The organism is Ruegeria sp. AL11 (assembly GCF_056540865.1).
Genome location: NZ_JBQFXO010000011.1, coordinates 163,042 through 245,951 on the forward strand (window position 1 = coordinate 163,042; position 82,910 = coordinate 245,951).

74 protein-coding genes, 2 tRNA genes, 1 pseudogene and 1 riboswitch (1 of these 78 running past the window's edge) are annotated in these 82,910 nt (G+C 58.5%); of the genes and pseudogenes, 35 read left to right on the top strand and 42 right to left on the bottom strand.

Annotation, left to right across the window (positions count from 1 at the left end; genetic code table 11):
• Positions 1 to 1,529, top strand: partial view of an ATP-dependent Clp protease ATP-binding subunit ClpA gene (clpA, locus tag ACR0IP_RS18320; protein ID WP_170460457.1) — the 3' portion only. It extends 796 nt beyond the left edge of the window; the window shows 1,529 of its 2,325 coding nt (coding positions 797–2,325); its start codon lies beyond the left edge, outside the window; it ends in the stop codon at positions 1,527 to 1,529.
• Between the two features lie 83 nt (positions 1,530 to 1,612).
• Here clpA and ACR0IP_RS18325 read toward each other — a convergent pair whose 3' ends face one another.
• From ACR0IP_RS18325 to ACR0IP_RS18340, 4 genes are all read right to left on the bottom strand, one after another.
• The gene (locus ACR0IP_RS18325) at positions 1,613 to 2,254 is read right to left on the bottom strand and encodes a phosphotransferase (protein ID WP_480527108.1); all 642 of its coding nucleotides are present in this window, start codon (positions 2,252 to 2,254) and stop codon (positions 1,613 to 1,615) included.
• A 111-nt stretch (positions 2,255 to 2,365) separates the two neighbouring features.
• Positions 2,366 to 4,045, bottom strand: coding sequence for a peptidoglycan -binding protein (locus ACR0IP_RS18330; protein ID WP_170374606.1), 1,680 nt, complete (start codon positions 4,043 to 4,045; stop codon positions 2,366 to 2,368).
• Positions 4,046 to 4,048: 3 nt separating this feature from the next.
• The gene (locus tag ACR0IP_RS18335; RefSeq protein WP_170374604.1) at positions 4,049 to 5,227 is read right to left on the bottom strand and encodes a biopolymer transporter ExbB; all 1,179 of its coding nucleotides are present in this window, start codon (positions 5,225 to 5,227) and stop codon (positions 4,049 to 4,051) included.
• 68 nt (positions 5,228 to 5,295) lie between these two features.
• Positions 5,296 to 5,826: a gamma-glutamylcyclotransferase gene (locus tag ACR0IP_RS18340; protein WP_170374602.1), complete on the bottom strand. Its 531-nt coding sequence runs from the start codon at positions 5,824 to 5,826 to the stop codon at positions 5,296 to 5,298.
• A 67-nt stretch (positions 5,827 to 5,893) separates the two neighbouring features.
• On the opposite strand from ACR0IP_RS18340, the gene ACR0IP_RS18345 reads away from it, so the two are divergent.
• Positions 5,894 to 6,895, top strand: coding sequence for a DUF2125 domain-containing protein (locus tag ACR0IP_RS18345; RefSeq protein ID WP_480527111.1), 1,002 nt, complete (start codon positions 5,894 to 5,896; stop codon positions 6,893 to 6,895).
• On the opposite strand, the gene ACR0IP_RS18350 is transcribed toward ACR0IP_RS18345, so the two are convergent.
• The 4 genes from ACR0IP_RS18350 to ACR0IP_RS18365 form a co-directional block, all read right to left on the bottom strand.
• On the bottom strand, positions 6,892 to 7,740 hold the full coding sequence (locus ACR0IP_RS18350; RefSeq protein WP_480527113.1) for an extensin-like domain-containing protein: 849 nt from the start codon (positions 7,738 to 7,740) through the stop codon (positions 6,892 to 6,894). The two genes, ACR0IP_RS18345 and ACR0IP_RS18350, sit on opposite strands and share 4 nt — an antisense overlap.
• On the bottom strand, positions 7,737 to 8,657 hold the full coding sequence (locus ACR0IP_RS18355) for a prephenate/arogenate dehydrogenase family protein (RefSeq protein WP_170689236.1): 921 nt from the start codon (positions 8,655 to 8,657) through the stop codon (positions 7,737 to 7,739). The genes ACR0IP_RS18350 and ACR0IP_RS18355 overlap by 4 nt, the downstream gene beginning before the upstream one ends.
• Positions 8,654 to 9,739, bottom strand: coding sequence for a histidinol-phosphate transaminase (gene hisC, locus ACR0IP_RS18360; RefSeq protein WP_480527115.1), 1,086 nt, complete (start codon positions 9,737 to 9,739; stop codon positions 8,654 to 8,656). The genes ACR0IP_RS18355 and hisC overlap by 4 nt, the downstream gene beginning before the upstream one ends.
• 64 nt (positions 9,740 to 9,803) lie before the next feature.
• A complete protein-coding gene (locus ACR0IP_RS18365) occupies positions 9,804 to 11,219 on the bottom strand; it encodes an aminotransferase class V-fold PLP-dependent enzyme (protein ID WP_480527117.1) in 1,416 nt (471 codons plus the stop codon).
• A 102-nt stretch (positions 11,220 to 11,321) separates the two neighbouring features.
• On the opposite strand from ACR0IP_RS18365, the gene ACR0IP_RS18370 reads away from it, so the two are divergent.
• Positions 11,322 to 11,783: an Lrp/AsnC family transcriptional regulator gene (locus tag ACR0IP_RS18370; RefSeq protein WP_170374590.1), complete on the top strand. Its 462-nt coding sequence runs from the start codon at positions 11,322 to 11,324 to the stop codon at positions 11,781 to 11,783.
• A gap of 2 nt (positions 11,784 to 11,785) precedes the next feature.
• Here the strand turns inward: ACR0IP_RS18370 and ACR0IP_RS18375 are convergent, their stop codons facing one another.
• Entirely contained in the window at positions 11,786 to 12,616 is an 831-nt protein-coding gene (locus ACR0IP_RS18375; protein WP_480527120.1) for an SDR family oxidoreductase, read from the bottom strand.
• A 236-nt stretch (positions 12,617 to 12,852) separates the two neighbouring features.
• On the opposite strand from ACR0IP_RS18375, the gene ACR0IP_RS18380 reads away from it, so the two are divergent.
• Complete coding sequence (locus ACR0IP_RS18380; RefSeq protein WP_480527122.1) at positions 12,853 to 13,659, top strand: AraC family transcriptional regulator; 807 nt, start codon at positions 12,853 to 12,855, stop codon at positions 13,657 to 13,659.
• A 57-nt stretch (positions 13,660 to 13,716) separates the two neighbouring features.
• Here ACR0IP_RS18380 and rpsD read toward each other — a convergent pair whose 3' ends face one another.
• From rpsD to ACR0IP_RS18415, 7 genes are all read right to left on the bottom strand, one after another.
• Entirely contained in the window at positions 13,717 to 14,337 is a 621-nt protein-coding gene (rpsD, locus tag ACR0IP_RS18385) for a 30S ribosomal protein S4 (protein WP_170374584.1), read from the bottom strand.
• A gap of 307 nt (positions 14,338 to 14,644) precedes the next feature.
• Entirely contained in the window at positions 14,645 to 15,112 is a 468-nt protein-coding gene (locus ACR0IP_RS18390) for a hypothetical protein (RefSeq protein ID WP_480527124.1), read from the bottom strand.
• Positions 15,113 to 15,373: 261 nt separating this feature from the next.
• On the bottom strand, positions 15,374 to 16,453 hold the full coding sequence (locus ACR0IP_RS18395; RefSeq protein ID WP_480527125.1) for an FAD-binding oxidoreductase: 1,080 nt from the start codon (positions 16,451 to 16,453) through the stop codon (positions 15,374 to 15,376).
• A 5-nt stretch (positions 16,454 to 16,458) separates the two neighbouring features.
• The gene (locus tag ACR0IP_RS18400) at positions 16,459 to 17,682 is read right to left on the bottom strand and encodes an aromatic ring-hydroxylating oxygenase subunit alpha (RefSeq protein WP_480527127.1); all 1,224 of its coding nucleotides are present in this window, start codon (positions 17,680 to 17,682) and stop codon (positions 16,459 to 16,461) included.
• Between the two features lie 111 nt (positions 17,683 to 17,793).
• A riboswitch (cobalamin riboswitch) is annotated at positions 17,794 to 17,997 on the bottom strand.
• Between the two features lie 119 nt (positions 17,998 to 18,116).
• Positions 18,117 to 18,638: a GNAT family N-acetyltransferase gene (locus ACR0IP_RS18405; protein WP_170689228.1), complete on the bottom strand. Its 522-nt coding sequence runs from the start codon at positions 18,636 to 18,638 to the stop codon at positions 18,117 to 18,119.
• A 114-nt stretch (positions 18,639 to 18,752) separates the two neighbouring features.
• Positions 18,753 to 20,063, bottom strand: coding sequence for a type I glutamate--ammonia ligase (locus tag ACR0IP_RS18410; protein WP_480527210.1), 1,311 nt, complete (start codon positions 20,061 to 20,063; stop codon positions 18,753 to 18,755).
• Positions 20,063 to 20,941 carry a MurR/RpiR family transcriptional regulator gene (locus ACR0IP_RS18415; protein ID WP_419738483.1) on the bottom strand — a complete coding sequence of 293 codons (879 nt, stop codon included), beginning with the start codon at positions 20,939 to 20,941 and terminating at the stop codon, positions 20,063 to 20,065. The genes ACR0IP_RS18410 and ACR0IP_RS18415 overlap by 1 nt, the downstream gene beginning before the upstream one ends.
• A 68-nt stretch (positions 20,942 to 21,009) precedes the next feature.
• Here ACR0IP_RS18415 and ACR0IP_RS18420 point away from each other — a divergent pair, with 68 nt between their 5' ends.
• Genes ACR0IP_RS18420 through ACR0IP_RS18455 form a run of 8 tightly spaced genes read left to right on the top strand, consistent with a single transcriptional unit; the run spans position 21,010 to position 27,919 of the window.
• Positions 21,010 to 21,783 (top strand): N-formylglutamate amidohydrolase, encoded by a 774-nt coding sequence (locus tag ACR0IP_RS18420; RefSeq protein ID WP_480527130.1) that lies wholly within the window; start codon positions 21,010 to 21,012, stop codon positions 21,781 to 21,783.
• On the top strand, positions 21,780 to 22,421 hold the full coding sequence (locus tag ACR0IP_RS18425; protein ID WP_170643163.1) for a cysteine hydrolase family protein: 642 nt from the start codon (positions 21,780 to 21,782) through the stop codon (positions 22,419 to 22,421). Before ACR0IP_RS18420 ends, ACR0IP_RS18425 begins: the two co-directional genes overlap by 4 nt.
• Positions 22,414 to 23,124, top strand: a complete 711-nt coding sequence (locus tag ACR0IP_RS18430; RefSeq protein ID WP_480527133.1) for an ABC transporter ATP-binding protein — start codon at positions 22,414 to 22,416, stop codon at positions 23,122 to 23,124. Before ACR0IP_RS18425 ends, ACR0IP_RS18430 begins: the two co-directional genes overlap by 8 nt.
• 29 nt (positions 23,125 to 23,153) lie before the next feature.
• Positions 23,154 to 24,308, top strand: coding sequence for an ABC transporter substrate-binding protein (locus ACR0IP_RS18435; RefSeq protein ID WP_170664703.1), 1,155 nt, complete (start codon positions 23,154 to 23,156; stop codon positions 24,306 to 24,308).
• A 41-nt stretch (positions 24,309 to 24,349) separates the two neighbouring features.
• Positions 24,350 to 25,054, top strand: coding sequence for an ABC transporter ATP-binding protein (locus ACR0IP_RS18440; protein WP_170689224.1), 705 nt, complete (start codon positions 24,350 to 24,352; stop codon positions 25,052 to 25,054).
• A 1-nt stretch (position 25,055) separates the two neighbouring features.
• The gene (locus tag ACR0IP_RS18445; RefSeq protein ID WP_170689223.1) at positions 25,056 to 25,952 is read left to right on the top strand and encodes a branched-chain amino acid ABC transporter permease; all 897 of its coding nucleotides are present in this window, start codon (positions 25,056 to 25,058) and stop codon (positions 25,950 to 25,952) included.
• Positions 25,949 to 26,977 carry a branched-chain amino acid ABC transporter permease gene (locus ACR0IP_RS18450; RefSeq protein WP_480527135.1) on the top strand — a complete coding sequence of 343 codons (1,029 nt, stop codon included), beginning with the start codon at positions 25,949 to 25,951 and terminating at the stop codon, positions 26,975 to 26,977. The genes ACR0IP_RS18445 and ACR0IP_RS18450 overlap by 4 nt, the downstream gene beginning before the upstream one ends.
• Before the next feature lie 3 nt (positions 26,978 to 26,980).
• Positions 26,981 to 27,919 (top strand): acetamidase/formamidase family protein, encoded by a 939-nt coding sequence (locus ACR0IP_RS18455; protein WP_480527137.1) that lies wholly within the window; start codon positions 26,981 to 26,983, stop codon positions 27,917 to 27,919.
• A 159-nt stretch (positions 27,920 to 28,078) separates the two neighbouring features.
• Here ACR0IP_RS18455 and ACR0IP_RS18460 read toward each other — a convergent pair whose 3' ends face one another.
• Entirely contained in the window at positions 28,079 to 28,669 is a 591-nt protein-coding gene (locus ACR0IP_RS18460) for a TetR/AcrR family transcriptional regulator (protein WP_480527140.1), read from the bottom strand.
• Positions 28,670 to 28,788: 119 nt separating this feature from the next.
• Here ACR0IP_RS18460 and ACR0IP_RS18465 point away from each other — a divergent pair, with 119 nt between their 5' ends.
• Complete coding sequence (locus ACR0IP_RS18465) at positions 28,789 to 29,736, top strand: alpha/beta hydrolase (RefSeq protein WP_480527142.1); 948 nt, start codon at positions 28,789 to 28,791, stop codon at positions 29,734 to 29,736.
• A 393-nt stretch (positions 29,737 to 30,129) separates the two neighbouring features.
• On the opposite strand, the gene ACR0IP_RS18470 is transcribed toward ACR0IP_RS18465, so the two are convergent.
• Positions 30,130 to 32,412, bottom strand: a complete 2,283-nt coding sequence (locus tag ACR0IP_RS18470) for an adenosylcobalamin-dependent ribonucleoside-diphosphate reductase (RefSeq protein ID WP_480527144.1) — start codon at positions 32,410 to 32,412, stop codon at positions 30,130 to 30,132.
• Positions 32,413 to 32,546: 134 nt separating this feature from the next.
• Between ACR0IP_RS18470 and ACR0IP_RS18475 the strand changes: the two genes are divergently transcribed.
• Positions 32,547 to 32,978: a DUF1489 family protein gene (locus ACR0IP_RS18475; RefSeq protein WP_480527146.1), complete on the top strand. Its 432-nt coding sequence runs from the start codon at positions 32,547 to 32,549 to the stop codon at positions 32,976 to 32,978.
• Here ACR0IP_RS18475 and hisG read toward each other — a convergent pair whose 3' ends face one another.
• From hisG to hisS, 3 genes are read right to left on the bottom strand one after another with little or no spacing between them, the layout of a single operon-like run.
• Entirely contained in the window at positions 32,979 to 33,668 is a 690-nt protein-coding gene (gene hisG, locus ACR0IP_RS18480; protein ID WP_480527148.1) for an ATP phosphoribosyltransferase, read from the bottom strand.
• Positions 33,665 to 34,753, bottom strand: a complete 1,089-nt coding sequence (locus ACR0IP_RS18485) for an ATP phosphoribosyltransferase regulatory subunit (protein ID WP_480527150.1) — start codon at positions 34,751 to 34,753, stop codon at positions 33,665 to 33,667. Before ACR0IP_RS18485 ends, hisG begins: the two co-directional genes overlap by 4 nt.
• Positions 34,754 to 34,756: 3 nt before the next feature.
• Complete coding sequence (hisS, locus tag ACR0IP_RS18490; RefSeq protein ID WP_480527152.1) at positions 34,757 to 36,244, bottom strand: histidine--tRNA ligase; 1,488 nt, start codon at positions 36,242 to 36,244, stop codon at positions 34,757 to 34,759.
• Positions 36,245 to 36,381: 137 nt separating this feature from the next.
• Between hisS and ACR0IP_RS18495 the strand changes: the two genes are divergently transcribed.
• Positions 36,382 to 36,576: a SlyX family protein gene (locus tag ACR0IP_RS18495; protein ID WP_170440680.1), complete on the top strand. Its 195-nt coding sequence runs from the start codon at positions 36,382 to 36,384 to the stop codon at positions 36,574 to 36,576.
• 132 nt (positions 36,577 to 36,708) lie between these two features.
• The gene (locus ACR0IP_RS18500; protein ID WP_170689214.1) at positions 36,709 to 37,467 is read left to right on the top strand and encodes an SDR family oxidoreductase; all 759 of its coding nucleotides are present in this window, start codon (positions 36,709 to 36,711) and stop codon (positions 37,465 to 37,467) included.
• A gap of 50 nt (positions 37,468 to 37,517) precedes the next feature.
• On the opposite strand, the gene ACR0IP_RS18505 is transcribed toward ACR0IP_RS18500, so the two are convergent.
• The 3 genes from ACR0IP_RS18505 to dnaE form a co-directional block, all read right to left on the bottom strand.
• Positions 37,518 to 37,880, bottom strand: coding sequence for a hypothetical protein (locus ACR0IP_RS18505; RefSeq protein ID WP_480527154.1), 363 nt, complete (start codon positions 37,878 to 37,880; stop codon positions 37,518 to 37,520).
• Positions 37,881 to 37,891: 11 nt separating this feature from the next.
• Positions 37,892 to 38,104 carry a YMGG-like glycine zipper-containing protein gene (locus ACR0IP_RS18510; protein WP_419738497.1) on the bottom strand — a complete coding sequence of 71 codons (213 nt, stop codon included), beginning with the start codon at positions 38,102 to 38,104 and terminating at the stop codon, positions 37,892 to 37,894.
• Positions 38,105 to 38,187: 83 nt separating this feature from the next.
• Entirely contained in the window at positions 38,188 to 41,715 is a 3,528-nt protein-coding gene (gene dnaE, locus ACR0IP_RS18515; RefSeq protein WP_480527157.1) for a DNA polymerase III subunit alpha, read from the bottom strand.
• A gap of 343 nt (positions 41,716 to 42,058) precedes the next feature.
• Between dnaE and xdhA the strand changes: the two genes are divergently transcribed.
• From xdhA to ACR0IP_RS18550, 7 genes are all read left to right on the top strand, one after another.
• Entirely contained in the window at positions 42,059 to 43,456 is a 1,398-nt protein-coding gene (xdhA, locus tag ACR0IP_RS18520) for a xanthine dehydrogenase small subunit (protein WP_480527159.1), read from the top strand.
• On the top strand, positions 43,453 to 45,855 hold the full coding sequence (gene xdhB, locus ACR0IP_RS18525; protein WP_480527161.1) for a xanthine dehydrogenase molybdopterin binding subunit: 2,403 nt from the start codon (positions 43,453 to 43,455) through the stop codon (positions 45,853 to 45,855). The genes xdhA and xdhB overlap by 4 nt, the downstream gene beginning before the upstream one ends.
• Positions 45,855 to 46,790 (top strand): xanthine dehydrogenase accessory protein XdhC, encoded by a 936-nt coding sequence (gene xdhC, locus ACR0IP_RS18530; RefSeq protein ID WP_480527163.1) that lies wholly within the window; start codon positions 45,855 to 45,857, stop codon positions 46,788 to 46,790. Before xdhB ends, xdhC begins: the two co-directional genes overlap by 1 nt.
• The gene (locus ACR0IP_RS18535) at positions 46,787 to 48,304 is read left to right on the top strand and encodes an ABC transporter ATP-binding protein (RefSeq protein WP_480527165.1); all 1,518 of its coding nucleotides are present in this window, start codon (positions 46,787 to 46,789) and stop codon (positions 48,302 to 48,304) included. Before xdhC ends, ACR0IP_RS18535 begins: the two co-directional genes overlap by 4 nt.
• Positions 48,305 to 48,367: 63 nt before the next feature.
• On the top strand, positions 48,368 to 49,450 hold the full coding sequence (locus ACR0IP_RS18540) for an ABC transporter permease (RefSeq protein WP_170374478.1): 1,083 nt from the start codon (positions 48,368 to 48,370) through the stop codon (positions 49,448 to 49,450).
• Positions 49,450 to 50,370 carry an ABC transporter permease gene (locus tag ACR0IP_RS18545; RefSeq protein ID WP_170374475.1) on the top strand — a complete coding sequence of 307 codons (921 nt, stop codon included), beginning with the start codon at positions 49,450 to 49,452 and terminating at the stop codon, positions 50,368 to 50,370. The genes ACR0IP_RS18540 and ACR0IP_RS18545 overlap by 1 nt, the downstream gene beginning before the upstream one ends.
• A 31-nt stretch (positions 50,371 to 50,401) precedes the next feature.
• Positions 50,402 to 51,478: a BMP family ABC transporter substrate-binding protein gene (locus tag ACR0IP_RS18550; RefSeq protein ID WP_480527168.1), complete on the top strand. Its 1,077-nt coding sequence runs from the start codon at positions 50,402 to 50,404 to the stop codon at positions 51,476 to 51,478.
• Positions 51,479 to 51,562: 84 nt separating this feature from the next.
• Here the strand turns inward: ACR0IP_RS18550 and ACR0IP_RS18555 are convergent, their stop codons facing one another.
• Together ACR0IP_RS18555 and ACR0IP_RS18560 are read right to left on the bottom strand one after the other, a co-directional pair.
• On the bottom strand, positions 51,563 to 52,795 hold the full coding sequence (locus tag ACR0IP_RS18555) for an HlyD family secretion protein (protein WP_170374469.1): 1,233 nt from the start codon (positions 52,793 to 52,795) through the stop codon (positions 51,563 to 51,565).
• A 3-nt stretch (positions 52,796 to 52,798) separates the two neighbouring features.
• Positions 52,799 to 53,212 (bottom strand): hypothetical protein, encoded by a 414-nt coding sequence (locus ACR0IP_RS18560; RefSeq protein ID WP_480527170.1) that lies wholly within the window; start codon positions 53,210 to 53,212, stop codon positions 52,799 to 52,801.
• Between the two features lie 155 nt (positions 53,213 to 53,367).
• Here ACR0IP_RS18560 and ACR0IP_RS18565 point away from each other — a divergent pair, with 155 nt between their 5' ends.
• Together ACR0IP_RS18565 and ACR0IP_RS18570 are read left to right on the top strand one after the other, a co-directional pair.
• Positions 53,368 to 54,441: an NAD(P)/FAD-dependent oxidoreductase gene (locus tag ACR0IP_RS18565; protein WP_480527172.1), complete on the top strand. Its 1,074-nt coding sequence runs from the start codon at positions 53,368 to 53,370 to the stop codon at positions 54,439 to 54,441.
• On the top strand, positions 54,438 to 55,091 hold the full coding sequence (locus tag ACR0IP_RS18570) for a DUF938 domain-containing protein (RefSeq protein ID WP_170374462.1): 654 nt from the start codon (positions 54,438 to 54,440) through the stop codon (positions 55,089 to 55,091). Before ACR0IP_RS18565 ends, ACR0IP_RS18570 begins: the two co-directional genes overlap by 4 nt.
• 281 nt (positions 55,092 to 55,372) lie before the next feature.
• Here the strand turns inward: ACR0IP_RS18570 and ACR0IP_RS18575 are convergent, their stop codons facing one another.
• The 5 genes from ACR0IP_RS18575 to ACR0IP_RS18595 all read right to left on the bottom strand — a co-directional run bounded on the left by ACR0IP_RS18575 (position 55,373) and on the right by ACR0IP_RS18595 (position 62,663).
• Positions 55,373 to 57,880, bottom strand: coding sequence for a GcvT family protein (locus ACR0IP_RS18575; RefSeq protein ID WP_480527175.1), 2,508 nt, complete (start codon positions 57,878 to 57,880; stop codon positions 55,373 to 55,375).
• A gap of 143 nt (positions 57,881 to 58,023) precedes the next feature.
• A complete protein-coding gene (locus ACR0IP_RS18580) occupies positions 58,024 to 58,284 on the bottom strand; it encodes a hypothetical protein (protein WP_480527177.1) in 261 nt (86 codons plus the stop codon).
• A gap of 86 nt (positions 58,285 to 58,370) precedes the next feature.
• The gene (locus ACR0IP_RS18585; RefSeq protein WP_480527179.1) at positions 58,371 to 59,780 is read right to left on the bottom strand and encodes an FAD-binding oxidoreductase; all 1,410 of its coding nucleotides are present in this window, start codon (positions 59,778 to 59,780) and stop codon (positions 58,371 to 58,373) included.
• 83 nt (positions 59,781 to 59,863) lie between these two features.
• The gene (gene ggt, locus ACR0IP_RS18590) at positions 59,864 to 61,657 is read right to left on the bottom strand and encodes a gamma-glutamyltransferase (RefSeq protein WP_480527181.1); all 1,794 of its coding nucleotides are present in this window, start codon (positions 61,655 to 61,657) and stop codon (positions 59,864 to 59,866) included.
• A 19-nt stretch (positions 61,658 to 61,676) separates the two neighbouring features.
• On the bottom strand, positions 61,677 to 62,663 hold the full coding sequence (locus ACR0IP_RS18595) for a 2-hydroxyacid dehydrogenase (protein ID WP_170680264.1): 987 nt from the start codon (positions 62,661 to 62,663) through the stop codon (positions 61,677 to 61,679).
• Between the two features lie 171 nt (positions 62,664 to 62,834).
• On the opposite strand from ACR0IP_RS18595, the gene ACR0IP_RS18600 reads away from it, so the two are divergent.
• A complete protein-coding gene (locus tag ACR0IP_RS18600; RefSeq protein ID WP_425085188.1) occupies positions 62,835 to 63,323 on the top strand; it encodes an SH3 domain-containing protein in 489 nt (162 codons plus the stop codon).
• Positions 63,324 to 63,344: 21 nt separating this feature from the next.
• Here ACR0IP_RS18600 and ACR0IP_RS18605 read toward each other — a convergent pair whose 3' ends face one another.
• The gene (locus ACR0IP_RS18605) at positions 63,345 to 64,685 is read right to left on the bottom strand and encodes a tetratricopeptide repeat protein (RefSeq protein ID WP_480527183.1); all 1,341 of its coding nucleotides are present in this window, start codon (positions 64,683 to 64,685) and stop codon (positions 63,345 to 63,347) included.
• Between the two features lie 425 nt (positions 64,686 to 65,110).
• On the opposite strand from ACR0IP_RS18605, the gene ACR0IP_RS18610 reads away from it, so the two are divergent.
• The 3 genes from ACR0IP_RS18610 to ACR0IP_RS18620 all read left to right on the top strand — a co-directional run bounded on the left by ACR0IP_RS18610 (position 65,111) and on the right by ACR0IP_RS18620 (position 68,909).
• A complete protein-coding gene (locus tag ACR0IP_RS18610) occupies positions 65,111 to 66,346 on the top strand; it encodes a DUF3179 domain-containing (seleno)protein (RefSeq protein WP_480527185.1) in 1,236 nt (411 codons plus the stop codon).
• 11 nt (positions 66,347 to 66,357) lie between these two features.
• Entirely contained in the window at positions 66,358 to 68,022 is a 1,665-nt protein-coding gene (locus ACR0IP_RS18615) for a sulfatase-like hydrolase/transferase (RefSeq protein WP_170374439.1), read from the top strand.
• 68 nt (positions 68,023 to 68,090) lie between these two features.
• Complete coding sequence (locus tag ACR0IP_RS18620) at positions 68,091 to 68,909, top strand: hypothetical protein (RefSeq protein WP_480527187.1); 819 nt, start codon at positions 68,091 to 68,093, stop codon at positions 68,907 to 68,909.
• Between the two features lie 40 nt (positions 68,910 to 68,949).
• On the opposite strand, the gene ACR0IP_RS18625 is transcribed toward ACR0IP_RS18620, so the two are convergent.
• Positions 68,950 to 69,945 (bottom strand): zinc-binding dehydrogenase, encoded by a 996-nt coding sequence (locus ACR0IP_RS18625; RefSeq protein ID WP_170689201.1) that lies wholly within the window; start codon positions 69,943 to 69,945, stop codon positions 68,950 to 68,952.
• 91 nt (positions 69,946 to 70,036) lie between these two features.
• On the opposite strand from ACR0IP_RS18625, the gene ACR0IP_RS18630 reads away from it, so the two are divergent.
• Positions 70,037 to 70,873, top strand: coding sequence for a LysR family transcriptional regulator (locus ACR0IP_RS18630; protein WP_480527189.1), 837 nt, complete (start codon positions 70,037 to 70,039; stop codon positions 70,871 to 70,873).
• 2 nt (positions 70,874 to 70,875) lie between these two features.
• Here ACR0IP_RS18630 and ACR0IP_RS18635 read toward each other — a convergent pair whose 3' ends face one another.
• From ACR0IP_RS18635 to ACR0IP_RS18655, 5 genes are all read right to left on the bottom strand, one after another.
• Positions 70,876 to 71,571 (bottom strand): SDR family oxidoreductase, encoded by a 696-nt coding sequence (locus tag ACR0IP_RS18635; RefSeq protein ID WP_170374420.1) that lies wholly within the window; start codon positions 71,569 to 71,571, stop codon positions 70,876 to 70,878.
• Between the two features lie 10 nt (positions 71,572 to 71,581).
• Positions 71,582 to 72,091, bottom strand: coding sequence for a nuclear transport factor 2 family protein (locus tag ACR0IP_RS18640; protein ID WP_170374419.1), 510 nt, complete (start codon positions 72,089 to 72,091; stop codon positions 71,582 to 71,584).
• Positions 72,092 to 72,151: 60 nt separating this feature from the next.
• Positions 72,152 to 73,105, bottom strand: a complete 954-nt coding sequence (locus tag ACR0IP_RS18645; RefSeq protein WP_480527192.1) for an alpha/beta hydrolase — start codon at positions 73,103 to 73,105, stop codon at positions 72,152 to 72,154.
• 113 nt (positions 73,106 to 73,218) lie between these two features.
• Positions 73,219 to 74,106 carry a helix-turn-helix domain-containing protein gene (locus ACR0IP_RS18650; protein ID WP_480527194.1) on the bottom strand — a complete coding sequence of 296 codons (888 nt, stop codon included), beginning with the start codon at positions 74,104 to 74,106 and terminating at the stop codon, positions 73,219 to 73,221.
• Between the two features lie 51 nt (positions 74,107 to 74,157).
• The gene (locus ACR0IP_RS18655; RefSeq protein ID WP_480527196.1) at positions 74,158 to 75,054 is read right to left on the bottom strand and encodes a LysR family transcriptional regulator; all 897 of its coding nucleotides are present in this window, start codon (positions 75,052 to 75,054) and stop codon (positions 74,158 to 74,160) included.
• Between the two features lie 141 nt (positions 75,055 to 75,195).
• Here ACR0IP_RS18655 and ACR0IP_RS18660 point away from each other — a divergent pair, with 141 nt between their 5' ends.
• The 4 genes from ACR0IP_RS18660 to ACR0IP_RS18675 all read left to right on the top strand — a co-directional run bounded on the left by ACR0IP_RS18660 (position 75,196) and on the right by ACR0IP_RS18675 (position 77,973).
• A complete protein-coding gene (locus tag ACR0IP_RS18660) occupies positions 75,196 to 75,690 on the top strand; it encodes a nuclear transport factor 2 family protein (protein ID WP_480527198.1) in 495 nt (164 codons plus the stop codon).
• 20 nt (positions 75,691 to 75,710) lie between these two features.
• Positions 75,711 to 76,103, top strand: coding sequence for a nuclear transport factor 2-like protein (locus tag ACR0IP_RS18665; protein WP_480527200.1), 393 nt, complete (start codon positions 75,711 to 75,713; stop codon positions 76,101 to 76,103).
• A complete protein-coding gene (locus tag ACR0IP_RS18670; RefSeq protein WP_480527201.1) occupies positions 76,100 to 76,702 on the top strand; it encodes an NAD(P)H-dependent oxidoreductase in 603 nt (200 codons plus the stop codon). Before ACR0IP_RS18665 ends, ACR0IP_RS18670 begins: the two co-directional genes overlap by 4 nt.
• A gap of 113 nt (positions 76,703 to 76,815) precedes the next feature.
• Complete coding sequence (locus ACR0IP_RS18675; RefSeq protein WP_480527203.1) at positions 76,816 to 77,973, top strand: adenylate/guanylate cyclase domain-containing protein; 1,158 nt, start codon at positions 76,816 to 76,818, stop codon at positions 77,971 to 77,973.
• A 135-nt stretch (positions 77,974 to 78,108) separates the two neighbouring features.
• Here the strand turns inward: ACR0IP_RS18675 and ACR0IP_RS18680 are convergent.
• Positions 78,109 to 78,183: transfer RNA gene (locus ACR0IP_RS18680), tRNA-Gln, on the bottom strand.
• 240 nt (positions 78,184 to 78,423) lie between these two features.
• Between ACR0IP_RS18680 and ACR0IP_RS18685 the strand changes: the two are divergent.
• A pseudogene (locus ACR0IP_RS18685) lies at positions 78,424 to 78,648 on the top strand (integrase core domain-containing protein); the annotation flags it as partial.
• Between the two features lie 1,029 nt (positions 78,649 to 79,677).
• Here ACR0IP_RS18685 and ACR0IP_RS18690 read toward each other — a convergent pair.
• The 3 genes from ACR0IP_RS18690 to ACR0IP_RS18700 all read right to left on the bottom strand — a co-directional run bounded on the left by ACR0IP_RS18690 (position 79,678) and on the right by ACR0IP_RS18700 (position 82,285).
• Positions 79,678 to 79,754 (bottom strand) — tRNA-Met (locus ACR0IP_RS18690).
• Positions 79,755 to 79,827: 73 nt separating this feature from the next.
• Positions 79,828 to 80,811, bottom strand: coding sequence for an alpha/beta fold hydrolase (locus ACR0IP_RS18695; protein WP_480527205.1), 984 nt, complete (start codon positions 80,809 to 80,811; stop codon positions 79,828 to 79,830).
• Between the two features lies 1 nt (position 80,812).
• The gene (locus tag ACR0IP_RS18700) at positions 80,813 to 82,285 is read right to left on the bottom strand and encodes a flavin-containing monooxygenase (RefSeq protein WP_480527207.1); all 1,473 of its coding nucleotides are present in this window, start codon (positions 82,283 to 82,285) and stop codon (positions 80,813 to 80,815) included.
• Positions 82,286 to 82,910 lie beyond the last annotated feature (625 nt).

Below are 82,910 nucleotides of genomic sequence, written 5' to 3' on the forward strand. Positions count from 1 at the left end.
CCGGAACCCGCTATCGCGGCGATTTCGAAGAACGTCTCAAGGCGGTCGTGACCGAGTTGGAAGATCACCCTGATGCGGTGCTGTTCATCGACGAAATCCACACCGTGATTGGTGCCGGGGCGACCTCGGGTGGGGCCATGGACGCGTCCAACCTGCTGAAGCCTGCGCTTCAGGGGGGCAAGCTGCGCACCATGGGGTCGACCACCTACAAGGAGTTCCGCCAGCATTTCGAAAAAGACCGCGCACTGAGCCGCCGGTTCCAGAAAATCGACGTGAACGAGCCTTCGGTCGAGGACAGCGTGAAGATCCTGCGCGGTCTGAAGCCCTATTTCGAAGAGCATCACGCCATCAAATACACCGCGGATGCGATCAAAACCGCTGTGGAACTCTCGGCGCGCTATATCAATGACCGTAAACTGCCGGACAAGGCGATCGACGTCATCGACGAAGCGGGTGCCGCGCAGCATTTGCTGGCCGAAAGCAAGCGCCGCAAAACAATCGGTGTGAAGGAGATTGAGGCCGTTGTCGCCAAGATCGCCCGTATCCCGCCGAAAAACGTCACCAAGGACGATGCGGTGGTTCTGAAAGACCTCGAAGCCTCGTTGAAACGGGTGGTCTTCGGGCAGGACGACGCCATTGTGGCCTTGGCCAGCGCGATCAAACTGGCGCGCGCCGGGCTGCGGGAGCCTGAGAAGCCCATCGGCAACTACCTGTTCGCCGGTCCGACCGGTGTGGGTAAGACCGAGGTGGCGAAACAGCTGGCCGATAATCTGGGCGTGGAACTGCTGCGCTTCGACATGTCGGAATATATGGAGAAACACGCGGTCAGCCGTCTGATCGGGGCGCCTCCGGGCTATGTCGGGTTCGACCAGGGCGGTCTACTGACCGACGGCGTCGACCAACATCCGCATTGTGTACTGCTGCTCGATGAAATCGAGAAGGCGCATCCGGACGTGTTCAACATCCTGTTGCAGGTGATGGACCATGGCGAGCTGACCGATCACAATGGCCGCACAGTGAACTTCCGTAACGTGGTGCTGATCATGACTTCGAACGCGGGTGCACAGGAACAGGCGAAGGCCGCCATCGGCTTTGGCCGTGACCGTCGCGAGGGCGAAGACACCGCCGCGATCGAGCGGACGTTTACGCCGGAATTCCGCAACCGCCTGGACGCGGTGATCTCGTTCGCGCCGCTACCGAAAGAGGTCATCCTGCAGGTGGTCGAGAAGTTCGTTCTGCAGCTTGAGGCGCAACTTCTGGATCGCGGCGTGACTATCGACCTGACGCCCAAGGCCGCCGCATGGCTGGCCGACAAAGGCTATGACGACAAGATGGGCGCCCGTCCTCTGGGCCGCGTGATCCAGGAACACATCAAGAAGCCTCTGGCCGAAGAGTTGCTGTTTGGCAAACTCGCCAAGGGCGGTGTTGTTCGTGTCTCGGTCAAGAAAGGAGATCTACACTTGGATATCCTCGGCCCCGATCAGCCGCGTATTCCGGGCAACAAGCCTCCACTTTTGACGGCGGATTGATTGCAGATCATCGAATCAGAAAAACCCGCCAGTGTTTGGCGGGTTTTTTCATGTCGAAAACCCTTGTGGTCAAAGTCCGTTTGTCACAGCCCAGTTTGGATTTGACGCGCTGAAGCAGTATTGGCGACGGCCCATTTTCTCCGAACCGCCCAATAGCCGGATAGCAGGCTGGACGCATAGCGCATTCCTAGCTGACCTTGAAACAACGCCGACAGCACAGCGATGCTCAGATCGCGGGCTTTACGCAGCCTCCCCGCTTTGGTCGGCCTAAAGTACTCAAAATCGATGAACTTGATCTGCTGCCCGTCCCAGCACATATCGCGAAAGGCAGGGCGGCCATGGGCAATATCTGACGCATGAAGCCGCGCCAAGGCCCGGCCTGCGGCGCGACAGGCTGTTTGTTTTTTGAAAAGCTCACGGGAACGATCACCGCAAAACCGGGTCAGGCTGAGACCCGCATCCTCGACGGCGATGAAATCCGAACCCTCGGCCAAGATGCGCGGCACCGGCACGCCTTTGTTCCACAAATAGCGATGCGACGTCCGATCACTGGCAAACGCCGCCTGAGGGCAGCCTTTGACCAGCCAGAGATGGGGTGCAAAGCGCTCAACCCGTTTAAGCCAGAACTTGTCTCCGCCCGCGGTCTGGCACAACACCACCCGTCGGTATGAAGCTCGCAAAACCGTTTCAACCGTTTGGTACAGGTCTGCTACCCTATGGGCCACGCGCGTCTCCTCTCAACCTATGACAGTAATCTAGGTTTGAGGTGGGTGTGTTTCATCGGGTGCAGGCGGCAAATCCAGATCGCAAAGGCGGTTTTTCGCCACGCGAGGGGTTTAGCGCTCGGTCAATTTCAACTCAATTCGCCGGTTCTGTGCTCGCGCCTCGGGCGTGTCTTCCGGGTTGACAGGCTGGAACTCTCCGAACCCGTTGGCGGCCAAGCGATTGGGTGGAATGCCCAGCGCTTCGACCATATAGCGCACGACGGAGAGCGCCCGCCCCTGGCTCAGTTCCCAGTTGTCGCGATACCGACCCGACCCGGCCAAGGGCACGTTGTCGGTGTGGCCATCCACCCGGATCACCCAGTTCAGACCTTCCGGGATTTCGGCAGCAACTGTGCGGAGGATCTCAGCGACTTTGGCGACCTCCTGCCGGCCTTCCAGCGACAATACGGCAGAACCTGTGGCAAACAGAACCTCAGAAGAGAACACGAACCGGTCGCCTTCGATCCGCACGCCATCTTGATCGCCCAAAACGTCGCGCAGGCGGCCAAAGAATTCCGACCGGTAGCGTTGTAGATCCTCGGCCTGCGCCGCGAGTTCCTCATTCTGGCCGGCCAGTGCTTCGGCCTCAGCCTCTACGCGTTGACGCTCGGCCTCTTCCAGCAGGCGGCGGCGGCGTTCCTCGGATGCGGCGCGGGCTAAAGCCGCGTTCAGGTCCTGCCCCAGAGACTGGATTTGAATTTCAGCGGCCGTATTGCGGTCTTCGTAGTCGTCCAGCAGCGCCTGCAGCGATCCCAATTGTCCGCGCAATGCCGCGATTTGCTGGTTCAACAAAGCGGCCTCGCGCTGCGCTTTTTCCGAGACCGCCTGTTCCGCCGAAAGCGTCTCGCGGGCCACGGCCAGCAATGCATCGCGCTGTTCGGCCAAGGAACGCTGGGATGCTGCATCTTCCTGCGCCTCGGCCTGCGCTGCCAGAGCGGCCTGCAACTGGACCTCCAGCTCTTCCGTGTTCAACTCGCCAAACTGTCGTTCCAGTTCTGCGCGGGCAGCATTCGCAGCAGCCAAAAGGGTCAGGGTATCCTCTGCCTCTTTGCGCTGCGCCTCTAGCGCAAGGGTCATGGCGGTCAGTTCCGCATCGGCGTTCTGAAGGCGATCCCTCAGCGCTTCGGCAGCGGCGGCCTCCGCCAGCCTGCCAGCCTCTTCCGCACTTAGCTGATCTTCGAGTTGAGCGATCTGTGCCGCGCGTTCTTCGCCGCTTTGTTCCAGATCAGCGACCAAAGCCTCCAAAGCCTCACGGCGGGCTGCAGCGAGGCGGGCGGCTTCGGCTTGCGCGTCAATTTCTTCGCGGCTTTGCGCCAAGGCCTGATTCAGACTGTCGCGTTCGCCCAAAAGATCCGCCCGTTGCGTCTCAAGCGCAGCTATCGCGTCTTGCGCCCGCGCCTGATCAGCCAACAGCGCCGCGACCTGAGCCTCGAACCCAGTGATCTGGCTTTGCGCCTCAGCCAGACTATCTTCCGTTTCGGTCAGTGTGGCATTCAAGGCCCCCAACCGCGCTTGCAGACGGCTATTCTCACGCTCTTCCAACCCTAAAGCACCAGCCAGTGCGGCAACCTCATCCGCAAGGGTCGTCAGCTCATCCTCCTGACCCGAGATCGTTTCACGTAGCACGAATTGGATGACCATGAAGATGGTCAGTACGAAGGTCAAAACCATCAACAGACCCGTCATCGCATCGACGAAACCGGGCCAGACCGAGCCCTGGAACCGTTGACCGGTGCGGCGGGAGAGGGCCATGGGTTATTCCCCCTCGTGCGTGGTTCGAACCGCGCCGCGTGGCAGGGTCAGAGCCTTCACTAGCAGTTCGATATCCTTGCGGAATTCGTTCATGCTGTCCTGACGACCGGCGGAGATCTCTTCGAGGATGCGCAGCAACTGAACATCCATCGACCGCAGGCGCATCCGACTTTCTGCATCGATGCCCTCGCCCGCCCCGTGTTCGCGCATGTGATCCAGCAAGGCGTCCTGCCCCAAAGCAACACGCTCCAACGCGGCGGCAACGCCTTCGTTGTCCGCCTGACGCTGGTTCATCTGCCCGATGACAGTGACCAATTGACCAAGCTTGTTGGACACGTCGGCCCGCTCTTCCTCCTGAGCCGAGAACAGATCCTGTAGCGCGTTCATTTGATCCGACATTGCGTCCAGAACGGGCGCCAGAACGGCGACCTCAGCCCCACCGTCCTCGCCTGAGGCGAATCCGACCCGGGTGATGCCCGACAGCCATTCCTCAAGCTCGCGGTAGAAACGGTTCTGTCCGTGGCCGGCGAAGACCTCCAACAAGCCCACAATCAATGACCCGGCAAGGCCCAGCAAGGAGGAGCCAAACGCAACGCCCATCCCCTGCAGCTGCGCCTCGAGGCCCGTCATCAAACGGTTGAAGACGGCCAGCCCCTCTTCCCCTTCTTGCGGGTTCAGGCTGCGGATGGTGTCGACAATTGCGGGCACCGTGGTAGCGAGGCCAAAGAACGTGCCCAAGAGGCCTAGATAGATCAGAACGTTGGTGATGTAGCGCGTGATCTCACGCTCTTCTTCAACCCGTTCCGCAACCGAATCCAGAATGGACCGGGTCGAGGTTGAACTGATCTGCGACCGCGCACCGCGTTCGCGCAGCAGAGAGGCCAATGGCGCAAGCAATTGAGGGGTGCGCGCATCCTCATGCACCACGCCGCCCACAAAAGCCTCGATCCAGCGGACCGAGCCGATCAGCTGCGCGACCTGATAGAAACAGGCGAAGACACCGATGATGAACACCAGCAGGATGAAGCCGTTCAGATAGGGATTGGCAAAGAAGACCGGCAGCACGTAGGGCAGCGCCAGAAACACCCCGAGGCCCGACAGGCCGATTGCGATCAGCATCAGAAGAATCTGCCTGATCGGTTGCGAGAAATGCGGTCTCGCGCCCTGTTGTGCCTGCGCCATGCGCGTTATTCCTGGTTCTGCCTGCTCTGGCCTGAATCTAGCGAAAAGACGCCGATGACGCCAAGGGTTTATGCGGTGATGCTGCGCACCCGTTGCGACAACCACTCAAGATCGGGATCGTGAAGGCCGATCTCGGCCAGATGCTCGGCGGTATTATACAGATATTCTGTGTTTGGACCGCGCCCGCCGACGGCGTGGGCGATGATCTGAGCCTGCTCTTCCAAAGGCATGCCGCCGCAGTACTGGACGTGATCGGCATCAATTACATAGGTCACGGCGTTTACAACCTCACCGTTGTCTAGATGCACGTCCAGCATCTTTTCGACATAGGCCGATGAGATCAACTCGCGCTCTCGCAGTTCTTGCAGGGTGCGATCCTCATGCCCAGCTTCCACGGCCAGCGCCAAACCTTTGCAATGCGCCTCAGGCTGTTCGTCCAAAGCCAGCACAAGGCCGGGGTGATCCTCGGTGCCGCGATGGTGGATCGAACTCATGCAGAAAGAGCGCGCATATCCGTGCAGCATGGCAAGCTCGCTGCGCGCCACGGGAAAGCCCGGGTTCCACAGTAGCGATCCATATCCGAAAACCCACATCGTCATTGCTCTGGTCCTTGCCCGTTTGGGCCTATAAACATCAAATCCGAGGCAGGAAAAAGGGCCAATGCTCATGCGTCGTCTGATACGAGTGTTCATTTTTATCGCCATCGCATGGAGCGCCTATTGGTTCATCGCGGGCTATGGTCTGCGCAATGCGATCACCAGCTGGTTCGATGCCCAGCAGGCGCGCGGCTGGCAAGCCGAATTCTCAGGCGTTGAAACGGCGGGCTACCCGACACATCACACCACCCGCTTAAACAACCCGGCGCTGGCCGATCCAGTCAACGGCACCGCCTGGAGCGCCGATTGGATCGAGTTTCAAAGCCCCGCAATCTGGCCCGGTCGTCAAACCCTGAGCTTTGCCGATACGCCTCAGCGCCTATCCTATTTCGACCAGACCGCAACGATCGAGGCCAAGGCTTTGCAAGCCGAGTTGGAACTGCAACCCGGTGTCGCATTGGTACTCGAGAAGATGGCCCTTACCGCTGGTCCATGGCTGATTAGCGAAGACAATGAGGCGCTGGCAGGCGGTGGTACCCTCAGCGTTATCATGGAGCAGACCACTGCCCCCGAAGCCTATGCCATCACGGCGCAAATTGACGGGTTCACCCCCGGTGAGGATTTGCGTGCGCTGATGCAATCCGCGACCTCGCTGCCCCAGCGGTTCGAGACGTTGCAATTGGATATGCTGACCACTTTCGACAAGCCTTGGGACCGGAGCGCGCTAGAGGACAGCCGCCCGCAGCCCGTCGCCATTGATCTGAATCTGGCCGAGGTCAAATGGGGAGAGTTGCGCCTTTTTGCCGCCGGTGAGTTGGATGTAGACACGCAGGGTATCCCGACCGGAGAGATTGCAATCAAAGCCGAGAATTGGCGTGACATGATCGCAATGGCGAATGCCGCCGGTGCCCTGCCCGATCAAGCCGTCGACCCGGTGACCCGCGCGCTCAATTTTCTGGCCGGACTGGGCGGCAACCCGAACGCGCTGGACCTGCAGTTGAATTTCCGCGACGGGTTCGTGGCACTGGGGCCGCTCCCTCTTGGCCCGGCCCCACGTCTGATCCTGCGCTAGCGACAGTAAGATCCCGTGCGATACCGCGCCGTATCCAGATGAAAATGGTCCCGATGATACCTGTCTGAATTGGGTCCCAACACGGTGCCAAACGGCCCGCAGGCCCCCCGCCAGATCTTCTTGAGCTGCTTTTGTGAGGGGTTCTTGCGCCATCCGTTCAGAACGGTCACGACCTCTCCATCCGCCATGACAAAGCCGGAAATATCGATGGCACGGCCTTTGCCATGCTCAGAGACTCGCGCGCCTTTTTGGTTGTTGCGCGTCCGGCAGGCATAATGCGCGGCAACTTGTAGCTGCACCACAGGACCACGGCGTTTGAACGTGGGCTTGACGGTTTTGTCGACCCACTTGTTCAGCGCAATGGCTGTCCCGCAATCCATCGTCGAAGCCCGGCTCAGCGTCACACCCGAGACCGAGGTGATTTGAACCGCATCCTTGACCCCGCACGCCTTGGTTTTGCTGGAGACACGCCCGACCGGTTTACCTTGTATCGCGATATCACCGCAGACCGACCCCTTGCGCAGCTTGCGCTTTTTGAACAGCACCTCCTGCTCCAATGATTTGGGTCTGAGGTAGGGCATCAAAGAGGTATCAGGCCCCAGCAAGGGCAAATCCATCGGACGCGCAGCTGCGGCGATCAGCTGAGGCGACTCGGGCCGTGTTTCGGGGCGCAGGTTCGGGATGGTCAGAGGCGTTGCTGCCCGGCTGGAGATCGCGACGATGCCAGCAGTTTCGACTGCTGCGCTGGGGCGCGCAATTGGATACAGCGATTGCTCGGGCGCGGCGGCTTGGGTGGATGAGGCCCAAAGCGCGGCAACAACCGCGTATCGCAAAATCTGTTTCATGACCCTGCCTTTCCCCGGCCAAAGTCCGGCGCGTCGGTATCCTGACCCGCATCAATAATCCCACGCCGGATCGCGCGGGTGCGGGTGAAATAGTCGAACAGATGCTCTCCGTCCCCGGTGCGGATCGCACGCTGCAGGGCGAAAAGCTCTTCGGTGAAACGGCCCAGGATCTCAAGCGTCGCGTCCTTGTTGGTCAGGAACACGTCGCGCCACATCGTTGGGTCCGAGGCCGCGATGCGGGTGAAATCCCGAAAGCCCGCAGCCGAGTATTTGATGACCTCGCTATCGGTCACCCGGCGCAGGTCATCGGCAACACCCACCATCGTATAGGCAATCAAGTGCGGCGCATGAGAGGTCACGGCCAGAACAAGATCATGGTGATCTGCGTCCATCTCATCGACATTGGCCCCCATGCCTTCCCACAAGGCCCGCAACTGGGCGATGGCCTCGGGGTCCGATCCTTCGACCGGCACAAGTAGACACCAGCGATTGTCAAAAAGCTCGGCGAACCCGGCCTCAGGCCCCGAATGCTCGGTCCCGGCCAAAGGGTGCGCAGGGATGAAATGGACGCCTTCAGGGATATGAGGCGAAACGGCCTCGATCACGCTGCGTTTGACCGATCCAACATCCGTCACCGTTGCCCCCGGCTTCAGCATCGGGGCGATGTCCTGAGCGACCACGCCCATCGCGCCAACCGGAACGCAGAGGACGACCAGATCCGCGCCCTCGACCGCCTCTTGCGCGGTGTCGCAAACCCGGTCACACAAACCGATCCTGCGGGCTGTGTCGCGGGTGGCTTCAGAGCGGGCATAGCCGGTGACTTCGCCAGCCAGACCTGCGCGCTTGATGGCCCAGAACATGGATGAGGCGATCAGACCCAACCCGATCAGCGCAACACGGTCGTAAATCTGGCTCATGCTACGCCCTCTTTGAATGCGGTGATGGCTGCGACGACACGGCGGCAGGCTTCCTCATCGCCCACGGTGATCCGCAGCGCGTTTGGCAGGTTGTAGCCCGCAACGCGCCGAACAATCAAACCCTGCGACTTGAGGTAGTCATCGCAAGCCTCAGCCTCGGCCTGATCGGCAAAGCGCGCGAGGATGAAGTTGGTGAAAGATGGGTCCGACGGGACGCCGATCTTGGCCAACTCATCCGACAACCATACCCTCAGGCGCGCGTTTTCAGCCTGACAGAAGGACAGGAATTCGACATCATTTACAGCTGCTTCGGCCGCAGCCAGCGCGGTCAAAGACAGGTTGAACGGTTGGCGCACCCGGCTCAGCACGTCGATGATCGGCTGATGCGCATAGCCCCAGCCCACGCGCATGCCGCCCAGCCCATACACCTTTGAAAAAGTCCGGGTCATGATCACGTTCTCATGGGCATCGACCAGAGACGCACCACCATCGAAACCGTCGACAAACTCGGCATAGGCCCCATCAATGACCATCAGACAGCTATCCGGCAGACCCTGCGCTAAACGTTCCAGTTCCCTCTGTGAGATCATGGTCGAGGTCGGATTGCCGGGGTTGGTGACAAACACGATCCGCGTCTGCGCTGTTATGGCTGCCAAAATGGCATCCACGTCGACCTTGCGGTCGCGCTCGGCCACCATGACCGGCGCGGCACCCGCCATCCGCGCAATGATCGGATACATGGAAAACCCATGTTCAGTGTAGACCACCTCATCCCCCGGCCCTGCGTAGGCCTGAGCGATGAATTGCAACACTTCGTCACTGCCGACACCGCAGATGATCCGCGTCGGATCCAGACCGTGACGTGCGCCGACCGCATTGCGCAGGCTTGCGTGGTCGGTGCTGGGATAGCGATGCAAGGTGGCGGCGCTGTCGCGCACCGCCTCAATCGCTTTGGGGCTGGGGCCAAACGGGTTTTCGTTGGAGCTCAGCTTGATCACATGCTCGACACCCGCCACATGAGACTGGCCGCCTTGATACAGCGCGATGTCCATAATGCCGGGTTGAGGGGTAATTTTGATCATGAGAGGCTCCGTTTATTGGGCCTCTCATACCTGTCTCAACGCTTTCAGAAAAGCAGCAATTCCATCATGCGGCTTTGAAGCGCGCAGTCGCCGGGTCGGCATTGTAGAACGGCACGAATTCTTCGGTCCGGCGGGACAGGTCATTGACGCTGTCGATTATGAACTGGACCGTTTCCTCGCGCATCAGATACGAGAAGTTCAGGCGCACCCATCCGGGCTTTTTCATCTCCTCACCCGCGGACAGAGCGGCGTGCAGCTCCTCTGACGCGGCTCGATCTATGCCCAGGAGCCGATGTGCGTAAGGCCCGGCACAGGCGCACCCTCCGCGCGCCTGAATGCCGTATATATCGCTGAGCATCCGCGTGAACAGTTGCTGATGCACCGGTTGTCCTGCGTTGTCGCGCACTAGGAAGGAAAAGATCGGCAGGCGATGTGTATTTTCCACCCCAAGCAAAGTCAGGTTCGAATTGTCCTTCCATCCTTCCAGCGCCATTTGGTTATATTGCGCCTCGCGTCGAGCGATCTCATCCGTTCCGACGACATCCTTGACGATGAAGGCAAGTGCCGCGCGGATATCACCGATCACATTGGGCGTTCCCGCCTCCTCTCGCGTAGACAGGTTTTCGCTGTAGTCGTGGCGCCAGGGCGAGACGAAACTCACCGTCCCCCCGCCCGGCCAGCTGGGGCAACGACGCTGTACAACGCTCTGGTTCACGACCAATACGCCCGACGCCCCCGGCCCACCCGGAAACTTGTGCGGAGACACTACGATCGCATCCTTGCGCGCATCCACAGGCCCCATGTCCATCGGCAGGTAAGGCCCGCCCCCGGCATAGTCCCAAACGGCCAAAGCCCCATACGACTTGAGCAAACGCGTCACCGGATCGGGATCGGTGATGATCCCCGTCACATTGGACGCAGCTGAAAATGACCCGATCACAAGATCCGCATCAGCGTGCGTGTCCAACGCCTCCTGCAGCGCGCGCAGATCAACGCCCCCTTCCGCCGCTTCCGGAATCTCAACCACCAGAGCCTTGCTCTCGCGCCATGGCAAGATGTTCGAGTGATGCTCATAAGGACCGATTAGGACAACCGGTTGGTCAGCTTCCGCCACCCGGAGCAGACTTACCAACCGGTTGAGCCCCGCCGTGGCACCGGACCCGGTAAAGATCACCGCGTCTTCTCCCCTCGCGCCAACAAGGCGGGCTATCTCATCGCGCGCTTCGCGACGCAGACGGGTCATGTAAGACCCGCAGAAGGAGGCCTCGGTGTGGCTGTTGGCATAAAATGGCAACACGTGATTAGCCACAAAGTCTTCGACCTGTCGCAACGCGCGACCCGAAGCAACGTAATCCGCATAGACAAGCGGCACGTCCCCCTGCAGACCCGGGATCAGAACATTCTCTCCGATCAGCCCGTCGCGCAGGTGGGAATTGTGAGTGGTGGAACAGAGATCCGCACGAAATTTGGACAGGGTCATAGCATTGGCTCCTTACTGTAAGTCCAATGTGATCCATCCGAACTGTGGAAACATTATCGTTCTTTGCGTAGAATTCATAAATTTTGTGTCATATGATTAGATATGAGCCAAAATTTAGATCAAATAGACACTCACATTCTGAGAGAGCTTCAAAAAGACGCCACCCTTTCGCAGCGCGAGCTGGCCGATCGGGTCGGGCTGTCCCAGAACGCGTGTTGGCGCAGGCTGAAAGCGCTGAATGAAAACGGGGTTCTGATCGGGTCAACCGCCCGCATTGCGCGCGAGACTTTGGGGTTGAACCTCGTTGTCTTCGTCATGCTGCGCACCCGACATCATTCAGCCGAGTGGCTGCAGGCGTTTCGCCGCCATGTTCTGACCATTCCCGAGGTTGTGGATTTCCATCGGATCGGCGGTGACTATGACTATCAACTGAAAGTCGTGACCCAGGATATGGCCTCATATGACAAAGTCTACCAACGCCTGATCGAGAAGGTCGAACTGGACAGCGTGACCTCATATTTTGCGATGGAAGCGATCGCTGAAGGGCGACCACTTCCGATCTGAACTCAGGCCAAACCAAGCATCGCCTTCATGCCGCCGATAAAAGTTGCGTCGTCCAGAGCCTTGCGGTTGTCCAGGTATTCAACGGCATCTTCGCCGGCACGATAGCGCAAAGTGTCAGTGTCGTCCGTCACCGCGGTCAAAATGACATCGGCGACAACACTTGGCGGCGACGTTCGCGCTGCCATTTCTTCCGAGCCCCACGTGCTGAACAAGGCCTGCACGACAGGTTGATACTCGGCCATGCTCTCGTCATTGACGAAATCAAACGAACGGCCACCAAAATCGGTAGCAATCAGACCAGGCTCGACAATCTTGACCTTGATACCTGCCGCAGCAAGCTCGTAGTGCAGAGACTCTGACAGGCCTTCAACCGCGAATTTTGTGCCGTGATAAAGCGTTCCAAGGGGGAAGGTAATTTGTCCACCAATGGACGAGATATTGACGATACAGCCCGAACCATTTGCGCGCATATGCGGTAGAACGGCTTTTGTCACAGCCAACAACCCGATGACATTGGTATCGAATTGCCGCCGGATACGCTCCATCGGGAAGGCTTCTAGCGGGCCGTAAGCGCCGTAGCCGGCGTTGTTCAAAAGAACGTCAATCTGACCAAACCGTTCAATCCCCCCGGCAACTGCGGCCGCAATTGAACCCTCCTCGGTGACGTCAAGACGTGTGACCAGAACATTCTCGAATTGCGTAAGCTCAGCTTCCTTGCTGGGGTTGCGCATGGTGGCAATGACATTCCAGCCCCGCCTGTGAAACAGCTCAGCCGTAACTCTGCCAATACCCGATGAAGCGCCAGTTATGAGGATAGTCTGTGCCAAGGTCATTCTCCGCAATTGTTAGCCTGACCACTAGATAGGTTAGAAAACCGCGATGCGCCTGCCGAATTCTCCTCAATATCTGCCTAATTCTCTGACCGTCAGGATTCTGGCTAGCACTGACCTCTTGCGCGAAATATGCTGAATGAGGCAGTGGGGATACCATGACACAACATGATTTAGTTGAAAAAATCTGCGAAGCTGTGGGCGGACGGGCAGAACACGCTGCTTTCTACCCGACCGCATTGGACGGTTTCGGCCTTCTTCATGATGTCAAAACGAAATCAATAGAAGCGCAGGTGTATGAACCTATTGTCTGCCTAGTTCTACAGGGGAAGAAAGAAACACGTATCGGCGATCGCCTTGTTCACTTCGGTGCAGGCGACTCTCTGATCGTCAGCCATTCACTTCCGGTTTTGGCCGCTGTCACCGAAGCAAGTCGGGAAAAGCCCTATGTCGGCCTCGTATTCTCTTTGGACTTGACCATCTTACGTGGTCTCTACGACTCTGTCGGCTCAGAACCTACTGAAATCGAAACAGTCCAAAGCCTTGCCGCATCAAAAGCCTCGCCCGATCTGATTGACGCCATGGCTCGCCTGTTTCACGCCAGTCAAAACCCTACGGACGCAAAAATTCTCGCACCGATGATCAGCCGTGAAATCCACTACCGACTCCTACAAGCAGATCACGGTGGCATGTTACGGCAAATGCTATGGCGCGACAGTGCCGCCAGCCGTATCGCGCGCGCAATAGACATCATTCGCGCGGATTTTCGAACAGCCCTGCCCGTCTGCGATCTGGCACAAAGCGCTGGCATGAGCGTTTCTGCCTTTCACGCCCATTTCAAAACGGTAACAGCCACCTCTCCACTGCAGTACCAAAAAGACCTCAGGCTGCTGGAAGCCCGCAGGCTATTGTCGCACGGTTCGCTCAGTGTGTCGCAAGCAGCTTTTGAGGTTGGCTATGAAAGCCCGACCCAGTTTAGTCGGGAATACTCGCGCAAATTCGGAGTGCCACCTCGTCAGGACATCGGGTCAAAATGCATAGCTTAGAAACTAAAAAGGCCGGGCTGAAAACGCGGCCTTTGTAATCTGGAATGTCAGCGAAGATTAGTTCTTCGCGTAGAATTCGACAACCAGGTTCGGTTCCATCATGACTGGGTAAGGCACATCGCTCAGGCCCGGTGCGCGTACGAAGGTCGCGGTCATTTTCGAGTGGTCGGCGTCGATGTAGTCAGGAACATCACGCTCGGCCAGAGCAACAGCTTCCAGAACAACTGCCAGTTGCTTGGACTTGTCACGCACTTCGATCACGTCGCCTTCTTTGACACGGTAGGACGGGATGTTGACCCGCTTGCCGTTCACTTTGACGTGGCCGTGGTTCACGAACTGACGTGCAGCAAAGACGGTCGGTACGAACTTGGCGCGGTATACAACGGCGTCCAGACGGCGCTCCAGCAGACCGATCAGGTTTTCACCGGTGTCGCCTTTTACTCGCTCAGCTTCGGCGTAGATGCGACGGAATTGCTTCTCAGTCAGGTCGCCATAGTAGCCTTTCAGCTTCTGCTTGGCGCGCAGCTGCAGACCGAAGTCCGACAGTTTGCCCTTGCGGCGCTGGCCGTGCTGGCCGGGGCCATATTCACGACGGTTGACCGGGGATTTCGGACGACCCCAGATGTTTTCGCCCATCCGGCGGTCGATTTTGTACTTGGCAGACGTGCGTTTGGTCACGGCTGATCTCCTTTAAAGTGGCATTTCAGCTTGATCCGAAAACCGGTTCCCACTTTTCGGGCCGAAATAGCGTCTCCGCTCGGACCGGGCAGTTCCAGTTCAGACCAGGCGTGGTGCCGGGTTATAAAGGGCGTTGTCCTCTTGAGGTTTCCCCCATGACAGGCATCCCCTTGCGGGGGCCACCAACACCAATGAAGCCGCGCTTATATCCGCAGAACTGTCAGAGTCAACACGTCCCGACGGCCCTGCTTAAATTTCTTGAAGGGTTTTTAGGCCAACGGGTTCAGCGCCAGCTAGGTAACCAAACCTATGAAAAGAAACCCGGCGCGGATTTTCCCGGAAACGCCACCACCTGTGCAGTCGGTTGCGGTACGCTCTGCAGGTCGACACCGGCATGCGTTACTTCGCTAATCCAGAAATCCTGATCCCGAGGGGGACAGCCAGTGTTGAACACCAGAGTCGGCCATTGTTCGTCATCGGTGATAACCAAATCTGCCGAAAAGCGCTGCGCCCCATTGGTCAATGTGACCGAACCGCAATACTCTCCCGAGATCTCTTGCGGGGCTGAAAACGCGTCGCGGGTGCGCACAGGGGTCGCGCCCATATTTCCCAGTTGCTCAAGATTTTGCTCCGCCACTTCGCCCAACACCAGCGCCTGACCACGCCAGGACCATGCGGACCCGACCGCCAAAAAGGCCAAAGGCGCTGCCTCAAGCCCATCAAGCTCAGTTTGATTCCATGAAATGGCTACACGACCGTTATATCCGGCTCTCATATACCTGCTCGCACTTATCAACACCCCACCCAGTACTCAACCCGCTTTATCAGGGGAGATTTCGGCGGAAAAGAGACAGAATTTGAGCAATCACGTGAATGTTGCCGAATAGAATCAACTATCCGCGAGCAAACCTGTGCCACCCAAGCTCCCTTAAGCGCGCATAGGGACGATAAGTATATGATATTAATACAAATATTTGAAACTCTGAAACCGCAGGCGGCCGTAACCGCTCTGCAGTTTCAGCCTGAGACTTCCCGTTCACACCTCAACTTCGACCTTGCCGATCGGGTTTGAACAGCACGCCAGAATGTAGCCTGCTGCTATGTCATCCTCGGAGATACCGCCGTTGTGAACCATGTGAACCTCACCCGAGGTCTTTTTGATTTTGCAGGTGCCGCAAACGCCAAACGTACAGCCCGAGGCGATGTTCAATCCAACCGCACGTGCGGCGACCAGAACCGTATCTGTCTCGGCAACTTTGGTGGTGACACCCGAGGTCGCAAACACGATTTCGGCGGCGCTGTCATCGTCAGGAACGATATCATCCAGATCGGGCTGATCCGCTTCGGTCTCAACCGGAGCTCCAAAGCTTTCCTGATTATAGTTGTCCATGTCAAAGCCAAGACCCGACAGAGCTTCACGGACAGCCTGCATGAACGGTTCCGGACCGCAGCAATAGACCTCACGGTCCAAATAGTCGGGAGCCATGAGACCCAGCATCAGCTGGTTGAACTGACCCTGATAGCCGGTCCAAGGGCTGTAGCGATCCGCTTCCTCAACCACAAACTTCAGATCCAGACCCGGCGTCCGACTTGCCATCTGTTCCAACCGTTGGCGGAAGATGATCTCAGACGGACGTTTGGCGCAGTTGATGAAGACGACATCCAGATCGCGGCCTTCGTCCCACATGCAGGTCGTCATCGACATCATAGGAGTGATGCCCGACCCCGCCGAGATGAACAGATATTTGGGGGCGGCGCTTTCAGCATTGGTAAACAGACCCGCCGGGCCAATCGCCCGCATCCGCATACCTGGCTGCAGATTGTTCAGCATCCAGCGAGTGCCGATGCTGTCCGGTTGCGCCTTGGCCGTAATCGTGATGGACCGTGGACGCGATGGGGATGACGATATCGTATAGGTCCGATGCACAACGCCTCCCGGCTGCCCCGGCGCCGGAATCTCGAGCGTTAGGAACTGACCTGGATGGTAGGCAAACAAGGCTCCGGAAGGGGCGCGGAACGTAAAGCTGGCGGTGTTTGGCGTCTCGGGCACGACCGAGACGCATTCCAGCGTCTCGTCATCCTGCCAGACCGAGGCAACAGCGTTCAGATCTTTCATCTCCGTCACTCCGCCGCCATCGTGTCAGGTGCAAGGTGATGCGCCAAAGCGCTGCAATACCAATCGGTGAATTGCAGAACACCGGATTCCTGGATCCCAGAATACGGTCCCGGCACATAGGCCGGACTGTTGATGCCTATCTGGTTGTCTTCCACCACACGGCGATCTTCGTCATTGGTGGCCATCCAGACCTCGGTCAGACGCTTGACGTCATAGTCGACCCCTTCGACCGCATCCTTGTTGACCAGCCATTTCGTGGTGACTTCGGTCTCGGTCGGGCTGACCGGCGTGATCCGGAAAACAATCGAATGATCGGCCAGGAAGTGGTTCCACGTGCTGGGATAGTGGAACTTCAACAACGTCCCCGCATCTGCAAAGGGCGAACGGCCAAGAAAGCGACGCACCGCGGATTTACCGTCCAGAGTGTAGCTTTCCGCCCCTTCCTTCAGCGGCATGCGCGCCAGGCGGTATTGCCCGTCATCATGCAGATAGAACTGCGACGGCATTCCCGCAGCCTCGCAACGGTCGAAGTGAGTTTGCATGAAGGCCGGGGTTTCCCCCCCTTCGATACCGGTTACCGAGGGATCATCAGGGAAGGTCCGGCACAGCGAAGGGTGATTGCCACCGCAGTGATAGCACTCACGGTTGTTTTCCCAAACCAACTTCCAGTTACCCTTTTCGATGATCGTGCTTTCAAAGGCGACCTTGGCGTTGCTTAGATCATGCGGCTCCAGATAGGGCCGTGCTCTATTCGCGAAAGTGTCGAAATCGGGCGCTTCATCCGCAAGACAGATATAGATCAGCCCGGCCAGTTCACGGCAGTGAACGGTTTTCAGCCCGTGTTGTTTGGGGTCGAAATCAGGCCCCATATCACGCGCCCACAGCAATGAGCCGTCAAGCTCATAGGTCCACTGGTGATAGGGGCAGACCAGTTTGGGCGAGTTCCCCTTGGCCGCTTTGCAGATGATTGACCCGCGATGGCGGCAGGTATTGTGGAAGGCCCGGATCTGGTTGTCCGCGCCGCGCACAATGATCACGCGGTATGCGCCTACAGTGTAGGTCACATAGTCGCCTGTTTTCACCAGTTCACATGCCGGAATGGCAAATAGCCAGTTGCGGTAGTGGATGGCCTCAAGATCCGCCTGAAAGACATCTGGATCGGTATAGAACGCCTGTTCAAGGGCATAGGCCGGGTTTCGACGCACCAACAGGCTTTGAACGTTGCTCACTTCTGGCTCTCCTGCCGCGCCCGCGGCTCAGCTTGGGCAGATGACATAAGAGGCCAGTCCGGAGCCGTGCGAGGATCACGTCCGAAACTTGTGCCCCCACCGCCACCCGCGGTTTGACATATATGCAAGGCTGGTTTCCGGACTTGAAAGGGGCTTGCGCCCGGTCTCGACACCTTCCCGGGATCCTCGTCCCAGTGGTCACCTGTCGAACCTGACCTTTCTTACCGTTGCGGGGGCAGCGCCGGAATTGCACCGGCTTCCCAATTCTCTGCCGCCTGAGAATCAGACAGCAGCACCTCACATGCGCAACCTACTCGGGGATGGATTCGTGGCTGAAAGCCTTGCGACATTTCCAGAAACAAAACAGACATGCCCAGCAGAAATGGAAACCTGAAACAAGTCCGTGGTTTGAGGCAAGGACAAGAAAACCGAATTCACCCGTGTTGCGATGTGTCCCACAAATGCGCGTGCATAAAGGGCGCAATCGCAAGTGTCTTGCCCCCCAGCTTTTCAACCGATCCTGCAGTGAGCTCAAGCGTCATCCATGCCTCGGGGATCGTCAGAAGGTCCGGATATGGCGTCTCTTTGTCGGTCGGAACAAACCCGAATAAGGGGTAGAATGTCGGCACGCCCAACACGAAGACAGCGTCTGTTCCAATGAACCTCAAGTGCTTGATGCTGGTCTCCATCATCTCTCTGCCAACACCGCGGCCTTGATGCTCGGGCGAGACACCGCAGGGTGCCAGAAGATAGCATCTTACGTCTGGGTGATCCTGGAAAACTAACGGGGTGAACATGACATTGCCCGCGATCTGCCCGTCACGCCTTACGCTGATTGAAATCGTTTCCGGATGCTCAAGGAGATCTTCGGCGAGTTGAGCGATTTCGTCACCTTCTGCTTCGCCAAAAGCCAGCCTATGCAAATTCAAGATGGCATCGGTTTCTGAACGGTTCATGATCCATCCCTATCCTGAGCTAAACAGCCTGCACCGCGTCATGCTGCGCGAGATTATCCGACCGACGCCCCAGAGGTTGCATTCCACGAGCTTCCGCAAGACCAGCCGCTCAGGTCAATATGTTTCTTCGTACAATCGGCAGCGTGCGTCTGTGTCCAGATGTGCGGTTGTCGCGATCTCGGATTGTTTGTGGGCTTGGTACAGCTCGGCAAAGCCCTCGGGGAACCAGCCGGTCACGACCGAGTTGTTTACGAACCGGTCGAGCGCATCTTCCAAAGTCTGAGGCAAGCGCACCAGCCCTCTTTGGGTAAGTTCTGCGACGTCCAAAAGCGAAAGATCCTCTTCGGTTGGAACGGGAGCGGGTAGCCCTTCATTGATCCCCTGCGTCCCGGCCATGACAACCGCAGCAAGCGCCAGATGAGGCGAAGCTGCAGCATCCGCCGCACGGTATTCGATGTTGAACTGCCCCGCGATTGAGGCTGGGTCTTTTGCGGTCACCGGACAAATCCGCAAGGAAGCCTCGCGGTCGCGGAAACCCAGATTATTGAAAGCCGCAGACCAACGATGCGGTGTCAGGCGTTCATAGGAGATCACCGAAGGCGCTGTCAGAGCCAGGATCGCATCCAGATATTTCAGAACTCCGGCGGCGAAAGCGCTCGTCAGGTCCGACATGCCGCAGGGCCCGTCTTCGGCGTAGGTCAGCGGCGCGCCACTATCGTCCACAAAGCTCATATGGAAATGAACCCCATTCCCAACGCTCGCGACATCGCGAATAGGGGTATAGGTAGCCCGTTCGCCATAAGCCTGTGCAGTCGCATAGGTCAGTTCGCGTACCATGATGGCCGCGTCCGCCGCGCGAACACCCAGCTCGGGGCCTATGACGACCTCATATTGGTTTGGCCCATATTCCTTCATGATCGAATCCGGCTTGAGACCGACCTGAGAAATCGCATTGATCAAGGTCTCGCACAGATCCCGCTGCAGGCCAAAGCCGCGGTGACCATAGGCTTCGTTGGCCTGGCTTGGCGGATCTTTCAGCTGGAACTCATGCTCGAACGCGGCCAGCAAATTTGCTCCTGAGACCTTGTGCAGCCGCTCCAGCGCCGCCCTTAACAAACTGCGCGTGCAGAAGTCCCAAGGGTCTCCGTCCAGAGTGACGATATCGCCCATAAGAAAGTGCAGGCCGGAGTCTTCGCCGAACTCGACCTTTGCCTCGGCCGTGGCGTCCGGGATCAGAAGAAGATCGCCCAGCGCGCCAAACGGGCTTTCGGCAATTCCGTCAAAGCAGTTGATCTGGACATTCGTAGGTGTCCACCCGACGCCGCGCTGCAACCGCTTGTTCAGTTGATCCGTCGGAAACGCCTTGCCCCGCAATTTACCGGCAAGGTCAGAGGTGGCGACGAACATCAGGGGGGTTTTGGGCATCATGGGTTGGGGTCCTGGTTGTGGGATCGCATGGCATCCCAGGCTTCGATGCGGGACTTCGTCTGGTCCCAGTTGTCTTCGGCAATACGCGTCACCAGCGCCTCGGTGACAGCAAGGGCCGCTGTGTACGTATCCCAGAGCGTGCCGCTTTCGATCGGAACTGGCAAGATTTCTGCCGCATGGCGGGATATGGGAGACAACCATTTGTCTGTCATGAGAACAACGCGAACCCCTCGGTCCCGCGCGGCAGTCGCGGCCAATCGCGCCAGCGCAGGTTGGTAGCGACGAAAATCGACCAGAAACAGGATATCCGCAGGTTTCATCCGCAGCAGGTATTCCGGCCAGACCTCATTGTTGGCTGGAAGATGATACACACCGCTGCGGGTTTGGCGCAGGTGAAAAGACAGGTGCTGCGCGATGGTATCACTGATCCGACCGCCCAAAATATAGACATCGCTTTTTGGCTGGCTCAGTACCGAGCATATGCGCTGAAACTGCGCCTCGGTGATACCTTCTGCCGACAGCGCCATCTGAGACGAGGCGCGCGCGATGAAATCACGTAAGAACCCTCCATCAACACTGCGCCCTTCGCCGTGCAGATCGGTGGGCGAGCGTTGGCCTTCTTTCAATTCCGACAAGAGAGCACGTTGGAATTCCTGATAGCCGCCCAGTCCGATCTTGGTGACAAACCGAGAGATCGACGGGGCCGATACCTCGGCCCGGCGCGCGAGTTCCTGAATCGTGACCAGACCCGCATAGGGGTAGTCGCTGAGCAAGGCAGCGGCCAGCTTGCGCTCGCTCGCGGTCATGTTTTCCGCCTTCGCTTCAATTCTCTGCCTAACCAGCAAGCGGCACCTCCTGATCTGAATGGATCGCATGGAATAAAAATTTCAGTCAATCTATTTTTCATTGACTCTGAAAAAACTTGTTCTCTAACTTGGACCACATGAACACTTCAGCCGCGACCCAAGAACTGCTGGTCGCCGGGGATCCCGCCCCGGTGGAATGGGTGAACCCTGACAGTGATGCGAAGATCGCGCTGCTCTGCGAACACGCCGGGCGCGCGATCCCGAAAAAGCTGGGCAATCTTGGCGTCTCGGAAGAGGTGCAGGCCAGCCATCGCGGTTGGGATATAGGGGCCGAGGCTGTGGCCCGGCAATTGGCTGACCGGCTACGGGCCCCTTTGATCTTGCAGCGCTATTCCCGGCTTGTGATTGATTGCAACCGCCCAATCGAAGCCCCGGATTCAATTCCACCAAACAGCTTTGGAGAGCAGATCCCAGCCAATCTGAACTTGACCGTTGAGGATCGCAAGGCGCGTCAGCGTGAGATCATGGCCCCTCTGAACGCAGCCATTGAACATATGCTGGACCGGGCACCGCGCGTGCTTGCGGTGTCGATCCATTCCTTCGCCGCACAGGTCGATGGTGAGGCGCGGCCTTGGCACGCCGGGTTTCTGACCCGCGTTGACCCGACCACGGGGCAGGCCGCGATCGACCATATCTCGGCCCTACGTCCCGATCTGCACATGACGTTGAACCAGCCCTATCAGATCGACAGTGAAAGCGACTGGTTCATACCGCATTTCGCCGAACCGCGCGGACTGGCACATTCGCTGGTCGAGATCCGCAATGACCTGATCCGCGATACAAAAGGCGTCGAAGATTGGGCGCAGCTTCTCGCCGAAGCCTTTACCCGGATATTGGAGACCAAGACGTGAGTTTGACCCGAAATGTTCCACTTATCCCATCGCAATCCGCGCTGTTGTTCATTGACGTGCAGAACTATTCGGCACACCGGGAAGGAGCCGAATTCAAAGAATTGCCTGAGGCCGAATTCAATGAGGAATACGGCTGGTTTTTCGATCAGCTGGACAACCGCGTGATCCCGAACATGCAGGCCATACAGGCCGCCTGCCGCACTGCCGGCGTCGAGGTCATGTACACCAATATCGAAAGCCTGACGCTCGACGGGCGGGACCGGTCACTGGACTACAAGATAACGGGTTTTCATGTTCCCAAGGGCAGCTGGGACGGAAAGGTCATTGACCAGATCGCGCCCCAAGGCGATGAGATCGTGCTGCCGAAGACGTCCTCTTCGGTGTTTGTGTCCACGCATGTTGACTACATCCTGCGCAACCTTGGCGTTCGCCAAGTTGTTTTGTCCGGTCTTTTGACGGATCAATGCGTCGAAAGCGCCATCCGTGACGCGTGTGATCTGGGCTACCTTGTCACTCAGGTCGAAGATGCCTGCCTGACTCATACGCAGGACCGGCACGACAATTCTCTGCGCGCGATCAAAGGCTATTGCCGACAGGTCACCACAAAAGAACTGGTCGAGGAATTGGCCGGTGCTTGATCTGAACGGCATCACCAAGACCTTTGGCGGGGTCCACGCCGTCGAGGATGTGACCATGTCCGTCGAACCGGGCGAAGTGCGCGGTCTGATCGGCCCCAATGGCGCAGGCAAGACGACGCTGGTCAACCTGATCTCTGGGCTGTTAACCCACTCGGCGGGCAGCTTGTCGCTGGATGGCGAGCCGCTGGATAACTTGCGCGCCCACGAACGCGCGGCGCGCGGTGTGGCCCGGACGTTTCAGAACCTGCGGGTCTTTCCAAGCCTCAGCGTCGCGCAGAACATCGACGTCGCCCGCTATTCCGGCCGCGGCGCCGAAATCGTCGACGCCGCGATCCCCGAGTTCGGCCTGTCGGACAAGCTCAACCACAATGCCGGGTCGTTGGCATATGGGCAGCTTCGGCGGCTGGAGATCGTTCGCGCGCTGGCCCTGAACCCGCGTATCCTGATGCTGGACGAACCCGCCGCGGGGATGAACGAACAGGAAACGGACGCTCTGGGCCGGTCACTGACATGGGTGCGGACACATTCGGACTGCGCGATTTTGGTGATCGACCACGATCTTAAATTCATCATGTCGCTCTGCGACAAGATCACTGTTTTGAACATGGGTGCCATCATTGCCCAAGGCGCACCCGAAGAAATAACCAAGAACCAAGAGGTTATCGACGCTTATCTTGGCGAAACCGATGAACGTGCCGCGTGACGCAGGCGGCTTTCAACAGGAGAACAAGTATGAAGAAGTTGACCCTTACGACTCTGACCGCCATGAGCCTCGCCCTACCCGCGGTCGCTGAAGATACGATCAAGATCGGACTGGGCGTGCCGATGACAGGTGATCTGGCAATCTATTCCGAATACCTGGGCGCGCGCTGTATGGCCGATATGATCAACGCCGACGGTGGTGCTGGCGGCAAGAAGATCGAAGTCCTGGTTCAGGATTCCGCAGGCGACACGCAGGCGGCCATCTCGTTGGCGCAGAAGTTCCTGGACGAAGGGGTTGTGATGCTGGGCACCACGCCGTTCTCGGACACGATGATCCCGGTAGCTCAGATCGCGCAACCTTATGGCGTTTCCATCTTCCAGCCGCAATCCACGCAAGTCGAGATGCACGCGGGCATTGTGGACAATTTCTTTACCGGTGTCTCACCCGATCCATTCACGGCAACGGCAGCTGCCAACCACGCGCTTAGCGAAGGGGTCAAGAATGTGGTTCTGCTGACCTCGGACGAAGGCGGGTCGTGGTCTGCCCGCACCCCGCTGTGGTTCGGTCAAGTGATCGAAGAGGGCGGCGGCAAGGTGCTGGCGAAGATGAACTTCAGCTTTGGCACATCGGACTGGTCACCTCAGATCGCTGACATGAAAGCACTGGGTGAAGAGATCGACGCCGTTTATATTTCGTCGATCATGCCCGATATTGGTGTGCTGGTTCGACAGCTGCGCAGCGCCGGGATCGACGCTTGGGTGGTCGGCTCGGACGGGTTTGACGATCCATCGCTGGATGCTGTCGCGGCTGATGATCCTGCGATTCTCGACAAGGTGTTCTTTGCCACGCTGGCCCCAAGCCACGACGAAAGCGCCGTGGTCAAGTTCATGGCGGACTGCAAGGATTTGGGCCACGATGTGCCCGGCTTGTTCCCAGCCACCGGTGCCGACACAGTCAAGGCCGTTGCCTGGGCGGTCGAAACCTCCGGCAGCAGCGACCCGGCGGTGATTGCGGAAACGATCCGCACGGCCGAGTCGATCCCGGTTCTGACAGTCGACAGCATTTCGTTCAAGGATACGAAAACCTATGCCCAGCGCACGATCCCTGTGATTGGCTACAAAGATGGCAAGCGGGTTCTGATCTCGAACGAAATTCCCGAAAACACACCGAAAGACTGGAACTGAGCCAAAAGACGGGGGCGGTTCCAGCCCCCGTTTCCAATCCCATGCTGAATGTTGAAAACCTGATAGTTTCTCACGGTCCGATCGAGGCCGTGCACGGCATCTCTTTCGCCGTGGAGAAGGGCCGCTGTGTGTCCTTGCTTGGGCCCAATGGCGCGGGCAAGACCTCGACCATCTCAGCGCTGATGGGGGTGGTCAAGTCCTCGGGCCGGATCACCTTTGACGGCGCCGATATCTCGGCCCTGCCTGTGGAGGCTCGAGTGCAGGCGGGTATGTCCGTGGCCCCGGAAGGGCGGCGGATCTTCTCGAACCTGAGCGTCGAGGAAAATCTGGTTCTGGGCGGCGCGACCCGTTCCGACCGCACGGCCAAGGATGCCGACATCACCCACTGGCTTGAGACCTTTCCAATCCTTGGCGAACGCAGGGACCAACCGGCGGGCACCCTGTCAGGCGGAGAGCAGCAGATGCTTGCCATTTCCCGCGCCTTGATGACACGCCCCAAGATCCTGCTGCTGGACGAACCCAGCCTGGGTCTGGCCCCCAAGATCGTAAGCCAGATTTTCCAGATGATCGAACAGCTGAAGGCGCAGGGAATGACGATCCTGTTGGTCGAACAGAACGCAACGCAGGCGCTGCGCCTGTCGGACTACGCTTACCTTTTGAACAACGGTCGGGTCGTGGCCGAGGGCACCAAGGAAACACTGGGCCAAAGCAGCGCGCTTATGGCGGAACTGACGGGGATCGCCTGACATGGAATACGTGGCCCAGCAGATGATGAACGCGCTCGCCTTTGGTGCGGAATATGCGCTGATTGCACTCGGACTGGCGATTGTCTTTTCGATCATGGGGCTGGTGAACTTTGCCCATGGTGAGGTGATCGCGGTTGGTGGCTATACGATGGTGGCCTTTGCGGCACTGGCACTGAACAACCCATTCATCGTGATAGGCGGAGCGATCGCCGCTGCGATCCTGATGTCCCTCTTGCTGGAACGCGTGGCGTTCCGACCCGTGCGATACGCGGACCCGACAACCGGCCTGCTGACCGCCTTTGGTGTTTCAATCATTCTGCAGAACGTGTTTTTGCTTGCGGTCTCACCACGCCCGGTGGCTGTGACGTCTCTGTATTTCCTCGACTGGCCCGTGCAGCTTTTGGGTGTTCAGGTATCTTCCCTTCAGGTGTTCGAGGCGTTGACGACGGTGCTGGTGATCGTCGGACTGATGCTGTTTCTCAAACGCACAACACTGGGTCTGGCCATGCGCGCCGCCTCGCTGGATTTTGAGATGGTCCGCATGGTCGGCGTCAAATCCAACAGGGTGTTTGCGGTGGCCTTCATGGTGTCGGGCCTACTGGCCGGGCTGGCCTGTATCTTCATCATGGCGCGGCGTGGATCGGTTGATCCGCATCTGGGGTTCAACCCGGTCCTCAAGGCCTTCGTGGCCTGCGTCGTCGGAGGGTTTGGCAGCCTGCCCGGAGCCGTGCTGGGCGGCTTTCTTCTCGGCGCGATCGAGGTCGCCATGCTAGTCCTACTGCCGCAGGAATATGGCGGCATGAAAGACGCCTTTGTCTTTGGAATCATAGCCCTCGTTCTGGTCTGGAGGCCGGATGGCATCCTGTCGCCCCCGACTGAGAAAGGGGACAAGATATGATCCTGAACCCCAGTCAGAAACGCGGGTTGGTGGGTGCTGCGATCCTGGCCGCCGTATTGATCGCGATTGGGCTGATCGTGACCTATTTCGGCTCTCGCTATCAGCTTCGGCTGGTATACAGCGCCTACGTGAACTTATTGGTCGTTCTGGCCATGCAGTTGTTCATGGGCAATGCGCGCCTGACCAACCTCAGCCACAGTGCCTTCATGGGGATCGGTGCCTACGTGGCCGCGATTTGCGTGACGCCGGTGACGGTCAAATCCATCTCTCTGCCGGATGCGCCTTGGGGGTTGAATGCCTTCTCGTTTGATCCGGTCAGTTCGGCGCTGCTTGCCATTGTGATCACCGCGGTTCTGGCCCTAATCGTCGGACTGTTTGTCGTGCGCCTGACAGGGTCTGGAGTGACCATCTTTTCCCTTGCCGTCCTGGTCATCGTGCACTCGGTATTCCTGTACCGCACCGACATTTTCAAAGGAAACCAGGCGTTTTTCGGCATTCCGCAGGTGTTCTCACTGACGTCTATAGTAATCTTGTCCGTATTCGTTGTGTTCATCGTGCGCCTTTTTCGCGAAAGCCGCTGGGGCATCCAGCTGCGTGCTTGCGCCGATGATGAGGTCGGAGCCGCCGCAATGGGTGTAAACATTCGCCGGTTACGCCTGATTGCCTGGGTCCTGTCAGCCATCCTGCTTGCAGTCGCCGGGATTGCTTACGCTTATTTCCTTGGCACGATCAGCGCACGGCCCTTCTATTTCAACCACGTCTTTCTGACACTCGCCATGCTGATCCTTGGAGGAATGCGGACAGTCACAGGTGCGGTTCTGGGCACGCTTTTGATCTCGTTCGGGTTGGAATGCGTGCGCTGGCTGGAAACCGGCCCGGTCCTGCTGGGCATCGACCTGCCCGAAGTGCTGGGCCTGTCGGGTATTGCACTGGGAACGGTCATCGTTCTGACTATGGCCCTGCGCCCCGGAGGGATCATGGGTGATCAAGAAATCGAAGACCTGGTTCTGAAAAAACAGGAGTAAGTCATGGGTTGCAACCACACTATTCACAAACACAACCACCATTTCGGTTGGGACAACTCCATCGAACCCGTCCTGAGCGTCGACCCCGGCGAGACCGTTGAGGTCGAAACCATCGACAGTTCGGGCGGGCAGTTGAACGCTTCCTCGACCCTGGCCGATCTGGGTAAGCTGTCTTTCGACGCGGTCAATCCGGTCACAGGGCCGATCCACATCAAAGGAGCCGAGCTCGGCGATACCGTTGCCGTGACCTTTCTGGATTTCAAACCCTCGGGCTGGGGTTGGACCGCCAACATCCCCGGTTTTGGCCTGCTGACCGATCAGTTTCCCGACGCGGCGCTTCATATCTGGAACTATGATTCTACCGCGATGACCCCTGCTCTGTTCGGCCCTGGCGGGAAGGTACCGCTCAAGCCGTTCGTCGGCACAATCGGCCTGGCGCTGGCCGAGCCGGGTCTGCATTCCGTCGTGCCTCCGCGCCGGGTCGGCGGCAATCTGGACATCCGCGACAATTGCGTGGGGACAACGCTTTACCTTCCCGTCGAGGTGGCGGGCGGGATGCTGTCTCTGGGGGACACCCACGCGGCACAAGGCGATGGCGAGATTTGCGGCACCGCCATCGAAAGCCCTATGGACGTGGCCATCAAAATCGACCTTCTCAAAGGCGAAAACCTGCCCTACCCCCGGTTTGAAACCAACGGCCCCGTCACCCGCCATTTCGATACCTCCGGCTACAAGGCGACGACAGGCATCGGTGAGGATCTCATGCAGGCCGCCCGCGATGCAGTGGCGGGTATGGTCGACTGGATCTCGGCCACGACGGGGATGTCAGCGCTTGATGCTTACATGCTCTGCTCGGTCTGCGGCGATCTGCGCATCAGTGAGATCGTGGATATCCCGAACTGGGCGGTCTCATTCTACTTTCCGAAGACCGTTCTGAACTGAAGAATGCTGCAACTCCTGAGTGTCGGAGCTATGCGGTCGATGTCGGAAGCCGTCAGCCGTTCAAAATACGTCCGCAAGTAAGCGATCTTTTCAGTAGGTGTTCTTCGGCCTCGATTGTTTCGCTATCGTGACGACTGCGTCAAGCGTCTGACGAGCGGTTCACTTGCCCATTTTGTAGTGCGCCATAAACATGGCGATGCAATCGTCCATTACGCCCTTGGTGGTCGGGTTCTCGCCCAGGAAAAACTCTGGCCAGAAAAAGAAGTTTTTGACGAGTGCCAAGAGCTGGTTGGTCGCGAAGACCGGATCGGCTCTTCGGATTACGCCAGCGCCCATGGCTTCGCCGATCAACTGCGTCATCGGGTAGTCGTGCGTTTCTGTCTCCGTGAAGAATTTCCGAGAACGATCGAGGTCGCGGATCAGCTCTGAAAGGACCATGCGGTTTAGACCAATTGCCGTCTCTTCCGTTATGACCGAGATGTACCCCCAAAGAGCGTCTTTCAGCTGCTCCACGAAGTCACGGCTTGGGTCATAGGCAACCGGCTTCATACTCCGGTTCTGCTCCAACATGATTTCTGAGATTGCTTCGAAGAGAGCCTCTTTGCTTTCGAAATGATTGTAGAGTGTGCGACTCGAAACACTTGCTTTTTGGGCGATTGAGGTCGTCCTGGCCCCCAGAAATCCTTGTTCCCGAAACTCATCGATGGCTGCATCGATGATATCTTTTCTTTTCTTTTCAGTACGTTTCACGGATTTCGCCTCAAAAAGTAAAAAAGTGTGTTTACAAAATTCACCTCCTCAACATAAGTAAACAAGGCGATTTACTTTAGCAAGGTGCAATCCTGCTCGACCTCGAAAGGACCCATACCATGACCTCCGAAACTTTCATCGCTGGCAAAAACGCAGTGACCTTTAAATCTTTTGGCGTGGATTTGGCCGGTGATCTCTACCTGCCCGAAGGTTTTGATGAGACCAAGACCTACAAGGCCATCGTGGGAGCCAGCCCGTTCCCGCAGGTCAAGGATCAAATACCAGCGACCTACGGCCCTGAAATGGCGGCACGTGGCTTCATCTATTTCGGTTTCGACTATCTGGGCATGGGCGATAGCCCCGCACTGCCCGGCGAATTCAAACATTCGCGCTATAACTTCCGCCTGATTGAAAACACCTGGGACGCGGTTTCGTACCTGGGTACGCTACCCTTCGTCGAAGAAATCTATGGCCTGGGCGTCTGTCAGGGCGGTCAAACCATCGCATCGGCAGCGGTGACAGACCACCGTATCAAGAAAATCGCTATGGTGTCGGGCATGATGGCGTCGGACGCGTTCCAGTGGACCGACCGCGAAATGGCCAATCAGATGATCGACGCAGCAAATGCCTCGATGCAGAAGCAATATGAAACCGGCGAGCCAGACTACGTTGTACCGTTCGGCTTGAACGACGAAATGTCTCGTGAAGAGTTCACGGTAGCGGCCGCCTACCCAGACATGGCTGGCGAAACCTATGACTGTTACGGCCGTGATGGTGCTAAGGGGCCGGTTGCAGTTCCCAACTATACCAACATGCACATTGCTGATCAGCCCATGCAGTCTTTGTTCTCAATTTGTGAAGCCTATGCAGATAAAATCGTGCAGCCCTCGCTGACCATCTACGGTACAAATGCCTCCACAGCGATCTGCTCGACCGCATTTGTCGAGAAACTGACCAATGACCACAAAGAGCTGGCGTTTGATGAATTCAGCCACGTAGACTTTTACTACAAGCCCGAGGCCGTGAATGCGTCGACCGATGCAGTGGCAGAGTTCTTCAACAATTAACGCGATGGAGTGCTTCGTTTGATTTGGTCCACCGTTCTGTTTGAGAAACGGTCGACCGCGAATGTCGAACAAGAGACACAAGCAAGAGGAAATAGTTCAGAAGCTGCGCCAAGTTGATGTTCTTGTTCGTCAGGGAATGACACTTGCAGATGCGATCCGGGCAGCAAGTCAATCTTCTATTGTTGTACAAACCTCGCGAGATTTCGGTGTGTACTTCCTACTTCCCAACTCGCACAAAAAACTCCCGGCGATCAAAAACCCGGCGCCTTTTCTTCCCTAAAAACCCAAGAGTGTCGGATTGTGGGCGCAAATGACCTTGCGTATAGGCGACAATACTAACGAAATGCGTTCGTTTTTCCTTGCCGTTCACACAAACGGGTTCTGCGCCTCACCTCAGCCACATTTCGAGTGACCGCAGCTTCTGCACGTCATGCAGCCTTCTATCATCACCATGTCATACTGCCCACAAGACGGGCATGCCTTGCCGCGCGGTGCATCCATGTTGACGACCTGCGCCTGAGGGTCAGACTTCAGCCCCATCCCCTCTCCCTCGAGAAAGCCGATATTGACCATGTGCTGCTCGATCACCCCGCCAATCGCTGCCAGGATCGAGGGGATATATTTGCCCTTCACCCAAGCTCCACCGCGCGGGTCGAACACGGCCTTGAGCTCTTCGACCACGAAGGACACATCCCCACCCCGCCGGAAAACGGCCGAGATCATGCGGGTCAGCGCCAGCGTCCAAGCGTAATGCTCCATGTTCTTCGAGTTGATGAACACTTCGAACGGACGGCGACGGCCTCCGATGACAATATCGTTGATCGTCAGATAGATCGCATGCTCACTGTCGGGCCATTTCAACTTGTAGGTCGACCCCTCTAGTGACTGCGGGCGGTCCAGCGGCTCGGACATGTAAACGACGTCACCGCCATCGACCTCATGCGGTGCAGCCGCGCTTTCACCAGGCGCCGTGTCTGCACTTTCCGATACGGTCAGAACCGAGCCGGTCACATCATTGGGGCGATAGGTCGTGCAGCCTTTGCAGCCCTGATCCCACGCCTGCATATAGACATCCTTGAAGGCATCAAAACTGATGTCTTCAGGGCAGTTGATCGTTTTCGAAATCGAACTGTCGATCCATTTCTGCGCGGCGGCCTGCATTTTCACGTGATCGGACGGAGACAGCGTCTGCGCATTCACGAAAAACTCCGGCAGGTCCTTGTCGCCAAACTTGTCGCGCCACAACTGCACGGCATAGTCCACCACCTCTTCTTCGGTGCGCGAGCCGTCCTTCTGCAACACCTTACGCGTGTAGGCATAGGCAAAGACCGGCTCGATCCCCGACGACACGTTCCCCGCATAGAGAGAGATCGTGCCCGTCGGCGCGATTGAGGTCAGCAACGCGTTACGGATCCCATGCGCGCGGATTTCATCGCGCACATCGTCATCCATCTGCTGCATCGTGCCGCTGGCTAGGAACTTCTCGGCATCGAACAAGGGAAACGCCCCCTTTTCCTTCGCCAATTGCACCGAGGCCAGATACGCGGCGCGGGCAATCGCGTGCAACCAGCGCTCGGTTTGACGCGCCGCCTCGTCAGAGCCATAGCGCAGGCCCAACATCAAAAGCGCATCCGCCAGACCTGTCACACCCAACCCGATGCGGCGCTTGGCCTGCGCCTCGGCCTCCTGTTCGGGCAGCGGGAATTTTGACGCGTCCACCACGTTGTCCATCATGCGCACAGCGGTGGCGACCAGCTCTTTCAGAGCGTCCTCGTCCAGACGCGCGGCGTCATCGAAAGGCTCGGCCACCAACCGGGCCAGATTGATCGACCCCAACAGACACGCGCCATAAGGAGGCAGAGGTTGCTCGCCACAAGGGTTGGTGGCGGCAATCGTCTCGACATAGCTCAGGTTGTTGGCCGCGTTAATACGATCGATGAAGATCACGCCCGGCTCGGCAAAGTCATAGGTCGCCTGCATGATCTTGCTCCACAGGTCCCGCGCCTGAACGGTGTGATAGACCTTGCCACCGAACACCAGCTCCCACGGGCCATCGGCCTTGACTGCCTCCATGAAAGGGTCAGTCACCAGCACCGACATGTTGAACATGCGCAGACGGGCCGGGTCAGACTTGGCAGTGATGAACTGTTCAATATCGGGGTGATCGCAGCGCATCGTCGCCATCATCGCGCCCCGGCGCGAGCCTGCGGACATGATCGTGCGGCACATTGCGTCCCAGACATCCATGAACGACAACGGCCCCGATGCATCCGCTGCCACCCCTTTCACATCCGCACCCCGCGGACGGATGGTTGAGAAATCATAGCCGATTCCCCCACCCTGCTGCATGGTCAGCGCGGCCTCTTTCAGCATATCGAAGATGCCGCCCATGCTGTCGGGCACGGTGCCCATGACGAAGCAGTTGAACAGAGTCACCTGCCGTGCGGTGCCAGCGCCTGCGGTAATGCGACCGGCAGGTAAATATTTGAAATCCTCCAGCGCGCCGTAGAACTTTTCTTCCCAATGCGCCGAGTCTTTCTCGACTCGCGCCAGATCGCGCGCGATACGCCGCCAGCTGTCTTCGACCGTCTGGTCGATGGGCGTGCCATCCGCCTGTTTAAAGCGGTATTTCATGTCCCAGATCTGCTCGGCGATGGGGGCGGCAAAGCGGCTCATTGGTGATTCCTATTCAGCTGCGAGGCATACAAGATAGACCAAATTGGTCACCTAGCGCTACTATGACTTGATGCAATAGTCCGTTAACCCTACCTTCTTAACCAATTCCTTTGGGGCGACTCTGTAGGTAATCTGTGGATAAATTCGTAAACCTCGTCAAACTTTCGGTCGGGTCAGAGAGCGTCGACACGCTGATGGCTTGGCAGGAAAGCCGCAAGCCGCTTTATGCAGATGGCTGCCCGCGCCACGTCACGCGCATGTGGCCAAAGCGCGAGGCCGAGATTCTGAACGGAGGTTCGATCTATTGGGTGATCAAAGGCGTGATCCAATGCCGCCAGCGCATCCTGCGCCTTGACGAGGTACGTGGTGAGGACGGCATCCGTCGCTGCGCCATCGTTCTCGACCCAGAGCTGCATCGCACCCAGAACGCCCTGAAACGCCCCTTTCAGGGCTGGCGTTATCTGAAACCCGAAGACACCCCAGCCGATCTTCCAAAATCGCGTGAGCAGGACGACGCCCTGCCCGACGATTTGAACCGCGCTCTGGCCGAAATCGGCATATTGTAGTCAGCGCAGGCAATCCAACAGTTCGGACAAAACCGTCTTGTCGCCCGCCTCGTAGCTCGCCACACGGCTGCGCCACAGGGTCGCTTGCGATTGCAGGATGAGACCGTCCGAGAGGATCTTCAGGTGATTGGCCCGCAGTGTTTCACCGGTCGAGGTGATATCGGCAACGGCCTCGGCCGTTTCGTTCATCACGGTGCCTTCGGTCGCGCCCTGGCTGTCGACCAGAGCATAGTCGGCCACCCCGGCATCGGTCAGAAACTCACGCACCAAACGATGGTACTTGGTCGCAATCCGCAGCCGGTGACCGTGTGTCCTGCGGAACGCGGCGGCGGCTGCATCCAGATCGTCCAGCGTATCCACGTCGACCCAACAGGCAGGCGTGGCGATGATCAGATCCGCCTTGCCAAAGCCAAGCGCGGCGATTTCTTCAACCTGCTGTTCCCAGCGGGGCAGCTTTTCCTGCACAAGGTCGACGCCCGTAACGCCAAGGTGAATGCGACCTGCTGCCAGCTCACGCGGGATTTCCCCCGCTGACAGCAGGATCAGCGAGACACCGTCAATCCCCTCGACTTTGCCTGCATATTCCCGGTCCGATCCACTGCGCGACAAGGTAATGCCGCGCTTTTCGAACCACGAGAAGGTCTTTTCCATCAACCGGCCCTTAGAAGGCACGCCCAGTTTCAGGCTCATTGTGCGTCCTCCTCGATCTCGAGCATCAGGTCGGGGCGGATGACACCGCCAACAGCCGGAATTTCTTCGCCATTGCCCAACTGCCGGGTCAGCGCATCATAGCGCCCGCCAGTCGCGATCGGAGGTAAATCGGGGCGGCCTTCGGCATAAAAGCCAAAGACGAACCCGTCGTAATACTCCATCGAGGTCCGGCCATACGCTGCCTCGAAATCCAACCGTTCAACATCCACACCCCGCGCCTGCATCGCTGCGATCCGGGCTTCAAGCCGATCAAGCGCTTGCGAGATCCGCGGCAGGTCGACCGCCACATCGCGCAGCTGTTCCAACGCAAATGGCATGGTCTCGCGTACATTCAAAAGCGTTTCCAACCCGGCCAGTTCGTTGTCTGAGATAGGCGGCGTGTCACGGTCTTCACGCAAAGCTTCGATCCGCGCCTCGATCTCGGAGGCACGGCGCTTACCGATCATCGGAATGTCGTTGTCCAAAGGGTCTGCGGCATTCAGCAACTCGTCGCGCCCTTCGGGGCCGGGTTTGCGACCTGCAAACCGATCCAGAAGAATGCGGAACCGGCGGGGGCGCCACAGATGCCGCATCAGAGCGGTCTTGCGACGCTCGGTCGTGCGAAGGCCCTCGACGGCTGCGGTCAGAATTCCGATATCCCCGGTCGCCGCCCGCAAAGGCAGACCCCGCAACTGCAACGCAAACAGCGAGAACACCTCGGCGTCCGCGCCGGATGGATCGTCGCGATCAAAGACCTCATAGCCCACCTGGATATATTCATTCGACCGGTCCGGGTCATGCTCCTGACGGCGAAAGACCTCTCCGGAATAGGTATAGCGCGCGGGTTCTGCGCCGTCGCTCATGTGCATCTGCACCACTGGCAGAGTGAAATCCGGGCGCAGCATCTGCTCGCCCCGCAGAGCGTCCGACGTGACATAAGCACGCCCGCGGATGTCTTCGCCATAGAGGTCCAACAGTGTCTCGGCCGGTTGCAGCAGAGGCGTATCGACCACCTGCGCACCTGCGGCCTCGAACCGGACGCGCATCATCGCGGCGCGGGCCTGTATCTGGGAACGGTTGGCCATGGTTCAGTCCTGACTGTCCAGAATTTCACGCACCTTGGCGACCAGATCACCGCGCGGCACTTCGAACTGGCTGGGGCGTTCTTTCCATTCCTCCAGCGTGGCACTTTCGGCGATTTTGGCACCAAGGATCAAGTCTTTGATCTGAACGATGCCATTGGCCTTTTCGTCACCGCCTTCGATCACCGCGATGGGAGAATTCCGTTTGTCTGCATATTTCAGCTGATTGCCAAAGTTCTTCGGATTGCCCAAGTAGACTTCGGCCCGAATGCCGGCATTCCGCAGCTCAGCCACCATCGTCTGATAGTCGGCCATACGGTCGCGATCCATAACGGTGACGACCACAGGCCCTGTCGCCTGCGCGCTGAGACGACCCTTTTCGCGCAAAGCGGCCAGCAGACGGTCGACGCCGATCGACACACCCGTTGCAGGCACCTCCTGCCCGGTGAAGCGCTTGACCAGATCGTCATAGCGCCCGCCGCCCGAGACCGAACCGAACTGCCGCTTGCGGCCTTTTTCGTCGAAAATCTCAAAGGTCAACTCGGCTTCATAAACCGGACCGGTGTAGTAGCCGAGACCGCGTACTACCGACGGGTCGATCTCGATCCGGTCCGAACCGTAGCCGCCCGCATCCAGCAGCGAACCGATCTGTTCCAGTTCAGCAATGCCATCCGCACCGATCTTGCTGTCGCCAACCGCCGCACGCAGGTTCGCGAGCGTTCCGGCGGTATCCGCAGCTTTGGAGGTCAGGAAGGCAAGCACCGGCTCGGCCTGATCATCGCTCAGCCCTACACCGTCGATAAACGCACCAGATGCATCCAGACGGCCCTTGGTCAGCAGCTCTCGGACACCGGCCTCACCGACCTTGTCGAACTTGTCGATGGTGCGCAGAACGTTGTCGCGCGCGGCGGCGTCTTCGCCAAGACTCATTGCCTCAAGCACGCCGTTCAGAACCTTGCGGTTGTTCACGCGCACAAGATAATCACCACGCGGAATGCCGACGGTCTCCAGTGTGTCCGACAGCATCGCGCAGATCTCGGCATCAGCCGCCATCGAGGCGGTGCCGACAGTGTCCGCATCGCACTGATAGAATTGACGATACCGCCCCGGCCCCGGCTTTTCGTTGCGCCAGACCGGACCCATCGCGTAGCGGCGATAGGGCGTCGGCAGGTCGTTGCGGTGCTGCGCGTAGACGCGGGCCAAAGGCGCGGTCAGGTCATAGCGCAGGGCCATCCAGTCGCCGTTGCCGCCCTCGTCGAATTCCTGCCATGCGAATACGCCTTCGTTCGGGCGATCCACGTCGGGCAGGAACTTGCCCAGCGCCTCGACGGTCTCGACCGCGCTGCTCTCCAAAGCATCGAACCCATAACGATGATACACGCCTGCAATCGTCCGCAGCATCTCGGTGCGCTGTGTGACTTCCTCGCCGAAATAGTCACGGAACCCTTTCGGCGTTACGGCCTTGGGGCGGGGCTGTTTCTTGGGCTTGGCCATCGGGGGCGTCCTTCACGGGTATTGTTCCGCGCGCGGTCTATCCCATGGCCCGCATCGGGGCAAGGCGCGCTTTCGCTGGTCTTGGCTTTACAGGCCCGCTATGACCGTCCCTGAAGGAGACCCCACAGGAAATCAACATGCAGCATCTGGAAGAACAGATCGCCCATCTGACCCGAACGGTCGAAGAGCTGAACACCGTCGTCACACGTCAACAATCCGAAATCGACCGCCTGACCCGCCGCGTCGAAATGCTGCTGCAGCGCGAGGCCGAACGGGCGCAGGAAGGCTCGGGCGGGGTCGTGTTCGGAGACGAACGCCCGCCGCATTATTGAGACAGATTTCGATGTTGATGCCTGCTTTTCTGGTTCTTGCTGGTCACGCCCTATACTAGTCACAGGGTTACCTTTCGAAATCTTGTTGGTAGGCTAATACTTTAACATCAGTTCACTGGCAGGAGACGTTCATTGGCCAACAAACTTGCTCTTGTCACAGGTGCCGCGCGTGGCATCGGGCTTGCGACAACAAAACTGTTTCTACAAAACGGCTGGAACGTTGCGATGATCGATCGCGACTCTGAGGCGCTTTCTCTTGCCGCAAAGGATCTAGACGGTGCGGTTGCGTTCGTCGCGGACGTTTCGGATCAAAATCAGGTTGTTGGCGTGGTCAAGGCCGTTCTCACCGAATTCACTCGCGTTGATGCTGTGGTGAACAACGCGGGTGTCGCAGATTTCGGGCCAATTGAGGAACACGATTTCGCAGTGTGGCGTCGGGTTATGGAAACCAACCTTGATGGCGTGTTTCTAGTCTCTCAGGCGACTATACCGGCCCTACGCAAAAGCCGTGGCGCTATCGTAAACATGGCATCGATTTCGGGGCTGAGGGCGAGCACACTTCGCGTCGCATACGGAACGTCGAAGGCGGGTGTCATCCACCTGACCAAGCAACAAGCCGCCGAACTAGGAGAATTCGGTATACGCGCCAATTGTGTGTGTCCTGGCCCGGTCCGGACCAAGCTTGCGATGGCAGTCCACTCGCCCGAAATCATCGCCGCCTATCATGACGCTATCCCACTGAACCGATACGGTTCGGAGGATGAGATCGCGCAGGTGATCTATTTCCTTTGTTCGGACAAAGCCAGCTACGTAACGGGTCAGGTGATCGCGTCCGACGGCGGGTTCGAAAGCACTGGCGTGGGCTTGCCGGCTCTACGATCGAGCAACTGAAATTCGGCCACGATTTGCCCGCGTCGGGACGCAATACAGGATAATTGTGTTCACAAACCCAGCGACGATTTCACCGCGCTATCAACAACCCCGCCAAGAAGGGCATTTTTATCCGCAGCACAGCCCTCGGACAGAGCGGCGATGAACGCTTCGCGCAGTTGCGCTTTGTCTTCATCCGTGGAGACGTGGTCCTCGATATTGATCTGTCGATTGTAGAGCGACAGAGCCGTCATCTTGCCCACAACCTCGACAACAAAGGCCTCATCCCCGTCCGCCTCTTCGGCGATTGAGGCGCAGGTGTAGTGCATGACAGGCAGGGCATCTTGCACCATCTGCTGAGCGGCTTCGTCGGCCAAAGCAAAGACCGGAGCCATCAAAAGTGATGCCAACACAACAGGCTTGAGAGTTTTCATCCGCATCGCAATCACTTCCAGTTATGTCCGATAATCGCACCGGCCACACCGCCGATTGCCGCGCCCTTGCCGTCACCGATCAGGGCCCCAACCCCGGCGCCGATCAATGCACCTTCGATTGTCTGCTTCTTCTTTTTGTCGTCCGCAAAAGCCGCAGTCGCCACGGAAAGCGAGATCGCCCCCGCCAATACCAACGCTTTGGAGCCCATAGCTGAAAGTGCCAAACCCTAACCCTCCTGTTTCATCTTTCACAGAATATGCAGGTACAGCCTAGCCGGGGGACATCGCCGTGGCAACAAAGCCGGGATCAGACCTCTTCCACTGACAGAACGCCATCCAGCGACTTGATCGCGCCTTTGATCTGCGGGTTGATCGGGAAGTCCTGCCCCAAATCCATCTCGACATCGCCCGGAAGTCCTGGGTCCATCAGGCACAGCTGGATCGGCCCTTTGGCAGCCCCTTTCGCAGCACTGGCCGCGTCTGCCAGCACGGTTGCCACCGTGGGCAAGACCTGCGGCTGATCGACGAAGATACGTAGGCCGGTCGCGCCCGCCTCGGCCACAACCGAATCCACCGGGCCAACCGAGCGACCCAGCAGTTTCAACTGATCGGCCTCCATCGTCGCTTCGGCGGTCAGAACCACCTGTGCGCCCGTCTCAAGATATTCGCGCGTTTTCTCCAGCGTTTCTGAGAATAGCGTGACCTCATACGCTCCAGTCGGGTCCGAAAGCTGCGCAAAGGCAAAGCGATTGCCGCGGGCCGATTTCCGTTCCTGCCGGCCGGCAACAACCCCGGCCATCTTCGCGATCAGAGGGCCAGAGCGCGCCTTTTCCGTCACCTCATCCAAGGTCAGCACCTGTTTGCGTTTCAGCGCAGGCATGTAGTCGTCCAGCGGATGGCCCGACAGGTAGAAACCGATGGCTTTGAACTCTTCGCTCAGGCGTTCGGCAGGCAGCCAATCCGGCGTCGGCGACAGGCGCGGTTCGGGTAGGTCGTCCCCCGCCTCGCCAAACAATGACACCTGGTTCGAGTTCTTCTGTTCGTGGATCGCCGCCGAATACTGCACTAGCGGATCGAGGCTTTCGAACACGCGGCGGCGGTTCTTGTCTAGTTCATCAAAGGCCCCGGCCCGTGCCAGCATTTCCAACGGGCGCTTGCCGACCTTTTTCAGATCAACGCGACGAGCAAAGTCGAAGAGGTTGACGAAGGGTTTGTCGCCCTCTTGGTCTGGCGCGCCTCCGGCACGACGCCCATCAACCACAAGGTTCATCGCCTCGACACCGACGTTTTTTAACGCGCCCAGCGCATAGACCAGATGCCCGCTGTCCACATCAAAAGTGGCCTGAGAGCGGTTCACGCAAGGCGGGATGTAAGGCAGATCCAGCCCCTTGCGGACCTCTTCGAAGTAAACGGCCAGCTTGTCGGTCAGGTGGATATCGCAGTTCATGACGCCTGCCATGAACTCAACCGGGTGGTTCGCCTTCAGCCAGCCGGTCTGGTAACTGACCACCGCATAGGCGGCCGCGTGGGATTTGTTGAAGCCATAGTTGGCGAATTTCTCCAGAAGGTCGAACACCTCGGAGGCTTTCTTGGCATCCACGCCATTTTCTGCAGCGCCCTTTTCGAATTTCGGGCGCTCGGCATCCATCGCCTCTTTGATCTTCTTACCCATTGCACGGCGCAACAGGTCAGCGCCGCCAAGGGAATACCCTGCCATCACCTGAGCGATCTGCATTACCTGTTCCTGATAGACGATGATGCCCTGCGTTTCCTCAAGAATATGATCGATCAGAGGATGCACGGATTCAATTTTCCGCAGCCCATTCTTGACCTCACAATAGGTCGGGATGTTCTCCATCGGACCGGGGCGATACAGCGCTACAAGGGCCACGATATCCTCGATACAGGTGGGTTTCATGCGTTTGAGCGCATCCATCATGCCCGAGGATTCCACCTGGAACACCGCCACCGTCTTGGCAGCCGAATAGAGCTTATATGTCGCCTCATCATCCAGCGGGATAGCGTTGATCTGGTTCTCGGCCCCTTCGGCTGGTTCATAAAGCTCCGTTCCGTCGGCCGCGACATGCAGAGGCCGCCCGGATTTGAAGATCAGGTCCATCGCATTCTGGATCACAGTCAGCGTTTTCAAACCGAGAAAGTCGAACTTCACCAGCCCGGCCTGCTCCACCCATTTCATATTGAACTGGGTCGCAGGCATGTCGGACCGAGGGTCCTGATAAAGCGGCACTAGCGCTTCCAACGGCCGGTCGCCAATCACCACACCCGCCGCGTGGGTCGAGGCGTTCCGCAAAAGCCCTTCAACCTGTTGGCCATAGTTGAGCAAACGCTCCACCACCTCTTCATTCCGCGCTTCTTCGCGTAGGCGCGGCTCATCCTTCAGGGCCTTTTCGATCGAGACAGGCTTCACCCCCTCAACTGGAATCATCTTGGACAGGCGGTCCACCTGCCCGTATGGCATCTGCAATACCCGCCCGATGTCGCGCACGGCAGCCTTCGACAAAAGCGCACCAAAGGTGATGATCTGCCCCACCTTGTCGCGCCCATACTTCTGCTGCACGTAGCGGATCACTTCTTCCCGGCGATCCATACAGAAGTCGATATCGAAATCCGGCATCGAGACCCGCTCGGGGTTCAGGAACCTTTCGAACAGCAGGCTATAGCGCAGCGGGTCAAGGTCGGTGATCGTCAGCGCATAGGCCACCAGAGACCCCGCACCGGACCCCCGCCCCGGCCCAACCGGAATGTCATGATCCTTGGACCATTGGATAAAGTCAGCAACGATCAGGAAGTAGCCTGGGAACCCCATGCCCTCGATGATCCCGAGCTCAAAATCCAAACGTTCCTGATATTCCTCAGGCGTCACCGCATGAGGGATCACGGCCAGCCGTTTCTGCAGACCCTCATTCGCAATCCGGCGCAGTTCGGCCACTTCATCATCGGCAAACTTGGGCAGAATGGGATCACGGCGATAGGCCATAAAGGCGCAACGGCGCGCGATCTCGACCGTGTTCTCGATGGCCTCGGGCAAATCCGCGAACAGAGTCACCATTTCCTGCTGCGACTTGAAATAATGCTGCGCGGTCAGACGGCGGCGACCGGCTTGCTGATCGACATAGGCCCCCTCGGCGATACAGATCAGCGCATCATGGGCCTCATACATATCCGAGGTTGGAAAGTAGACATCATTGGTGGCGACTAGAGGCAGGTTCTTGGCATAGGCCATCTCGACATGACCGCGCTCGGTCAGGCGCTCGGCCTCAGGCTGGCCGTCCTCGCCCGGATGGCGTTGCAGTTCGATATACAAACGATCCGGGAACATCCCCGCCAACCGGTCGACCAGAGCCTCAGCTGCAGGGCGCTGACCTTGCTGCAGCAACATTCCCACTGGGCCTTCTGGTCCACCAGTCAAACAGATCAGACCCTCCGACCGATCCGCCAGCTCCTCCAACGTGACCTGCGGCAACTGCCCGCCTTTGTCCACATAGAGGCAGGAGCTCAGCTTCATGAGGTTCTCATACCCAACCTCGGACTGCGCCAGCAGCACCAGAGGCGCAGGCGCTTTCGGCTTCTCACCGGGTTGCGGTTGCACATAGGTGAGATCAACCTGACACCCCATGATCGGCTGAATCCCGGCCCCGCTGGCGGTGATTGAAAACTCCAGTGCCGAGAACATCGAGTTGGTGTCGGTCACCGCAACGGCGGGCATCTCGGCCTTCTCGCAAAGACCGGGCAGCTTTTTCAGCCGCACAGCGCCTTCCAGCAGGGAATATTCAGTGTGAACGCGAAGGTGAATGAATCGAGGGGTACTGCTCATACCCCGCAAGCTATCCCAGTCAGCAGCGACGAAAAAGCGGGAACCGACTCTGTGGACTGCTTAAAAAATCAGCAGAGATTATTCTGATTTTTTAGAAGGTGCTTCGGGCCAGACTCGGCATCGCTTCAAAAATGGTCTTTATTTACAAGTGCCTGACTTCTAAACAACTGCAACATTCACAGGCCGTGCGGGTCCAATGGTGCATCATATAGGCAGTTTTTCTTGCCAGATAAGGTGCGCTGTTTCTAACATCTGACGGCAAGCACTTCGCCCGCCACTCTTTCTACGTCGCATCGAAGGAGGGCCCAACGGGCGCAACCGGGTAAGGCGACGGGTTTCACGAATGGACATCACGTTTCTTCTGAACGGAGAGACAGTGCAGCTGTCGGATGTCAGTCCGACGGTCACCCTGCTGGATTGGCTGCGCGAAGAGCGTGGCCTGACCGGCACCAAAGAAGGCTGCAACGAAGGCGATTGCGGCGCCTGCACCGTGATGGTCACAGAAGAGGGCAGCGCCAAGGCCCTGAACGCCTGCATCCTGTTCTTACCCCAACTGCATGGCAAAGCCGTCCGCACCGTCGAGGGCGCAAGCGGCCCAAACGATGAACCTCATCCAGTCCAGAGCGCAATGGTCGATCTGCACGGTTCGCAATGCGGCTTCTGCACCCCCGGCTTTGTGATGTCGATGGTTGCAAGTCACGTGAATGGCGCAACCGACCACGACACCCAACTGGCCGGCAACCTGTGCCGCTGCACCGGCTACGCCCCGATCATCCGCGCCGCGAAAGCCGCCGAACCACATCCCGTCCCGCAATGGATCACTGACGACCAGTCCTTCTCTTGTTCAAAAATACCTCGGGGGGAGGCCGCAGGCCGGGGGGCAGAACCGACCTTCCTCCCCAGGTCATCCGACGAATTGGCGGAAGTCTATACCCAGTACCCCAACGCGACACTCATCGCCGGTGCAACCGATGTCGGCCTTTGGGTCACCAAGCAATTGCGTGAGCTTGACCCGGTGATCTTCCTCAACGGCTGCGAAGACCTAAAACAGATCACAATCACCGATGACGAAATCCGCTTCGGGGCAATGGTCGACATGAACCGGATGGGCGATGCTCTCGTCCACCTCCATCCCTCCTACGCCGAAATGATCCGCCGCTATGCCAGCGTTCAGGTGCGCCACGCAGCCACCGTCGGCGGCAACATCGCTAATGGCTCACCCATCGGGGACAACCCACCTGCCCTGATCGCTTTGGGTGCAACTCTACACCTTCGCAAAGGCGACGCCCGCAGGTCCCTTCCTTTGGAAGAGTTCTTCATCGACTACGGCAAACAAGACCGCGCGCCGGGTGAATTTGTCGAGGCCGTCAGTTTCCCGCGTCAGGCGGATCGACTGAAGGCATACAAACTCAGCAAACGGTTCGATCAGGATATCTCGGCCGTTTGCGGGTGTTTCAATATCACCGTCTCAGAGGGAACCGTCACTAAAGCGCGCATCGCGTTTGGTGGTATGGCTGGTACTCCGAAACGGGCAACACATGTCGAGGCCGCACTGATCGGCAAACCCTGGACGCGCGAGGTGATTGACGCCGCGCTGCCCAGCTTTGCCGAGGATTATTCACCACTCACGGACATGCGCGCCTCGGCAACCTATCGGCTGGAGACGGCCAAAGCGATGCTGGAACGGTATTTTCTGGAAGATCAGGGCGAAGTGACCGACGTGCTGAAGGTGACGGCATGAGCGTGACCAAACCCCTCCCCCACGACGCGGCCCCGCTGCATGTGGCAGGCGCCGCACGCTATGTGGATGACATCCCGACGCCAAAGGGCACCCTGCATCTGGCCTTTGGTCTGAGCCCGATTGCCAAAGGTACGATCAGTGCGATGGACCTGTCGGCAGTGAAAGCTGCGGATGGCGTGGTGCAGGTGATGACGGCCGAAGACCTTCCTTTTGCCAACGATGTCTCGCCCTCGATCCATGATGAGCCACTGCTGTCGGATGGCACGGTTCATTATGTCGGACAGCCCTTGTTTCTGGTCGTCGCCACCAGCCATCTCGCAGCCAGAAAGGCCGCGCGGTTGGGCAAGATCGACTATGCCGAAGACACCCCGATCCTGACCATCGAAGACGCTATGGCCGCCGACAGTCGTTTCGAGGATGGCCCCCGCATCTACGCCAAGGGGGACGCGGATGCCGCCATCAACAGTGCCCCCCATATCATCGAAGGAAGCTTCGAGCTCGGCGGGCAGGAACATTTCTACCTCGAAGGTCAGGCGGCCCTTGCCGTGCCCAATGAAGGCGCGGATATGCTGGTCCACAGCTCAACTCAGCACCCGACCGAGATCCAGCACAAGGTGGCCGATGCGCTGGGCGTTCCCATGCACGCGGTCCGGGTGGAAACCCGCCGGATGGGCGGAGGGTTCGGCGGCAAGGAAAGCCAGGGGAACGCTTTGGCCGTGGCTTGTGCCATAGCCGCGCGCGCAACCGGCAAAGCCTGCAAAATGCGCTATGACCGCGACGATGACATGATCATCACCGGCAAGCGCCACGCCTTCCGCATTTCCTACAAAGCCGGGTTCGACGAGAACGGCCATATTCAGGGTGTCTCGTTCCTACACCACGCGATTTGCGGCTGGGCACAGGACCTGTCTTTGCCCGTCGCCGACCGAGCGATGCTGCATTCCGACAACGCCTACCTCCTGCCCAATGCCCGGATCGAGAGCCACCGGCTGAAGACCAACACCCAATCCGCCACCGCCTATCGCGGGTTCGGGGGCCCTCAGGGTATGGTCGGGATAGAACGCGTGATGGACCACGCCGCGCATGCGCTGGGTCTGGACCCGGTCGAACTGCGCCGTCGTAACTTTTACGAACCCGCCCACAAGATCGCTGAGGCTGCACCGGCAGCGAAACTATTGGGACACCCCGATCCGCATGAAGACCTAACCAGCCGGGGCGCAGTTGAGATGGGCGAGGCGCCCGTTCGCCCTCTGCCTGCAGGCGGAAACACCACGCCCTACGGTATGGAGGTCAGCGATTTCGAACTGCATGGCATCACCGAAGCTCTGCTAAAATCCAGCGACTATGCCGCGCGTAAAGCGGCTGTCGAAAAGTGGAATGCCGAGAACAGTGTGATCAAGAAGGGTATCGCCTTCTCTCCGGTCAAGTTCGGGATTTCTTTCACGCTGACCCACCTGAATCAGGCGGGTGCGTTGGTGCATGTTTATCAGGATGGCTCGGTCCACTTGAACCATGGCGGCACCGAGATGGGGCAAGGCCTCTTCCAGAAAGTCGCACAGGTCGCTGCGTCGCGCTTTGGCATTCCATTGGAGATGGTCAAAATCACCGCAACCGATACGGCCAAAGTGCCCAATACCTCGGCCACGGCGGCGTCTTCGGGCAGTGACCTGAACGGTATGGCGGTCAAAGCCGCCTGCGACACGATCCGCGACCGCATGGCCGACTATCTGGCCGAGCGTCATCAGGCCGACCCGTCGACGGTGACCTTTGCAGACGGTCATGTCTCAGTCGGTGCGGAACGCTACACGTTCGCCGAAGCCGCAGCACTGGCCTATCAGGGGCGCATCAGCCTTTCGGCAACCGGTTTCTACAAAACGCCCAAGATCGAATGGGACCGGATCGCTGGCGGTGGGCGTCCGTTCTTTTATTTTGCCTATGGGGCCTCGGTGACCGAGGTCGCCATCGACACGCTGACCGGCGAGAACCGCATTCTGCGCACCGATATCCTGCATGATGCGGGCGCATCGCTGAACCCGGCGCTCGATATCGGACAGGTCGAAGGCGGCTATGTGCAAGGTGCAGGGTGGCTGACGACCGAGGAACTGGTCTGGGATGGCAAGGGCAACCTGCGCACACACGCGCCCTCGACATACAAGATTCCAGCCTGCTCGGACCGGCCCGACATCTTCAATGTCGCGCTTTGGGATGGCGAGAACCGCGAGGATACGATCTATCGCTCGAAAGCGGTGGGTGAGCCGCCTTTCATGCTGGGTATCTCGGCATGGTTGGCCCTGTCGAACGCGGTCGCAGCCTGTGGCGACAGCTATCCGGCGCTGGATGCTCCTGCCACGGCCGAGGAAGTCTGGCGCGGCGTTCAGCGGATGAAGGGAGGCATCTGATGGGATTTGATCTGGAGGCTTTGAGGGAGGCGGTCAAAACCCACGGGAAAGTCACCCGCGTGGTCATCGCCGCGATCAAGGGGTCGTCCCCGCGAGAGGTTGGCGCTTCGATGCTGGTCTGGCCGGATGGCCAGAGCGGAACGATCGGCGGTGGCACGTTGGAGTTTCAGGCCGCCGAAGCTGCACGGTCCCAATCCCTCCCCAACCGTCTAACCCATCACGCGCTTGGCCCCGAGTTGGGCCAATGCTGCGGCGGTGCAGTTTCACTGTTCAGCGAGGTCTTTGATCACAAGGCACTTGAAGCTCTCGACGACACGGTCATAGCGCGGTCCGCTTCTGCAGGCGAAATGCCTCTCTCCGTGAAACGGTTGCTGACAACTGCGCGCGGTCAGGGGATTGCCCCCGCACCGCAAATGATCGACGGCTGGATGGTGGAACCCGTTCACAAGCCAACCCGAAACCTGTGGATCTGGGGTGCGGGACATGTAGGTCGAGCACTGGTGGACGTTCTGTCCCCCCTGCCCGACATCGCGATCACCTGGGTCGATACCGGACCCGAGCGCTTCCCGGCCTCGGTCCCAGCAGGTGTCACCACAATTCCAGCGGCCAAACCGGCCGAGCTGGTTCGCCATGCACCGCCCAATGCCGAGCATCTTGTGCTGACTTATTCACACAATCTGGATTTAGAGCTGTGCAACCGGCTGCTTTCGCATGATTTCCGCTTTGCGGGGCTGATCGGCTCGGCTACGAAATGGGCGCGATTCCGGTCGCGGCTGGCAGCTCTTGGGCGTGCACCTGAACAGATCAGCCGGATCACCTGTCCAATCGGCGATCCCGCTCTGGGCAAACACCCGCAAATGATCGCCGTTGGCGTCGCCGCGCAGCTTCTGCGTCCGGCCCGACAGACTGAGTTGAAGAAGGACCTGAGCGCGTGACCACTCCTCTTTTAAGCCTGCAAGGGCTGACCAAGGCCTATCCCGGCGTCGTGGCCAATGATCAGGTGTCATTCGACATCGGCGAAGGCGAAGTACATGCGCTTTTGGGCGAAAACGGCGCGGGGAAATCCACGCTTGTCAAGATGATCTATGGGCTGGTGAAGCCAGACAGCGGCACCATGATGTTGCGCGGCCAACCCTTTGCCCCAGCGGAACCCCGCGCGGCGCGGGCGGATGGGATTGCGATGGTGTTCCAGCACTTCTCACTGTTCGACGCGCTGAACGTGGCCGAGAATATTGCGTTGGGGATGGAAAACCCACCGCCGATGGGCGATCTGGCCTCGCGGATCCGCGAAGTGTCCGAGACCTACGGCTTGCCTTTGGACCCATACCGCACGGTAGGTGATCTGTCCGCGGGAGAGCGTCAGCGGGTCGAGATCATCCGCTGTCTGCTGCAAGACCCCAAGCTGTTGATCATGGACGAACCAACCAGCGTGCTGACCCCGCAAGAGGTCGAAATCCTGTTCGAGACGCTGAACAAATTGCGGTCTGAGGGCACCTCGATCCTCTATATCTCACACAAGCTCGAAGAGATCCGCACGCTATGTGACCACGCCACGATCCTGCGTCTGGGCAAGAATGTGGGCGAGTGTATTCCGGCCGAAACATCGGCACGCGACATGGCCGAAATGATGGTGGGATCAACGCTGCAAACGCCCGAACGCTCGGGCCGTGAGTTCGGCGAGGTTGCGTTGGATGTCAGCGGTCTATCGGTGCCATCACCTTCGGAATTCGGAACGGCGCTGAAGAACGTTCATATGACGGTCCGCAAGGGTGAGGTTCTTGGCATCGGCGGTGTCGCTGGCAATGGTCAGGATGAGTTGCTGGGCGTGCTGTCCGGTGAGATTCAAACCCCTGCCGATGCGATCAAGTTCAATGGTCAGCAGATCGGCAAAATCGGCCCTACTGCCCGCCGGAAACTTGGCGTGCTGACTGCGCCAGAAGAGCGTCTGGGCCATGCCGCTGCACCGGATATGAGCTTGACCGAGAACGCTCTGTTGACAGGATCCGTGCGCGAAGGTTTGGAAAACAAAGGTTTCCTCAAATGGTCCGAAACCAAAAGCTTCGCTGAAAAGATTATCAGCGCGTTTGACGTCAGAACGCCCGGCCCCGAAAACGCGGCACGGTCGCTTTCAGGCGGGAACCTGCAGAAATTCGTGATTGGTCGGGAAGTCTTGCAGAACCCTGAGGTGCTGGTGGTGAACCAACCGACCTGGGGTGTGGATGCGGCAGCGGCTGCGTCGATCCGGCAGGCCATTCTGGATCTGGCGGCCAAGGGAACGGCGGTGATCTGCATCAGCCAGGATTTGGACGAGTTGATGGAGATTTCGGACAGTTTTGCGGCCCTGAACGAAGGGCGGCTGAGTGCGCCTCGGGAGACAACAGGCCTGACCGTTGACGAGATCGGCCTGATGATGGGCGGCGCCCATGGCATGGAGGTGGCGCATGTGTGATCTGTCGCGTCGCCTTCGGCGAGAATATTTGGAAAAAGATGAAGACGGGCGGGGAATAAGTACATGATTGTGTTGGAGAAACGACCGCAACCGTCAAAAGCGTGGTCCTATGCGACACCCGTGGTGGCGGTGATTGCTACGATGGTCTTCGGCGGCATCTTGTTCGCCATTCTGGGCAAAAACCCGATCGAGGCCATCGGCACCATCTTCTGGGAGCCCTTGTTCGGCGAGTTCGCATTTTACTACCGCCCGCAACTGCTGGTTAAAGGCGCGCCATTGGTGCTGATTGCGATCGGCCTGGCGTTGGGTTTCCGAGCCGGCATCTGGAATATCGGGGCGGAAGGGCAGTACATCATGGGCGCCATCTTCGGGGCCGGGGCCGGGCTGGCCTTCTACCCTCTGGACGCGTTCTACATCTTTCCGATCATGGTGATCGCAGGCGCGTTCGGCGGCTGGCTTTGGGCGATGATCCCGGCCTTTCTGAAGGTTCGATTCGGCACCAACGAAATCCTTGTCTCGCTGATGCTGGTTTACGTGGCCGAGCAAATGTTGGCCTCGGTGTCGCTTGGTTTGTTGAAGAACCCTGAAGGGTTCGGCTTTCCCGGGTCGCGCAACCTGCAATCCTATGACAGCGCGCATAATGCCGAGTTGATCGCGGGATCGGGGATGCACTGGGGTGTCGTGACAGCCCTGATCGCAGTGATCTTTTCCTATGTCCTTTTGAACCGGCACATGCTGGGCTTTCACATCCGTTTGACTGGTGAAGCTCCGCGTGCTGCAAAGTTTGCTGGTGTGAATCCTGCCCGTCTGATCCTGTTTTGTCTGGGCCTGTCCGGCGCTCTGGCCGGTCTGGCGGGGATGTTCGAAGTCTCCGGTCCTTCGGGTGTGGTCAGCATCGACTTTAACGTAGGTTACGGTTTCACAGCGATCATTGTGGCCTTCCTTGGCCGTCTGCACCCGGTGGGTATCCTGCTGGCCGGTGGCTTGATGGCGCTGACCTATATCGGCGGTGAAATCGCGCAGTCTCAGCTCGGCCTGCCTGCCGCTGCCATTCAGGTGTTCCAGGGGATGCTCCTGTTCTTCCTGCTGGCATTCGATCTTCTGACAAACTACCGCATTCGTGCGGCCCGTAGCGAGGTGGCATAATGGACCTTGGTGAAATCAATCCCGTCCTTTTGGTCGCCTCGCTGATGGTGGCTGCAACCCCCCTGCTTTTGGCTGCGATCGGAGAATTGGTCGTCGAAAAAGCAGGCGTTCTAAACCTCGGCGTTGAGGGCATGATGATCGTCGGCGCCATCAGCGGCTTTGCGATCTCGGTCGAGACCGGCTCGCCCTGGCTTGGCTTCATTGCGTCAGCGATCGGTGGTGCTGTGCTGTCTCTGCTGTTCGTATTGCTGACGCAGGTTGCTTTGGCCAATCAAGTGGCCAGTGGCCTTGCGCTGACTCTATTCGGCCTTGGGTTCAGTGCCCTTTTGGGCCAAAGTTATGTGGGGGTCAAACCGCCGAGCATGGGGGATATTCATATCCCCTTGATCAGCGATATCCCGGTCATCGGGCCGATCTTTTTCCAGCATGACCCGATCCTCTATGTCGGCATCGCTTTGACTGCGGGTGTTTGGGCGACGCTGAAATACACACGTGTTGGTCTGATCCTGCGCGCGGTGGGTGAAAACCACGATGCAGCGCATGCGTTGGGCTACAAAGTCATCAAGATCCGCATCATGGCGATCCTGTTCGGCGGGGCCTGCGCCGGGCTGGGCGGCGCCTATATCAGCCTGATCCGGGTCCCTCAGTGGACGGAGGGCATGACCGCCGGCGTCGGCTGGATCGCACTGGCGCTGGTGGTGTTCGCCAGCTGGAAGCCATGGCGTGCCTTGCTGGGTGCCTATTTGTTTGGCGGCATCACCGTGTTGCAGCTTAATTTGCAGGCAGCAGGCGTTGCCATTCCTGTCGAGTATCTGGCAATGTCGCCCTACATCATCACGATCCTTGTGCTTGTGATCCTTTCGGCCGACAAGAGCAGCGCACCTGCCTCACTGGGCCGGATTTTCCACGCCTCGCACTAGGGGCCAACTGAACCAACTTGGGGAGTAACACATGAAATTCACGACACTTCTGGCAAGCGCCGCCATGGCGCTGGGTCTGGCCTCGGGGGCCATGGCCGCCGACGACAAAACCAAGGTCGGCTTCGTCTATGTCGGCCCTGTGGGCGACGGCGGCTGGACCTATGAACACAACAAAGGTCGCCTGGCCGTTGAGGAAGAGTTCGGCGACAAGGTTGAAACCGTCTTTGTCGAATCCGTTCCCGAAGGCCCGGATGCCGAGCGCGTCATGACGCAAATGGCGCTGGAAGGCGCTGACCTGATCTTCACCACCTCGTTCGGCTATATGGATCCGACCATCAACGTGGCGAAGAAATTCCCGAACGTGAAATTCGAACACGCCACCGGCTACAAAACCGCCGACAACGTAGCGGTTTACTCGGCCCGTTTCTATGAAGGCCGCGCCGTTCAGGGCCACATCGCGGGTAAGATGACCAAGTCGAACACCATCGGCTATATCGGGTCCTACCCGATCCCTGAGGTGATCCGCGGCATCAACTCGGCCTATCTGCACGCCAAGAAGGTGAACCCGGATGTCGAGTTCAAGATCGTCTGGGCCTACACTTGGTTCGACCCTGCGAAAGAGGCTGACGCCGCTACCGTTCTGATCGAACAGGGCGCGGACGTGATCCTGCAGCACACCGACTCGACCGCGCCTCAGGCGGCTGCGCAAGAGGCTGGCAATGTCGTGACCTTCGGTCAGGCCTCGGACATGAGCGAGTACGCCCCGTTCCCGCGCGTATCCTCGATCATCGATGACTGGGCGCCCTACTACATCGCACGGACCAAGGCCGTCATGGATGGCACATGGGAAAGCGCCAACACATGGGACGGCATCCGCGAGGGTATGGTCGCAATCGGCGAGATCTCGGATGCAGTTCCCGCTGATGTCAAAGAAGAGGCTCTGGCGCTGAAAGCGGCCATGGCTGCAGGTGAATACCACCCCTTCACCGGCCCGATCAAAAAGCAGGATGGCAGCGACTGGCTGGCCGAAGGTGAGGTCGCAGATGACGGAACGCTGGCAGGTATGAACTTCTACATCGAAGGTCTGGAAGGCGAGATCCCGCAGTAAGCTGCAGGGCGTATCGAAAAACCAAAGGCCCGCATTTAGCGGGCCTTTTTTTGGGCTACATTGCCCAGATCAAGGTTTGAAACCTCAGTGCCCCGTCAGCACCAAGGTGTTCACCGGCATCAGGATCAGACGCAACCGCAGACCGGCCGCATGAACCACTCCAATCGTGTCGACCACATGCAGGAACGCCTTGTTCCAGAACCCTAGGCTTTCATCCTCTAGCTTGTGGTGGTTGTCGGTATAGACATTCGCCAGACAGTTGCTGCCCGGAGGGATGTCATCCGCCATGCCTTTATACAACGGCTCCATATACACCAGAATCGAACCCGGCACTTTGTTGTGCTGGACGTCCCGCAACTCGTCTGTTGGACGAATCTGACCTGAGGGGATGACGTCCTGCACCTCGACCACAACCATCGGGATCACCGTGAAGGGTTTGGTCATGCAACCCAGTTCTCCAATCATTCCAGGTTTGATGACCTGAGCAGACATCTGGTTGAACGCAGCCTGAAAACGATCATGGCCCGAGTGCGAAGGCACCAGAATGCCAGCCGGGCGCAACAGCGGGCTGACATAGTCACCAACCTGCAGACCGAACTGTTCGATCCGACCTGTAACGCCCGCGCTGATCACCGTCTTGTCCAGCTCGGTCAGGGCCGCATCCAGCTGCGCATTGGCACTGGCCAGTTGGGCCGGGATCAGTTCTTCGATCTGCTGCACCACGGCAGCGCGCTGTGACTGGGCGGCGGTGACCTGCGCTTCGCGTTCAGCCACCAGATTCTCCAACCGCTCAATCTCGGCCAGACGCACCGCGCTGGAGCCTTCGTCGCGCAGTGTGGTGTTACGCTCTAGGTCTTCGACAGATTGTGCCAAGGCGGCGCGCGCACCGGCGATCCCGGCATCCGCCTGCGCCAGATCCGTCTCGGCCACTTTCAGTGAGGCTTGAACCTGCGCTATCTGTGCATGGGCGGCCTGAACCTGCGCCTGCTGGGTGAAATCCTCGATCCGGAAAATCGGCTGGCCCGCGGTCACCGTATCGTTGTTGCTGACATAGACCTCAGACACCCGCCCGCCCAGTTGCGGCAGGATCGTGACCGTCCGAAAATACGAGGCCGCCGTGCTGGAGGCCGGATGGAAGTAGAACAGCGTGGTGATCACGGACAGCGCCAGAATAGCGCAGGTGGTCAGGCCCCAGCGTAGCTCGTACCACATGGTGAAAAGGGTTATCTCATGCCCGATCCGCTTGCCTTGGACAAAGCGTCGGAACAGGAAATCCGGCAGCACCGTAATCAGGGCGCAGAGCATCGTTTCGATCATGGCTTACTGCTCCGGCGTGGTGGTGTTTTGTGGTGCCGGAGGGGCCGGTTCAGCAGGTGCCTGAGGTGCAAGAGACTGTCCGAGTGAGCGAATGGCATCCGCTATATTTCGCATCGGGGTCGCAAAATCGGGGAATTGGAACCCGGCAACCAGAACGGCGGCAACCCAGAAAATGCCGTTATGAGTAAACAGCGCCAACAGCGCCAAAATGCCCACCAACTGGAACTGAGGGTGATTGTTCTCATGCGCCATTTTCTCGGGCACCGAATGCAGCGTCAAATATCCGACACCAATCAACACAACCAGAACGACAAAAAACACGACCATTGCCGAAAAGAGGTAGTCGCTCCCATCGGCTGCGACGACATATTTTGGGATATGTCCCGTGGCCATAGGATGGAGGTCCGCTGCAGTCACCTTAATCTCCTTCTTTTCTATGATGCGTCTTTGGCCGGGTTGATCGCCAAATTCAAGCCTGCTTATAGTCTCCCGAAATCCAAGCATATTCTTATCACAAGCACCAAGAGCCTTATGACATCTGCTTCATCACAATCCTTCCCGGTCACCCTGCGATGATCGACTTTCTAATCATCGGCGGCGGCATCGCGGGCCTTAGCGCGGGCGCGCGTTTGTCTGCTCATGGCTCTGTCACTGTTCTCGAGGGCGAGGACGCTTTGGGCTATCACTCATCTGGCCGCTCGGCCGCGATGTTCGAGGAAAACTACGGCCCGCCCTCGGTGGTTGCGCTCAATCAGGCCGGGGTCGATTACCTGCGATCCGCGAACGGAGGCTACCTGACCCCCCGAGGCCTCATGCTGGTTGCAGGCCACGATCAGGCTGACCTGTTTGCCAAAGACGTCAAAGAACTAAACGTACGCTCCATTTCGCCGCAGCAAGCCATCGACAAAGTCCCGATCCTAAACCCGGACGTTCTGGCCCACGCCGCCATCAGCGTAGACGCCTTCGACATTGACACCGACCGCCTTATGCAAGACTTCGCACGCGTGATCCGAGGCAATGGCGGCGCGGTCCTGACCCGCCGGGCTGTCACCGATATCCGCAAAAGCGACCATTGGGTCGTTCAGGCAGGCGACGTGTTCGAGGCTCGAAACTTGGTCAACGCAGCCGGCGCTTGGGTGGATGAGGTCGCCGCGATGGCTGGCCTCCCACCTATCGGCATCGTGCCGAAGCGCCGCTCCATGGCGCGTATTCCCGCACCTGGAGGTCATGACGTATCCAACTGGCCCATGCTGATGGGGCCGGGAGAAGGTTGGTATGCCAAGCCTGATGCGGGGAAGTATCTGGTTTCACCCTCCGAAGCCGAGCCGACAACGCCTCATGACGCCTATGCCGACGATATGGTTCTCGCAGAAGGTCTGGCGCGGTATGAGGCGATGGTGACAACACCTGTCACACGGCTCGAGGCGAACTGGGCCGGGCTGCGTAGTTTCGTGGCGGATGGCACGTTGGTGCTGGGGCCAGATCCACAGGACCGCTCGTTCATCTGGTGCGCGGGCCAGGGTGGATACGGGTTCCAGACATCGCCAGCTGCATCGTCCCATCTCGCCAGCCTTGTGACGGGGGCGCCGTCTGAACTGCCTCGGGACATCGTCAATCAGTTGCATGTGGAAAGGTTGCGATCATGACCAAACGCGCTCTGCCTTCGAATGCCAGCGTCGCGACGCAAGGCGATGGGGCCCGTATGATCGCCCCAGCCGCAAGCCGCAACTCGGACGCGCTATGCGCCTTGCTGGCCAAGATGGCGCCTGCCGCGGGCCGCGCACTGGAAATCGCCAGCGGCACCGGCCAGCATGTTGCCGCCTTTGCGCGCACACTGCCCAACTTGGTATGGCAACCCACAGAAATCGACCCCGAACGCCGCGCCAGCATCGACGCCTATGCGACGGGTGTCGCCAATATTCTGCCCGCCACCGATTTAGATGCAACCACTGCAGGCTGGCATGAGGCATTCCAAGAGCAGGACCTGATCGTTCTGATCAACCTGCTGCACCTGATCTCTTGGCCAGAAGCTGACACGTTTCTCAGCGAGGCCTCAAAGGCTCTGAGTCCGGCAGGTCGCTTGATCATTTACGGCCCCTTCATGCGAGCCGGCGCTTTGACCAGCCCAGGCGACGAGAAGTTTCACGAAGCCCTGATCTCACAAGATCCAGAGATCGGGTACAAGAACGACACAGAGATCAAAGCCTGCCTACAGCACTACGGCCTGCAACTGCTTCGCTTGGTCGAAATGCCCTCCAACAATCTGGCGTTTGTTGCTCAAAGGCCGAAAACCTGACCAGCGATTGGGCCGATCAAAGCCTGCTGGCGCAGGCTTGCCTCCGGCGGAGGTATTTTTGAACAGAAGAAGTAACGGACCGTTAACTCTGATATGCGACTGTCGATTTGCGGTACAGGCGGAGGCGCCGATGACCGCAACAGGAGAAGGCCCCCTTGCCAAAAGCAGGGGGGCTGGATCTTACACCAACCCCCGCTTCTTCTGTTTGAAAATACCTCCGCCGGAGGCATGTGTCGCCGGAGGCGGCGCATTTTCTCACGCCGCCGGAGTTGTCCAAGACGTCAGCCGTCCTTGCGGATGACCTCGTTTTTCGGGTCGTAGGGGCTGTCGCAAGTGACGACTGCGTCCCAAAGCTTGTCCTGAATCTTGACCTTCAGCTTGGTGCCTTCAACCGCGAGATCAGGCGTCACATAGCCCATGCCAATGGATTTCTCGAACGCCACCGAGTAACCGCCCGAGGTCAGACGACCCACGCGTGTGCCTTCCGTTGTGTACAGCGCCTCGCGGCCCCACGGGTCGGCATCGTCTGGTCCGTCGACTAGAAGGGTGCAGCACTTGAAGCGCACGCCGGTCTCTTCCAGCTTGGCCTTGCCGTAGAAATCTTTCGACAGGTCGACAAAGCGCGGCAGGTCAGCCTCAAGCGGGGTCGCATCGCGACCTAATTCAGTGCCGAAGGCGCGATAGGATTTCTCCTGACGCAGCCAGTTCTGGGCGCGGGCGCCGACCAGCTTCATACCGTGCTTCTCACCGGCTTTTTCCAAGAGGTCGAACAGGTAGTTCTGCATCTCGATCGGGTGGTGCAATTCCCAGCCCAGCTCACCGGTGTAGGCCACACGGATCGCGTTTACGGGGCACATGCCCAATTCGATCTGACGCGCCGATAGCCAGGGGAAGCGCTTATTGGACAGGGCGGTTTCCGGATCGGCGTCTTTGATGACCTCTTTCAGAACATCACGCGACTTGGGTCCGGCGATGGCGAAGACGCCCCACTGGGTGGTCACGTCTTGGATCTCGATGTAGCCGAACTCCTCCATCTTGCCTTCGGCTGCTTTACGCAGGTAGTCCGCGTCATACTCGGTCCAGGCACCGGCAGAGACGATGTAGTAGTTGTTCTCGCCATTGCGAACGATGGTGTATTCGGTACGGGTCGTGCCGTGCGAGGTCAGCGCGTAGGTCAGGTTGATACGACCGACCTTGGGTAGTTTATTGCAGGTGAACCAATCCAGGAATTGGGTCGCACCGGGGCCTTTGACGACATGTTTGGTGAAGGCCGATGCGTCGATCAGGCCAACGCCTTCACGGACCGCTTTGGCTTCTTCAACGGCATATTGCCACCAGCCACCACGGCGGAACGAACGGCTTTCTTTGTCGAAATTGTCCGGCGCATCGACAGGGCCGAAATAGTTCGGACGTTCCCAACCGTTGACCCACCCGAACTGCGCGCCGCGGGCTTTCTGACGGTCATAGGCGGGAACAGTCCGCAGCGGACGGCAGGCTTCACGCTCTTCATCTGGGTGGTGCAGAATGTAGACGTGCTCATAGCACTCTTCATTCTTGCGCGCTGCAAACTCGGTGGTCATCCAGTTGCTGCTGTAGCGCTTGGGGTCCAGCGAGGCCATATCGATCTCGGCTTCGCCATCGACCATCATCTGCGCCAGATAGTAGCCGGTGCCGCCTGCAGCGGTGATCCCGAAGCTGAAGCCCTCGGCCAGCCACATGTTGCGCAGGCCCGGAGCCGGACCAACCAGAGGGTTGCCATCGGGGGTATAGCAGATCGGGCCGTTGAAATCGTCTTTCAGGCCGGATTCAGCGCAGGAGGGCACGCGCTCAGCCATCGCCATGTACTGGTCTGCGATCCGGTCAATATCCAGCGGGAACAGGTCAGCCCGGAAGCTGTCCGGCACGCCGTGTTCAAAGCGCGCAGGCGCACCGTGTTCATAGATACCCAAAATCCAGCCACCGCGTTCTTCGCGCGCATACGACTCGTTGTCGGCGTCACGCACAACGGGGTGCTCGGGGTTACCCGCTTCACGCCATTTGACTAGCTCAGGGTCTTTGTCCATGACAATGAACGTGTGCTCGACCGGGATCGCGGGCATCTTGATTCCCAGCATCTTGGCGGTGCGCTGCGCGTGGTTGCCCGATGCGGTCACGACATGCTCGGCGGTGATCACCACCTGCTCATCGGAGGGAACAAGGTTGCCGCCCTGCTCGATCATCTTGGTGCAGGTGACTTCCCAATGAGTGCCGTTCCAGTGGAAGGCATCCGCCTGCATCTTGCGAACGATGTCGACCCCGCGCTGACGGGCACCTTTGGCCATCGCTTGGGTCACGTCAGCAGGGTTAATATAGCCATCTTCGGTGTGATAGATCGCACCCTTCAGGTCGCCGGTTTCGATCAGCGGCCAGCGTTCCTTGATCTGCTCGGGTGTCAGCCATTCGTAAGCCACATCGCAGGTCTCAGCTGTTGAAGCATAGAGCATGTATTCGTCCATGCGCTCTTGCGTCTGCGCCATGCGCAGGTTGCCGACCACGGCGAAGCCCGCGTTGAGGCCGGTCTCTTCTTCGAGCTGCTTGTAGAAGTCGACCGAGTACTTGTGGATGTGGGTTGTCGCGTAAGACATGTTGAACAGCGGCAGCAGGCCAGCCGCGTGCCAGGTCGAGCCCGAGGTCAGCTCGTCCCGCTCGATCAACATCACATCATCCCAGCCCGCTTTGGCCAGGTGATAGGCAATCGAGGTTCCGACGGCGCCGCCGCCAACGACCAGTGCTTTGACTTGGGTTTTCATAACCGGGTGTCTCCCCTTGGAATCTGTTGCCACCATATGGCTTGATTCCGAAATCAATCGCGGAAGCCATCCGACCAGTGATATAAGAAAAACGACCCGCACGGGAGATGCAGGTCGTTAAATGGCGACTTACAATCCAGCCATCAGCCTTCGGAGCGACACCGTTTGGTGTTTCCAACGGTCTTGCACACCAGTTTGCCAGGCGGCTCGGCGGTTTCGGATTCCTGAACTTCCGACGTGCTGTCAACGCTTGCGGGTTCAACCTCGGACCCGCCAGTGAAGGCTGCGATGTAGTCGCTTGCGCTGAGCCCGTCACCCGAGGCTTTGGCTTTCTGGTAGTAGTCCAGCCCCGCGACCGCCAAACCGGCCACCGCGACAAAGCCAACCAGATATTTTGCACTCATGTCGATCACCTGTTCGTCTTTCGCCGTAAGACACCACATCACCTAGACGTTTTGTGGGCACAAAGCGGACAAGATCGCGGAAACCGTTATGGCTGATCGGCCAGTATCTTTCCTGGATTCATGATGTTGTCGGGGTCCAGTGCCGCCTTGATCGCGGCCATGTAGTGTGTTGCCTGCCCCAGTTCTTTCTCAAGATAGGGGCGCTTGCCCTGCCCGATGCCATGCTCGCCCGTGCAGGTGCCCTCCATCGAGATGGCAAGATCGTTGAGCCAGCCAACGAACTCGTCGGCCCGGCGGACTTCTTCGGCGTCTTCCATGTCGATCAGGGGCAAAGTGTGAAAGTTCCCGTCGCCGACATGCCCAACAATAGGCGCAAGCAAATCAAGCTCGGCCGCTTTATCCTGAGCGGCCCCTACGGCCTCGGCCAGACGGGAAATCGGCACGCAAACATCGGTCGAGATCCCCTTGGCACCCGGTCGCAGCTGAAGGCTGGCCCAGTACATGTCGTGACGCGCCTGCCAGAGCTTGTTGCGTTCCTCGGTGGTTGAGGTTGCCGCAAAGTCTGTACCGCCAAACTCTTCGGCAATCTGGCCGAAAATCTCGGCCTGTTCGGCGGCGCTGGCATCCGAGCCGTGGAACTCTAATAGCAGCAGAGGCGTTTCGGGCAGGGTCAAGCCGGAATAGGCATTGGCGGCTTTGACGGATAGTTCATCCAACAATTCAATCCGCGCGACAGGTACGCCGTATTGGATCGTCATCATTACTGCCCGGCAGGCAGCATCGACGGTTGGGAAAGAGCAGCGGGCGGAACTGATCGCCTCGGGGATGCCGTGCAGGCGTAGGGTCAATTCGGTAATGATACCTAGCGTGCCTTCGGCCCCGATAAGCAGCCGCGCCAAATCATACCCCGCCGAAGATTTCTTGGCGCGATTGCCGGTCCGGATGATCTGCCCATCCGGCATCACCGCCTCAAGACTCAGCACATTGTCCCGCATTGTGCCATAGCGCACCGCATTGGTCCCGGACGCGCGGGTCGCAGCCATCCCGCCAAGCGAGGCGTTGGCACCGGGATCAATCGGAAAGAACAGGCCCTGATCGCGCAGATGGGTGTTCAGATCTTCACGCGTCACACCGGGTTGCACGACGCAATCCAGATCCTCGGCATGCACGGCCAGCACTTTGTTCATCTGGCTCAGATCGACCGACACCCCACCGGCAGGCGCGTTCACATGCCCTTCAAGCGACGTGCCCGTGCCAAATGCAATCACCGGCACCTTATGCGAAGCGCAGGTTTTGACGATCTCGGAGACCTCCTGCGTGGTGCGGGGAAACACCACCGCGTCCGGGCTTTGATTGGTGATCCAGGTCGTGGTGTGGCCGTGCTGTTCGCGGATGGCCGCACTGGTTTGCAGACGATCCCCAAACTGTTGCTTCAAGATGCCAAGGGCCGTTCCAATCCCAGCCTCATTTCTCGGCAAAGCCGTCGCTTGTACCATGCTACCCCTCTCCTGCCCGCCGGTTGTGCGAGCCTTTTCCAATGTGTCGAAAAGGCCCGCCCGAGCCGGCCAAGACCTAGATTTTATTCTCCCAGCGCGATCCCTTCGCGCCGATGGTCTGCCCCACCGCTGAGAGTTTCGCCGATCTCAATCGCATGCAGGCCCGAGGTCAGATCGCGGGGGTTCACCTCGAACCCGATTTCGATCAGCGCATCTGCATAGCCTTCGGCGGCAGTATCCACCTCAACATCATATGTCCCGAACCGGTTGACCAGATGCGGCAGCGAGATCGCCTGCTGCACATCCATATCCCAATCCGCCCAGGCGATGATCGACTTGGCAACGTAGCCAATGATACGACTGCCTCCCGGAGACCCGATGGCCAGAACCGGCGCGCCGTCCTGCATGACGATGGTCGGGCTCATGGACGAACGCGGGCGCTTGCCGGGTTCCAGACGGTTCGCTATGGGCACTCCGTCGCGATGGGTGCGGAACGAGAAATCGGTCAGTTCGTTGTTCAGCAAAAACCCGTTCGTCATCAGACGCGAACCAAAGCCGTTTTCAATCGTCGTCGTCATCGACAAGACGTTGCCGTAACTGTCCACGATCGAGATATGCGACGTCGAAGGCAGCTCCAATGACTCGTCATCAGCCCAGTTCATCGCATGATCAAACTCGGGATTGCCCGGGGAGACCTCGGTCAGTGCGCCCTCAGCGTTCAAAAGCTCCGCGCGCTGCGCCAGATAGTCCGGGTCGACCAGCCCAGTGGTCGGCATCGGCACGAAATCACTATCGGCCATGTACCGCCCCCGATCCGCAAAGGCGAGGCGTGACGCTTCGCCGATCAGGCGCCATGCCTCCATGCTCTCAGGCCCCATCGCGGCCAGATCATAGCTGTTCAGCATACCCAGAATCTGCCCAACGGTCAGCGCCCCGGACGAAGGCGGACCCATCCCGCAGACCTCATAGGCGCGGTAGGCGGCGCAAACCGGATCGCGTTCAATGACCTGATACAGGGCCAGATCGGTGCCAGATAATACGCCGGGATTGCCCGGCGCGGTGCGGACGGTCCGAACGATATCTGACGCGATTTGCCCGCCGTAGAACCCGGCGGCACCGTCCTCGGCCAGAGCGCGCAGTGTATCCGCATAGGCCGGGTTCATCAGGCGTTGGCCCTGCTGCAGTGGCTCGCCTTCGGGCAGGAAATACTCAGCCGTTGCAGGGAAGCGCGAGAGGCGCTCGGCGTCATTGGCGACCAGACTGGCCAGACGAGGCGAGACCAGAAACCCGTCATCCGCCAGCCGAATACCATCGGTGAACAGCCCGGGCCACGGCGAACGGCCCCAACGGCGGTGCGCTTCCTCCAGCAAGGCAGGCGTTCCGGGCGTGCCAACGGACAACCCTCCGACGACGGCATCAAAGAACTGCAAGGGCTCGCCGTTTTCATCTTGAAACAGGGTCGGCGTCGCGTTCAATGGGGCCGTTTCACGCCCGTCCAGTGTTGTAAGCTGTCCAGTGGCGGCGTCATACCAGACCAGAAACGCCCCACCCCCAAGGCCCGAGGATTGGGGCTCGACCAAGCCCAGAACAACCTGCACCGCGACCATGGCATCCGCGGCCGATCCACCGGCGCGCAGGATTTTTGCCCCGGCCTCAACCGCCAGAGGGTTGGCCGCAGCAACCATCCAATTCTCGGACTGCACAGGAACGCCGCTTGTTTTGGCCTCGAGCGCCGCGATCAACTCGTCGGTCAGAGCTTGAACTTGACCTTCGCTCGCGCCTTCGGGGGCCACGGAGTCCGCTGTTTCCTGGGCAAAGCCCGGAGCGGCAAAGGCTATGACAGACAGAAGTAATCCTGAAATCCGATTGGTACGCATAATGTGCTCCTGGAAAAGGTTACAGCATGGATGGGACCACCTGATCCGGTGGTCTGTGCCCATCCTCGAAGGTCTTGATATTGATAATAACTTTCTCACCCATCTCGATCCGCCCCTCCAGTGTGGCCGATCCCATATGCGGAAGCAGCACCACGTTTGGCAGCTTGCGAAGGCGTGGGTTCACCTGCGTGCCGTGTTCATACACATCCAGCCCGGCACCCGCGATATCCCCGGACCGGATCAGCCGCGTCAGCGCGTTTTCGTCGATCACTTCACCACGCGACGTGTTGACGACCACAGCCGAGGGCTTCAGCAGCTTCAGCCGCCGCGCGTTCAGCAGGTGGAAAGTCGACGGGGTCGAGGGGCAATGAACCGAGATCACATCCATCCGTGCCACCATCTGATCAAGGCTTTCCCAATAGGTGGCATCCAGATCCTGTTCAATCTCGGGGCGCAACCGGCGGCGGTTGTTGTAGTGAACCTGCATCCCGAACGCGCTGGCACGGCGCGCAACAGCCTGACCGATCCGGCCCATGCCCAGAATACCCAGACGGCGCCCTCCGATCCGGCCACCAAGCAAAGCGGTCGGAGCCCAGCCGGACCAATCGCCCTGCTGCATCAGCGCAACGCCCTCAGGGAAACGACGCGTCACCGCCAGGATCAGCGCCATGGTCATGTCGGCCGTATCATCGGTCAGAACACCCGGAGTGTTCGAGACCAGGATGCCACGCTGACGCGCGGTTGAGACGTCGATATTGTCGACCCCTGCCCCGTAATTGGCTATCAAGCGCAGCTTTTCACCAGCTTGCCCCAGCAAACCACCGTCGATTGTGTCGGTCACCGTCGGCACCAGCACGTCGGCCTCTTGCACCGCAGCGACCAGTTCCTCACGAGTCATGGGGGTGTCATCGTCGCGCAGGCGAACATCAAACAGCTCACTCAGTCGCGTTTCCACTGCTTCCGGCAACCGTCGCGTAACAACAACACTCAGACGTTCTCTTGGCACTTCCGCCCTCCCACTGCTTTGCAAACGCGCTTGCGTCATGGCATCGTGGCGCAGGATAAGGCGGGGCACAAGAACCCCAAAGGCATTGAGTCGACCTTTTTTCGAAAGCAGATCAACAGGCACAAGAGCAGGCAGTCAGTGAGTGGTCTTCTACCGGTGAAACGCCTTTGTTTGGCGATCCTATCCGCGTATCTCATTGCGTTCGGCTCCGCGCCGGTCGCAGCCCAAGACGTGCGCGGCCCGGTCACCAACCTGCCCCTTCCGCGCTATGTCTCGATGAAGGCAGCCGAAGGCAATGTGCGCCGCGGTCCGTCACTGACCCACCGAATCGATTGGGTCTTCAAGCGGCGCGGTATGCCGCTGCAAATCACTGCGGAATACGGCAACTGGCGCAAGGTACAGGATCGCGACGGGGCCGGAGGTTGGGTTCACTACGCCCTGCTGTCTGGCGTGCGCACGGTGCTGATCGAATCCGAGATGCTGCCCGTTTATGCCCGACCCGATCCGAACTCGACCGTCAACGCGCATTTCGAAACCGGAGTGGTCGCCCGTCTTGGCGCGTGCTCGCTGGACTGGTGTCGCATTTCGGCGGGGGGCTACAAGGGGTGGACGCTGAAAGCCAACCTCTGGGGCGTCGATCCGTCAGAAATCCGGGAATAGCCTCTTTTTCCAGTCCCTGCCCTAGTCGGATTGCAAAGCAGTTATTTCGTCAAGCGCGCTGATGATGTCTTCGGCGTGGTCCGGATCGGCAAACAAGGTTCGAAACAGCGCCGCTAAAGGGTAGCCGGGCCAGGCTTCGTCCAACAACAGGATTGTGGCCCGCGCGCGCTCATCGTCCCCTAGCCGCTGATAGCTTGCCGCAAGATAACCGATCGAGATTGCGCTGACCGGATCACCCAGCCTGACCGCCTCGTTGAACTGGTCTACGGACGCCTGATAGTCCCCCAAGTGATAGCTGGATGAAGCCAACACGCTACGATAAGGAAATCTTCCGTTGGTCGTATTGGCGCCCTGCGCCCGCTTGGCGGACGCTATTGCGCGCTGAAAATCCCCACCAAACAACGCGAACAGGGCATCAAAATTCGTGACGTGGATATCATCAGGGGCAAGCCGCGTTGCGCGCGCGGATCGCGCAAGCGCGGCCTCATGCTCACGCGAGCAAAATGAAGCCAGGGCAAGAGCAGAATGGCTCCACCCTTCGTCTGGCGCCAGCTCCAACGCTCGCTGCGCTCGGTTTTTGGCGAGGGTCAGAAGCGCCTGTTTTTCAGCTCCGGGCGGGGTTGTTAAAGCAAGGATGCTGATCGCCTGCGCCGAACCGGCGTAGCCGCCGAAATACGTCTCATCCAGCGCCATGGCGCGCTCGAACATACCGCGCACGGCTTGCAGCCTGTCACGGTCTAGAACCGGAAACATCAGCAGGCGCGCCTCACTCGCCAGATTAACGGCTTGTAGCTTGGTCGGGTTTGTCGAGAACAGCGCCTCTCTGACAGCTTGTTCCTGGTTGGCATTTGCAGAGACCGTGACCGGGCTTGGCGGTGACTGGGGCGTGCGAGAAAAGAGCATCACGCCGCCCGCGACGGCCAAAGCGCCCAAAACCGCCAATGAGATCCAGACCATCCTTGAGGGACGCGCTCGGTTTGACGGTATGTCTGGGTCCAAAACCTCAAATCGAGGGACGTAGCCGCCCGGATCCACATGGATGCGCAGCCTCTGATCCTTGCCGGAGTTCGAATAGAAGCTCGCCAATCGCCGACGCATGCGCCCCGCATCGACACGCACGACGGCCATCGGGTCGCCCCCGGAATCCAGCGCCCTTCCGTAGACATCCTCGGCGATCGACTTGGCGCGGATATCCTCGGACTGGCCCGCCAGAAGCTTATCGATAACGTAACTGAGGAAAGATTGCAGTCGCTCGGCCCCATCGAATTCCGGGCTGTCCAGGACCGCCCTCAGTGCCCGCTGAATATCTTCATCCGAGAGCGTTTTTTGGGCCGGTTCTGACTTTACGCTGGCGTCTGACATCGCTTTTGTTAACCGCTGGCTGGCTTCAAGTATTTGAAAAATAACATGTTACCCCGTAACATACGTTAAGATACCTGAATGTGTAAATGAATTTCGGACAGAATGATTAGCAAAGGAGGGGAACGGACCTCGTCGCGGGGGCACAACTGGGTTCAGACACCGTGAGGCTTATGATGGCTTGCTTGTCGATACACTTTCCTGATGAGGCGAATGACATCCGGCGCCTGCGCAGCTCAGACACGGTCTTTGCGCAGATCTGCGCTGACTTTGAAAGCCTGGCTGCTCTTCTTCCCTGCGATGCAAGTGACCCAAGAAATTCTGATCTCATCGACAGCCTCCGAGGGCTTGAGGACGAAATAAAAACTTACCTTTCGTCTCACTCGACCCCGCCCGAGGGCTAATCAAGACGCAAAAAGGCGATTCAAATGTTGGCCAATCTTCTATTCTACGTCGGGCTCCTCGTGTCGTTGACCATCGGGTTCATGTATTTCCGCGATCTCGGTGACGTCAGCCAAATGGTGCTGAAGGTTAAGCGCAATAACATGATCCGCTTTATCCGGAATGAGAACACCTATCTTGCCGCCGGAATCGCCGGGCTTGCGCTGATGCTTGTCGGGCATTTTCTGGGCGGCGGTCCCGGCTGGCTGTTTTTCCTCGGCGTGCCTGCAGTGACTCTGGTGATCGTGTTCCTATTCGTGTTTCCATGGGTTTGGGTCCATATCGGCCTGCGCAACCAGCAAAACACCGCCCGCTACTACCCAATTTCTGAGGCGCAGCGATACATCAACCCCTCTGCCAGCGTTCTCGTGATCGAAAACAACGGCCACGCACGGGCGCACTCCGACTCCCAGCTGATGCGCCCTCATCTGGCCGGAAACGATAAGGGGTTGGGTGGCGACGACATCGTCATGACCTATTGCGCCATGGCCAATCTGGGGCAGGCCTACAAACCCGAGATCCACGGCAAACGTCTGGATCTTGAGGTGATGGCCCAGCATGGTAACAACCTGATCCTGCGCGACAACACCACCGGAGAGCCAATCCAGCAGATCTATGGTCGCTTCGACAGCGATGCCTCGAAAACTGCGGCAATGCAGCCATGGCCCACCTTTCGGATGAGCTTTCGGGGGTTTCAGAAAGCCTATCCAGATGGTGAGGTCTTTCTGAACAAGCCCTCCTCGAACCCGCTTCTCAGGCTGTTCGACACCTTTACTGAAACGGTTTTCTCCTCGGGCATCGCCAAGCAGCACCAAGAAGAAGCGCCGGTCATGGACAACATGAGCCACAGCGACAACCGCCTGCCCAACAAAACCTATGTCTGGGGCATCACGATCGGTGAGGATGCAGTTTGCTGGACCGATGATTTCCTGGCAGAAAACAAAGGGCTGATCAACGCCACGGTTGGCGGGCATGACGTCGTGGTTTCCTACGACCCAATCTATGAAAGCGTTGGCGTCTGGTACAATGACAGCGGCGCGCCCATCACCCATGTCGATTTCTTCGGAAACGCGGATTGCGGCCAACTGACCCGCGTTGAGACCCTTCGATCAGGCATGTTCTGGCATGTCTGGGTCGAGTTCTTCCCCGGCACGGATATCAACCGCTCCGGCCCGCCCCACACCACATCTGACCCCCGCCAGACCCCCGCCCAAAGCGAATGAGGATTGTTGAAATGAAAACCCTAACCAGCCTGTCGGTGCTGTTCTGCCTATCGGCCACGATCTCAACCGCTCAGGACGCGCCGATCATCCATGATGCCGAGTACTACATCCTCGAAGCGCAGAATGCCGAACAATGGGCTGCTGACAATGCCGAGGTTGACCAGTTGCTAGAAGACTTCCGAAGCTCGAACGACGGCAAGCCACCCAACATCATCAATATCCTGATTGACGATATCGGCTTTGGCGATCTGGGTATTCCGGAACTCAACGCAGTGCGCGGCTATTCCACGCCCCATATCAACGCCTTCTCGGACGAAGCGATGCGAATGGTGCGCATGTATACCGAACCCTCCTGCACACCCACACGGGTTGCGATGATGACCGGGCGGCTTCCAGTTCGGATGGGCATGGGCGACACCACCGTGGATATCGCCGGGTTCGGCCTGCCCGCAGACGAAGTCACCTTGGCCGAAATTCTGTCGGATGCGGGCTATGCGACGGTGCATGTGGGTAAGTGGCACATGGGCGACATCCCCGAGGCCTGGCCCCATAACCAAGGCTTCGATTGGGCGGGGTTCCCGGTTCACCAGCAGGGCCAACTGACAATCTATAACGATGATGCGATCAAGGAACAGGTCTCGGTCGGGATAGCGGATTTCGATGACCGTTTCGTACTCGACGACTTCTTTCGCCCCGACCCCGCCGCTATGGTCACCGGTCTTGAAGCTGAACGCGGCGGTCTTGCGCGCGAAGTTGACATGACCGCGGGCGAGCGCTGGACCGCCGAAAAATATGACGAAATGAACCGGCGCTATCAGGATCAGACGCTTGAAAAAATGCGCGAGCTGGCTGGCGGGGACGCGCCTTTCTTCCTGCAATATTGGCCACTCATTCCGCTGGATAACACGCGCGCAGGTCGTTCGGGGCCGCAATCGCCGAACGGAGGGCTCTATGTCGACAAGATGCAGCAGCTCGACAGCTGGCTGGGCGATATCTTCAACGAGATGGAGGCGCTTGGCCTGGCCGACAACACCATTGTCATCGTGATGGGCGACAACGGCCATTTCACCAAGTATTCGCCGCAATCAGGTTTCACCCCGATGGTTTTCGCCGGTGGCAAGGGTGATGTGTCCGAGGGCGGCATTCGGGTCGACAGCTTCATCCGCTGGCCCGGTATGATCGAGGCCGACGGCATCGTCGGAGATATCGTCCACGTTTCGGATCTCTATACCACGCTCGCGCGGTTCGCCGGGGCCGAGAGCGGTATTCCTCGGGATCGGTTGGTGGACGGGGTCGACCAATCCTCGCTGCTGCTGTTGGGCGAGACAAAAGGACGGCGCGATCATCTGATCGTCTATTCCGTCCACACACCCCGCGCGGTCATCAAGGATCAACTAAAGCTGCGCATTCCCGGAGCCGGAGAGAGCGCGATTCTAGCCGATTTCTTCGATGTTTACCGCGATACCCACGAAAAATACCCGGTGTCGACCGAGGTTGGAGCTTGGGGCGGGCAAGAGTTTGTCCGCATTCTGGGGCGTCATCTAAAACGCAAGGAAAAGTATCCAGACATCGAACCAGCCCGTGGTGTTCCCTATGAAGGCATCGAAAACCTGCGACCTGAAACCGAAGCCGCTGTCGAGGCATTCCTGCTCAAACAGTCTTCTGTTGGCAGATGATCGTATATCCGGACACTGACGCCTTGAAGCAAGGTCGTCGCGAAATTTGAAAGTAAGGAGATTCACCTATGGCAATCAGATCCACTGCCGCGATAGCGGGCGCCACGGCCCTGTCCTGTCTATTGTCGAGCGCAGCATACGCTCAGTCCCTGCCTGCACCGGGTCAGACCGAAGAGGGCTGGCGACACACTCTTGGCTTTTACCTGTTCACCCCGCTCCGCACGCATGGAACGTCAACCGTCTCGGGCGTTTCAGCCGATATTGACCTCGATCTTGGCGACGTGCTGGATGTTCTCGATTTCGCAGCGGCCGGGCGGTATGAGGCCTGGAGCGGAGACTTTGGGATCATCGTTGACGCCAACTATGTAGGCATCGGAGAGGATACCACTCTCCCCGGCCCCGCCGCCACTGCAGTGGATGTAGATGTGCGCCAAAAATGGTTTGCGGTCATGGGTGCCTATCGCGTGGCGGATGGGACCTATGGTGCCAACAACCAGCGATACACCGTCGATCTGCAAGGCGGCATTCGCTACAACTCGATCCGGCAGGAAATCAGGTTCACGACTCCGGGGCCGACGAACCCGCCCACCCAAGGCGGTGACGAAGGCTGGATTGAGCCCGTTGTGGGTGCCCGGGGCATGTGGCGTCTCAACGACCGGTGGACCACCATCGCATCGCTGGAACTTGGCGGGTTTGGAGCCGGAGGCAACGATCTGCAAGTCGGCGCAAATATCGGCTTTGACTATCAGCCGTGGGATCGAACCGCGATTACCTTTGGCTATCGATATTTCAGTGTCGACTACAGTGATTCAACGTCAACCGGCCCGTTCGCCTATGATGTCACGCAGCAAGGGCCCTATGTGGGGCTAAAGGTCTTTCTCAATTAGATCCAAACGCCTTTCCGTGCCTCGTTCTTGCCGGGCTCGATCACTCTATGCTTAGGACCAGTTTGCCGGTGGTTTCACCGGCTTCCAAACGACGGTGCGCCTCGGCGGCTTGGGCAATGGGTAGGATGCTCACCTGCGGGCGCAGAACACCCGCTTGCAACAATTCAAACACCGTGGCCATATCTGCGCTGAACTGATCGGGGCGGTTGACGAAATAAGTGTATATGTCGCTAACCCGGACCGAAATCGACTTCTGGAAGTGCTTCGCCAAATCCTCGGCAAAATTACCTGCGGGCGGACCGGCAAGGAACCCGAACAGAACTGCAGTGCCCAAGGGTGCCAGAGCGTCGAGGTCTGATTTGAGGGTTTCACCCGAGATCGGGTTCAGCGTCAGATCCACGCCGCGCCCTACGGTGAGGTCCATCACCCGCTCGGTGACATCCTCGGTGCGATAGTCGATGACGTGATCGGCACCTTGATCTTTCGCATATCCAACCTTGTCGGTACTGGTCGAAGCGATCACCGTCATGCCCAGATGCTTGGCAATGTGTAGCGCCATGGTGCCAACACCCCCGGCTGCGGCGTGAACCAGAACGGATTTACCAGCTGCCGCGCCGCCCAGATTGACCAGCATGTGGTAGGCGGTCATGCCATTGACGGGGATTGCGGCTGCGGTTTCGAACTCGACAGTATCGGCCAGCCGGGTGACGTACGGAGCACCAATCACCGACTGAGTGCTGTATCCACCGGCTCCGATCGGCCCCATCCACGCCACGCGGTCCCCGACAGAGAATCCTTCGACCCCCTCGCCCAGCGCCTCAACCACTCCGGCCCCCTCGACCCCAGGTACATGAGGTAGCTCGGGCATCATCCCCTCGGGCATTTCACCGCGACGGATGATCGTGTCGATGAAGTTGACCGCCCCGGCCTTGTTGCGGATCAGGATTTCCCCGGCATTGGGGGTCGGGGTCGCACGGTTGGTTTCGCGCAAAACATCTGGTTTGCCGGTCTGGGTGATTTCAATAGCGAAAGGCATGAGCTGTCTCCTTCTGTTGCGCGGAAGGTAGAGGCCACGTCGCTGGATGATAATAGTTGATATCAGGAGAAATAATCCCAAAAATAGAATAATGATCTACAACGACCTTGCCCTGTTTACAGTCGTCGCAAACCATCTCAGCTTTTCCAAAGCTGCGGAGCGTCTGGGGACACCGCTCAGCCGCGTCAGCCGCAGGATTGCAGAGTTAGAGGACCATCTTGGCACCAAACTGTTTGAGCGAACGACGCGGCAGGTGCGCCTGACGGAAGAAGGCCGCCGCCTTCTGGATCAATGTCAGGACCCGATCGAGGCTCTGCAAGGTATCGCAGGTTTTACGGACGACACGAGGCGCCAGAGCATCCGCATCACAGCGCCCCCGCTGGCCGCGCGCACGACCATTGGACCTCGGTTGTTGGATTTTGCGACACGAAATCCGGATGTGGCGTTTGAGATGACCACAACCAATGTCATGCTGGACTTCTTTCGCGACAATATCGATCTGGCCTTCCGCCTCGGCCCCTTGACGGATTCCAGCCTTGTCGCGAAACGGCTTTGGTCAGTTCCCTACTGCTTTTGCGCAGGACAGGGCTTCATTCGAGAGCGTGGGCTGGACAGGTCGGTATCCAGACCAGACTTTCTTGCTTTGCCTGCCTTGAATGCGGGTCAACCCTGGGCGCTGGAGAGCGGGGAAACACTGCACCCGAAGCACATCGCCCACAGTTTGACCGACCTTGATGTCATTGCGCAGGCCGCCCGTCGCAACCTGGGTGTCGCGATGCTGCCTTCAGATATGGTAAACGGCGAACTGCAACGGCTTGAGGTCACGGATGCCCAACCAATGACGCGGGACATGTTCGCCGTCTATCCCAGCCGCCGCCTGTTGCCCGCGCGGGTCAGGAAGCTGATTGATTTCATGACGCCCGGCTGAACCTACCAATCAATTGCGACGCCATCGCGAAAGAACCCTCCGGTCGGGCCACCTTTCGGTAAGGTCGCTGCCCAGACAACGCCCCTGGCACCCTCGGAAATCGGACGCCCCCCGCCCCCCATATCCGTCGCAACCCAGCCGGGACACACGGCGTTGACGAGAATGCCCTGCGGTTTCAATGCGGCAGCGGTCTTGAGCGTCAGCGCGTTCAGAGCAGCTTTGGATACGCCATAGCCAGGCGTTCCGGCGGACATACTGGTCAGCGACCCCGCCCCAGAGGACACGTTGACGATCCGGGCATCCGTACCTCGTTGTAACAGAGGCACCGCCGCAATCGTGGTCTCCCACGGGCCGAATAGGTTCGTATCAAACGCGCGACGCACCCGGTCCAGATCGGCGAAGTGAACCTGTTGGTCGGTGTCATAGTCCACACCAGCGTTATTCACCAAAACATCAAGGCGGCCATAGGCCGATTCAACCATCAAGAAGAAGGCGGCGGCGACAGAATCCGGACTAGAGACATCCAGTTGCAAGGCTTCCGCCCCATATCCGATTTCATCCGCAGCAGCCTGCCCTTTTGCCAGATCGCGCGCACCCATCAGAACCTTCATCCCATGGTCTCGGGCCAATTGGCGGGACACTTCTTTACCAATACCGCGGTTGGCTCCGGTCACGAGTGCGATGCGCTGACTGGTCATGGTTACTCCTTCAATTCGCCTCGGCAGCGCGCTGGCCAGCAAGAGCCACAAGCCCACGGTCACCAGATTCCCAGATTGCCGTCATGGTCATTGATGTGACAACCCAGCGGTCGTCTGATTTCTCAAGCTCATAGTCATAGCGGCCACCAAGCACCCACAGACCATCATCAAAACGATGGGTTGCTGTGAAATCAGCCTGTGCCGTGGCGGATGTATCGGACAGGGAGGTGATGGTGTGATTGGTCACCATATGGTGCGTAGCGTCGAAACCAGGAAGAAAGGTGGACCAGCTCGCCACAAGCTCGTCAGCGGGTTGTGTGACCGGGTCTCCGCCCCAGAGGCTGGTATAATCCGTCGTGACGGTATCGGAAAACGCGCCGCGCACGCGGGTCCAGTCGTGGCGGTCGGCACCTGCCGCGATATCGGTAATGGCGGTCGAGATATCGGCTTGCTGCTCGGCAAACGCTGCGGTTCCGATCATTGAGACGGCCGCAAGGGTCGATGTGAGTTTTCTACGCATGAGAATGCTTCGAATGGATGAGGGTGGACGCTGAACAATTGCTCGGCGTCCTAACAGGGCTTAGTTGCTCGAACCGGCGCGAAAGTGGCCAGCGACGGTATCGGCCGCGCGAGTGACATCCTCGGGGTTGTCGTAGAAGTCGAACTGCGTCACATCCTCCAGCCATTGCGCGGTCGCCTCTCCTGCGAAACCGGCGAGGAAGGTCTGAACGCCCTGTGGGATCGCCGCGCTTTCCGAGTGCACAATGGCCAGTGGCTTGTCCAAACGCTGCGGATTGTCGGCGGGATGATAGGTCAGCCAACCTTCCCAGCCCGCATTGTTCCACTTGTCGTCATATTCCGGGATCCCGCCACGGTCGGCCTCATAGTAGTATCCGCCGATCGGCATCAGCACGCCCTCGGCACCTTCGGGGCCTGCTGCAGGAATGATCTGGCCACCAGCGGCCTCGGCGGCGTGGGACACCTCGATCAGCCCGGCGACACCTTCTGCACCGCCATAAACCGCCTCAACGATCTCTTCATTCTGCAACCATGGCGCAACAAGACCCAGCCGCTGTGCCAGCGGATTGCCTGAAACTGCATCGACCATGTACCCAGCTGAGGCGCAAATCCCCAGACCGTTGATGTGGTCGGCGTCGACTTCGGGTAGGGTCGCGACGAATGCGATGGCCGCTTTGATGTCCGAAGTCTTGGCCTCGGGGCTTTCGACAAAGCGCACGTTGTTCGGCAGATCGCCCGATTTACCCCAACCGCGGAAGTCAAAAGTGAAGGCGGCGAAACCACGTTCGGCCATCTCGCGGGCATAGTTTGCGGGCATCTGTTCCTGAACCGAGGTCCAGGCCCCGGTCACGACGACTGTGGGCAGCGGTTCAGATCCACGCTCTTCCGGCAGGTAAAGCGTGCCGGACAGCATAGCGCCTTCGTTCTCGAAGGTAACGGTGCGGGTTTCGACCTGCGCAACAGCGGCTCTCGAAGCCATAAGCGCTGCGGCGGTGTTCAGAGCGAGGGTATTCATAGCGATATCTCCCAAAATCTGTCTGGATGGGCACAAGCCCGATGACACCTGAGATATGCTGCGGTCAGCAGGGATACTTGCACCGGACTGCCGCGTTTTTGAAAGATCCTGCTTTAGACGGCATTTGCTGCGCGGAACGCGCGCGGGGTCTGCCCTACCACCTGTTTGAAACTGCGCGTGAAATGCGCCTGATCCGAAAATCCACAGGCCAAAGCGATATTACCCAGAGGGCGCGTGGGGTCTTCGATCATCTTCATCGCCTGCTCGACCCGGTAGGCCATGACATATTGCATGGGGGTCGAGCCCAGCGTTTCCTTGAAAACCCGCGCAAAATGCGAGGGGCTCATGCCCGCCTCAGAGGTCAGTTGATCGACCGTGATCGTTTGGTCCAAACGATCCTGCACATAGGCCAGCACCCGTTGATAATGCTGAGAGGAAAAGCGTGCGGACAGCTCGACCTCTTCGGCGCGGCGTTTGCCGTATTTTTGCAGCAGTTTGACCAGAAACACCCGGCTCATGGCTTCGAACATCACGGCTGAGGACATGTCGTCCGTTGCCAGCGCATCGCGCAGAATGACTCCTGCAGCGCATAGGTCAGGATCGGAAAACTGCGGCTGGTCGTGAAACTGCTCTGGTGCCAGCAGCATCCCAAGTTCAGACTGCGCAAAGCGCTGGACCTTGTCCGGATGCAAGGTGATCACGATCACGCCGGACTGTCCGTACCACCGCCATCCCGACCGCATTCCTGCAGGTGTTACGATGACTTCGTCTTTGCAAAAGGTGAAATCCCGCAGCGTGCCGTCCCGCCAGTTTTGCACGCGATGCCCCTTCTCCTGCAGGTTCAGAAGGACGTGGTGTTCCGAAAACACCTCTTCCGGCATCCGATCAGGTTCGGCCCGAAAATACCGCACTGACATCAAACCAGCCGCCGAAGGGCGCTGCATCTCATCACTGTTCAGCAACGGTTCTGACGGGTAGATATCAGCGTATCTTAGGGGCAAGGAGCGGCTCCGGCTTGCAATGCTCGATATGTGGGTTCTGCGCGCGCAGGGTCAAACGCTTTGCTGGCGCTTTATGTGGTCGATGAAAAGCCTCAGGGGCATCATGGATTTATACTCGCGTGGGAAATACATGAAAATACCGGGCGTGAGGGCCAAGTGGTCCTCAAGAACTGGTGTCAATACTCCGGTATCAATCAGTGGTGCAACATAAGCCCTGAAGGTATAGGCCAACCCTAACCCTCTTTTCGCCAGATCGACGGTTGCAGGAAGGGCGTTCGCGATCAGGTTACCTTGCACATCTACGGCATATTCCTCCTCGCTCGATTGAAAGCTCCATGGGGCAATCTGGCCCGAGGATTGGAACCTGTAGCGGATACAGGTATGCCCCAGCAGGTCAGGCGGCGTTTCCGGTATGCCACGTGCCGTCAGGTAATCCGGGCTGGCGACGACGGTCACTGGAAGCGGCGGCGTCAACCGCACAGCCACCATGTCCTGTGCCACACGATCCCCCAGACGGAATCCAGCATGCAGCTCTTCCCCGAGTATGTCTGAAAGCGCATCCGTCAACGACAGTTCCAGTTCGATCTCGGGATACGCGGCACAAAAACTCTTGAGGATCGGACCCACGTACAGGTGGTAGGCAAACTCCGGCATCGCCAATTTCAACGTGCCCCGCGCGGCGTGACCGGTGCTGCGCGCACTTTCGACCGCCTCGGAGAGTTGATCAAAGGCAGGCCCCGCGCCGCGGATCAGGGCGCGCCCGGCCTCGGTCAGGCTGATTGAGCGCGTTGTCCGAATGAAGAGCGCAGTGCCCAGTTGGTCTTCCAACGCTTTCAATTGATGGCTAACGGTCGAAGGCTTGATACCCAGCGCCTCGGCCGCTGCACGTAGCGATCCATGGCGCGCGATGGCGGTAAAGATTTCAAGCGTGGCGAGTGGCAGGCGCATAGAGTCCCCCAATAGACTTATTATTCGATCTTACACATGAAAGTAATGCCGACAGGGTGAATTATCACGTCCTACCGGGATTATTATCTTCGTGTCATCGCAGCCCAAAAGGCTGTCACCACGTATTCAGGAGGACACAAGATGAACACTCTGACCAAAGTTGCTGCCCTCACCGCTGCTCTGATCACAGGAGAGACCGCCATGGCCGCATCCCCAGAAGACAATATCAAGGTCGTGCAGGACTTCTTCGCCGCCTATGGCGCCAGTGATCTGGACGGTATCGCAGCCGTGATGGACGAGAACGTCAATTGGCACTTCCCGGGTCGCCACCCCCTGTCCGGCACCAAGACCGGTCGGGACGAAGTGCTAGCCTTTTTCGAACAACTGGGCACCGCTGGTTTTCAAGCAGAACCCATCTATTTCGGGGCCGACGAGACTCATGTGGTTGACATCCACCGTGGCTGGTCGAACGCCGATGGCAAACCGAATGTCGATACGACCTGGGCCCTCGTCTACCGGATCGAGAATGGCAAGATCGTCGAAGCCACCAACTTGTCCGCAGATCAGGATGCGGCAAACACGTTTTTCTGGTCCCAATACTCGTTGGCTCCGGTCCCTGAGCGACTGGCCAAGTAAACCATCAACAGGTGATTCAAGTGACCGACTACCCCGAAATCCGCAGTTTCATCGCCGACTGGTTTACCCGGTTTGACAGGCTGGATCCGATCGACGTGTTCCTGCCTGACCTCCACCCAGAGGTGGACTGGGACATGCCTGACGTCGATACCACACTCACCGGGCATGATCGCGTGAGGGTCTGGTATCGTGGCCTGCTTGAAACCTTGCAACGTCCAACCGAGCATCACGTTAGCAAGATCGAGATCACACCCGGCGCAGCCCAGTTCGAAGTTCTGTTTCGCGCCACGACCGTCGCGGGAGAGCACATTGAAGCCCGCGTTAAGGAAAACTGGCGCTTTGAAACCCGACCCGATGGTCGCCCGCTAATCACGCATTATTCCGCAACATTCCTGCAAGAGGCAGATACATGAAAACCCTTGTCCTCACCGCCCATCCGGACCTGAGCAAATCGCGCATCAACCGCGCCTGGTTTGACGCACTTTCAGAAGCCGCCGACGTGACGACTCGCGATCTGACCGCCATTGGCGGCGGCGAGATGCGCTTTGACATCGAAGCCGAACAGACCCTCTTGCTGGCCTATGACCGGATCGTGTTCCAGTTTCCATTCTACTGGTATTCCGCACCTCCGGTCATGAAAGCCTGGATGGATCAGGTGCTGAACTATGGTTTCGCCTACGGGCCGGGCGGTGACCAACTGAAAGGGCTTGAGTTCCTCATCCTTGTCTCGACCGGAGGTCCTGAGCACAGCTATCACGCGGGCGGATACAACAACTTTACAATGGCCGAGTTTCTGAAACCGTTCCAACAGACGGCGAACCTGGCCGGAATGACGTATCTAAGGCCTTTCGTGGCCCATGGCATGGCGGTGGCAACTCGAGAGCAGATTGAAGAGAACGTGCCCCATATGCTGGCCTATTTGAGCGATCCCGAATTGGACCCCAAGGTGAGACAGGCCCGTTTGCTCAAGCAATTGGAAGACGACCCCTCACTGGCAGCGGCGGTAAGCTGAGGTCGACTTATCCTGCGCCGGACAGAAAACACAGGTTTTTTTTAGCCGGCGCGGGTTCTCGAATGCCCAATGAAAGGTAAACTATCAGCGCGGAACAAGGGTGCGAAACCACGATGGCCGAGACTGATCACCTGAACCACTGGTTGATTTCTGATGGTCGCCTGTTGGGCGACGAGAGGCTTATCGTCAAAGGCTATTGCGAAGGATTAACCGCGCTTGGCGTCCCCCTCGCCCGCGCAAGGATCGCGCAGAATTATTCGAACCCTTTGCTCAGCGCTTGGGGGATCATCTGGACACCCGAAGAAACCCGCCGTTACACCGTACCGACCACGGTTTTATCCACCAGTGCGTGGCACGGCAGCCCGTTCGAATATGTCGTCACCCAGCGGCGCCCACTACGCAAACGCCTGACTGATCTTGACGTTCTGGCAGAGCATCCGGTCTATGCCGAGCTGGCCGAAGCAGGCGCTACCGATTTTCTGGCCATCCCGCTGGAGCACGGCAACGGCTCGGTTCAGGGCACCAGCTTTACCTCAAACGCAGATACCGGGTTTTCGGACGCGCATATCCGATACATTGAAGACACGCGATACGCACTTGCCGCAGCTTTGGAACCCATTGCGATGCGCCAGTCGCAAAAGAGCCTTCTTCAGACCTATCTGGGGCACGGCCCCGCCGAAGAAATTGACCAGGGGCACATAAAGCGCGGAGAATACAGAACCGTTTCTGCCGCAATCCTGTTTGCGGATCTGCGCGGCTTTACCCAAAAGGCCTCAACCTGGTCCGAGGGTAATTTGCTTGCCATGATGGGTAAGTATTTCGAGATGGTTGTGTCGCCCATCCAAGAACAAGGCGGTGACGTTCTCAAATTCATGGGGGACGGCATACTTGCCGTTTTCAACACTGATGACGACGCTGAAGCCTCGTGCAGATCTGCGGTGCGGGCGGCAGAACACGCCCTGACCAACCTACGCGACCACAACGAGACAGCCGCTGAAAAGGGACACGAGCCCATCGAGTTCGTCGTCGGCATTGATTTCGGTCGCGTCACGTTTGGCAATATCGGCAGCCCTGATCGCTTGGATTTCACAGTTGTCGGTCAGGCTGTGAACGTGGCCAGTCGCGTTCAGGAACTGTGCAAGAAACTGAACGAAAAGATACTGGTGACTCGGAGCGTCGCAGAGCACATGAATGGTAGCAAACAGTCAGCTGGCTATCATTCTATCCGCGGCTTGCAGAAGAAAATTGAGGCTTTTGCGATCCGAGCATAGCTCTTCAAAGTCAACTTTTCGCCGAATAAAGTTGTTTGCGTCGAACCTATCGCAAGGATTTATCGTTTACACAGCGCAAATGGAGCACATGCCTATTGGCTTGGACCAAACGGAAATAGTTTTTGGTGAGAAATATGGCTGGGGTGGTAGGATTCGAACCTACGATACACGGTACCAAAAACCGCTGCCTTACCACTTGGCTACACCCCATCGGTGAGCGGCTGTCTACGATTGTTGCTGGCAGGGTTCAAGAGGATTCAGATAAAAAAGTGGGCCGTCTAGAAAAAATTTTGGTCGCGCTTGCTGCTGCGTCCGCGGCGGGGTTCCTTTGACCTGTTTTCGACACCGATATCGCCAAGCGCCAGTCTCGGGATAGACAAACAAGGGCACTAAGATCCCTCGGAACTTAGATCCTGTGAGTTCGAATTCAGGCCTGGCACTGTCACCTTTGCTGACCTCGGTGTCCGGACGGCTTACGTTGAATTTGGGAGCCCATGGCGGAACGGATACTGCGAAAGCTTCAATGGCCGTGTCAGGGACGAGCTACTCAACGGCGAAATCTTTACAACCTGCGCAACGCACAAATCCTGATCGAACAATGAAGGAGACACTACAACACAAAACGCCCCCAAAGTGAATTTGGGCTATCGTCCGCTAGCGCCCGAAACCATCGTAGCGATGAATCACAGGCCGATGATGCACTATCAATCAACTTGGACCAGTCAGATTAGGCTGCACACTAAACAATGGGCCGCTCAGGATCGCCTCAAGGGTGATGCGACGTCAGACCCGGCTGGGTTGCGGATCTCCATTCGTGAACCGAATGTTAACAGCCTGTTTTCTGCGTGTTCAACCGTGTTCTTTAATACTCCTGTATGAATCCTTGCCTGAAAAGTCTGATGGCCGAGATACGCAATGAAATTCGGGGGGTAAATGGATGTTGGACCTTGCTTTGACCTTTTCAGCTACTTCAGTTTGGGTTGCCGTTGGTTTCTTGTCAGGGTTTTCTTTTTTATTGACTTGAAGGAACCGTTTGGCAGATGCACGAGCCCTCAACCCCTTACACCGCTGCAATGAACGCATTTCAGTTAGAAAGCGAAGACGCCGACGGCTACGCGGCGATGTGGGCCGCTTGTCAACTCATGGCTTTGCTTGAAGATAGGCCGGAACTAATGAAGGAATTTGCGGACTTGTGGGCGAAAAAGTGGAAACTCAATACACATTCGCACTTTGACGCAGACCCCATGTAGCACCTTTTTGCATCGCGAAATCTGAGTTTTAAAGGCTGACTGGTACGGGGAAATACCGGCCCGTCCAGCAAGGTCCTGTCCCACTAAATTCAGTGGATTTACAGCGGCCATTTGCTCCACCAAGTCACGAATAGGGAAAGCCCACAATAGCCGGAGAGGCCCCCAATATGCCCGTCGGCCAAGCGAACGGGGTTCGGTCACAGCAATTACCTTAGGATCTGCGGAGACTACTTAAGATCAGTATTGTGTCACTTAAGTAGAAGCGCATTCGAGGCAACCGACTCGCAAAGATGCAAACATTCGGCGAAATTGGGCAGCTTTGGATGAAGAAAAACAATCGACTAAGTAACAATCGCTCCGAAGCTAAACCTAGAGCGCGGTGTGCGTAAAAAATAGTAGGTTCAAGGGAACTCGAAAAATACCTGATTACCAACAATGTATTGAGAGAGGTATTTGGTAGCGGAGGAGGGACTTGAACCCCCGACACGCGGATTATGATTCCGCTGCTCTAACCAACTGAGCTACTCCGCCATGAGTGAGAGGCGATTTAAGGGAGCGGTCAGGGAGGGTCAAGAGGGAAAACACCCCCAACTTACGGATTCTTTCAGTTCGTCGGCTGCCCCTCATGCGGAAGAGCGGCGCTCGCCGCAATGCCAGAGGCGACACCGGCGATGAAAGCGGCGCAGCGGTCAGGCTCGGTGATCAGGATCATGTGCCCTGCCCCGTCAATCACCTCGTATCCCAGCCCAAAGCGCTCCATCGGAGGGCCGTGGTGAGGGGCCGACAGGATTGCATCCTCGGTGCCATAGAGGATGGCACCCGGTGTCCGAAGCGCATCATAGCGGGCGACTTGCTCGGAGATGCTGAGATCAACGCCGATCACATCCTCGGACGCCGTGACAAAGGCCGAGGGGCGCAGGCCAAGGGCGCCTCCCGCGCGATCCAGAAAATCCGAAGGCGGCGTTTCCGGGTCGAACACTGCGCCCAATGTATGCGGTGCGGTTTTTGCTGCGATGGGAACGGCCAGCGTGTTGCCAATCAAGCGTCGCAGCCATTGCGTGCGAATCTCCAACGGTTTGAAAACCGCTGGCGTTCCCGGCAGTTTTTGGGTCAAAGGGGCAAGCAGCGCCAGCCCGCCTACCCTTTCGGGAAAGTCCAGCGCCATCGCGAGCGACACCGCTCCGCCCAGTGAATGCCCAACAAGAATCGCGCCGGAGACCTCTTTTGCCGCAAGAAACTCGGCAATCATCCGCGCCTGCTCTGACAGTCGGGCCAGATCTGCGCTGTCGCGTATGGAATACCCGCATCCCGGCCGATCAAGCGCGATCACGTGGTACTCCTCGGCCAGTTTGTCGACCAGTGCGTAGGTATAGTGCTGCAATTGACCCGCCAGCCCGTGGATCATCACGATGGTTTGCGCGTTCGGGTCGCCTTTTTCAACGTAGTGAATACGCCCGCCGCGCACCGGAAGGATTTGCCCCATCTGCGGAACGGTTTTCAGCCCCTCACGCATCAGGCTGCGAGTCCACAGGTTCATCGCCAGCAGAAACACCGCGAAGATGGCCAATAGAATAAGAAGCGTCGTCATATCAAACCTCGCTGCCTGCGGCGGGAACCGGGGCGTATTGCTCTAACCCGGATTGTGCCATGCGTTTTTGGAATTCCGCAACTGTTCCGGGCCACAGAGTCGTGTTGCGCCCTTCGGCATCCTGATACCACGACGAACACCCTCCGACCTGCCAGACACTGTCGGCGTGACGGTCCTGCATTTCCTTGGTAAACGCGGCTTGCCGTGCGGGGTCGGGAACAACCGCCTCCAGCCCTTGGCTTTGCATCCCGTCCAGAACACGGCCGATATGGCCGACCTGAGCCTCAATCATCAGCACGACCGAGTTGTGGCCGAGGCCCGTATGAGGCCCGAGCAGTATGAAGAAATTCGGAAATCCTGCGATGGCAGTGCCCAGATTGGCCTGCATCCCCCTCACCCATGCATTGCGCAATGTCTGCCCACCTGTCCCAGTGATGTCGAGGCGTTCGACCATATCAGTGACATGAAACCCGGTGCCCCAGATCAGGATATCAGCCTGTGTTTCGCTACCATCGGCTGCGATGATCCTGTCTCTTTCAATCGAACGGACTGCTTGCGATATGACGTCGACATTGTCGCGCGCAAGCGCCGGATACCAATCGTTCGAACTGAGGATCCGCTTGCAGCCAATCCGGTAATCTGGCGTCAGCTTCTCGATTTCGGCAGGGTCTGAGATCGCGCGTTCAAGCTCTTTTCGCCACAACTTCATGGCATATTGCACCATTCGCGTTTCACCGCGGAACACCCGATGGCGATACTCGAAGATCGCGAAGATCAGCTTGCGCCGCAGTCGCGGCAACAAAGGAATCCGCGCGTAAAGCCTGCGAACCCAAGGCGCGATCGGGCCGTCAGGACGCGGCAGAACATAAGGCGCGCTGCGTTGGAAAATCGTGACATGGCGGGCCGTTTTGGCGATCTCTGGTACGAATTGCACCGCCGAGGCACCCGTTCCGACCACTGCTACGCGCCTACCCGCGACCGAGACGTTGTGATCCCATTGCGCAGAATGAAACGTCGGGCCCGGAAAACTGTCGGCCCCTGCAATGTCCGGAATACTGGGATGATGCAACGCACCGATGGCCGAGACCAGAAACCGCGCCGACCAGATCTGCCCAGACTGCGTTTCGACCTGCCAGCGCGCGCCATCCCATTTGGCCGACTTCAACTCCTGCTGAAAATGACAGAGGTTGTAGAGGCCTTCCTGGCGCGCAACATCCTGCAAATAAACCTGAATCTCGGCCCCTGCCGCATAGGCGCGGCTCCAGTTCGGGTTTAGGTGCGTGGCCATCGAATAGAGGTGCGAGGGGATATCACAGGCAACACCGGGATAGGTATTCTCGCGCCATGTCCCGCCGATATCACCAGCCTTTTCCAGAATAGCGATGTTGCGGAGGCCACGTTTGCGCGCCTCAAGCGCCATGGTCAGCCCGGAAAACCCGGCCCCGATGATCAGCATATCGACATTGTGATCCACGCCCTCACTCCTCTTCAAGACGACCAGAGTGTATTGGCAAAGACTATAAGCGCAGGCGGCGCCCTGAACAGCGTCCCGTTGGGTAATGCCGCCAAACTAGCACTCGCATACGCTGAGTGTGACTGCCACTATGTCGTTTTCGACGAATTCGATCAGTCAAAACGCCCCTTTTTGGCAATAAGGCTCGCAGAATCCGTCGTCATTGCGACCGAAAAGGTCGGAATCCGGAGCACCGCACACGCAAAGAGTGTCTAGCCTTCCCAACCAACCCACATAACCAAAGACGCCTTTTCGGTGTCCGTTTAACATCGAAATCACAAGGAAAAATTCAAGGCGCGACAGAACCTGAGTGGGTCAGGATTTAAAGCCGCGCGCCTGAACGACCGGTGCGATCACCGCAAAAACATAAGAGAAGAGCCAGCAGACAGAACGGCCTTCCACCTTATCAAATCGACAACACGGAGGAAATTGATGTCGATTAAAGAACCGTTTACGGATTTGGACATTAAGACCGCGGATAGCGGTTTTTATGAAAATAACAGCGTTCCGATTGCGCTGATCAGTAAGGGCGTGATGGTCGCCCTTGTGCTTTGGGCGCTGATCTTTCCGGCGAATGCGAATAGCA

Bases quoted from the DNA above. Each gene is read 5' to 3' on its own strand.
- ACR0IP_RS18330 (WP_170374606.1), bottom strand. From the start codon at position 4,045: ATGGCCCTCTCCCGCCGCACCGGTCAACGGTTCCAGGGCTCGGTCTGG.
- ACR0IP_RS18335 (WP_170374604.1), bottom strand. From the start codon at position 5,227: ATGGCGCAGGCACAACAGGGCGCGAGACCGCATTTCTCGCAACCGATC.
- ACR0IP_RS18340 (WP_170374602.1), bottom strand. From the start codon at position 5,826: ATGACGATGTGGGTTTTCGGATATGGATCGCTACTGTGGAACCCGGGC.
- ACR0IP_RS18345 (WP_480527111.1), top strand. From the start codon at position 5,894: ATGCGTCGTCTGATACGAGTGTTCATTTTTATCGCCATCGCATGGAGC.
- ACR0IP_RS18350 (WP_480527113.1), bottom strand. From the start codon at position 7,740: ATGAAACAGATTTTGCGATACGCGGTTGTTGCCGCGCTTTGGGCCTCA.
- ACR0IP_RS18355 (WP_170689236.1), bottom strand. From the start codon at position 8,657: ATGAGCCAGATTTACGACCGTGTTGCGCTGATCGGGTTGGGTCTGATC.
- hisC (WP_480527115.1), bottom strand. From the start codon at position 9,739: ATGATCAAAATTACCCCTCAACCCGGCATTATGGACATCGCGCTGTAT.
- ACR0IP_RS18365 (WP_480527117.1), bottom strand. From the start codon at position 11,219: ATGACCCTGTCCAAATTTCGTGCGGATCTCTGTTCCACCACTCACAAT.
- ACR0IP_RS18370 (WP_170374590.1), top strand. From the start codon at position 11,322: ATGAGCCAAAATTTAGATCAAATAGACACTCACATTCTGAGAGAGCTT.
- ACR0IP_RS18375 (WP_480527120.1), bottom strand. From the start codon at position 12,616: ATGACCTTGGCACAGACTATCCTCATAACTGGCGCTTCATCGGGTATT.
- ACR0IP_RS18390 (WP_480527124.1), bottom strand. From the start codon at position 15,112: ATGAGAGCCGGATATAACGGTCGTGTAGCCATTTCATGGAATCAAACT.
- ACR0IP_RS18395 (WP_480527125.1), bottom strand. From the start codon at position 16,453: ATGAAAGATCTGAACGCTGTTGCCTCGGTCTGGCAGGATGACGAGACG.
- ACR0IP_RS18405 (WP_170689228.1), bottom strand. From the start codon at position 18,638: ATGAACCGTTCAGAAACCGATGCCATCTTGAATTTGCATAGGCTGGCT.
- ACR0IP_RS18410 (WP_480527210.1), bottom strand. From the start codon at position 20,063: ATGCCCAAAACCCCCCTGATGTTCGTCGCCACCTCTGACCTTGCCGGT.
- ACR0IP_RS18415 (WP_419738483.1), bottom strand. From the start codon at position 20,941: ATGCGATCCATTCAGATCAGGAGGTGCCGCTTGCTGGTTAGGCAGAGA.
- ACR0IP_RS18420 (WP_480527130.1), top strand. From the start codon at position 21,010: ATGAACACTTCAGCCGCGACCCAAGAACTGCTGGTCGCCGGGGATCCC.
- ACR0IP_RS18435 (WP_170664703.1), top strand. From the start codon at position 23,154: ATGAAGAAGTTGACCCTTACGACTCTGACCGCCATGAGCCTCGCCCTA.
- ACR0IP_RS18440 (WP_170689224.1), top strand. From the start codon at position 24,350: ATGCTGAATGTTGAAAACCTGATAGTTTCTCACGGTCCGATCGAGGCC.
- ACR0IP_RS18445 (WP_170689223.1), top strand. From the start codon at position 25,056: ATGGAATACGTGGCCCAGCAGATGATGAACGCGCTCGCCTTTGGTGCG.
- ACR0IP_RS18450 (WP_480527135.1), top strand. From the start codon at position 25,949: ATGATCCTGAACCCCAGTCAGAAACGCGGGTTGGTGGGTGCTGCGATC.
- ACR0IP_RS18455 (WP_480527137.1), top strand. From the start codon at position 26,981: ATGGGTTGCAACCACACTATTCACAAACACAACCACCATTTCGGTTGG.
- ACR0IP_RS18465 (WP_480527142.1), top strand. From the start codon at position 28,789: ATGACCTCCGAAACTTTCATCGCTGGCAAAAACGCAGTGACCTTTAAA.
- ACR0IP_RS18470 (WP_480527144.1), bottom strand. From the start codon at position 32,412: ATGAGCCGCTTTGCCGCCCCCATCGCCGAGCAGATCTGGGACATGAAA.
- hisG (WP_480527148.1), bottom strand. From the start codon at position 33,668: ATGAGCCTGAAACTGGGCGTGCCTTCTAAGGGCCGGTTGATGGAAAAG.
- ACR0IP_RS18485 (WP_480527150.1), bottom strand. From the start codon at position 34,753: ATGGCCAACCGTTCCCAGATACAGGCCCGCGCCGCGATGATGCGCGTC.
- hisS (WP_480527152.1), bottom strand. From the start codon at position 36,244: ATGGCCAAGCCCAAGAAACAGCCCCGCCCCAAGGCCGTAACGCCGAAA.
- ACR0IP_RS18495 (WP_170440680.1), top strand. From the start codon at position 36,382: ATGCAGCATCTGGAAGAACAGATCGCCCATCTGACCCGAACGGTCGAA.
- ACR0IP_RS18505 (WP_480527154.1), bottom strand. From the start codon at position 37,880: ATGAAAACTCTCAAGCCTGTTGTGTTGGCATCACTTTTGATGGCTCCG.
- dnaE (WP_480527157.1), bottom strand. From the start codon at position 41,715: ATGAGCAGTACCCCTCGATTCATTCACCTTCGCGTTCACACTGAATAT.
- xdhA (WP_480527159.1), top strand. From the start codon at position 42,059: ATGGACATCACGTTTCTTCTGAACGGAGAGACAGTGCAGCTGTCGGAT.
- xdhB (WP_480527161.1), top strand. From the start codon at position 43,453: ATGAGCGTGACCAAACCCCTCCCCCACGACGCGGCCCCGCTGCATGTG.
- xdhC (WP_480527163.1), top strand. From the start codon at position 45,855: ATGGGATTTGATCTGGAGGCTTTGAGGGAGGCGGTCAAAACCCACGGG.
- ACR0IP_RS18540 (WP_170374478.1), top strand. From the start codon at position 48,368: ATGATTGTGTTGGAGAAACGACCGCAACCGTCAAAAGCGTGGTCCTAT.
- ACR0IP_RS18545 (WP_170374475.1), top strand. From the start codon at position 49,450: ATGGACCTTGGTGAAATCAATCCCGTCCTTTTGGTCGCCTCGCTGATG.
- ACR0IP_RS18550 (WP_480527168.1), top strand. From the start codon at position 50,402: ATGAAATTCACGACACTTCTGGCAAGCGCCGCCATGGCGCTGGGTCTG.
- ACR0IP_RS18555 (WP_170374469.1), bottom strand. From the start codon at position 52,795: ATGATCGAAACGATGCTCTGCGCCCTGATTACGGTGCTGCCGGATTTC.
- ACR0IP_RS18565 (WP_480527172.1), top strand. From the start codon at position 53,368: ATGATCGACTTTCTAATCATCGGCGGCGGCATCGCGGGCCTTAGCGCG.
- ACR0IP_RS18570 (WP_170374462.1), top strand. From the start codon at position 54,438: ATGACCAAACGCGCTCTGCCTTCGAATGCCAGCGTCGCGACGCAAGGC.
- ACR0IP_RS18575 (WP_480527175.1), bottom strand. From the start codon at position 57,880: ATGAAAACCCAAGTCAAAGCACTGGTCGTTGGCGGCGGCGCCGTCGGA.
- ACR0IP_RS18580 (WP_480527177.1), bottom strand. From the start codon at position 58,284: ATGAGTGCAAAATATCTGGTTGGCTTTGTCGCGGTGGCCGGTTTGGCG.
- ACR0IP_RS18585 (WP_480527179.1), bottom strand. From the start codon at position 59,780: ATGGTACAAGCGACGGCTTTGCCGAGAAATGAGGCTGGGATTGGAACG.
- ggt (WP_480527181.1), bottom strand. From the start codon at position 61,657: ATGCGTACCAATCGGATTTCAGGATTACTTCTGTCTGTCATAGCCTTT.
- ACR0IP_RS18605 (WP_480527183.1), bottom strand. From the start codon at position 64,685: ATGTCAGACGCCAGCGTAAAGTCAGAACCGGCCCAAAAAACGCTCTCG.
- ACR0IP_RS18610 (WP_480527185.1), top strand. From the start codon at position 65,111: ATGTTGGCCAATCTTCTATTCTACGTCGGGCTCCTCGTGTCGTTGACC.
- ACR0IP_RS18615 (WP_170374439.1), top strand. From the start codon at position 66,358: ATGAAAACCCTAACCAGCCTGTCGGTGCTGTTCTGCCTATCGGCCACG.
- ACR0IP_RS18620 (WP_480527187.1), top strand. From the start codon at position 68,091: ATGGCAATCAGATCCACTGCCGCGATAGCGGGCGCCACGGCCCTGTCC.
- ACR0IP_RS18625 (WP_170689201.1), bottom strand. From the start codon at position 69,945: ATGCCTTTCGCTATTGAAATCACCCAGACCGGCAAACCAGATGTTTTG.
- ACR0IP_RS18630 (WP_480527189.1), top strand. From the start codon at position 70,037: ATGATCTACAACGACCTTGCCCTGTTTACAGTCGTCGCAAACCATCTC.
- ACR0IP_RS18635 (WP_170374420.1), bottom strand. From the start codon at position 71,571: ATGACCAGTCAGCGCATCGCACTCGTGACCGGAGCCAACCGCGGTATT.
- ACR0IP_RS18640 (WP_170374419.1), bottom strand. From the start codon at position 72,091: ATGCGTAGAAAACTCACATCGACCCTTGCGGCCGTCTCAATGATCGGA.
- ACR0IP_RS18645 (WP_480527192.1), bottom strand. From the start codon at position 73,105: ATGAATACCCTCGCTCTGAACACCGCCGCAGCGCTTATGGCTTCGAGA.
- ACR0IP_RS18655 (WP_480527196.1), bottom strand. From the start codon at position 75,054: ATGCGCCTGCCACTCGCCACGCTTGAAATCTTTACCGCCATCGCGCGC.
- ACR0IP_RS18660 (WP_480527198.1), top strand. From the start codon at position 75,196: ATGAACACTCTGACCAAAGTTGCTGCCCTCACCGCTGCTCTGATCACA.
- ACR0IP_RS18670 (WP_480527201.1), top strand. From the start codon at position 76,100: ATGAAAACCCTTGTCCTCACCGCCCATCCGGACCTGAGCAAATCGCGC.
- ACR0IP_RS18675 (WP_480527203.1), top strand. From the start codon at position 76,816: ATGGCCGAGACTGATCACCTGAACCACTGGTTGATTTCTGATGGTCGC.
- ACR0IP_RS18695 (WP_480527205.1), bottom strand. From the start codon at position 80,811: ATGACGACGCTTCTTATTCTATTGGCCATCTTCGCGGTGTTTCTGCTG.